At 54.6% G+C, this 115,343-nt stretch carries 100 protein-coding genes and 1 pseudogene (2 of these 101 cut by a window edge); 25 read left to right on the top strand and 76 right to left on the bottom strand.

Features of this window, described 5'->3' with window-relative positions; translation table 11 throughout:
- Positions 1-105: the start of an FAD-dependent oxidoreductase gene (locus tag EV681_RS08065; protein WP_130303691.1), read on the bottom strand. The gene continues 1,422 nt to the left of window position 1, outside the view; only the first 105 of its 1,527 coding nucleotides appear in the window; it begins with the start codon at positions 103-105; the stop codon falls past the left edge of the window.
- A 44-nt stretch (positions 106-149) separates the two neighbouring features.
- Here EV681_RS08065 and EV681_RS08060 point away from each other — a divergent pair, with 44 nt between their 5' ends.
- Positions 150-650: a MarR family winged helix-turn-helix transcriptional regulator gene (locus EV681_RS08060; RefSeq protein ID WP_130303690.1), complete on the top strand. Its 501-nt coding sequence runs from the start codon at positions 150-152 to the stop codon at positions 648-650.
- 227 nt (positions 651-877) lie between these two features.
- Here EV681_RS08060 and EV681_RS08055 read toward each other — a convergent pair whose 3' ends face one another.
- From EV681_RS08055 to EV681_RS07995, 13 genes are all read right to left on the bottom strand, one after another.
- Entirely contained in the window at positions 878-1,663 is a 786-nt protein-coding gene (locus tag EV681_RS08055) for an HpcH/HpaI aldolase family protein (protein ID WP_130303689.1), read from the bottom strand.
- 24 nt (positions 1,664-1,687) lie between these two features.
- A complete protein-coding gene (locus EV681_RS08050; RefSeq protein WP_128396856.1) occupies positions 1,688-2,674 on the bottom strand; it encodes a Bug family tripartite tricarboxylate transporter substrate binding protein in 987 nt (328 codons plus the stop codon).
- Between the two features lie 67 nt (positions 2,675-2,741).
- Complete coding sequence (locus EV681_RS08045; protein WP_130303688.1) at positions 2,742-3,758, bottom strand: LacI family DNA-binding transcriptional regulator; 1,017 nt, start codon at positions 3,756-3,758, stop codon at positions 2,742-2,744.
- Positions 3,755-4,522, bottom strand: coding sequence for an SDR family NAD(P)-dependent oxidoreductase (locus EV681_RS08040; protein ID WP_130303687.1), 768 nt, complete (start codon positions 4,520-4,522; stop codon positions 3,755-3,757). The genes EV681_RS08045 and EV681_RS08040 overlap by 4 nt, the downstream gene beginning before the upstream one ends.
- Complete coding sequence (gene hisD, locus EV681_RS08035; RefSeq protein WP_130303686.1) at positions 4,519-5,838, bottom strand: histidinol dehydrogenase; 1,320 nt, start codon at positions 5,836-5,838, stop codon at positions 4,519-4,521. Before hisD ends, EV681_RS08040 begins: the two co-directional genes overlap by 4 nt.
- Positions 5,839-5,951: 113 nt before the next feature.
- Entirely contained in the window at positions 5,952-6,278 is a 327-nt protein-coding gene (locus EV681_RS08030) for a DUF2149 domain-containing protein (RefSeq protein WP_130303685.1), read from the bottom strand.
- Positions 6,278-6,787, bottom strand: coding sequence for a MotA/TolQ/ExbB proton channel family protein (locus EV681_RS08025; protein ID WP_130303684.1), 510 nt, complete (start codon positions 6,785-6,787; stop codon positions 6,278-6,280). The genes EV681_RS08030 and EV681_RS08025 overlap by 1 nt, the downstream gene beginning before the upstream one ends.
- Positions 6,788-6,834: 47 nt before the next feature.
- Positions 6,835-10,770, bottom strand: a complete 3,936-nt coding sequence (gene cobN, locus EV681_RS08020) for a cobaltochelatase subunit CobN (protein WP_130303683.1) — start codon at positions 10,768-10,770, stop codon at positions 6,835-6,837.
- Entirely contained in the window at positions 10,770-12,767 is a 1,998-nt protein-coding gene (locus tag EV681_RS08015; RefSeq protein ID WP_130303682.1) for a TonB-dependent receptor domain-containing protein, read from the bottom strand. Before EV681_RS08015 ends, cobN begins: the two co-directional genes overlap by 1 nt.
- A 154-nt stretch (positions 12,768-12,921) precedes the next feature.
- The gene (locus EV681_RS08010) at positions 12,922-13,659 is read right to left on the bottom strand and encodes an anti-sigma factor (protein WP_128395539.1); all 738 of its coding nucleotides are present in this window, start codon (positions 13,657-13,659) and stop codon (positions 12,922-12,924) included.
- Positions 13,656-14,222: a sigma-70 family RNA polymerase sigma factor gene (locus EV681_RS08005; protein ID WP_128395538.1), complete on the bottom strand. Its 567-nt coding sequence runs from the start codon at positions 14,220-14,222 to the stop codon at positions 13,656-13,658. Before EV681_RS08005 ends, EV681_RS08010 begins: the two co-directional genes overlap by 4 nt.
- 69 nt (positions 14,223-14,291) lie before the next feature.
- Positions 14,292-14,852: a DUF3455 domain-containing protein gene (locus EV681_RS08000; RefSeq protein ID WP_130303681.1), complete on the bottom strand. Its 561-nt coding sequence runs from the start codon at positions 14,850-14,852 to the stop codon at positions 14,292-14,294.
- Positions 14,853-15,126: 274 nt separating this feature from the next.
- Entirely contained in the window at positions 15,127-16,029 is a 903-nt protein-coding gene (locus EV681_RS07995; RefSeq protein ID WP_242612168.1) for a LysR family transcriptional regulator, read from the bottom strand.
- A 229-nt stretch (positions 16,030-16,258) separates the two neighbouring features.
- On the opposite strand from EV681_RS07995, the gene EV681_RS07990 reads away from it, so the two are divergent.
- Complete coding sequence (locus tag EV681_RS07990; RefSeq protein WP_130303679.1) at positions 16,259-17,203, top strand: aromatic alcohol reductase; 945 nt, start codon at positions 16,259-16,261, stop codon at positions 17,201-17,203.
- 88 nt (positions 17,204-17,291) lie between these two features.
- Here the strand turns inward: EV681_RS07990 and EV681_RS07985 are convergent, their stop codons facing one another.
- Positions 17,292-18,122 (bottom strand): alpha/beta fold hydrolase, encoded by an 831-nt coding sequence (locus tag EV681_RS07985; RefSeq protein ID WP_130303678.1) that lies wholly within the window; start codon positions 18,120-18,122, stop codon positions 17,292-17,294.
- A gap of 229 nt (positions 18,123-18,351) precedes the next feature.
- Here EV681_RS07985 and EV681_RS07980 point away from each other — a divergent pair, with 229 nt between their 5' ends.
- Positions 18,352-19,323, top strand: coding sequence for a tripartite tricarboxylate transporter substrate binding protein (locus tag EV681_RS07980; RefSeq protein ID WP_128395520.1), 972 nt, complete (start codon positions 18,352-18,354; stop codon positions 19,321-19,323).
- Positions 19,323-20,414: a mandelate racemase/muconate lactonizing enzyme family protein gene (locus tag EV681_RS07975; RefSeq protein ID WP_130303677.1), complete on the top strand. Its 1,092-nt coding sequence runs from the start codon at positions 19,323-19,325 to the stop codon at positions 20,412-20,414. The genes EV681_RS07980 and EV681_RS07975 overlap by 1 nt, the downstream gene beginning before the upstream one ends.
- Here EV681_RS07975 and EV681_RS07970 read toward each other — a convergent pair.
- Complete coding sequence (locus EV681_RS07970) at positions 20,411-21,313, bottom strand: hypothetical protein (RefSeq protein WP_130303676.1); 903 nt, start codon at positions 21,311-21,313, stop codon at positions 20,411-20,413. The two genes, EV681_RS07975 and EV681_RS07970, sit on opposite strands and share 4 nt — an antisense overlap.
- A gap of 292 nt (positions 21,314-21,605) precedes the next feature.
- On the opposite strand from EV681_RS07970, the gene EV681_RS07965 reads away from it, so the two are divergent.
- The 6 genes from EV681_RS07965 (at position 21,606) to EV681_RS07940 (ending at position 29,044) form a co-directional block, all read left to right on the top strand.
- Complete coding sequence (locus EV681_RS07965) at positions 21,606-22,655, top strand: molybdopterin-guanine dinucleotide biosynthesis protein MobB (protein WP_130303675.1); 1,050 nt, start codon at positions 21,606-21,608, stop codon at positions 22,653-22,655.
- Positions 22,652-24,310: an ABC transporter transmembrane domain-containing protein gene (locus EV681_RS07960; protein WP_130303674.1), complete on the top strand. Its 1,659-nt coding sequence runs from the start codon at positions 22,652-22,654 to the stop codon at positions 24,308-24,310. The genes EV681_RS07965 and EV681_RS07960 overlap by 4 nt, the downstream gene beginning before the upstream one ends.
- 111 nt (positions 24,311-24,421) lie before the next feature.
- On the top strand, positions 24,422-25,993 hold the full coding sequence (locus EV681_RS07955; RefSeq protein WP_130303673.1) for a sensor histidine kinase: 1,572 nt from the start codon (positions 24,422-24,424) through the stop codon (positions 25,991-25,993).
- A complete protein-coding gene (locus EV681_RS07950) occupies positions 25,990-26,688 on the top strand; it encodes a response regulator transcription factor (RefSeq protein ID WP_128395514.1) in 699 nt (232 codons plus the stop codon). The genes EV681_RS07955 and EV681_RS07950 overlap by 4 nt, the downstream gene beginning before the upstream one ends.
- Positions 26,689-26,961: 273 nt before the next feature.
- Positions 26,962-27,591, top strand: coding sequence for an HD domain-containing protein (locus EV681_RS07945; RefSeq protein WP_130303672.1), 630 nt, complete (start codon positions 26,962-26,964; stop codon positions 27,589-27,591).
- Between the two features lie 286 nt (positions 27,592-27,877).
- Entirely contained in the window at positions 27,878-29,044 is a 1,167-nt protein-coding gene (locus EV681_RS07940; RefSeq protein WP_128395512.1) for an ABC transporter substrate-binding protein, read from the top strand.
- A gap of 57 nt (positions 29,045-29,101) precedes the next feature.
- Here the strand turns inward: EV681_RS07940 and EV681_RS07935 are convergent, their stop codons facing one another.
- From EV681_RS07935 to EV681_RS07905, 7 genes are all read right to left on the bottom strand, one after another.
- On the bottom strand, positions 29,102-29,845 hold the full coding sequence (locus EV681_RS07935) for a citryl-CoA lyase (RefSeq protein WP_128395511.1): 744 nt from the start codon (positions 29,843-29,845) through the stop codon (positions 29,102-29,104).
- Between the two features lie 80 nt (positions 29,846-29,925).
- A complete protein-coding gene (locus EV681_RS07930) occupies positions 29,926-32,079 on the bottom strand; it encodes an acetate--CoA ligase family protein (protein ID WP_130303671.1) in 2,154 nt (717 codons plus the stop codon).
- Positions 32,076-32,573: a MaoC/PaaZ C-terminal domain-containing protein gene (locus tag EV681_RS07925; RefSeq protein ID WP_130303670.1), complete on the bottom strand. Its 498-nt coding sequence runs from the start codon at positions 32,571-32,573 to the stop codon at positions 32,076-32,078. The genes EV681_RS07930 and EV681_RS07925 overlap by 4 nt, the downstream gene beginning before the upstream one ends.
- Positions 32,570-33,319 (bottom strand): 3-oxoacyl-ACP reductase FabG, encoded by a 750-nt coding sequence (gene fabG, locus EV681_RS07920; RefSeq protein WP_128395508.1) that lies wholly within the window; start codon positions 33,317-33,319, stop codon positions 32,570-32,572. The genes EV681_RS07925 and fabG overlap by 4 nt, the downstream gene beginning before the upstream one ends.
- Before the next feature lie 48 nt (positions 33,320-33,367).
- On the bottom strand, positions 33,368-34,333 hold the full coding sequence (locus EV681_RS07915) for a Bug family tripartite tricarboxylate transporter substrate binding protein (RefSeq protein WP_130303669.1): 966 nt from the start codon (positions 34,331-34,333) through the stop codon (positions 33,368-33,370).
- A 26-nt stretch (positions 34,334-34,359) separates the two neighbouring features.
- The gene (locus EV681_RS07910) at positions 34,360-35,823 is read right to left on the bottom strand and encodes an aldehyde dehydrogenase family protein (RefSeq protein ID WP_130303668.1); all 1,464 of its coding nucleotides are present in this window, start codon (positions 35,821-35,823) and stop codon (positions 34,360-34,362) included.
- Between the two features lie 10 nt (positions 35,824-35,833).
- Complete coding sequence (locus EV681_RS07905; RefSeq protein ID WP_130303667.1) at positions 35,834-37,042, bottom strand: iron-containing alcohol dehydrogenase family protein; 1,209 nt, start codon at positions 37,040-37,042, stop codon at positions 35,834-35,836.
- Positions 37,043-37,104: 62 nt separating this feature from the next.
- Here EV681_RS07905 and EV681_RS07900 point away from each other — a divergent pair, with 62 nt between their 5' ends.
- Both EV681_RS07900 and EV681_RS07895 read left to right on the top strand, forming a co-directional pair.
- On the top strand, positions 37,105-37,923 hold the full coding sequence (locus EV681_RS07900) for an IclR family transcriptional regulator (RefSeq protein WP_128395504.1): 819 nt from the start codon (positions 37,105-37,107) through the stop codon (positions 37,921-37,923).
- Positions 37,920-38,975: an NAD(P)H-dependent flavin oxidoreductase gene (locus tag EV681_RS07895; RefSeq protein ID WP_242612167.1), complete on the top strand. Its 1,056-nt coding sequence runs from the start codon at positions 37,920-37,922 to the stop codon at positions 38,973-38,975. Before EV681_RS07900 ends, EV681_RS07895 begins: the two co-directional genes overlap by 4 nt.
- A gap of 148 nt (positions 38,976-39,123) precedes the next feature.
- Here EV681_RS07895 and EV681_RS07890 read toward each other — a convergent pair whose 3' ends face one another.
- The 6 genes from EV681_RS07890 to EV681_RS22510 all read right to left on the bottom strand — a co-directional run bounded on the left by EV681_RS07890 (position 39,124) and on the right by EV681_RS22510 (position 43,834).
- Positions 39,124-39,534, bottom strand: a complete 411-nt coding sequence (locus tag EV681_RS07890) for a low affinity iron permease family protein (protein ID WP_128395503.1) — start codon at positions 39,532-39,534, stop codon at positions 39,124-39,126.
- 625 nt (positions 39,535-40,159) lie between these two features.
- On the bottom strand, positions 40,160-40,474 hold the full coding sequence (locus tag EV681_RS07885; protein ID WP_128395502.1) for a DUF1153 domain-containing protein: 315 nt from the start codon (positions 40,472-40,474) through the stop codon (positions 40,160-40,162).
- A 265-nt stretch (positions 40,475-40,739) separates the two neighbouring features.
- Positions 40,740-41,402, bottom strand: coding sequence for a hypothetical protein (locus EV681_RS07880; protein WP_128395501.1), 663 nt, complete (start codon positions 41,400-41,402; stop codon positions 40,740-40,742).
- A gap of 81 nt (positions 41,403-41,483) precedes the next feature.
- The gene (locus tag EV681_RS07875) at positions 41,484-41,879 is read right to left on the bottom strand and encodes a hypothetical protein (RefSeq protein WP_128395500.1); all 396 of its coding nucleotides are present in this window, start codon (positions 41,877-41,879) and stop codon (positions 41,484-41,486) included.
- Positions 41,880-42,029: 150 nt separating this feature from the next.
- Positions 42,030-42,431, bottom strand: a complete 402-nt coding sequence (locus EV681_RS07870; RefSeq protein ID WP_128395499.1) for a hypothetical protein — start codon at positions 42,429-42,431, stop codon at positions 42,030-42,032.
- Between the two features lie 1,235 nt (positions 42,432-43,666).
- Entirely contained in the window at positions 43,667-43,834 is a 168-nt protein-coding gene (locus EV681_RS22510; protein WP_165392974.1) for a hypothetical protein, read from the bottom strand.
- 188 nt (positions 43,835-44,022) lie between these two features.
- On the opposite strand from EV681_RS22510, the gene EV681_RS07865 reads away from it, so the two are divergent.
- The 3 genes from EV681_RS07865 to ampC all read left to right on the top strand — a co-directional run bounded on the left by EV681_RS07865 (position 44,023) and on the right by ampC (position 47,962).
- The gene (locus EV681_RS07865; RefSeq protein WP_128395498.1) at positions 44,023-44,292 is read left to right on the top strand and encodes a hypothetical protein; all 270 of its coding nucleotides are present in this window, start codon (positions 44,023-44,025) and stop codon (positions 44,290-44,292) included.
- Positions 44,293-44,581: 289 nt separating this feature from the next.
- Complete coding sequence (locus EV681_RS07860) at positions 44,582-46,204, top strand: Hint domain-containing protein (protein WP_130303666.1); 1,623 nt, start codon at positions 44,582-44,584, stop codon at positions 46,202-46,204.
- Between the two features lie 591 nt (positions 46,205-46,795).
- Complete coding sequence (gene ampC, locus EV681_RS07855; protein ID WP_130303665.1) at positions 46,796-47,962, top strand: class C beta-lactamase; 1,167 nt, start codon at positions 46,796-46,798, stop codon at positions 47,960-47,962.
- A 360-nt stretch (positions 47,963-48,322) separates the two neighbouring features.
- Here ampC and EV681_RS07850 read toward each other — a convergent pair whose 3' ends face one another.
- Complete coding sequence (locus EV681_RS07850; protein ID WP_165392973.1) at positions 48,323-48,769, bottom strand: Ivy family c-type lysozyme inhibitor; 447 nt, start codon at positions 48,767-48,769, stop codon at positions 48,323-48,325.
- Positions 48,770-48,881: 112 nt separating this feature from the next.
- Between EV681_RS07850 and EV681_RS07845 the strand changes: the two genes are divergently transcribed.
- From EV681_RS07845 to EV681_RS07835, 3 genes are all read left to right on the top strand, one after another.
- Complete coding sequence (locus tag EV681_RS07845) at positions 48,882-49,682, top strand: phosphatase PAP2 family protein (protein WP_165392972.1); 801 nt, start codon at positions 48,882-48,884, stop codon at positions 49,680-49,682.
- A 359-nt stretch (positions 49,683-50,041) separates the two neighbouring features.
- Positions 50,042-50,980: an MBL fold metallo-hydrolase gene (locus EV681_RS07840; RefSeq protein WP_128395493.1), complete on the top strand. Its 939-nt coding sequence runs from the start codon at positions 50,042-50,044 to the stop codon at positions 50,978-50,980.
- 203 nt (positions 50,981-51,183) lie between these two features.
- Entirely contained in the window at positions 51,184-51,693 is a 510-nt protein-coding gene (locus tag EV681_RS07835; RefSeq protein ID WP_130303664.1) for a GNAT family N-acetyltransferase, read from the top strand.
- Positions 51,694-51,719: 26 nt separating this feature from the next.
- Here the strand turns inward: EV681_RS07835 and EV681_RS07830 are convergent, their stop codons facing one another.
- From EV681_RS07830 to EV681_RS07745, 18 genes are all read right to left on the bottom strand, one after another.
- Positions 51,720-53,903, bottom strand: coding sequence for a TonB-dependent receptor (locus tag EV681_RS07830; protein ID WP_130303663.1), 2,184 nt, complete (start codon positions 53,901-53,903; stop codon positions 51,720-51,722).
- A gap of 377 nt (positions 53,904-54,280) precedes the next feature.
- The gene (gene fhuE, locus EV681_RS07825; protein ID WP_242612166.1) at positions 54,281-56,512 is read right to left on the bottom strand and encodes a ferric-rhodotorulic acid/ferric-coprogen receptor FhuE; all 2,232 of its coding nucleotides are present in this window, start codon (positions 56,510-56,512) and stop codon (positions 54,281-54,283) included.
- Positions 56,513-56,727: 215 nt separating this feature from the next.
- A complete protein-coding gene (locus tag EV681_RS07820) occupies positions 56,728-58,803 on the bottom strand; it encodes an ABC transporter permease (protein ID WP_130303662.1) in 2,076 nt (691 codons plus the stop codon).
- Entirely contained in the window at positions 58,797-59,954 is a 1,158-nt protein-coding gene (locus EV681_RS07815) for an efflux RND transporter periplasmic adaptor subunit (RefSeq protein WP_130303661.1), read from the bottom strand. Before EV681_RS07815 ends, EV681_RS07820 begins: the two co-directional genes overlap by 7 nt.
- Before the next feature lie 121 nt (positions 59,955-60,075).
- A complete protein-coding gene (locus EV681_RS07810; RefSeq protein WP_130303660.1) occupies positions 60,076-62,565 on the bottom strand; it encodes a TonB-dependent siderophore receptor in 2,490 nt (829 codons plus the stop codon).
- Between the two features lie 265 nt (positions 62,566-62,830).
- Positions 62,831-63,823, bottom strand: a complete 993-nt coding sequence (locus EV681_RS07805) for a FecR family protein (RefSeq protein WP_130303659.1) — start codon at positions 63,821-63,823, stop codon at positions 62,831-62,833.
- A gap of 96 nt (positions 63,824-63,919) precedes the next feature.
- Positions 63,920-64,429, bottom strand: a complete 510-nt coding sequence (locus EV681_RS07800; protein ID WP_128395486.1) for a sigma-70 family RNA polymerase sigma factor — start codon at positions 64,427-64,429, stop codon at positions 63,920-63,922.
- Between the two features lie 12 nt (positions 64,430-64,441).
- Positions 64,442-64,981 (bottom strand): thiamine pyrophosphate-binding protein, encoded by a 540-nt coding sequence (locus tag EV681_RS07795; protein WP_130303658.1) that lies wholly within the window; start codon positions 64,979-64,981, stop codon positions 64,442-64,444.
- Complete coding sequence (locus EV681_RS07790; protein WP_130303657.1) at positions 64,978-66,219, bottom strand: PepSY-associated TM helix domain-containing protein; 1,242 nt, start codon at positions 66,217-66,219, stop codon at positions 64,978-64,980. The genes EV681_RS07795 and EV681_RS07790 overlap by 4 nt, the downstream gene beginning before the upstream one ends.
- 64 nt (positions 66,220-66,283) lie before the next feature.
- On the bottom strand, positions 66,284-67,324 hold the full coding sequence (locus tag EV681_RS07785) for a metal ABC transporter substrate-binding protein (RefSeq protein ID WP_130303656.1): 1,041 nt from the start codon (positions 67,322-67,324) through the stop codon (positions 66,284-66,286).
- The gene (locus tag EV681_RS07780) at positions 67,321-68,220 is read right to left on the bottom strand and encodes a metal ABC transporter permease (RefSeq protein ID WP_128395482.1); all 900 of its coding nucleotides are present in this window, start codon (positions 68,218-68,220) and stop codon (positions 67,321-67,323) included. The genes EV681_RS07785 and EV681_RS07780 overlap by 4 nt, the downstream gene beginning before the upstream one ends.
- Positions 68,217-68,975 (bottom strand): metal ABC transporter ATP-binding protein, encoded by a 759-nt coding sequence (locus EV681_RS07775; protein WP_128395481.1) that lies wholly within the window; start codon positions 68,973-68,975, stop codon positions 68,217-68,219. The genes EV681_RS07780 and EV681_RS07775 overlap by 4 nt, the downstream gene beginning before the upstream one ends.
- Entirely contained in the window at positions 68,972-69,922 is a 951-nt protein-coding gene (locus tag EV681_RS07770; RefSeq protein WP_128395480.1) for a metal ABC transporter solute-binding protein, Zn/Mn family, read from the bottom strand. The genes EV681_RS07775 and EV681_RS07770 overlap by 4 nt, the downstream gene beginning before the upstream one ends.
- 35 nt (positions 69,923-69,957) lie before the next feature.
- Complete coding sequence (locus EV681_RS07765) at positions 69,958-70,551, bottom strand: DUF6162 family protein (RefSeq protein WP_130303655.1); 594 nt, start codon at positions 70,549-70,551, stop codon at positions 69,958-69,960.
- Positions 70,548-70,883, bottom strand: a complete 336-nt coding sequence (locus EV681_RS07760) for a hypothetical protein (protein WP_207227019.1) — start codon at positions 70,881-70,883, stop codon at positions 70,548-70,550. The genes EV681_RS07765 and EV681_RS07760 overlap by 4 nt, the downstream gene beginning before the upstream one ends.
- A 193-nt stretch (positions 70,884-71,076) precedes the next feature.
- Complete coding sequence (locus EV681_RS07755; RefSeq protein WP_130303654.1) at positions 71,077-71,295, bottom strand: hypothetical protein; 219 nt, start codon at positions 71,293-71,295, stop codon at positions 71,077-71,079.
- Positions 71,296-71,327: 32 nt separating this feature from the next.
- Positions 71,328-72,557: a S8 family serine peptidase gene (locus tag EV681_RS07750; RefSeq protein ID WP_130303653.1), complete on the bottom strand. Its 1,230-nt coding sequence runs from the start codon at positions 72,555-72,557 to the stop codon at positions 71,328-71,330.
- A gap of 191 nt (positions 72,558-72,748) precedes the next feature.
- On the bottom strand, positions 72,749-73,711 hold the full coding sequence (locus tag EV681_RS07745) for a LysR substrate-binding domain-containing protein (RefSeq protein WP_130303652.1): 963 nt from the start codon (positions 73,709-73,711) through the stop codon (positions 72,749-72,751).
- 169 nt (positions 73,712-73,880) lie between these two features.
- Here EV681_RS07745 and EV681_RS07740 point away from each other — a divergent pair, with 169 nt between their 5' ends.
- Complete coding sequence (locus tag EV681_RS07740) at positions 73,881-74,171, top strand: hypothetical protein (RefSeq protein WP_128395475.1); 291 nt, start codon at positions 73,881-73,883, stop codon at positions 74,169-74,171.
- Positions 74,172-74,541: 370 nt separating this feature from the next.
- Here the strand turns inward: EV681_RS07740 and EV681_RS07735 are convergent, their stop codons facing one another.
- The 7 genes and pseudogenes from EV681_RS07735 to EV681_RS07710 all read right to left on the bottom strand — a co-directional run bounded on the left by EV681_RS07735 (position 74,542) and on the right by EV681_RS07710 (position 85,500).
- Complete coding sequence (locus EV681_RS07735; RefSeq protein WP_128395474.1) at positions 74,542-75,708, bottom strand: aromatic ring-hydroxylating oxygenase subunit alpha; 1,167 nt, start codon at positions 75,706-75,708, stop codon at positions 74,542-74,544.
- Between the two features lie 18 nt (positions 75,709-75,726).
- Positions 75,727-77,619 carry an IucA/IucC family protein gene (locus EV681_RS07730; protein WP_242612223.1) on the bottom strand — a complete coding sequence of 631 codons (1,893 nt, stop codon included), beginning with the start codon at positions 77,617-77,619 and terminating at the stop codon, positions 75,727-75,729.
- A gap of 93 nt (positions 77,620-77,712) precedes the next feature.
- Positions 77,713-78,210 (bottom strand): annotated as a pseudogene (locus tag EV681_RS22695) (GNAT family N-acetyltransferase); the annotation flags it as partial.
- On the bottom strand, positions 78,146-79,441 hold the full coding sequence (locus EV681_RS07725; RefSeq protein WP_128395472.1) for an MFS transporter: 1,296 nt from the start codon (positions 79,439-79,441) through the stop codon (positions 78,146-78,148). The gene EV681_RS07725 and the pseudogene EV681_RS22695, both read right to left, overlap by 65 nt.
- Positions 79,438-80,766 (bottom strand): lysine N(6)-hydroxylase/L-ornithine N(5)-oxygenase family protein, encoded by a 1,329-nt coding sequence (locus EV681_RS07720; protein WP_130303650.1) that lies wholly within the window; start codon positions 80,764-80,766, stop codon positions 79,438-79,440. Before EV681_RS07720 ends, EV681_RS07725 begins: the two co-directional genes overlap by 4 nt.
- Positions 80,767-80,785: 19 nt before the next feature.
- Positions 80,786-82,966, bottom strand: coding sequence for a TonB-dependent siderophore receptor (locus tag EV681_RS07715; RefSeq protein ID WP_130303649.1), 2,181 nt, complete (start codon positions 82,964-82,966; stop codon positions 80,786-80,788).
- A 236-nt stretch (positions 82,967-83,202) separates the two neighbouring features.
- Positions 83,203-85,500: a heavy metal translocating P-type ATPase gene (locus EV681_RS07710; protein WP_130303648.1), complete on the bottom strand. Its 2,298-nt coding sequence runs from the start codon at positions 85,498-85,500 to the stop codon at positions 83,203-83,205.
- Between the two features lie 89 nt (positions 85,501-85,589).
- Between EV681_RS07710 and cadR the strand changes: the two genes are divergently transcribed.
- Complete coding sequence (gene cadR / locus EV681_RS07705; RefSeq protein ID WP_130303647.1) at positions 85,590-86,021, top strand: Cd(II)/Pb(II)-responsive transcriptional regulator; 432 nt, start codon at positions 85,590-85,592, stop codon at positions 86,019-86,021.
- A 234-nt stretch (positions 86,022-86,255) separates the two neighbouring features.
- Here the strand turns inward: cadR and EV681_RS07700 are convergent, their stop codons facing one another.
- The 6 genes from EV681_RS07700 to ppk1 form a co-directional block, all read right to left on the bottom strand.
- Positions 86,256-86,543: a DUF1330 domain-containing protein gene (locus tag EV681_RS07700; protein WP_130303646.1), complete on the bottom strand. Its 288-nt coding sequence runs from the start codon at positions 86,541-86,543 to the stop codon at positions 86,256-86,258.
- 454 nt (positions 86,544-86,997) lie between these two features.
- Positions 86,998-87,774: a phosphate ABC transporter ATP-binding protein PstB gene (gene pstB, locus EV681_RS07695; protein WP_128395466.1), complete on the bottom strand. Its 777-nt coding sequence runs from the start codon at positions 87,772-87,774 to the stop codon at positions 86,998-87,000.
- A 41-nt stretch (positions 87,775-87,815) separates the two neighbouring features.
- Complete coding sequence (gene pstA, locus EV681_RS07690; RefSeq protein WP_128395465.1) at positions 87,816-88,700, bottom strand: phosphate ABC transporter permease PstA; 885 nt, start codon at positions 88,698-88,700, stop codon at positions 87,816-87,818.
- Between the two features lie 23 nt (positions 88,701-88,723).
- Positions 88,724-89,683, bottom strand: coding sequence for a phosphate ABC transporter permease subunit PstC (gene pstC / locus EV681_RS07685; protein WP_128395573.1), 960 nt, complete (start codon positions 89,681-89,683; stop codon positions 88,724-88,726).
- A gap of 148 nt (positions 89,684-89,831) precedes the next feature.
- Positions 89,832-90,875 (bottom strand): phosphate ABC transporter substrate-binding protein PstS, encoded by a 1,044-nt coding sequence (gene pstS / locus EV681_RS07680; RefSeq protein ID WP_128395464.1) that lies wholly within the window; start codon positions 90,873-90,875, stop codon positions 89,832-89,834.
- A gap of 704 nt (positions 90,876-91,579) precedes the next feature.
- Positions 91,580-93,685 carry a polyphosphate kinase 1 gene (gene ppk1 / locus EV681_RS07675; RefSeq protein WP_130303645.1) on the bottom strand — a complete coding sequence of 702 codons (2,106 nt, stop codon included), beginning with the start codon at positions 93,683-93,685 and terminating at the stop codon, positions 91,580-91,582.
- A 168-nt stretch (positions 93,686-93,853) separates the two neighbouring features.
- On the opposite strand from ppk1, the gene EV681_RS07670 reads away from it, so the two are divergent.
- Positions 93,854-95,341 carry a Ppx/GppA phosphatase family protein gene (locus EV681_RS07670; RefSeq protein ID WP_128395462.1) on the top strand — a complete coding sequence of 496 codons (1,488 nt, stop codon included), beginning with the start codon at positions 93,854-93,856 and terminating at the stop codon, positions 95,339-95,341.
- Between the two features lie 115 nt (positions 95,342-95,456).
- Here EV681_RS07670 and EV681_RS07665 read toward each other — a convergent pair whose 3' ends face one another.
- The 5 genes from EV681_RS07665 to EV681_RS07645 form a co-directional block, all read right to left on the bottom strand.
- A complete protein-coding gene (locus tag EV681_RS07665) occupies positions 95,457-96,221 on the bottom strand; it encodes a GNAT family N-acetyltransferase (protein WP_128395461.1) in 765 nt (254 codons plus the stop codon).
- Between the two features lie 153 nt (positions 96,222-96,374).
- The gene (glmM, locus tag EV681_RS07660; RefSeq protein ID WP_128395460.1) at positions 96,375-97,715 is read right to left on the bottom strand and encodes a phosphoglucosamine mutase; all 1,341 of its coding nucleotides are present in this window, start codon (positions 97,713-97,715) and stop codon (positions 96,375-96,377) included.
- Positions 97,705-98,556 (bottom strand): dihydropteroate synthase, encoded by an 852-nt coding sequence (folP, locus tag EV681_RS07655; RefSeq protein WP_128395459.1) that lies wholly within the window; start codon positions 98,554-98,556, stop codon positions 97,705-97,707. Before folP ends, glmM begins: the two co-directional genes overlap by 11 nt.
- A gap of 22 nt (positions 98,557-98,578) precedes the next feature.
- Positions 98,579-100,486: an ATP-dependent zinc metalloprotease FtsH gene (gene ftsH, locus EV681_RS07650; protein WP_128395458.1), complete on the bottom strand. Its 1,908-nt coding sequence runs from the start codon at positions 100,484-100,486 to the stop codon at positions 98,579-98,581.
- A gap of 411 nt (positions 100,487-100,897) precedes the next feature.
- The gene (locus EV681_RS07645) at positions 100,898-101,551 is read right to left on the bottom strand and encodes an RlmE family RNA methyltransferase (protein ID WP_128395457.1); all 654 of its coding nucleotides are present in this window, start codon (positions 101,549-101,551) and stop codon (positions 100,898-100,900) included.
- 15 nt (positions 101,552-101,566) lie between these two features.
- Between EV681_RS07645 and EV681_RS07640 the strand changes: the two genes are divergently transcribed.
- Positions 101,567-102,157 carry a YhbY family RNA-binding protein gene (locus tag EV681_RS07640; protein ID WP_128395456.1) on the top strand — a complete coding sequence of 197 codons (591 nt, stop codon included), beginning with the start codon at positions 101,567-101,569 and terminating at the stop codon, positions 102,155-102,157.
- 143 nt (positions 102,158-102,300) lie between these two features.
- Here the strand turns inward: EV681_RS07640 and greA are convergent, their stop codons facing one another.
- On the bottom strand, positions 102,301-102,777 hold the full coding sequence (gene greA, locus EV681_RS07635) for a transcription elongation factor GreA (RefSeq protein ID WP_128395455.1): 477 nt from the start codon (positions 102,775-102,777) through the stop codon (positions 102,301-102,303).
- A 47-nt stretch (positions 102,778-102,824) separates the two neighbouring features.
- On the opposite strand from greA, the gene EV681_RS07630 reads away from it, so the two are divergent.
- Entirely contained in the window at positions 102,825-103,037 is a 213-nt protein-coding gene (locus tag EV681_RS07630; protein ID WP_128395454.1) for a hypothetical protein, read from the top strand.
- Here EV681_RS07630 and EV681_RS07625 read toward each other — a convergent pair.
- Positions 103,032-104,393 carry a solute carrier family 23 protein gene (locus EV681_RS07625; RefSeq protein ID WP_130303644.1) on the bottom strand — a complete coding sequence of 454 codons (1,362 nt, stop codon included), beginning with the start codon at positions 104,391-104,393 and terminating at the stop codon, positions 103,032-103,034. The genes EV681_RS07630 and EV681_RS07625 overlap by 6 nt on opposite strands.
- A 151-nt stretch (positions 104,394-104,544) precedes the next feature.
- Here EV681_RS07625 and EV681_RS07620 point away from each other — a divergent pair, with 151 nt between their 5' ends.
- Positions 104,545-105,186: a histidine phosphatase family protein gene (locus tag EV681_RS07620; protein ID WP_130303643.1), complete on the top strand. Its 642-nt coding sequence runs from the start codon at positions 104,545-104,547 to the stop codon at positions 105,184-105,186.
- Between the two features lie 84 nt (positions 105,187-105,270).
- On the opposite strand, the gene EV681_RS07615 is transcribed toward EV681_RS07620, so the two are convergent.
- From EV681_RS07615 to EV681_RS07595, 5 genes are all read right to left on the bottom strand, one after another.
- The gene (locus EV681_RS07615; RefSeq protein WP_130303642.1) at positions 105,271-106,023 is read right to left on the bottom strand and encodes an SDR family oxidoreductase; all 753 of its coding nucleotides are present in this window, start codon (positions 106,021-106,023) and stop codon (positions 105,271-105,273) included.
- A gap of 57 nt (positions 106,024-106,080) precedes the next feature.
- Positions 106,081-106,545, bottom strand: a complete 465-nt coding sequence (gene bfr / locus EV681_RS07610; protein WP_130303641.1) for a bacterioferritin — start codon at positions 106,543-106,545, stop codon at positions 106,081-106,083.
- Between the two features lie 155 nt (positions 106,546-106,700).
- On the bottom strand, positions 106,701-109,952 hold the full coding sequence (carB, locus tag EV681_RS07605; RefSeq protein WP_128395449.1) for a carbamoyl-phosphate synthase large subunit: 3,252 nt from the start codon (positions 109,950-109,952) through the stop codon (positions 106,701-106,703).
- Between the two features lie 7 nt (positions 109,953-109,959).
- A complete protein-coding gene (carA, locus tag EV681_RS07600) occupies positions 109,960-111,114 on the bottom strand; it encodes a glutamine-hydrolyzing carbamoyl-phosphate synthase small subunit (protein ID WP_165392971.1) in 1,155 nt (384 codons plus the stop codon).
- A gap of 107 nt (positions 111,115-111,221) precedes the next feature.
- The gene (locus tag EV681_RS07595) at positions 111,222-112,088 is read right to left on the bottom strand and encodes a hypothetical protein (RefSeq protein WP_130303640.1); all 867 of its coding nucleotides are present in this window, start codon (positions 112,086-112,088) and stop codon (positions 111,222-111,224) included.
- Between the two features lie 412 nt (positions 112,089-112,500).
- Here EV681_RS07595 and tal point away from each other — a divergent pair, with 412 nt between their 5' ends.
- Complete coding sequence (tal, locus tag EV681_RS07590) at positions 112,501-113,460, top strand: transaldolase (protein WP_130303639.1); 960 nt, start codon at positions 112,501-112,503, stop codon at positions 113,458-113,460.
- Between the two features lie 59 nt (positions 113,461-113,519).
- Here tal and recR read toward each other — a convergent pair whose 3' ends face one another.
- The 3 genes in view from recR to dnaX are tightly spaced (at most 42 nt apart) and all read right to left on the bottom strand, a layout consistent with a single transcriptional unit that may run on beyond the window.
- Complete coding sequence (gene recR, locus EV681_RS07585; RefSeq protein WP_128395446.1) at positions 113,520-114,131, bottom strand: recombination mediator RecR; 612 nt, start codon at positions 114,129-114,131, stop codon at positions 113,520-113,522.
- A complete protein-coding gene (locus EV681_RS07580) occupies positions 114,131-114,457 on the bottom strand; it encodes a YbaB/EbfC family nucleoid-associated protein (protein WP_014750146.1) in 327 nt (108 codons plus the stop codon). Before EV681_RS07580 ends, recR begins: the two co-directional genes overlap by 1 nt.
- A 42-nt stretch (positions 114,458-114,499) precedes the next feature.
- Positions 114,500-115,343, bottom strand: the 3' portion of a protein-coding gene (dnaX, locus tag EV681_RS07575; protein WP_130303638.1) for a DNA polymerase III subunit gamma/tau. The gene runs 1,538 nt beyond the window's last position; the window shows 844 of its 2,382 coding nt (coding positions 1,539-2,382); the start codon falls outside the window, past its right edge; the stop codon is at positions 114,500-114,502.

Here is a 115,343-nt window from a genome sequence, read left to right as displayed (position 1 = left end):
GATCAACCGGAACGAAACCCCGCGACGTGCAAGGTCGATAGCCAATGTTAGCCCTGCAGTACCTGCTCCGCAAATTAATACATCTGTAGTCGATTGACTTGTCATGATTGCTCCAATATGTGTAATATGCACTCAACAGGAGTTATATTATGACATTTAGGAAAAATGTGCAAGATACACATATATCGGCGCAAATGAAATCTCTTCATGGGTCATTGATCAGCATCCTTAGCGCGCTGAATCGCCCACGGAACGACGAGAAGATGATTGAGGATGCCGGAATCCGGCTTGATCGGGCATTGTTTTCCGCGCTCGTGATGATCGAGCGGCTGGGGCCGATTGGGGTGGTGGAGCTGGCCGATCGTTCGGGGCGAGACTACACCACGATCAGCCGCCAGGTCGCCAAGCTCGAAAGCCTGGAGCTGATCAAGCGCCGGGCCAACCCCACGGATCGCCGGGTGCGCGAGGCAGTCATCGCGCCAAAGGGCAAGGCAATGACAGATCAGATCGATGCTGCGCGAGAACGCATGGCCAATGCGATCTTCAAGGACTGGAGCAAAGATGAACTCGATGCATTCGTCAAATCCATGCGAAAGTTTGCCGATGCACTGGACGCAGGGCCGCCGATCGGCGGTGCACAGCCCGATTAAAGGGGTATTTAATGCACAAATGGATGCGTGGCGCGCCATCACATGCGATGCTTATATCGGGATGACAGTGCCCTTTTGCATTGTCAGCACACACTGCCCTCACCGAGCCCGCACTATGCGCGCCAGTCGACCCACGTTCGGCGTTCCCAACCCCGCAGTGGGCGTCTATTGAGTATCAAGCTACCTTGGGATAATGCCGACTCTCGTTAAGAACAGGAATGTGCAACTCAATAACGCAGTACCGCTTCGCCTGTCCTGCTGGCCGCCTGTTTTAACGCGCGAGTGATCAAGGCAGTGCTCACGTTGGCAAAATACCTGGCGCCCAGTGCGGCATACTTCTCCTCATCTTCAGGGGTCAGCGCAATGATTCCCGGACACTTGCCGGCGTTCGCGATGGCTGCCAGCCCCTGCCCGATTGCTTGCTGCACTGGCGGCGCATTCCAGTCGCTGCCATGCCCCATGGCATGTGCCAGATCATTCGGACCGATAAACACGGCATCGACGCCTTCTACACTTGCAATATCGTACGCTTGCGCGATCGCCTGTGGCGTCTCTAACATCACGATCAGACTGATGCCCTCGTTACTGCGCTGCGTGTGACCGGCACCGCTAAACGCGCCGTATCCTGCCGCTCGTGTACTGAATGCACTGCCCCGTACGCCCTTGGGCGGATAAAACACGCGCGCGGCCAACTCGCGCGCCTGCTCGACCGATTCCACCATGGGGATTTGCACCGCACTGACTCCCATGTCCAATACACGTGGCAAGTCGTGGGCGAAACACCGCACAACCGGGATAATGCCGCTGGCGCGTGCGGCCCGCAGCATATTCTCGGTAACGCCCAGATCGGCGCTGCCGTGTTCATTGTCGATGATAATAAAATCAAAGCCGGCGTAACCGCACATCTCAACGATCGCTGGGCTGGGCAGCCCGTTAAATAAACCGCGCACACGCTGCTGTCCATGCAGCAACGCCGGCAATCGGCCGTCCAGTGGATAATGAGATTCTGTCATTGCTGTTTCCCTTTCTCTGTCTTATCAGTTGGCCTTTATACCTGCTTCTTGCACGACCTTGTGCCACTTCTGAACTTCAGCTGCCTGAAAAGCACCAAATTCCTTGCTGCCACGACCATCGGGCTCGACGCCCAACTGCCGCAGCTTTGCGCCAAATTCCGGCATCTTGACTGCGATCGCAATTTCATGTGCCAACTTGTCAACCACCGCTTGCGGCGTACCCGCCGGCGCAAAAACACCCTGCCACGACTGCATTTCAAAACCGGGCACGCCAAGCTCAGCTAGCGGTTTGACGCCTGGCAGATCGGCCAGTGCCTTGGCCGAAGTCACGCCCAATACCTTGACGCGCTTGGAATCTATCATCGGCCGGGCCGCCGCCACTGTTTCGAAAATCAGGTCGATCTGGCCACCTATCAGATCCACCATGGCTTGCGATCCGCCCTTGTAAGAAATCTGTTGCAATGAAGTCTTGGTGATGGACTGAAATAACTGACCAGAAAGGTGTTGCGACGTTCCCGGTCCTGCCGTCCCATAGTTTAATGCGCCGGGTTTCTTGCGCGCAGCATCGATCACATCTTGCACACTATTGAAGGGGCTATCGGCACGCACAACCAGTGCGTTGCTGACCATTCCAACAAGGGCTACGGGTGTAAAGTCCTTGACCGGGTCGTAACTTAAGGATTTCACGAAAAAGGGATTGACTGCGTGAGTGGTAATTGTGCCGCCCATAATCGTGTAGCCGTCTGGCGCAGATCGCGCTACGGTCTGCGTGCCCAGGATGCCGGATACACCGGGCTTATTCTCAATGATCATGCTCTGTCCGAGCTGTTTGGACAATTGCTCAGCCAGCAATCGCGCCACCCCATCGGATACGCCGCCTGGTGAAAAAGGCACGATATATCTCACGGGTTTTTCTGGCCATTTGGTGGCGCTTTGCGCGTGCACGATTGGGCCAATAGCCAGCAGCGCTGCAGCGCAGAATGCACCTGAGAGCAGGTTGCGTTTTTTCATATTAAAATCTCCATTTTCCTGGCCACGGGCTAAGTCGCCCGCAACTTAAAATCTAAATAGTTGTCCGCTACGCTGCGGGTCTGACTGTTTTTCTTTCCACCAACATGCACGGAACCACGATCTCGCGTGCGCGCACTTCACCACGCATCTGTTCAAGCAAAAGTTCAACCGTAGCGTCTACCATGGGTTCCACCCGTTGATAGACAGTGGTCAATTGGTACGCTCCCCAGGCCGCCTGGGGAACATCGTCAAAACCGATTACGCCCACCTCTTCGGGTACGCGCAAGCAAAATTCCTGGCGCAACACGTCCATGACCGCGATTGCCATGTGATCGTTCGCGACAAACACCGCGTCAGGACGATCGGCATGGCCAAACAGACGTCGTGCTGCATCTTTCGCCCCATCAAAACTGTAATGGCCCGTATCACGATAAGACACGCTTGTCCCCAACTCGGACAGCGCCTCCTTAAAGCCTCGCTCACGCTCCAGGCTGGTTGAGGAATCCTCCAATCCAGCCAGAAACGCGATTCGTTTGTAGCCCCTGGCCACTAACAGTTCAGCAGCCAGACGTCCACCAGCTGCATTGTCGGACGTCACGGAACTGGTCGCATAGCGTGTCAGTCCGCCCAAATCCGAGATGCGATTGAACTGGACAACAGGCACCCCCACGTCAGAGCAACTTTTGGCCAACGTCGGTGACAACATGGTTGAGGCCATGACGATGCCCTCGACCTGGTATTGCAGGATATCGGCCAACACCCCATCTGCGCCTTCGTCTATATCCGCAATGAACATCAGTACGTGATAGCCCTGCTTTTGCAGTTTCTGGGACAGCTTTTCAATCACCAATGGATAAAACTGGTTCTCCAGATAGCTCATCACCAATGCCACGATGCGGCTTTGCCGCGTGATCAGACTTCGGGCCAGGGCATTTGGCCGGTAACCCAGGCGCTGTGCAGCGGCCAGCACCTTGTTGCGCGTGCTTTCGGATACGCTGGCACCTGGTGTGAAAGTGCGGCTGACTGCCGATTGCGATACTTGCGCCAGATCAGCCACATCTTGCGCGCGTGGTGCTGTTTTCATGCTGCGGTCCAGCCTCCATCCAGCATCAGGGCACTGCCTGTCATCAGGCTGGACGCACTGCTGGCCAGAAACACCACTGCCCCCATAACCTCATCGACGCGACCCAGACGTCCCAGCGCAATTCGTTCGCAAACCCACTGCCTAAAGCCAGGCTTGTCAAACATCGCTGCAGTCATAGGCGTTTCAATAAAGGTGGGGCAGATCGTATTTACCCGGATACCATTTGCCCCCAATTCCCAGGCCAGGGCCTTGGTCATGCCTTCCATGGCGTGCTTGCTCGCACAATACAATACCCGTCGCGCACTTCCTACATGACCCATCTGTGATGAAATGTTGATCATGGAGCCGGGGCGCTTGGCCGCCAGCAGTTTTCGTGCCACTGCCCGGCTGGTATAGAACGCTGCCTTTACGTTCAGGTCGAATACCTCGTCGATGTCGCTATCGCTCTGTTCGACCAGAGGCACAGGCCGGTTCATTCCCGCGTTGTTTACCAGAATGTCGTATGGCGATGCATCCGCAACGGCAGCATCAACATCTGCCGAGCATGTCACGTCCAGCACCACAAAATCACACGAGATCTGGCTGTCACGTAAGGCTGCGCACGCGCTTTCGAGTTCGGCTGCCCGGCGCGCCGCCAGTGTTACATGGGCGCCGGCTCGGCCTAACGCGGTGGCCGCGGCCAGCCCGATGCCGCTGCTAGCGCCTGTTACCAGTGCACGTTTGCCGTCCAGCCGAAAATCCGGGCTTTGAGGCAATTGCATCATGCCTGATCCTTTACCGGTTCATACCAGGGCAAATCGGGACGGTTGCCATAACGACGTACCCGAATATTGGCCTGCTCGCCATGACCTGCGAAGTTTTCCATATGGCATAACCGGGAGCAGTATTCACCCATGGTGACGCTGGCCGCGTCAGTGAGCACGCGTTGATACGTGCAGGTCTTCAAAAACTTGCCAACCCACAACCCTCCTGTATAACGTGCGTTGCGATTGGTAGGCAAGGTATGGTTGGTGCCGATGACCTTGTCGCCGAAACTCACATTTGTACGCGGACCCAAAAACAGCGCCCCGTAATTTGTCATGTTATTCAGGAAATAATCAGGATCATGCGTCATGACCTGCACATGTTCAAAAGCCAGCTCATCGGCAACGCGAAGCATTTCTTCATCGGTATCACAGACGATGACTTCACCACAATCGTCCCAGCTTTTCTTGGCAATCGCTGCGGTGGGCAATATCTTAAGTTGGCGCTCGATCTCGGCCATCGTGTCGCGCGCCAGTTTTTCGCTGGTCGTCAACAATATGGCGGGCGAGGTGGGACCATGTTCAGCCTGACCCAGCAGATCGACGGCGCACAACTGGCCGTCCACACTGTCATCGGCGATCACCAGCGTTTCGGTTGGTCCGGCAAAAAGGTCAATGCCTACGCGACCATACAACTGGCGCTTGGCTTCGGCAACGAACATGTTGCCAGGACCGACCAGCATATCCACAGGAGCGACACTGGGCGTACCGACCGCCATGGCCACAACGGCCTGCACGCCGCCGAGCACCAGAATTTCGTCGGCACCGGCCATGTCCATCGCAGTAACAATGGCAGGATGCGGCTTGCCCTGATACGGCGGCGCTGTAGAAACGATGCGCTTGACGCCTGCCACCTTTGCGGTCAGCACGCTCATGTGGGCCGATGCGAGCAACGGGTACTTGCCGCCGGGAATATAACAGCCCACCGCATTCATCGGAATGTGCTTATGGCCTAAAACGACGCCCGGATAAGTCTCTACTTCCACATCTTTCATGGAATCTCGCTGGATCTGCGCGAAATTGCGAACCTGTTTCTGGGCAAACGCAATATCTTCGATTTCGCGTGCAGACAGTTGCTTGCGTGCTGCAGTGATCTGGTCACGAGACAGCCGAAAGTCGGCCGGATCCCAGTTATCGAACTTACGACTGTACTCACGGACGGCTTCATCACCGTCCTTTTCAATACGACGGATAATTTCTTCGACCGTGGCGCGCACTTTGGCGTCATCGTCGGTTTTGACCTCGGCCGAGCGGCCTCGCTTCAGATAGTGGATCATAGTAGTGTCGTCTCAGGCGTTAGCTGTGGATAAAATTGAAGTTGTGCTATCTTCAATTTCTTGCATAGGTATGCAAATAGGGGTATACCCTGAGCCATTTGACACTTTGGATACTACTGAATTAGTTCTTTAGCCCCACTCTCAGGCACGTAAATCATCCGGCCATCATCCAATCGATAGGTCACGCCCGCGCGTGCCCCCTGCCCTTCACCAACCTTGCCACTGGATTCGTAGCGCGTCAGTTCTTTGCCCTCTTTGACAGTAATGCGCATTTCGGCTTGGCCCGGATTCTCTACCACAACCACGTTTTCCCCGGCTAATGGGCCTAGCGGATTCTGTGCGATCACAACCATCAGCAGCCCAATGATGACCAGAAACAGGTCGATGAGATTGACGACCGACAGCATGGGATCGGTGTCATCGTCCTCAAGGAAACGCATTATGCCGACTCCTCTTGCAATAACAGGGTACGTTCAGCCCGATGCAAATCCTGCAGCAGCCAGCGGCGTCGTATAGTGAGGATGAAAAAACAAAGGCTGGCAGCCAGCAGTGCGAGAATAACAGCCGAGAACGCGGCCACCATGTTTTTACCTACTTCTGTCGCATCACCATTGCCCAGCGCCAGCAAAGCCGGCCCCATGGGAATCATGGTGGCGATAAGGCCCAGCATCGGTGCAGTGCGTGACACAATCCGCAGCCATTCCAGCTGTTTCAGGATATACAGTTCCAGATCACCAGAAGATATTGCCTGACGCTGTAAATAATTCCTGGCCTGTTTCAGCAGCCTATCGACGCTTGCCTGCCGACGCCGTTGCCAGCCTTCAACCAAAAACGCCCCCAGCATCCCTACTGCATACAATAGAGACAAAACAATGAGAAGCAGGACCGGCATAAGAAAAACGCGGGAGACTGCGTATAACAAGTGTTCGATATCGGAAAAAAAGTCCATTAGGTTGTCTCGGGTTATAGGGATCAATCGGAAAAATGAAAATGGGTTCAGGTCAAATCTGTGCGCTGTGTCAATTGGCGGTCGACCCACCACTGGCGCACTCCGCCAGTGACCGCGACAAACAGCAACAAGAGTAAAGCCAGTGGCGTTTCCGGCGACGGTTCGGCAGAAACTTCCACGCGCTCCAGAATCTGCCCATGCACGGCTTGTAGCTCCTGCTCTGTTGAACCTTGAGTATCCGCCGTTTGGGCATGGGCGGATCCTGCGTCCGTGTCGGGCGCCGCCCCTGAAGCCAAACCAAAACCCTTGGCAATATCAGCGATGTAACGACGCGTCGCCTCGGCGCCGGTGTGTACATCGAATTGTTCGGCCAGTTGCTGCCAGCGCTGGACCAGGTCGCGCCGCGTTTGCTCGGATGCATTCCAGTAGCCCTTGCGCATGGCTTCGGCCATCCGTTCAAGTATCTGCGCCTGCGCCGTAGGATTGTGCTGCTCGAACCACTCGCGCGTACCCAGTTCTCGCGTGTCGTTCACATAGGTGTCAAACATGGCCTGCCATTGATCGTCACGTACGGATGTCGGGTCCATGACCTGCCAGCCGAACAAATTGTTAGTGACATTGAGCACCTGCAACGTGCCGGCATATCCTTCCTGCTGCATGGAATCAATCCATTGCGGGTTCAGGTAACGTGCGCGCAGCTCATTGGCCAGAAATCGCGCCAGCCCGGTGGTGCTTACCCGGCCGTCACGCAAATCGGAAATCAGCATTTGCGGAGCCTGGCCATCAAGGTGTCGTACCGCCGCCGATAAACCTCCCAGAAACTCAAATGGGTGGTCCGTTGAGAGCACACCATGCAGATTCGAAGACCGAGACATAATCGCCGCCTGTGTACCGCGCAGTTGTTCGGCCAGCAGATTCGTTTTTGATAAGCGGGCACCCCATTGTCCCCTGCCGTATACGTGCCTGCTGCTCGCAAGAAAATGCTGTGCCAGTTCGCCATCATCGTTCCATTCGGTAGAACGCAGGGCCAGATCGGGCACGCCCGTACCATACTGCCCGGGAGCGTTGCCAAAAATTCGATATCGGGCTGCGGCCGCGGCCTGATCCGATGGCATACCCTGTTGGCGCAATAGAGTGGCGATACGTAGGTTGTTGGCCACAATCGGATTATCCGGCTCTTCCAGTGCGGCAAGGCGGACCAGCGCGTCATCAAGCAGGCGCATGAAACTGTCGAACTGGTCGCGGTACACACCGGTAACTTGAATCACGACGTCCGTGCGTGGCCGCCCCAGTTCCGTGGTCGGGATAATTTCCAGCGCAGTGATGCGACCTCCTGCATCCCAGACCGGACGCAGGCCAAGCGCATGCAGAATCTGCGCCTCAGTCATTCCCAAGTGGCGAATCGCCTCGGATGACCATAAGCTAAACGCAAGCTTGCGAGGCCACTGGCCATCATGTTCGGATCGGAATGCCTGAACAAGCTGTTCGTAAGCCATCGCAGCTGAGTCATATGCTGCTCTGGTGGGAATTTTGTCGGCCTCAAAGGCGTATAAATTGCGACCGCTCATTACATCTGGGTTGCGGATGGGGTCGCCACCGGCGCCCGGCGCAACGAAACCACCGGCCAGTCCGGCAAGTAACGCCTCATTTTCCTGGGTGTCACGTAAACGCAGATCATTCGCCCTGGCACGATCGGCAAAACCGGCAATACGCCCAGGCAGCGCACTTTTAATGGTTGGCTTCAGTAGTTCATGTAAGGCGAGATAGGCTGGATTATTTTTCAGCTGTTTGTGATCGTCGACAAACAGCTCTTCCCTATCGATCCCCAGCGCTGCATAGAAGGGCTCTCCGAGCTGCTGCACGATGGTGCCGGCCCGGTGCTCATCGCTCGCGGGTTGCCCAAAGGTGTGTAATCCCAGTGGCGTAGCCGTACGCGCCAGTTCATGCAACTGGTTATGGACGACCTGAAGAAAGCCGGGAAAATCACGTTCGGCCTGCAGATCACTCCAACCCAGGTCACGATGCAGGTTCGCCGCGAATGCTGCCTCCCGGATGCGCAATGACACTTGCTTGCGGACTATTCCCTCGTCAAGCTGCTGATATTCATGAATCAGATGGTGCAGATCGCGCAACTGGTCGTATAACCCGGCAGGCGCAAAGGGAGGCGTCTGGTGACTGATAATCACAGCCCGCCCCCGCCGCTTGGCCTGGATGGCTTCGCCTACGTTATCCTGAATATAGGGATAGAACACCGGCATGCTGCCCACTGCCAGCCAGGAATAATCGCTGGCAGCCAGCCCGCGATCTTTGCCAGGAAGCCATTCCTGGGAACCATGTGTGCCCAGGTGAATCAGTGCATGGGCAGCGTATTGTTGCTGCAAATACAGATAGGCCGCCATATAAAGATGATCCGGTACACTGGCGGTGTCATGATAGTGCTTAGCCGCGTCGGCATGGCGCGGCATCTGCGGCATTACCAGCAAATGTCCGATCTTCCACCGGGGAATCACGAAGTGAAGCTGACCATTAATCTTTCGTATCGCCCGATGCCCGTCAGGCGAGCCATGACGACGTAATTGTCTCTGCCGCTCATCCGGCAGACCAGCAAGCCAGCTTTCATAAGCAGACAGCGGATACAGTGCTGCCAGATCCTCTGCCAGTAGGTCGTCCAGCGATACGCTACCGTAAAGGGCACCCAGCATACGCTGGCCTTTATCGATGACCTCTTTTTCGCTCACGGGCTCGCCCACATCATAACCTTGCCCCGCCAATGCCCCCTGAATGGAAACAATACTGCGCGGCAGATTCAGATTGGATGCGCCCAGGTTTTTCTCGCCCGCCGGGTAATTCCAGAACATCAAGGCGAGCCGCTTGTCCGCTGCACGGGTATGTCGCAAGGCGACCAGGCTTCGTAGTTTACCGATCAATGCCTGCGCTTGTTGCGGCAGGAGCTCGTCTACCCCTGCTGTGACGGCAGACAGCACCAGGGGGTCGCTGACACCCCATCCTTCCGGTCCGGCCAGGAAAACAGCGGCAGTACGCGCATTGACACCGCTAGGCGCAGCGGGCCAGTCGCGTGCTTCGCCTTCGCGAAAACTCAGCGTCTGGATTACCGGAACATTCAACGCTTTGAAATCGCGGGTGCGCTGTGCACCGCCTCGCATATGCGTCAGGTTGACCAGCACATCCACCGCAGCACTTTTCAGCGCCCCCTGCAATCCCTCCGGATCATCTGCATCGGCCCAGAAAACAATAGGCAATAAGCCGGCGGTCTCACTGCGACGAATCAATTCATCCACTTCACCGGTCACAAAATCTGTCACTATATGCCGGGATATCAAAAACGCCACCCGGCCAATGGAATCCGGCCTCGAGGGAGAGGCTGCTGATGCGTGCCAATTCAGATAGGACTGTACATTATCGAAGACGCGAGAGGCTTGCGGATGATAAAAGCCAGCAGCAGGCAGCTTTTCAGGCGGCGCCAGCAAGTCAGGGGACGGCGCAACGCCTTCATGAATTGACCTGGCCAGCGCAAAAAAACGTCCGTAATTCGCTTCACCACCCGCTGCATAGAGCTCGGCCAATAGGCCACCCACGGGTGCCTCCAGGCCGTGCCAGGCGGGTCGGCCGCCACCTACGGTCAAGCGGATAGCACCACGGATCTTCTGTTGCTGTAGTGCTTGTTCCAGCCGCTGCTCGACCATCGATCGGTCACCCGGCCTGGGTACGTCCAGCACGGTAAGTACCCCAGCCGCAACGGCCGCGCTTATCGCCTGCGGCGACGCGGTCTCAACATTCAGATGCCGCAGCCCCATTGCTTGGCGTTCGGCGACAGTCTGCAAATGCCGAAATTTTTCTGCCGAAACAAAACCATTGTGCAGCACTTGCACCACGGGAGCGGCGGATACGTAGACAGGCGCCATGCCAGCCACCCCAATGAGCAGGTAATAGCAAATGCGCCAGATCAATCGTGACAATCGCATCAAAACTGCACCCGCATTCCGACAAAGTAGCGCCGCCCCTCGTCCGCCCGACTGAAAAGGCCGATATCTTCGTTGGCCAGACGCTTATCCGTCAGGTTCTCCACACCAACCTGCACAGTGAGGTTGCTGCTCAAGGCGTAATCCATATACCAGTGCAACAGCGTATAGCCGGGACGCTTGCCTTGTTTGTCTGAACGAAATTGTGCGCCGATATACTCGAGTTGCATGCGTGTAGACAAAGACGCCAGCGGTTTCCAGGCCAATGTGGCATTGGCGCGATGTCGGGAACGATCTGTCATCGGTTCCCCTGTGATTTGATCGCGAGCATCCAGATAGGTATAGTTGCCATCCAGTCGCCAGCGCGCGGAAAGATCCGCACCAGCCGTCAATTCCACCCCTTGCAGGCGAACCCTGGCAACATTTTCGTATGCCAGACAAACGCGGCCGGGAGCAAAACAAGTGGACTGCCTGACGGTATCAATCAGATTGCGCACGTTGTTATGGAAAAAAGTGGCTCCGGCCGACCAGGTATCTGCTTCATAGGCCGCTCCCAGTTCGTAGGAAAGATTGGTTTCCGGTTGCAAATCGGGATTGCCCCGGATAACGCCCCGCCCACCCATCGCTGCCCAAGATTCGAACTCGGCCGACAACTGCTTGAGCGTAGGCGCTTTGAAGCCGCGCCCCACGCCGGCCTTCAGAGTCAGGCCTTGCACAGGATGATAAAGCAAATACGCACGAGGGCTGATCTCCCACCCGAATTGCTCGTGTCGGTCAAAACGAGCGCCCAGCACCAGTTCCCAGCGGTCGCCAAGCGTTATCTCATCCTGCATGAAAAGCGCATAATGATTTTGTACTTTTTTGCCGACGCGATTCACATTGGGATCTTCCAGGCTTTCCCGCCTGAACTGACCGCCTATGGTCAGTCGATGAATGGAATTGAGCGGAAAACTTGCTTGAGTATCAAAGACAGTATCGACGAAACGGTTGGGACCACTGGCCTTATCGCCATCGCTGCGCCATATTTGCCGATCAAGTGTGCTGCGATACAACCTGGTCCGGGTACTTCCCCAGTCCCACTCCCCGGTGTGAGATAAGGCATAACGGCGGCGCTGAATTTCATTTTCGGAACGATAGGCAATACCGCGAGCCCCGCCGTACACACCAGCCTGGTTTTCGTTGACTGCATCGACAGACAGGTCGATACGCTGACGCGCGTCCGGCGTCCAACTCAATCCAAGATGCCCTGTCGTGGCGCGCTGTCGGTCCAGTGCACTTAACGCCGTATTGGCAGCATCGCGCAACATGTGACGCTGCCTGAACTCCCCCCAGGCTGTCAGGCCCAGGCGTCCTGCGATGAGGGGACCGGCAATATAGAATCCGTTTTTATACTGATTACCGCCCAGGCCGTGATCGGTGGCCAATGCATAGCTGCTCAAAGAGCCGATCCAACGGTCGGTAGCCGAACGGGTAATGACGTTCACAACGCCGCCAAGGGCCTCCGACCCATACAGCGAAGACATTGGCCCACGTACAACTTCCAGTCGTTCGATGGCCTCGGCTGGCACCCAGCCCAGTTCCATATCCGAGTGCGCGATCGCCGAGGCAGACGAGCTGACACGCTGTCCATCGACCAGCATCAGGGTATGCTCCGCGCTCATGCCGCGAATCGAAATACCTCTGCGCCCCTGGCCGACGTCCTCCAGGCTGACCCCGACCGTACCTTTCAGTGCATCTGCCAGATCATTCACGGGACGCCGGCGGATGTCTTCGCCCGACACAACCGTAATACTGGCAGGCACATCGCTGGAAGCTCGCTCGCTGGCAGTCGCCGTGACAACAACGCTTGGCAAAGTTGTCACATAACCATCCTGCGGCGATGCGACTGATTGTCCCGTTCTTTGTCGTCCTTCTCCCGTAGACTGGGTTTGAGCCTGTGCTCCAATGCTCCAGACTGCCAGCACAATCAGGCTCGACACCGCTCTACTTCTTTCACTCATACCATATCCGGTTTGCATTTCGTTTTCTGATTCACATGCAGCCTCGTGAATCGTTATTGCAGTTGCAAAAAGATGATATGTTATAACATTACATAAAAAAGAGCCAGAATCATTTCAATTGAATAAGGCCAATGTAGAAAATAAACAGCGGCCGTCAGTACACTTGCACCGCCCGGCCGATAAATTGGATCGGTCCGGTAGGCCGCCCTGTCGGCGAACCTGTGCGTGGCTCCAGCGTCAGCTCGAACAGTTGGTTTTTCTGTAAGCCGGGCAAATTATCAAGCGGTACGGTTACACGCTCACCCGGTTGAACAATACCCAGCGATACTGGCACTTTCCAGTCATCGGCTTTAGTCCAGAACTGCAGGGACTTGTCGGCAGGCACTTGCAGCATGCCCAGTGGAATTAACTCGACCCGCTGGTCGGTACGCGCCTGCACAACCCAGCCGGGCGATTTGTCGCCCGGTGCAACCAGCACCACCATAAATCGCGTTTCGGGCGTGCCGAACTGGGCTGGCAGTATCATCATGGCGATTGCCGCAGCAGTAAAGCCGGCAACAGTCAGTCCTCGCCAAAATGCCAGTGAGCGCCACAACGAATCCCGTACTCCATACCGGCTGGCGCGCGGCGCTGAGGTGGCGACAGGTTCCATTGCATCCAGGCTGCGGATAACGCGCGGCCAGAGCCGTGGCGAAGGAGACACCGCCGGCACAAGCGTTATCAATGGCAGAAGACGGGCTTCCCATTCCTCTACCGCCGCCTGCAACGCAGGCTCCTGCGCCAGGCGTTGCTCCACATCTCGGCGCTGCCGGGCGGACAAGGTGCCCAGCACATATTCTCCTGCCAAATCGGATACATCAGCGGCTGATGGGCTCGAAGATACAGGGCTCACGCCATACACTCCCGTAGCGCGGCCAGGCTGCGCTTGATCCAGGCCTTGATGGTACCCAGCGGCGCATTTAGGCGTTCGGCGATTTCCCGATGGGAGAAGCCATCCACATATGCATGCAGGATACAGTTGCGTCGCGCTGGCTCAAGTTGTTCCAGGCAAAAGGTGATGCGGCCATGGCTGGTTTCCCAGGCGAAACTGTCTGTCATGTCATTCCAGGCCTCGAGCGAAGCCTTGTCATCCAGTGCGCCAACCGCATCATCATCCAGATCGACATTGCGACGGCCGTCACGCACGGCATTGAGCGCCAGATGGCGCGCTATGCTGTAGATCCAGCCACGTGCCGTCCCTTTTGCAGGATCAAAGCCCGACGCGCCGGTCCATATCTTTATGCAAGTGTCATGCACAATATCTTCGGCCATGGCCTTGTCGCGAACAATCCGTAACACCACGCCCAAAAGACGCCCACCCTCGTGATTATAAATCTGTAGCAAGGCGTCGCGCTGATCTGCAGCACATGCAGCCAGCGCGGCCTCGTAATCAAAGCTGTCAGAAGAAGGCGTCACCGTCGCTCGATTCCCGGGTTGGTTTCTGGTTTGCGGACAGGCTCACAAGGTGGCCTCGTCCGCACTGGTTTATTGCGCTTTCCAGAAGATATAGTCGGCCTGGTAGGCTACCTTCATCCTCTCACCCTTGCTGGCAGCGGTGCAACCCGTTTTGGGAGCCACACCACCCTTGAGCGCCACGCGCTGGATATAGGTGACGCCAGTCATACTACCATCCCCCATCGCCGGATTGGCCTTCACCAGTTGATAAGGCAGATTGCCATCGCCGGCAGGCGCCACCGCCAACTGGGTTGCAGTCACTTTGGAGCCGTCCATCGCTTCCCAGGTGGCAGGAGGACCGTAATAATTACCGACTTGCTTGCCTGTGCGATCTTTAAGCTGAGCCTTGGGACCAGCAAACACCCATTCAGTCTGGCCAGCGGCGTTGACCTTTTCGCGGCACTCATAGGTGATTTCCCCGGTACCTACGGTTTCCCAAGCCACCTTGTTACCTTCCGGCACCTTAATGGCGCTGGGCAGGCTGTCCTGCGAAAAGCTGCTGCTGGCGGCGTAGGCCATTGTGCCAGCTCCGGCCAGCAATAGCGCGAGGCACACAGGTTGAGACAGGCGGGCGATCGATTGTAAAGTCATAAACATTCTCCAATGGAAAGACTGTTGGACAGCGGCAGTGTTCTGCCCTGCTTTACTGAATACACGCCGGCACCGTCTTTGGATGCAGCACCTGGAAAATATTTATTTTTGTCTGATGCCTGCCAAATGCACAACGCCGCAGCACTCGGCAAGTGATTCCCGGCGAATAGGTTCCAGGCTATATTTGGTCCTGGTAGCACAAGCGCAAGTAGCTCGTCGTCTGCGTGCAGACGGTCAAATTGCGCGGATAAACATGCTCATTTGCGAGAATGAATCACGGGCGCCAATCCCAGTCGGTGGCCACGTTTTGCACGCGTTCGCCAATCCAATGCACGAAAGCGCGCACCGCCGAAGACAGATGCCGGTTTTGAGGATAAATGATGGACAAAGGAACTGGCGGGGCCTTGTATTGCTCGAGGACCTGGACCAGGCGGCCGGCACGCAAGTGCTGTACAGCAAGAAAGTTGGCAATGCGTATCAACCCAAGCCCCTCAATACCGCAAGTCACATAGGCATCGGTATCGTTCACCGCGAGACTTCCTTTGACACCGACTTCGCGCTCTTCTTCATCCACGACAAAGCGCCAATCCTGCGCCCTGCCTGTGAGCCCGGAATGAAATTCGATCACTTGGTGCTGCGCCAAATCCTCCAGCGAGCGCGGGGCGCCGTATTGTTGTAGATAGTCAGGGGAGGCGCAAATCAACCATTCAAAACTACCTATCTTACGCGCCACCAGCAACGCCGAAGACTTTGGTATGCCAGCCCGCACCACACAATCGACGCCCTCCTGTATCAACTCTACCGGCCGATCGCCAAGTGTCAGCACGACATCAATCTCGGGATAGCCTGCCTGAAACGTCTTTATAGCGGGTAACACAATTGATCGTGCAAAGGACGAGGTCATGCCAATTCGTAACCGCCCCCGAGGCTTGCGGGTGTTACCCGATAACACCGCTTCCATCCGCTGAACCTCGTCCAGTACATACTGGCAGTGATCGTAGTAAAGACTGCCATCGGGTGTAAGGCTGAGCGTTCGTGTAGTGCGTTGCAATAGTTTGACGCCGAGAAAGGCTTCCAGGTCTTGAATTGCCCTGCTGACTGTAGAACGAGGCATTGACAGGCTCATAGCCGCACCCGCAAAACTGTGGGATTCAACAACGCGACAAAATATCTGCATGGCCCGAGTTCTATCCACCGGCGTCCTCCGCTGAGTTTACAAAGTGGTTCATTATCCCATTTTTTGCAACTTTAAAAACAATTAAATGGGGCTTACCAATCGCGCACACCCCACCTATACTCCGGCTTATTACTCTGCCACTCGCCCTTGCGTCATGCTGACTGCACTACAGCAGATTATGTATAGAAATTGGAACAATCATCCTAAATCATCAAAGGAAATCTATCTTATGAACGAACTATCTAATCACGTTAACCTGGACAATGTCTTGGTCCTGGGCGCAGGCGAACTGGGAATGGCTGTTTTGCGCTATCTTGCTCCGCGCCAGAAAACTGCCGGATGCCCGCTTACTGTGCTGGTATCTGCGCAGTCATTGGAACGCCCTACACAGAGACAAGTACAGACGTACGAAGAACTGCGCCTCCTGGGCGTACGTTTGCTGCCGTTCGATCTTATTCACAGCGCCACTGAAGATCTCATCCAGATGTTCGGTCAATTTCATACCGTGGTCAATTGCACCGGATTTGTCGCCGGACCGGGCACCCAAGTCAAGCTGACCAAAGCCGTTCTTGCCGCCGGCGTCCGTCGCTATTTTCCATGGCAGTTTGGCGTGGACTATGACGTCATCGGCAAAGGCAGCGGCCAGCCAGTATTCGATGAACAATACGACGTTAGAACCATACTGCGGTCCCAATCAAAAACTGAATGGGTGATTGTTTCGACCGGTATGTTCACAAGTTTCCTGTTTGAGCCAACAACGGGTCTGATTGATTTTGAAGCTGGCATCGTACGCGGTCTGGGTAGCTGGGAAACAAAAGTGACCGTGACAACGCCTGAGGATATTGGCCGTCTAACCACCGAAATCTTGCTTGAGCAACCCAGGATTAGAAACCAGGTAATCTTTGTAGCCAGCGACACAATTTCGTATAGCCAGCTAGCGACGATCGTGGAAGAAGTTATGGAGCGCACTTTCAAGCGCGAGCTGTTGACAAAAGAAAAACTCAGCATGGATCTTGTACGGTGTCCTGAGAACGTCATGGCGCGATATAGAGCGGCGTTCGCGCTCGGCGACGGGATGTGGTGGGACAAGACCACGACCTATAACGCCCAAAAAGGCATCCCGACAACCGACGTCAAAACATGGCTGCTAGCGCACAAGGCGAAAGCGGGTTAGTGCCGCCGCGCTCGTCTCAAAAAAGCAGAGAACACGAGTGTTTGGGAGCAAAGCGTCGTCAGTGCGAATGACGCTGCAACGACTATATTTAGTCTTGGAAATTATTGAGATACGCTTTAATCGCTTCGGCGACCGCAATCGGCTGTTCGGGCAGCAGGGCGTGACCCGCATTGGCGATCTCAACTGTCGTCACCCGTTGCGCTCCCAGATCCTGGCTTAATTGCCAGCCGGCATCCAGCGGCGCGAAAGCATCTTCCAGCGCCCGGACATCCAGGATTCTGGCGTGGCCTGCTCCCCACCAACGGTCGATCGGTGTAGCCGCCTTGGCGGCACGCTGTACGTTGGCCACGTCAGGATGCCATCCCTCCAGCCACACCGACGCATCGCTTGCTTCGGCAAAAAACACCTTTTTGATCCACTGCAGTCGCACAGCGGCGTCCAGGCTTTTATCCATACAATGCGGCAGGCCAGCGCCTGGCCCTTGCGCTACCACGCGTGGCCCGGCAGCCAGAATAATCACGGCGCGGACAAGATCAGGACGGTCAACGGCAACAGTACGGGCCGTCCAATTGCCGAAAGCATGCCCCGCTACAAAGGCCGGCTTCCCGCCTTCGGCCTCAATGACAGATACGATATCACGACCGAAATCATGCAATGTCAGATTATCCATGCACCCGGCACTAGCTCCAATGCCCCGCGGGCTTGGACAGGCTACACGATAGCCAGCCTCAGCTAGCTGGGTTGAGACAGACTCGAAGTCTTCCACGTCACGCCCCAGGGACGGCAGCATGACAATAAGCGGCCCTTCTCCCTGTACCCAATAGGCAATGGAGATCGCTTGTCGCAGACCATTGTTTTCTTCGACACGCGCCACGGTTTTATGGACAACCGGGTATGTACTGGCATTCGAAATATTCATAAATAGTCACTTGTGATTAAGATCGGGTGTTCCCAACTATTAGTTTCTTTATACATCTATCTATAGTTTCCGTATGAAACCATATAAATAGCAGTTGAAAGTTAACAACAACTGAATTATAGTTGAAAAAAGAAACTATATAAACAATGAGCAAAACATATAGTTTCTTATTGAAACCAAACCAACCGGTTCACAAGAACCACAAAAACCTCTGAAGAGGAGACAAAATATGAAAAAAATTCGTCCATTCGCCTTGTTTGCCCTGACCATCGGCGCGGTTTTTTCAGCCCAGGCGCAAACCGCCGACAATTACCCGAATCGCACCATTCGCATTATCGTGCCGTATACGCCTGGTGCCATCAATGACATTCTGGCCCGGCGCATGGCGCAATACCTTGGTGAAGAACTCAAACAGACCGTTATTGTGGAAAACAAGCCCGGCGCCGGCACGGCAATTGGCACCGAGTTCGTCGCGCGGGCCAATCCGGATGGCTACACATTACTGCAAGCCGCAGCCGCTCACTCGATTCTTCCTTCGTTGGTCAAGAAGCTCCCGTTTGACCCGCTCAAGAGCTTTGAGTACATCACACTGGCTGCCACATCTCCCTATGTAATGATCGCTACGCCAAAACTGCCGGCAAATAACGTGGCCGAATTTATTGCACTTGCCAAAAAAGAGCCAGGCAAGTACGTCTACGCCTCCACCGGCAACGGCAGCTCGGCGCACCTGATGGGTGAAATGCTCAAAGAACTCACTGGCGCCGACATTATGCATATCCCATACAAGGGTCTGGCGCAAGGCTTGAATGATGTTGCCAGCGGACAGGTTCATGTAACCTTCGGCACCTATCCCGGCACGATGACTTATCTGAAACCTGGCCGCGTCAAGGCGCTTGCCACCACCGGCAAGAGCCGCATGTCATCGTTGCCTGAAGTGCCCACGGTCCAGGAAACCGTACCCGGCTATCATGCGCAAGGCTGGTGGGGGTATCTGGCGCCCGCAGGAACGCCCAAGGAAATTGTTCAGAAACTGAACGCCGCGTTCAATAAAATCATTCGCAATAAGACATTTGCCGACACGTTCACTTCCGAAGGCGTCCAAATGCTTGGCACCACGGGAGATGCCTTCAAGACCCATGTAGAGCAGGAAATGCAGGTCTGGGGAAAACTCATCAAGTCCGCCCAGATCCGGACCAACTAATGAAGTTAGCCGATTGGTCGCTGCGCTTTTATCGCATCCCATACGTTCACACCATCCATTGGGCCAACGCAGTGGAAAAAGAAGGCGTTTACGCCTTGCTGACATTGCGCAACGAACACGGCCAGGCCGGTCATGCCGAAGGCACACTCAAGGCAACCTGGTCTGGGGTGTCGCCCGCCATGCTGCAAGCCGCCTTTGACGACATACTGATACCGCAACTGAGCAACACTGACATGAGTGATGCTCAGGCCGTGGCCCGTGCGCTTGCGCCCATTCCAGAAAACCGGCTGGGCAAGGGCATGATCGAAACCGCCGCCCAACTGTTGCGCGCGGCGGCCCATCAACAGCCGTGCTGGCGCTTTACGCAGGGGCAAGCCCAGGTTGACGTTGCCTGGACACTGACCCGGCAACCCCCGGCGCAAATGGTGGCACAGGCCCTGGAGCACTACACGCGCCACGGCATCTGCAGCTTTAAAGTCAAGGGAGGACAGGGTGTCAAGACCGATCTTGCGGTGCTGCGCGCCTTGCGCGACGCCCTGCCAGCTCATTGCCGTTATGTGGTGGATGCCAACAGCCATTACACGCCTGCCCAGGCGCCGCACTATCTGGAACAATTAGCAGCTTGCGGCGTTGAATACGCCGAAGACCCCTGCCCGCTCGAATCACTATCCTTATTTGAATCGTTGCAACGGCAGTCGCCACTGCCGATTTTGGTCGATCGCGCCTGTACCACTGAACAGGATGCGGAACGGTTTTTACAGGCAGGCGCGCTGGCGCTGAGCACCAAACCTGGCCGAATCGGGATGGGTGAAGCACAACGCATCCGCCAGCGCGCTGCTCAACACGACGCAAAAACCACAGTCGGCATTTATGCGGAAAGCGCGCTGGGCACGCTGATCAATCTGCAATGGGCCGCCAGCTGTCCCAACGGACTCAATGCTTTCCCTGCCGAACAAACCTTTTATCTCGGCCTGACGGCCAGCCCGCTAAAGCTTGCACTGTCGCTTGAAGGCGGCGCAATCCATCTGCCGGATCAGCCTCTGACGGACAACGCATTGGACCTGACGGGCATCGCGTTCAAACTCGATTAAACCGACGCGCGCCTGGCTTCACGCGCCGCCTTACTAACGTCGAAAATCCAACGCAGTCCGGCAGGCGAGCGCAAGATGCGTGGGCCTTCGTGCCCTAAACCCGGCACAACTTCGAAGGCATGCGAAACCGGCAACGCGCCGTACAAATCCACAAGATGGTCACGATAGGCCAGACAGCGGTCCACGCGATTATGCCCTTGCAACATGGCCGCCTGGCTGCAGTCCAGGTGCTGGTTATCCGTCTGGTCATCGTGTTCTCCAACCAGATACACCACCTCTTTGCTGGCATAATCGCGCCGGATGCGCTCCGGGCCCATTGCCCTGACGTAGGCATTGGCATGCTGCAATCCATACTTATAATTGTCATAATCAGGACAATGCATAACGGTTTGCCCGCAAGGCTCGCCGAAACCTTCGGCTGGCCCGAAACCGCGACGCGCATTATTCAAATACAGATACGAGGATGGGCCAACCACAATATGGCGCAGACCAATGCCGCGCATCCGTGCCAAACCGGCGCCGCGACCGGCTGCGGCATACCGCTGCACAAACTGCGCCCCTGCAGAATGCCCCACAATGACGATTTGCGCCAAGGCTGGAAAGCGCTCTGCGCACAAAAGCTGCTGGATTAAAGCATCAATGGTCGAAAACGAGCTCACCCCGCCCTTGCGTGATAAATCACCCTGTTTCCAGGCTTGCGAGCGCCAGGTAAGCGTGTTCGCCTCAAGCCCCCACTGAAAGGCCTGCTTGCGCACGAAAAATTGTGGTGCCAGCAGCAGTGTCTGTTCCTCCACAGACGGTCCTGCCCGACGCGCAGCCCGCGCCAGCGCTTTCCAATATCGATAGCCATCCCGTTCAATGCCATGCACAACCAGGACGGCGCGGCGAATATTTGGCAAAGTTTCATTCAGGGAATGATCGCTGATATAGGTGCAGGCTCTATCATTGTTTAACCATAAGTAACGCAAATACGTCAAATCCAAAGCGTGCGACAGGTTCAAATCATATTTCCAAGTAATAAATTGACATAACAACTTGCGTCAGCCGGCAAGCTCCATCAAGTTGTAGCATTTCATTAAGACAATATGGCCATTCTTACCAATTTTTAATCCAGCCCTTGTCTAATTCTCAACTTGGCCATTGCTCATATTGCTATCTTGGAATCTCACAAGCAATCATCCAGGAAATTCCATGAATCATTTGAATTTGCATCAGCGGCTGTTACACAGCAAAGCAGCTTACACAACCCGACACATTAATCTATCGGAAGCTGCTGGCTTGATCACCACTGCTGAGCCCCGGCCTGGCGATCTGGTGCTTGCAGAAGTACGTAAGATAGGCCATCACAAAGCACTGGAGTTGCGCGACGGTCGGCGTTCCAGCTTATTTATCGGTGATGAAATTGTGGTGGCCTATGGCCATCGTTATGCGCCCGATCAGTTTGAGGCGGAAATCCGCAATGACCTTGATCCGTGCGACCTCGTCGCTGCAGGTGGTATCGCCTCGAATGTGCTGTCGCGCAGCGTAAAAACTGGCATCGCAACCCGTATTGCCCCAATCGGACTGCTGGCAAATCGACATGGACAAGTAATCAATGTCGCTGACGTAGCGCTGCCGCCCATCAATGCTGCCAAAACTGCGCGCGTATATGCAGTGATCGGCTCTTCGATGAACGCCGGCAAAACCACGACGGCCGTCAGTCTTATCCGTGGTTTCATCGCTGCGGGTTATCGCGTCGGATCTGTCAAGGTGACCGGAACGGGTGCGGGTGGAGATATGTGGCGCATGATGGATGCCGGTGCGCGTCCAGCCCTTGATTTCACATCAGTCGGCATGGTGTCGACCTACAAGGTGGAGCGCAACCAGCTATTGCGCGCATTCTCTACACTGACGTCCCATGCCATGAATTCCGACATTGATATTCTAATCATCGAAGTGGCCGATGGCATATATCAACAAGAAACCGGTCTGTTGTTGCAGTCGCATGAGTTTCGAAATCTGGTTGACGGCGTTTTCTATGCAGCTCGCGATGCAGTAGGCGCCAAAGCAGGCGTAGACTGGTTAATACAGCAACAATTGAGAGTTATCGCACTCAGCGGTGTGGTCACCATGGCACCACTGGCGATCCAGGAAGCCACCGAAGCGGTCGGATTGATGGTGCTCAGCCCTGATCAACTCATGGATCCTGCAATTTTGGAAGACTTGACAAGCAGTCAATTCGCGCTGGCTGCAAGCCTATGAAGGGACATGGGCCGCTACCGCCCATTTTGGCCGACTCCCGACGCAAGCTGATGGCCTGGCTTCTTGCCAATGGCCTGGCGCAGGCAGCGCTCATGAGCGGCATTGCCCTAGCCACGCGACAAGGTTTCGATGGCCTGCACCACGCCCCTGTCGCGCCACACTGGATAATGGCAAATGCGATGGCCGTTGCCCTATTCGGTCTTATGTTGATGTGGCTGCGCGTGATCGAACGGGCGACAGCAGAAAAAATGGGACAAAGCTATCTGATGGCAACCCGGCTATTGCTGTTCGATCATGTCAATAATCTGCCAAGCCGTGTTTTGCAGAAACGCACGCAAGGGGTGATGATGGTTCGTTTTGTAGCGGACCTGAACGCGCTCAATGACTGGGTCGGTCGCGGGCTTGCCGGTTTGCTTGTCTCGGCGATCACCATCACGGCTGCGATCACGGTCCTGGCCTGGCTAAGCCCACTCATTGCGGCATGCGTCGCCATCGTGATTGCCATCGCCCTGGCATTGCTCGCCGTTGCCGGCACGCCACTATATAAACGCGTGCGCAAACTGCGTAGCGAACGCGGTCGATTGGCCGCCAACCTGGGCGAACGGCTGGGCGCGTCGTCCCCTGTTCGCGTGTTCGGACGTGCGCGCGGCGAACGCGCGCGATTGAAAAAACAGAGCAAGCGACTCGCCGATGCGGCAGTCTCGCAAATTCACCTGGCAAGCCTGCTACGCGCTTTGCCCGATGCAATCTCACCCATATTAACAGCACTGGTATTGGCTACCAGCATGCTACAAGCCGAACGCATTGACTGGGGCACACTGCTGGCTTCCGTCCTTATTGTCAATCTTCTGGACTCACCGATACGCGATTTGAGCCGAGTATTTGTATTTTTGCAAAATTTCCGGGCAGCACGGGATGTTCTGGGCAGATTCCTGCAATTGCCCAGCCTGGATTCCGGCCAGCCATTACCACCGCTGTCTGCCGGCCCTGGCCAACTTGTACTCAAGGATGTCTCGGTAGAGGGCGTATTTGAACAGATCAATGCGCAAGCTCAGGCCGGCACGCTTATCGCGATCACCGGCGCCAGTGGCACCGGAAAGTCTACGCTACTGGCCCTGGCCACACGTATGTTCGATCCCGCCCAGGGCACGGTATGCCTGGATGGTCAGAATCTGAGCGAACATGATCTTAACTCCATCAGACAAGCGGTGGGAACCATTTCACCCAGCCTGCCCTTGCTACGCGGCTCAATCCGTCGCAATCTCACATATCGTGCCCGTTCGGCGACCGAAGCCGAAATAGATCAGACCCTGCAATTATGCGGATTGACCCAAGCGATCGACGCCTTGCCCCGGGGCCTGGCCACCCGGATCGCAGAACATGCTACGGATATTCCCGCGGCCACGCGGCAACGTTTAATCATTGCCAGGGCCATTATGGGCGCACCGCGTTTGCTACTGATTGACGATGCCGATGCCTTGCTCGATACCGTACGAACCGAGACCCTGGCTCCTGTGCTGCAAAACAACAGTGCAACCGTTTTATTGGTTACAAGCGATCCACGATGGCTGGCTGCTGCGGATGCCATTTGGCATATGGATGTTACAGGTCTTCATATATATAAAAACAACACAACAGAGTGTTGCAAGAAATGACTGTACGCTTATAAGTTTGCCGCTATTGCGTCTGCCATGAATTGGTAATCATCCAGCACGATTACCTATCGGGTGCGACGCAATGCGCGCCATCTTATTGACGAGAACCATTTGACCATCAAGACCCGAATCTGGATTTTCCAGTGCATTGTGGCCTTTGCCGTCATTGCCATGGCTGCCACTTCGATCGTCGCCTTGCATATGACAAAGCGCTATGCGGACCAGGTAACCGATGCCCGCAAGGAATTGTCCGCGACGGCACGCCTTGCTGTTGACGCAAACCGCTACTCTGAACAAATAGCCGAACTCATATTGATGGGCCCGTCGGAGCTTTCCGACTTTCAAAGTGCCCGCAACGACGTGCACAATTCTTTTCAGCGCCTGCAAGCCATAGACCTTAAAAATGGCCCTCGTGCTGACGATCGCGCCGCGCCGTCGCGCTATACCCGCATGGGCTTATTGATGGACGACATCAACGACTCGGTTGAACGACTTCTTGCCTTATACTCAGCCGGCAAACGTGACGATGCCATCGTCCTGTTCCGCATCGAGATCGAAAACCGCCTGGACCGGGAGTTTGAACAACTCGTGGCCAAGAGCGCGCAAGCCAAACGTCGCGAGGTCGCCAAACTGGAAGCCGCTGCCGGACAACTGCAACGCAATGTGACCGCAACGATGCTGACGTTACTGGCAATCCTGCTATCATTGACGTTTGTGTCCAGCCATTTTCTAACACGGTCCATCAATCGTCCGATTCGTGCTTTGACCGCCGGAACCCGCGCAATTGAACATGGCTCGCTCCAGTATCGCATCGGTAGCCAGGCCCGCGACGAGTTCGGTGAACTATCGCACAGTTTTGATGCAATGGCTACGCAGCTACAGATGCAACATGCCATGCTGACCAGCGCCAAAAACAAACTTGAAGAAGAAGTTGCACAGCGCACGCAGGATCTGGCGCAAGCCAACCAGCGCCTGACCCAGGTTGACCAGCAACGCGTGCGGTTCCTTGGCGATATCAGCCACGAACTGCGCACTTCCCTGACCGCCGTGCGTGGTGAAGCGGAAATTGCACTTCGAGGAAAAACGCAATCGGAATCCCTGTACCGTGAATCGTTGACGGCGATTGTTGCCCGTGCCGAGGAGATGACTCAGCTCATAGAAGATCTGCTATTTGTTGCTCGTTCCGAAGGCGACGACATACATTTCGAGAAGAAACTGATTGACTTGCATGAGATTGCCCAGGCAGCTATGGATGACATCCATGTGCTGGCGCAAAGCCGCGACATCAAACTTGTCATATGTTGTGATGATCCCAAGCAAATCGTCAGCATTTTTTGTGACATAGTACGCCTGAAACAAGCAATCATGATCGCGCTGGACAATGCTATCAAATACTCCCTGTCCGACACCACAATTTGCATTTATATTCGGTCCGATGGCCAGATGGCAGAACTGTCGATCAAGGATCAGGGTGTGGGTTGCCCATCCGACGACGTACCTTATATTTTCCATCGTTTTTATCGTGGCACGCTGGCGCAGAAACGCTGGAAAGTCGGAACTGGTCTGGGTTTGCCCATCGCTCGCTGGATTGTGGACAAGCATAATGGCAGCATCAATTTCAGCAGCACAGTCGGTAAAGGTTCAACGCTCACCATTCGCTTGCCTCTGGGGAAAAAAACATGAATATCGCCAAGGTCCTGCTGATTGAAGACGATCCACGGATTATCTCGTTTCTGGAAAAAGGCCTGAGGGCCGAAGGTTACGATGTTGGCGTTTCGCGCGACGGTCTGCATGGTTACGAGACAGCACGCGATGGAGATTTCGATTTGATCGTTTTGGACGTCATGCTGCCGAAACTGGAAGGGATCGAAGTTTGCTCGCGATTACGGGCAGATGGATGCCAAAGCATGATCCTGATGTTGACTGCCAAGGCTGAGCTGCACGATCGCATCACCGGCTTAAACCGGGGCGCTGATGACTATCTGACAAAACCGTTTGCCTTTGACGAATTGGTTGCGCGTATGCAGGCGCTGCTGCGTCGCGGTCTGCAATTGCGTCGCTCGACAATGCAGCTGCAAGTAGGCAACCTGCAACTCGATTTCCGCACAAAGACGGCGCATCGCGGCCAGCGGCGGATCGAACTCACAGCCAAGGAGTTCGCCTTGCTCGCATACCTGATGGAACATGCCGGGATTGTCGTGAGCAGAGCCCAGTTGCTGCGTGACGTTTGGCGCATGGATTTTGACCCGGGCACCAAAGTGGTCGATGTATATATTCGCTATCTGCGATCAAAAATAGAGCATGAGGGTGAACCAGCCCTGCTGCACACCGCAAGAGGCTTTGGCTATATGATTAATGCCCAGGAGAAAGACGGTTGAGTGGTAGCCAAGCATTACCTTACTCAAAACTTAGTTAATTGATCCCTACTGGCGACCAAACCTGTCCGCCATCTTTGTGACAGCCCATGCCGGAGGAAGTGACCAGCCCCCAAGGATTACCATCACGGTGAGATAGAAAAATGAACGCGTTGGTGAAACTGACAGGGGTGACTATTGCCTAGTCTATTCGATATATGCTATAGACAATGTTACCCGGATGCGCGTGACGCGAGTACTATTATGATTGGAATATTATTTATGCACGCTCACTCAATGAAATCTGACATCATAAGCGCCATACGCGAACTTACCGGGCTTAGCAGCGAGATACTGGATCGTGTAATAGATCGCTACATGGAACCCGAACGCCATTACCATGGGCTCGAGCACATCCAGCGCATGTTCAAGATGGCAGCAGCAAAAAACATCACGCCCAGCCGCGCGCAGGCACTGGCTATCCTGTACCATGACGTCGTTTATATCCCAGGCTCGACCAATGGGCAAAACGAAATGCTGTCGGCGCTCCTGTTGCGCCAGCATGCCCATGGTGGGCTTGTACCGGCCCAAGTTGTCGACGAGGCGGTGACCATTATTCACGACACGATCAGTCACACCGCCAGCCATCATTCATCCCGCCTGGTGCTTGATCTGGATTTGTCTGGCCTTGGTGCCCACTGGGAGCAGTTTCACGCCGATAGCGAAGCGGTTTTCCGGGAAGTTCAACACCTGGTACGCGATACCCAGGATTATTACGAAAAGCGCGCCGCTTTCTTTGAAGCGCTGTGTAAACGAGCGCAGATCTTCCTTTTACCGGATTTCGCTCCACTGGAGCCCGTTGCCCGGCAGAACATGCAGCAAACAATCTACGCCGTTAGAAGCGACAACACCAAGGAAAACCGATAAGCGATTGGAAAGACACTTCCAGAGACGTTATCAAGCTTGAAATAAAGCCACTCCAATCAAAGCACAATATGGGACAAAACGCCGTGCCAACCAGAAGCGGTGATCTGCGTCGGCCATACCGCTCACCCGATCCATGATTTGAAAATACCCGATAGCCGAGAAAAACCCCGATTGACACTCGCTCAAGCGAGTGGGAATAATGGCCGATTCAAATCTAACAACATTGGTGACGGAGACTGCAGTGAAATTCAACATTCTATTAACAGCGTTATTCGGTTCATGTGTCATGAGTGCCGCAGCAGCAGACAATTCCGTTGTGCGGATTGGTGTCTCCAACGACCGATCAGGCATTTATGCCGATCTGGGCGGCCTGGGCTCCGAAGTGGCCGCCAGGATGGCCGTCGAGGATTTCGGCGGTGAAGTATTGGGCAAGAAAATCGAAGTGATTGGTGGCGATACCCAAAACAAGGTCGACATTGCCGGACAACTCGTGCGCAGCTGGTTTGATACCAAGAATCTGGTTGCGGTGGTCGACGGTGGCGCCAGCTCTACCGGGTTGGCTGCGGCTGCCATTGCCCGGGAAAAGAATAAAGCGGCACTGATCAGCGGCGGCTTTGCCGCAGATTTCGCCGGCGCACAATGCGCTGCAACCACCACGCAATGGGCACCCGACACCTATGCGCTGGCCAAAGCCGTGGTTCGCAGCAATGCCCAGGCGGGCGCAAAAACATGGTATTTCGTCACCACCGACTATATTTTTGGCAAAACGCTGGAAAAAAATGCCAGCGAGTTTATCAGCCAGGAAGGCGGCAAGGTTCTGGGTAGTGTCCGGCATCCACTAGGGGCGCTGGATTTTTCTTCCTTTTTGCTGCAAGCACAATCGTCCGGTGCAGATATGATCGGCCTTGCCAGCGCAGGAGGAGACCTGGTGAATCTGGCCAAGCAGTCGCAGGAGTTTGGCCTGACAGCGGGAAAACAAAAACTGGCCACCTTTCTCACTTTTATCAACGATGTCGATGGCATGGGATTGGAGGTGGCCAAAGGCTTGGTCTTCCCGACGGCCTTTTACTGGGATACCAATGAAGATACGCGCGCCTGGACTCGCCGCTGGCAACAGAAAAGTGGCTTTAAACGTGCTCCCTCGGTTGTGCAGGCATTAACCTATGTGAGCGTGAGTCACTATCTGAATGCCGTCAAGGCGGCAGGCAGCTTTGATGGCGACAAGGCTACCAAAGCAATGAGCGACTTGCCGATTGGCTCAAAGCTAATCAAAAACGCCAGGGTCCGACCCGAAGACGGCCGTGTCATTATGGATCTGTCGCTGGTGCAAGTCAAAACACCGCAGGAGTCAAAGGCCCCCTATGACTACTATAAAGTACTCTCCACGATACCTGGAGAGGAAGCGTTCGTATCCCTTGCTGACAGCGCGTGCCCGCGCGTCAAGAAAAGCTGAGCCAGCGCAGTTCTTAAAATGAAACGGTACAGGGCGATCGCCCTGTACTCTCCGGTCCTATGTGCCAGAAGCCATGTCCCAAACCTTTTGTCCGATAGGATTTTGCTGCTCCTCTATAATGTGAGCCATCAGGCCGACAGAGCGCCCGATCATCGTAAGTGCCTTGCCCAACTCGGGTGTCAACCCCATGTCAAGCACAATCGCACCTTTTGCGCCCGTGGCGTTCAGGGGAATTTTACGTCCAGACTGGCGCGCGGCAGCAGCGGCCAGTTCTACGGCAAAGCGCGAATAGCTGCCATAAAAGCCGCAGTCCCTGGCGATCTCAAACATCCTCTCGCATCTGGGGTCGCCATCTACGTGGATGGGATGTCCCACGCCGGGAATTTTGCGTTTGGCTGCCTTATTAACCTTGACACATTCCTCGGCAAAATGCCGCAGCTCCTCATCTGTGTAACTGTCTTGCTGCGGCAGCGCGTCGCGCAAAAAGCGTGCTGAATATTCAATGACGCCCAGAAAGCGTGAACCGGCGCCCAGAAGCCCGGCTGCCAGCGCCCCTTGCATAGATTCGGGTGCACCGTGCAAGGTCAGGCGTGCCGACAGTGCGCTGGGGGTCAGGCCGTGATCCGTGGCACTAACCAAAAAAAGGTTGAGCATGCGCTTTAGCTCAGGGGTTGGAAACTGCCCCAGCAACTCCAGCGCAAGGACATCGACAAAATCACGATTGAAAAGATCATTGACCAGGTCATGACCACGGACTGAAATAGAATGGGCGTCGCCGCCGCCAATTTGACTGTTAAACATCGAGAAGCTCCCTCGTTAAGCAATTGTGTTCCCGCCTGTAAACGCTTCGCAAACCAAAGCATTTACAGGCAGGCAAAGTATTATTCAATCACCGCATCCAGCGCGACGACCCCATGACCGTTGTCCAATACCACCAATGGATTGACTTCAAGCGACTGTACCCGGTCTCCCAGGCTTAGAAATAACACAGCAAGACGCTGCATGGCGTCAAGCAGCGCTGATCGATCACGCGCAGGCAAACCACGGTGGCTGGCCAGACGTCTGGCTACCCGTGTGGAATCCAGGATATATTCCAGCAGAGCACGATCTACCGGCAGACGACAGCGCGCAACATCGGCCTCTATCTCCACCCATACACCGCCCGCACCAATGCTCAGGATCGGCCCGAAGACCGCATCGCGGTGGATGCCAACCAGCATTTCAACGCCATCGGTGATCATCTCGGAAACAAGAACGCCACGAATATTGTTGTCTGGTACATTATGAGTACGCGCCGCAGTCATAATCTGCTCAAACGCCTGACGCACCTGCGCCTCATCCTGCAGGTTCAATTGCACACCGCCAATTTCGCTTTTGTGCAGCACACCATCGGCCACCAATTTCAGCGCTACCGGAAAACCAATAGCTGTGGCCCGCATGGCTGCCTCGGTTGCTGTATGAACCTGCAATTCTTTCGGTGAACGTACTCCGGATTGCATGATCAACGATTTGGCCTGGGTCTCGTTGCACGGCAATGAGACGACACTCGCGTTTTCATGCGGTTGCACTGGTGTGTCGTCCTGACCGTCGTTGCGCTCTGTCCATTCGGCATACCAACTGATGCGCTTGAGCGCCTGCATGGCATTGCGCAGGCTATAGATGGGCGCAAAGCCTTCTGCGACCAATAAATCGTGGGCCTGCCCGCGACGGCTGCTCATCCAGACGGGTACAAACGCTTTGCTTCCCTGTCTTGCCACCTCAAGCATATTGCGCACCATGCCTTCCGTACTGGCTGCATAGTTGGACGTGATCGGGTACAACACCGCATCCACGCCAGAATCATTGAAAAGCGGCAACAGGCATTTGCTGGCAAGCTGTGGATCAACCAGCGCCTTGGTCGTCAAATCAACCGGATTCGTCAAGGCGGCATATGATGGCGCGTGTTTTGTCATCTCCGCCACTGTCGATTCGTCCAGAGACGCCATGGTTAGTCCGGCTTCGCCCACTTTGTCTGCGGAGAGCACGCCGGCTCCGCCTGACGATGAATACACGCAAAGACGCTTGAGGCGCTGCACACCTACGCGCGACAGCAGGCTTGCCACATCAAGCATTTCATCCAAATCGTCAACCCGGATGACGCCATATTGGGAGAACACCGCATCATTAACGACATCATCGCCCGCAAGCGAGGCCGTATGCGATTGCGCCGCCTTCTTGCCAAAGTCAGAACGGCCAACCTTCAGGGCAATTAGCGGTTTGCCCGCCCGGCTCGCCGCCTGCGCGGCAGCAACAAAGCGCTCTCCGTCCTTGATGCCTTCGATGACCGTGCAAATGATATCCGTCCCTGGATCCTGTGCCAGCCATTGGATAAAGTCGGCATTATCCAGGTCAAGCTCGTTACCGGTCGAAAACCAGCGGGAAAAGCACACCCCACGCTCATTACCCTGCATCAATGATCGTCCAAGACCGCCGCCTTGCGTGACAAGGCCGATACGCGAGAGTCTATTATCGCGACCGTCATTGCGGAACTCGGTCGAAAAGGTCAACCCAAGACGTGGCGACAATATGGTCATGCCGGCGCAATTGGGTCCATACAACCGCATTCCGGTACGCGCGGCAAGCGCCAGCATCTGCTGTTCGGCCTGACGTCCCGTTTCCCCCAGTTCTGCAAATCCTCCTGTAAACACAATGGCATAGCGCACATGTTTTGCAGCGCACGCCTCCAATGCAGCAAGAGCCGAATCTGCCGGGACCAGCAAAAGCGCCACATCAATTTGCGGTGCTGGTACGTCACCGATTGATCTGTACAAGGGCCTATTCTGCCACTGTCCGCCTCGGGGGTTCACCAGCAACACGTCGCCATCGAAGTCTGAGTGTTCAATCAGATTCTGCACTGTGGTGTGGCCCAGCGTGCCTATGCTAGTGGATGCACCGACAACCATCACGGAACGAGGCTGAACCAGCCTGGCCAGGTCGTCAAAAGCGGCATTCTGTTTCAATTGGTCAGCTTTCAACTGTGACACTCCCACGTTCATGCACCCTCCTTTCTGCAGGTCATCAGCGTCGTCCATTCGGTGTCGGCTACGACCTCATCATGCTGATTTTTGATAATACGATGCATCAAGATCCGACCCGTTCCCGGCCGTTTCTGCGATTTGGTTTTTTTACCGATGCGCAGCTCCACATGAATCGTGTCGCCAATAAACACCGGTTTGCGCCATTGACATCGCAATTCGACCAACGCATACCGGGCGCCATCCATCAACCGATAAACCGGCATTCGCGTGGTAAGCCCGGAGGCGATGGCCAGCGTCAGCATCCCGTGGGCAGCGCGCTGACCGAAAGGATGCCCTTGTGCATAAACCGCATCCGTGTGCAGGGCGTTGAAATCGCCCGAGAGACCAGCGAACTGAATCACATCCGCCTCGGTCACGGTGCGACGCGGACTGATCCAGCTCTGCCCCTCATCAATATCATCAAAATACAGGCGACGACTCAAATGCTCGTTCAGATCAAATGGCGAGGTCATGCGTAACGTCCTCCTGTCACATGGACGGTTTCGCCGGTGGTAAATCCGGCCAGACGAGAAGCCAGGAATGCGACTGTGGCGGCCACATCGGCCGGATCGCCCAGACGGGCGACCGGCGTATTGGATTTGGCGCGTTCGGTCAACTCGTGATAGTCGGGGCGTTGTTGCATGCGAGGGGTGCAGATGACCCCCGGCGCCACGGCGTTGGCCGTGATACCGAATTTGCCAGATTCCAGCGCCAGCGAACGGGTGAAGCCGATCAAGCCGGCTTTTGCAGCTGAATAATTAGTCTGCCCGGGATTGCCAAGGTGCGCACGCGATGCGATGTTAATAACCCGGCCATATCGGTTTTCCATCATCATCGGCAATACGGCACGGGTGCAATGAAAGGCGCCTTGCAAGGTCACATCCAGAACCGCATGCCAGTCCTCTTCAGACATTTTAGTTAAATAGCGATCGCGCGCAAAACCGGCGTTATTGACCAGTACATCAATTTTTTTCCACTTATCGGTAGCCTGTTGTACGGCCTGTGCCACCGCATTCTTGTCCGTAACATCAGCAAGGACGCCAAGCACACGTCCCTCAAAGGCAGCAAGTTGTTGGCAAGCGTTGTCAATTGATGGCTGGCTGGCATCACATATTACGACATTGCAATCCTCCTGAAGAAAACGCGTTGCCATTGCCAGGCCCAGTGTGCCGGCGCCGCCTGTTATCAAAGCGGTGCTGTCTTTCAATCCCAGATCCATATTCAATTTCCCATCCAAAGTCTGATTTCAATTTCGGTCATATCACTCTCATTCAATTTGAAGCTTGGCTTTTTCAACAAGCGCTTTAGCCTCGGCCCGTTCGCTGGCCCAGAATCGGCCGAATTCCTGCGGCGTACTGCCGACTAACGGCGTATACACGCGGGCAAACCGCTCGCGCACCACGGGGGTTTGCAGCGCCTCACGCAGTGCCTTGGAAAATTTGTCGATAATGGGCTGTGGCGTGCCTTTGGGCATCACTACGGCTTGCCACGTTGTCACGTTAAAACCGGGTACGCCGGACTCTGCCACGGTCGGTATATCAGGTACATCCGGCGCACGCTTGCTGCTGCTGATGGCCAGTGCGCGCAAGGACCCATTCTCGATAAAGGGTGCGGTGGTTGAACGGCTGTCGACCATGAACGTCAGCCGGCCGGCGATCAAATCCTGAAGTGCAGGTGCACTACCTTTGTACGGAACATGGGTCAGTTTCGCATTCAACGCAAGCGCTAATGATGTTCCTGCGATATGCATGGAACTGCCCTGGCCGGCCGAGCCGAATGTCAGCTTTTCCTGTTCCTTCCTGATACCGGCAATCAAATCGGGCATGGTCTTATAAGGGGAATTTTTGGGAACCACAACAATCAGCGGCGAGTCTGTCAATTGTGTTACTGGCGCAAAAACGTCGCCCGGATCGGTTTTGACGTTCTTGTACAAATAGGTATTGACTGCAAGCGGGCCGACATTGGCCCAGAGGGCGGTGTATCCATCGGGCGCAGCTGCAGCGACTGCGTTGTTGGCGATATTACCGTTGGCACCTGCCTTATAATCGGGCACCACAGGCTGACCCAGCTTTTCTGCCAGCACATCCTGCACCATTTTAAATGCAATATCCGATGCACCTCCCGGAGCAAACCCGATGACCATGCGAACGGGCCTTTCAGGCCACTCTGCCATCGCGCTGGGTGCCAGCGAGCATGCTGCCACGCCTAATACCGCTTTCATAAAAATTTTCATCACTTCCTCCTTGGACTCTTAACTGTTCAGACACTCATGTCATATTTGATGTTCTTTAACTGCGTGTTTTCATAAATGGCTTCTAAACCTCGCTCCTTGCCGATGCCAGAAAGCTTGTAGCCGCCAAAGGGCGCATCGAAAGACGTGCGCACGCCAGTATTAATGGCAACACTTCCCGATTGCAGGCCCCTGGCCATTCTCAAGGCGAGTCCACCATCCCGCGTGAAGACCACAGCAGCCAGCCCATAGCGGGAGTGATTGGCAATGCCCAAGGCGTCATCTTCGTCCTTGAAACTGATGACCGATTGCACCGGCCCGAAGATTTCATCCTGTGCCGATTGCATTTGCGCGCTAGAACGCAGCAGCAATGTGGGCGGCATAAAAAAGCCGGGTGCCGTGTTGTCGTCCAGAACAACGTCACCGAAAGAAACAGGCTTGGCCCCCTCTTCTGTCGCAAGCCGAATGTAATGTTCGACACGCTGCTTTTGCTCCGCACTGACCAGCGGTCCCATGTCAGTATCGGTAGCTTCAGGCGTGCCAACCCGCACCGCCCGCAAGCGCCGTTGCAGGCGTTCAAGAAAATCATCAAGTATCGTTTCCTGCACAAGAATGCGTGTGCAGGCAATACATACCTGCCCGGAATTCTTGATTATGTCTCCCGCTGCAACAGCGACGGCCTTGTCCAGCGCGGCATCGTCAAACACAATGAGCGGCGACTTGCCGCCCAGTTCCAGCGTGACCCGCTTCAAGTCGTTGGCGGTGGAAGCAAGAATGCGGGCACCGGTTACGGATCCGCCCGTGAAAGACACCCTGGACACGAGCGGATGCGTGACCAATTGCTCGCCTACCGTGGCGCCCGGGCCATTGACCACATTGACAACGCCAGGGGGAAAGCCGGCCTCCTCGAACAGCCGTGCCAGCGCCAGCGTCGACAGCGGCGTGACCTCGGACGGTTTGAGCACGATGGTATTGCCAGCCGCCAGCGCAGGCCCCAGTTTGTTGATCGTCAGCGTCATGGGGTAGTTCCACGGCATAATCAGTGCACAAACACCCAACGGCTCCCGAATGGTGTAATTGAGAACATCACTGTTTCCCACGGCAATCGTTTCCCCTCGCACGGCAGGAATCATGCCCGCAAAATATTCCAACGAAGACGGCATGGTCTTGAGCGATTCGAGCGAATGCGTAATGGGCTTGCCAACATTCAGTGTCTCTATCCACGCGAGCTTTTCCCGATCACGCTCAAAAAGCACCGCCAGGCGTCTTAGCAGTCGGCCACGTTCGGCCGGTGTGGTCCTGCCCCAGCCATTTTCGAATGCGCTGTGGGCTGCCTGTACGGCAGCATCCACGTCAGCCGCGTCCGCCTGATGTACCTGGGCAAGGAGTTTTGCCGTGGATGGATTGAGTGTGTCAAAGACCAAGCCCTCCCGGCCGGCTTGCCAGCGCCCGTCGATGAGCATTTCGTATGGTTTGGAATCAATAACATTCATGACTGGATCCTTAATTGACCATTTGCAGGTACAGTGAGCTGATTTCTTCGTGCGTGAGACTGCGCGGGTTAAGCGGCATGGAAGCACTTTGCAGAGCCTGGGTCGCCAGTTGACCGGCTTGCTGTTCGGTCAATTGAAAATGAGTGAAATACAGTGCAATATTTGCCTGCCTTGCCAACGTTTCGACTCGCTCGATCAGCGTCATAGCATCCCGATGATCATCACCCGTAGTGGCGATATTCAAATGTCTGGCAGTATTGGCATAAACGCTGGCGTGCGTCTGTATGGTGTAACGCGACACAATGGCAAAGACAGGGGCTAGCACTTCAGCGTGCGTCATGTCTACGACCGACTCCAGTGGTGTACACATGGCATGCACGGCGTCTACTTTGCTGATACCGATTGCTACACCCGCAAGATATGCCCCCATCTGCATCTGGGTACGGGCAGCCAGATTGTCCGGTTCGCCGAGCACCAACGGCAGCGCTTGCATACAGGCACGCAGGGCCTGCAAGGCGATGGCTTTACCAATCGGGTTGCAATCGGTATTGACCAACGCTCCCAGTGCATGCAGCAATGCGTCAAATCCGCCTTGCGCAGTCGGACGTATTGGCAGGTTTAAAGTAAGGTCAGGTTGCAACGCGACCAACGCGGGACGGGTTCGCAAAGAACGGTACAAATGCTTGCGCCCGTCATCGCCCTGAATCAGCGCCGCTGAGCTGCTCTCGCTACCCGTGCCCGATGTGGTGGGAATGGCAAGCAATAACGGCGCATCAGGCCGGACAGGGCCATCAAGCCATACCTGGCCGTGAGGTTCGGCCAACTCTTCCGGTTCCAGGCCGCTGCAAAGACATCCGAACACGACTTTGGCCACGTCAATAACGCTGCCTCCACCCACGGCGATAATACTGACACAACCGGCATGTCGCGCCATCTGCAACGCTTCCCGCACCTCAGCCAGTGAGGGGTTGGCCACCACCCCGTCGAATACCGCCCAGTCCTGAATCGACCTTGCGGCAAGCGCCGCTTGCACAACACCGCAGCTGGCACGCCATGCACCGGGGTCTGTAATGACAAGCGGACGGCACAGCCTGGATCCGGCAGCCTCCATTATCTGCCCCACCGCAGACGGTCCCCAATAACAGCTGCCCGGCCACGAAACGGCCCCGCTGATTTGCCGAACCGCAGAGCGGGTGTTGATGTCTTCCTTGATTTCCATTATAATTTGCAGTGCGAATTGTTAATTTGCTATTTGAATTATCATAATGAAAGAGGATATTTATGTCAAGACGCCCCAATCCAAAAGACGATGAAAACGCGATGACATCCGACACAACGGACAGGCAGTTCGTCACTGCGCTGGCACGAGGCCTGGAAATATTGCAATGCTTTGATGCTGAACAAAGGATGCTGGGGACAACAGACATCGCCCAAATGACCGGATTAGCGCAGCCCACCGTATGGCGACTCTGCTATACGTTGCAGAAATCCGGCTTTCTGGCAAACGTCCCCGGCAAGGACAAATTGCAATTGGGAACAGCGGCAATTGCGTTAGGGGCAGCAGCGTTGGCAGGCCAGGATGCCCTGGAGGTCGTGCGCCCCATGCTGCAGGCGATTGCCGACCGCTATCAGGTGGCCGTTGCTCTCGGCCGACGGGAGGGCAGTAGTATTGTCTATCTGCTGCGCTGCCAGGGTAATTCACCGTTGTTGATGAATCTGCGTGTAGGCTCGCGGATCCCGCTGTTTCACAGCGCGATTGGCTGGGCATATCTGGCAAACTGCACTCCTGAGCTGCGCGACCAACTGCTGGCAGAAGCCCAAAGTAGTGGCAAGTTGGCAGATACCGCCGAACTCAAGACAATGAAACAGGCGCTGGCGCGCTATCCTGAGCGAGGCTTTGTCTTTCACGAGCGGCCCAAGTACCAGATCAATACCGTAGCTTCGGGGATCAAACTTCCCGATGGCGAACGACTTGTGGTCAGTTGCGGCGGACCCAGTTCCCTGCTGCCCACCCCACTCATGCTTGAAGAAGTCGGCCCTCTGATCAGCCAACTGGCCCGTGAGTTGCACCCTGTCCTGCTATTGGGAAAAGATATATGAACATGGACGCAGAAGCTGATAGCGCAATAGATACGGGCATTTCTCATTGCAGTGCGCCTATTCCGGATCAATACCCGACACGCATGACCTCATTGCTCGGGATCCGGTGGCCCTTGCTTCTGGGTGGCATGATGTGGCTTTCTGATGCAAATCTGGTCGCCGCAATGGTCAGAGCAGGCGGCATGGGTTTCATCACGGCGCGCAGTTCAAATTCCAATGCGCAATTCCGGCAGGAACTGCAGACATGCCGTCGTCTGACTGGCGGCATGTCCTTCGGCGTCAATCTGACGCTATCGCGCCGCATGCAGAACAATGACATTGTGCTTGAACGTTTAAGCATCGCTATTGAAGAAGGCGTGCGCATTTTCGAAACGGCGGGGCTACCGCCAACATCGTTATTGCCGCAATTGCGACAAACCAATTCAATCGTGATTCATAAATGCGCTCATGTACGCCACGCTGTTGCCGCGCAGAATCTCGGTGTAGACGCAGTAACCCTGGTTGGCATGGAGGAAGGCGGCCATCCCGGCAGCAATCAGTTGCCAACATTTTTAAACGGTGCATATGCACTTGAGCAATTGCACGTTCCACTAGCCTTGGGCGGGGGTATTGGCCACGGACGGCAAATTGCAGCTGCACTTGCCTTGGGCGCCGATGCTGTAGTCATGGGCAGTATTTTCACGCTCGCGCACGAAACACCGGCACACCACGCATATAAGCAACGTGTGGCCGCCACCGACCAGCACGGCACTTGTACGGTTCTTGGGTCCTTGGGCGACACCTGGCGAGTCATTAACAATAACAATGCCCGTAAGGTCGCAGCCAAGGAACAGGCCGGAGCACGTGAGTATGCTGAATTCGGGGAATTAATCAGTGGTGCGCGCACAAGAGCGCTGGCGTACGAACGGGGAGACCACGAAGAAGGCATGCTGTCAATGGGGCCGGCAGTGGGTTTTGCGCGCTCGGTCGAGTCCGTGGCCTGTATTGTTAGCCGATTACAGCAGCAATTGATGGATGCCAGGCGCCGATTTCAATATATGCACAATACCTGAACTGCCGGCGCCCGCACGGTCAATCTGTATGTGAGCAGTCGTTGGATTTTTGACCACCAGAAAATAATCAATAGTTTCCGTGTTTTTGCTTGGTTTAAGCCATGTCCACTGCACCGGTGGTGCCAACGACATGACCGGCGGCACGCCGCTAGGTCTTTCGGCTCTTGCGTGTGCGTCGCTCCGCATGAGTTTTTTCAAGCATCATCTGCGAGTGCTTGGCCTGGCGCTCGCATTTTTCGTGCAACTCCTCAAGTTCCTTGTCGGTCATGGTTTCAATACCCATAAACTGGTCTTGCGCATCCGAGGAACGAATGATTTCATCCAGCTTGGTTTGCAGAGCAGCGCTGTCGCGGTTCTGAGTATTCTGAATAAGGAAAACCATCAGAAACGTGATAATCGTTGTGCCGGTATTAATCACTAATTGCCATGTCTCTGAAAAACCAAAGTAGGGACCAGAAATGGCCCAGAGCAGGACTGCAGCCACACAAATAATGAATGTGATCGGATTGCCCGTTGCATGCGAAATGACTGTCGCAAATTTTGCAAATAGATGGTCCATGGCAACTCCTTTATCATTAAATTTTTATGTAGTTCAATTGCGATGAGCCCGCCCTTTACCGTCCACGCCCTGTGCCGTCCAGCCCGGCAAGCTCACACTGTTATTCTACATGCAACTTGTGCGCGTGCCGGATACATGCGTGACAGGAACCGGCAGTCTGTTACGAGACGTATACTTGCCTGACGCTTTAGGGATTTTGCGCCAAATTATGATTAGTTTTCTGGATCTTTCTGAAAAGCCCTAACCGCCGAGACTGCGGCAAATCAGATCAGGAGATACCGTATGGAGTATCAGCAAGGGTGTTTACGTGCACAATATGCAGGATCAGCATGCAGGGCAATTCATGAATCGTAATCTGGCAGAATGCTCTCTACCGGCCAATGCAGACATTGACACGACACGGTGATATTCTTTTAAGACGACGATCGGCTGGTGGAAACGATCGGCATCAAAAGCACAAGAGAAATTGATAGCAAAGTAAATAATAATAACTCAGGGAGTTCAGCTTAACTCCAACAGCTAGAGCAAATACGTATACCCTGGCACCCTAAGCCATTCCTATGGCGCAGCCTGGCAATTGAAACGACATACCCATCCCCATTCAATTCCTGGCAGCTCTACTCAATCATTTGCCGTCCTCATCCAGCAGAGGTTGCAGCTTTTTTTGTGCACGCAGCTCCAGCATCGCCTCTCCGTACGCTTCCTGTAACTGCTTGAGCTGACGCTCATACTGCTCTTTGATGTCCAGCGGGTTTGCCCGCAAGGCATTTTCCATCCCACGTTTGCCATCAACGACCCAGTTCTCCACCTCGGATGCAGGCAGGTTATAAGTGCGACAGGCTTCAGAAACCGTCGATTTACCTTGAATAATGTCCAGCACCAGCGCACTTTTACGCTTGGCTGTCCAGCGTTTGATTTCGTCTTCCATCATCATACTCATTTGTGATTATCCTGTTATCACATGAGCAGTTTTTCACTGGGTCTTTACATGCCGTGGCAACTCCCGATCCCCAAAATAAAAAAGTGCCCGCCCGGTAGTCTACAGGGCGCCGTCATGTGCCATTATCAATGGCGACGGCGCCTTGGTTTTTCCCCTGGCTGCCCAACCCACAGATCAAAGCAACCTGGCCTTGGGATAACGAACATATTTCAGCCTCACTAGCAGTTGGTTCGACAATTCTTTTGGCAGTACCAAAGCGGCACGGTCAATTCGAGCCGTAAAATGCACGAAGATCCTGCGCAGCCTGGGGTTGCACTCTTGGCCTATCCACATACACTTCCGGACTTCTGACTGGAGTCGTAGCAACCACCCGGTTGGTATTACGCTGACGTTGGCTGTTATTGATCCCGCTGTTATCAGCAGCGGCAACCGGACGCTCAGGCAGACCCTTAGCAGTTGCATAGTTCGGGCAACTTCGACCTGTAGACTCATAGGCTTTGCGGTTCACGTCTTCACCGAAACAGAAAAAACGCATGTCCGCCACATCTTTGTATCCCAGCTTGTACGCAATACTGGTATCTTCACGCGCATTACACGCTTCGGACTCACCGGCCAGCGAACCACCGATACCAAAGCCGGTCGCACCAATACCAAATGTGCTCGACTGACCGCAGTTGTTCACGCCGCCAAACATACTGGGCGGTGCATATACATTTGGGGTTGTGTGGACCGTCTGCGTACGTCTTTGCTCGGAACCGCCAAAGGTCAGATCAACGACCGCAGCGGCACCGGAATCGGCGGACTGATTTGAGTTGGAATTTGATCCGCTGTTGGCGTTCGAATTTGAACCCGAGATTGCGCCCGCCGATTGGGCAAACACCGGGGGTGACAGCAGCAGCCCAAGGGTAACGACAAGTATCATTTTCATGGCAATTCCTTTACGGAGAGAGCGCACTCCCTCCGAGAAGATGGTTTCTTTTATGACGTGTTTGTGCAGTCTGCACCCGCCTTATGGTGTCCAGTGAACGAAGGAACCGATCGTTCCAAAGTTCCCGCCTGCTCCAGATGTAAATACCCCACCGGCAGTTGCATTGGATGTCTGCCCTGCAAATCCGAGCGAGAACCCGGAATTGGTTTGGGAAGAAAGAGATTGTCCGGCGGTTTGCGTTGTAACGCCGCCGGGCCCGCCCACTACCTGCGCAGCAGACCCCGTTTGATTGGATGCAGCAGATGTATTGCCTGCGGACGAAGTGCCAAGCGAACCCTGGCTGCCGGCTACCGATGAGCCACCACTGGCTGTACTACCAGCGCCACCGCTGGTGGCAAATGCGCCAATCGTAATGGTTTGCGCCGACACGGCTGTCGACGCAATTACCAGCGCTGATAACAATAATAGTTTTTTCATTTTCAACTCCTTGAGTTGAGGCCTTAACTGGCATATTTCCTGTTGGGTAACCAGGTCAATGTCTACTCCAACCCGCTAAATAAATTCGACGCGTCGGCATTTATTTGAACAAGACCCGGTTACTTTGAGTTATTGCCGAATCAAGAAAGATTACGGTACGAAGCTAAGGAAACCGCCAATGGTGCCAAAATTACCAGTGGCTCCTGATCCGAATGTGCCCCCTGCCCCCGCATTAGATGTCTGGCCAGCCAGGCCCAGCGCACCGCCGGTATTGGTTTGTGTTGACAGCGAATTGCCTTCTGTAATTGTCGTGACACCACCAAAACTGCCTGTGACCTGTGCACCTGACATAGTCTGGTTCTGGGCTGCCGACGAGTTGGTCGCTGCGCCTGCCAGAATTGAACCCTGACTACCGGTCGCAGTGGAACCGCCGCCGGCGGTACTGCCTGCCGTGCCGCCCACACCATAGAAACCACCGGTCAGAGTTGCAGCGTATACGCCGCTTGAAGCCATTACCAAAGCAGATGCAGAGATTAATAGTAGTTTTTTCATTTTGCTGCTCCTTGAAGGATTGATAGCATTAAATTCCCGGACCTTATGCCCGGTTTTTCAGGTCAAATAAAGCAGCAATTTCTCTGTTGATCCACGCAGAAAGCGTATTGAAGATTGATAGAGACCGCCGATTTATCCGGTCCGAAATCTGCGACCAGACAACCAATTATGTTACAAATATTTATTTACGATAATTAATTTTAGTAATATATAAGAATTAATTAGTTACCTGGTTTTAATTGTTTTATAGACGCAAACCTGTTTGATAAGACCAGCGCGTCCTTGTATTATCGGAAATATTGGATCGCGAGATAATCGATCTGCAAAGCGCACAATATAATTTATTGTTTAATATCAACTTACTATAAATATTTATTCTTTAAACAATTCATTCTGAACGCTGTTGCCGTTAAGTCTCAATTTTTATATTTCATAATAATTATTAATTGAACTACGATGCAGAGTGTGCGCGTATTCTTTTACATATGCAATATATTTTAAAAAATAATATTGCTATTTGTAACTTAATATAAAATATTAATAATGTTGCTACAAAAAAAATAGTGGAAATTCCATATGCTTGTGCAGCAATATGGTTGCAACTACATGTAAAACCAAAGGCGCGAGAACGCCAGATAATGTGCGTAGCTAATCCATAAACATAACAATCCACGCGTTACTTTTGGTCCTTAATTTTTTGTTCTCATTTTTTGCATTTGCAATAGAAAAACAGATACATTGAACATCAACATGAAATGGCTATTTTGTTGTTTGCGAAATACCATGCGAAGTTGTTGCTAATTCGTATCATATCGAGTCTCAAAATAACGCTAACAAGTTGATAATCATCTGTTGAATACATTAAGGCATGGATAATTTGAGCCTAGATCAATACCGAAAGCCGTAACAGCGTGGATCGGAAATATCCACCCACCATTTTTCGCTTCCCTCCTTTCATTTATACTTATCCTGCGCTTGCACTGGGCGCCAAATACGACCGCATGCATCTTTAGCGTGTTGCCAGGCATTCGGGAAAACGTTATGTTGAAATTTTTAGATACAGGTGTAATATTCGAATCGCGAACTGACCACAATATTTTAAAAATAAGCGCTGTTCGTTCTGGGCAAAGAAATTCTAACAATGCACCCAGTGATATTTTCAAAAATAACCTCGCCAATTATTGTGTGAGGTTTTTTTTATAAAAATTCAATCTAAATTTAAGCGAACTTTAGCATTATTCTTCATCATAATCACTGCTCTTTGTGGTGACATGAAAACGTGATTTCATGCGCATAGCTGCGCTCAGTGCGGGTTTACGACGAGCTCTATTGGTGCCATCAATAAGGATGGTACAGTGAAAAAAATCAGCTGCATTAGGCGTTTGAACAGCAAATTTTTCCATGAATATATTCTACGTTTTACTCCAAAAAGACTTTTTTTTTGCCCTGTTAATTTACGCGTCAGGGCAATCCTGCTTTTCACTTATTGACAGTCGAATTGCACACAAAGCGTTACATTACGCCTTTCAATGTAAATCCTGGCCTTCTCGCGCAACAATCAAAAACGGCCCAGGACAGTGAGTACCCAGCTATGCTGATAACGCAATCGGTCAAAATCGTAAAGTACTACGACACACTCATCATCGTCCCGCAATGGACTAAATTTCTGACCATGAACAAGGACGGAAAAATCTTTGCATGGGAAACCAAGCCCCAGACCAATAGCCGACTTTGGTACATTTTCAAACAATTTAAATTCCAATTGGTCGCTTATGGTGACCCTTCGGTCATTCACTGGGAAAAGTCGCTACGTCGATATTACACATCCGGCCAGAAGGTAGATTCCTCAGATTCAGAATGAAAAATATATTTTTTAAAAATTTATTCTTTCCTTTAAAAGCAATATCAGCGCCCAATGTGCGGATAACATACATTTAAAAATATCGACCCCTATGGGAACATCGTCAAGGAATGTTACGCCATGACATTTCTTATGATTGTGTCGTTGTAGCTCTCATCCGCGCTGGCTAGACTAGCGATGCCTTAAGCAATATTACAATTGAATACATTAATTCCATGCCAATTGTAAAGATTATTAAAGCCACTGATTTTCAAATTAACGCTTTTTACTTATATGGATGAGTAATACCATGGCAAATATCACACTTGGCGGTTTGTTTAATTCTTCGAACAAAACGATTGATCAGAATTCCTACCCTGACGATCAAAAACTGACCGTCGATAGCGTGGCGGGCAACACCACACTGACAATCAATAACGCGACAAATTCCGATGACGTTCTGGATCTGACACAGACGCGTCTGGTCCCGATTGGCGGCACTTCAACGTTGAACCTGGGCGAAAATGCGCATGTAAAGATCTCCGAATTTTTCGACCTGAGTGCAGGACAAACCAGTAATTACAATCTCGGTGAAGGTTCAACACTCGAATATTCACCTCCTACTATTGGCACCGGCGCTGCAAATTCGACCACATTTGATTTGGGCAGCGATGGCACATCCACCCTGATCTACAATCCGGGTGGCCTGCAGCTTGATTTGTCCAGCTCACCCAAAATCGCCGGACTTTCCGCTGGCGACCAGATCCAGGTAAATGGCGCAACGCAAGGCGCGGTCGAAGGCGGCAATCTGGTTTTCCGCGACGATAACGGTCGGGTCGTTGGCAGTTTTAATGCCGAGGGTCAGGACTTGTCGAAAGTGACTTTTGAAGGCGGCACAATGGTATATGCGTGCTACCTCAAAGGCACACACATTGCGACACCAGAAGGCGAAGTTCAGGTTGAAACACTGAAAGCCGGCGATAAAGTACTGACCGCTTCCGGCGGCGTTGCCACAGTCAAATGGCTGGGTCATCGCACCCTGTACAAGAACCGTATTCCTGCCAAAGACGCCGTGCGCGCCTTCCCTATCCTGTTCAAGAAAGATTCCATTGCCAACAACGTGCCGCATCGCGACCTGACATTGTCTCCAGGCCACCATGTGTCATTTGACGGCACGCTGGTGCCTGCCATGATGCTGGTAAACGGTCAGACCATTGTTCAGCAGTTCAACACCAAAGTGTTCGAATACTTTCACGTTGAGCTCGAGCAGTTTGACATCATGCTGGCCGAAGGCGTACCTGCCGAGTCATATGTTGATACCGGCAACCGCTCCATGTTCCAGAACGCGGCTGACGTAGCCATGAATCCTGATTTCGGTCCTGCCGAAGGTCGCCCTGAAGTAGAAGGCATCAAGGTCGTTCAGCAAGGTCCTGTTGTCGAAGCCATTCGCAAGCAATTGCTGGCGCGCGCTCAAGCGTTGACCGGTGCAGTTCGTACCACAGATGCTGCGTTGTGCATTGAAGTGAACGGCCAGATTATTCACTCAACTCCAGACTTTGGCAAAGAAGGCGTATATCGCTTCGAATTGCCGGCCAATGCGGGTGATGTACGCGTTCTGTCTCGTTCTGCTGTTGTTCGTGACGTTACACCTCTGGCGCGTCGTGACGTGCGTCAGATCGGTGTTGGCCTGTCTGGAATCGCTGTATCAACGGCCAGTGGTCGTCAACAGATCAGCCTGACAGATGCTGCGCTGACTGGCCTGAACGCGGTTCAGGATGTCAAGGGTACGGCCATGCGCTGGACCAACGGCGCCGCTGTCATCCCTGCTGCCCTGATCAACACAACGGGCGCGGCAACCCTTGAGCTGACTGTACTGCGCACCTACTCATACTGGGTTGATGCAGAAGTTCAAAAAGCCGTACGCGCTGCCTAGTACTAATAGTGAATGAACCATGCGATTGATTGAGGCGAGTTAACCGCGCCAACTTAACCGTACTATTTAACGGGTAACCTAATCGTGTGGTCTTTCCCCATTGGTCTGCAGACCAATGGGGTTTTTTACGCCAGCATCAAGCGCTGCCGCTGGCAGCAGTTTTGCCCGCCAGCAGATCACCCTGCCTGCGCCCCCCCCCTGTGGTCGGTCTGCTACTATACTGGAGCGAATTAAGACTGAATGATTTACACACTATTGCCGTCTGATCCATACGAATGGCGAAAAAAAACCCTGGCCATTTCTGACCAGGGCAAGGGGTACGATGGATAGGTGATATACATTCGTACAGCCCTGAGTCTACATGGCTACGACTGAAAATACCTTGATTTGAAATAAGCTGACATCCGTTTCAAAATATCATGGCAGATCACAACGGATTGCTAGGCGGACACGCGCACACACGCCAGCGCAAATCGCGCAGCCTGTGGCCGCCTCTCGCAAATTGTTACGAATACGGGCTTATCGGTCATAAGCTAACGAGCGACAATACGGGACACTCCTATTTTTTTATTTACTTTTATTCTTTTGCCCATGAACACTCCTTTGCCCCCATTACTAGCTGCGCTAACTTTGATAACAAGCGTCATCACCTCTACGGCCGGCTACGCCGCACAAGACCAGGCCACTGTAAAACAACAGGTGGACGCGTCGGTTATGGCTGTGATGAAGAAACACAACATTCCTGGCATGGCAGTTGGCGTGATTGTGCAAGGGAAAACCTATCTGTTTAACTACGGTGTTGCCTCCAGGCAAACTGCAACCCCGGTCACATCGTCCACCCTTTTCGAACTGGGCTCAATCAGTAAAACCTTCACGGCGACACTGGCAAGCTATGCTCAGGCTATGGGACATCTGAAGCTGACCGACACGGTATCGACCCATCTGCCGCAAATGCAGAAAACCGCATTTGGTTCGGTCAGCCTGATGCAATTGGGCACCCATACACCCGGCGGCTTCCCACTACAGGTACCCGAACAAATCAGCAACAATAAGCAATTGATGTCCTATCTGCAGCAATGGAAACCGCCGTTTGAAAAAGGGACGCAGCGGACCTATACCAATCCGGGCATAGGCATGCTCGGGCTGATCACCGCAAAGGCGATGGGTCAGGATTTCATTCCCTTGATGGAAAAACAGATTTATAACGGCCTGGGAATGAATGACACCTATATCGATATTCCCGAGGACAAGATGACCCATTACGCTCAGGGTTACACCAAAGAGGATATGCCGGCGCGTGTGAGCAAAGCCATTCTGTGGGCGGAGGCCTATGGTGCTAAATCCACCAGCAAGGATATGGTGCATTTTCTGAGGGCCAATATGCACATGACAACCCTGGATGAGCGTTTGCAGACAGCGGTGGTCAATACTCATACAGGATATTTCCAGACCGCGGCAATGACACAGGATCTGATTTGGGAACAATATCCATACCCCGTGACACTTGAGTATTTGCTGTACGGCAATTCAGCCGATTTTGCCCTTAAGCCGCAGCCGGTAAAAGCACTGGTACCGCCCATGACGCCGCGTGACGATGTATGGATAAACAAAACGGGATCCACTAATGGATTTGGCGCCTATGTGGCTTTTGTTCCCGCGCGCAAGCTTGGTATTGTGATCCTGGCCAATAAAAACTATCCGAATGCAGACCGGGTGGCGATCGCGTATCAGGTTTTGAGTGGATTAAGAGCCGATTAACAGCAAGTGCACGATGGCATCTGGGCGAATCAGGTGGGAGCGACAGGCACCGAAAACGCCCCTTACCGTCTTACGCCATGCCTTCATAGCAACACCAATATCAGCCGGATTAAGGACAGCCCGATCTAATAGAAAGGCCACTCTAATGCTAGCGTAATCACTGGCAGTCCAATTGCTGGCACCGGACAAGGGTGACTAAAACAAGCTTGCCATTGTTACACTGGCGCAGTGTCGCATGCCCCGTTGCCTGTATCGCTGCCTGTATTGCCACATGGGGAGATGCAGGTTGCGCGACCTGCCTGAGTTGCACCGGTTGGCTGCGCAACTGCAAGAACCACTTTGGTGGCCAGACAAAGTGACTTAATGGTCTGCCGCCGGAAACAGGGCGACAGCCAGCGCGGCCACCTGTTCATCCGTGGGTTGCCCAAGCCATTGGATAGTGCTCTCGGATAAAGCGCCCGCGGCTGCTTGCCGGTTTATTAAAAATGCGCCTACGGCCTGGTGATTCTTTTTGGAAACAAGCACCACATATTTTTCTGATGGACAATCATGCGGTTTGCAACCCGATAGCCGCACATAAGATTCATTGTTCAGCGTTGTGTCTTCAACGGGCGTGGTCACTCCAAAGCCCTTCACCCATGCGTGCTTGCTGACAATTGTTTTTGTCAGGTCCGAAAATGCACTGCCTATCTGCGGTTCCTGTTTTACCAAATCGGCTGGATAGACATCGGCAGCATAAACCTGCCCGGCAAACGCAAAGCCGCCCAATGTTGCAAACAAAAAAGACTTGAATTTGGAATGACGCATACTGCACCTGTTAAGCGGTTGAAACAGGTATGATTTTATCTTCAGTCGCTTCATGTCGACAAGCCTCGGTTTGTTACTCACCCCAAAAGCTAATTGCATATCACCGAATACAATGATCCGAACCCGCTCATACTGGCCCTATTATCTTGCTGCACTGGCATGTGCTCTGTTTCTCCTGATCCTGATCAATGTCCGCGTTGACGGCCGACTGTTCGCCGCCGACCAGGCTATTTACCGGCAACTGCAGCAGCTGCGCACACCGTGGCTGGACGATGTACTCATTACGGTAACGCAGTTGGGCGATACACTCATGGTGACTGTCATCACCGGCGTTGTTACGCTCTGGCTGCTGTTCCGCAAATCCTGGCGCACGGCCGGTTACTGGCTGCTAACCATCATCAGCGCCGCAGCTATTAATACCGGCATTAAGGCAGCAATCGTTCGCGCCCGGCCTGGGGACATGATGTACTCCGGCTGGAGTGCCTATTCTTTTCCCAGTGGTCATACGACAGCCAATATTGTGTTGTATGGTCTGCTGTGCATTCTGATTTATCCCTGCATTCAAAGGCGGGCAGCCCGAATCCTCACCGTTTGCGGTGCAATGGGGCTCGCGTTGCTCATCGCTGCCTCGCGCATTTATCTAGGTGCGCACTGGTTTTCAGACGTGCTTGGCGGCATGCTGGTTAGTACGCTGATTCTATCTATCGCTGGTGCGCGTTACCACGCAGGAAAAATGCACACTTTGACTGCCGGTGCTTTTCTGATGCCAATTGTGGCAACACTCCTGATAGTCGGCAGCATCCATGTCTGGCATGGCAGGCACGTGAGCATGCAACGGTATACCCCACCTGCCCTATCCGATCGAGCATCCGGCAACACCCCGCCGCCAGCTGCGGCCATCGCTACACCCTAGGGGCCGCCTGGGGCCCACCGCCACTACTGCACGTCGGCCTTGAACCCATTACTTAAGTGCGTGGGCGTGGCGCGCCTGCAAACGCCAAATGTCGAGTGCATATCAAATCGCGCTCCTGGCGTATCTGTAGCGTAACTGGTCGAAATCCCGGTTTCCGCTGGCGTTGTCCCGGGCGCATATCCGTTCATCCACCAGGGCATCAGCCACCAGACGGCCTGTTGTTACGCCCACCACTTTACCTGTCGTTCACACAACATCGCATCCGCATGACGTTTGCCCGGGATTTTGTTATGATATTTAAATATATATTTATTACTTTAAGTAATTAAGATATTTTCCCCTGTGATCCGGAGCCCACTATGTCTGACCTCTCTCATGATCCGGCGTGCCAGAAGGCATCGCAGCAAATAACCGACACTCATCAACACCCCATGCGTATCCCTGTCGTTGAGAGCTTTTTTGACGAAGCGACCAACACGATCAGCTACGTTGTCCATGCGCCTAATGACTCGCATTGCGCAGTCATCGACAGCGTGCTCGATTACGATGCCGCCTCGGGCAGAACCTCAGCAGCGTCAGTGCAACCGATCATCGATTACATTCGCTCCCGTCAATTGCAGGTGCAATGGCTGCTGGAAACGCATGCACACGCCGACCATCTGTCGGCAGCACCGATTCTGGCGGCGCAGTTGGGTGGGCAATTGGCCATAGGCAAGCACATTGGCCAGGTCCAGAACGCTTTTGCGAAGATATACAACACACAAGGTGCACAGCGCGGCAACGCGGATGACTTTGATCATCTGTTCGAAGACGGTGATACTTTCCAGATTGGCAGCCTGCCCGCCACAGTGCTGCACGTTCCGGGCCACACGCCGGCCTGCCTGGCATACGTCATCGGCGATTGCGTATTTGCCGGCGATACATTGTTCATGCCGGATTACGGGACGGCTCGATGTGATTTTCCAGGTGGTGACGCGCGTACCCTTTATCGCTCGATTAAGCGTCTGCTTCGCCTGCCGGGCCAAGCGCGGGTATTTATGTGCCATGACTACAAGGCGCCAGGCCGGGATGAATTTGCGTGGGAAACCACCATTGAAGCGGAACGCAAGCAGAATATCCATGTGCATGAAGGCATATCCGAATCCGAATTTGTGGCGATGCGCACCCGGCGCGATGCGACCCTTTCCACACCAAAACTGCTATTGCCATCCATACAGGTGAACGTGCGTGGCGGCAAGCTGCCTGAGCCTGAACACAATGGCGTCCGTTACCTGAAAATCCCCCTCAATACGCTCTGACCTCATTGGCTGCTGGCGGTTAAAGGCTTGCATGCACGGCCACATTGTTCACGGTCCCGGCAATGATTGAGCGCTTACTTTGTATGGGTGCCCCCCCCTTTGCCGCCACAACCGCTCCGATTGTGCCCTGATGCTTTCTGGCCTAAACATGAAATCACAGTTGAAGTATGATCCTTGAAGCGCGAACTTTTCACATTTGAGATATGGATACTTACGCAATCTGCGCTCTATTACCCACCGACGCCCCGGCTTTTCGCGATTTCCGGCTGGGCGCGCTACGGAATGCGCCACAGGCATTTGGTTCAACCTATGAGGCCGAATCCACCAAGGCGCTGTCGTTTTTTCAGGAAAGGCTGCATACCAATACAGTACTGGCTGCGCGCGCGAACGGCACGATTGTTGGCACCGCTGGCCTGGCGGCCAATACCGGTGCTCGGGAAAAACATAAGGGATTTATCTGGGGCGTTTTCGTTGCACCCCGGGCGCGCGGTCAGGGCGTAGCCAACGCCCTGCTGACTGCGCTCCTTGCCCATGCCGACCAGCACTACGAACAAGTCGTCCTTACAGTGACGGCGGATAATCTGCCGGCCCTGACCCTTTATCAACACGCAGGCTTTGAGATTTACGGCAGGGAACCGCGTTCGCTCAAGGACGGGAAAGACTACAGCGACGAAATACTCATGATCCGCTTTGCGCCACAGCCGGCTTCATAACAGGCTCCAGCAGTCCGAGAACGAGCCTAGAAAGACAGCGATACCGATGCTTTTACGGTCCTGCCATTGCCGGCGGTCAACTGACCATACTGCGGCGCAACGGTTGCCCAGTACCGTTTATTAAACACATTATCGACCCCGAAACGGAAGGTCGTTTCTTTTCCTGCCAGTTTTGTCGTGTAACGTGCACCCAGATCCACACGCGTCCATGCAGGAATGGTACCCTCGTTATCCTTGTTGACGTACTGCTTGCTGCGATGGGTGACATAGCCTTGCAAAGTCAGCCCGGGAGCAAAGGCAGGATCCCATTCAGCACCCATGGTCGCCTGCAACCGTGGTACACCCGGTGCATGATTACCATCATTGATACCATCCTGGGTTTTCTGCAGGCGGGCATTCATGAACGTAACACCGCCAACTAGCCTGACCCCTTCTGCAGGCTGACCATAAACGCTAAGCTCGACACCCCGGTTGCGCTGCTCACCAGCCGCACCAAAAATCTGGGTCTCACTGTCCAGATAGAACTCTGGCTTTTCAAGCTGAAAGGCAGCCAGGCTGGCGCCATAATCGCCCATATCAACTTTGATGCCGGCCTCGATCTGCTTGGTACGTGCAGGCTTGAATACCTCGTTACGGTTGTTGGCTGTAAGCGGCGCCGTCTCGCCACGCGTCAGGCCCTCAACGTAATTGGCATAGAGTGATACGTTGTGCAGCGGCTTGAAGACAATGCCGACAAATGGCGTAATAATCGATTTGTCGTAGTCTGACGAAGCCGCCCCCGTGTAATCATAGGCGGTGTAGCGCAGGTTCTGATGGCGCATGCCCAGCGTTACCAGAACACGTTCGTCCAGGAACGATAGCGTATCGGACAAGGCAATACTGCGCAGGATGGAACGATCCACTTTACTGGGGTTATCGATATCGCCACCCGATAACGTTACCCGGTCCGGATACGGAGAGTCTATCGGATTGAAGATATCCCTATCCTGACTGGCGAACATTTGATAGGCGCTGTGATTACTCGAACGCAAGGCCGATACACCCAGATTCACCTGGTGCCCCACAGAACCGGTCACAAACCGTCCCCGCAACCCCACTTCGCCGGTCACGGTATCGCGCTCATAGGGCGTGCGCAACGGACTATGTGCACCGATGCCATCGCCGTTCACCTTGGCCCCTGAGTAAAGGCCGTCTTCTTTGTCGCGACTGGTGCCGATGGCGGCGTAGGCCATCCAGTTCTCACTCAGATCGTATTCAGCCCGGGCAACGGCATAGGTGCTTTGCAATTTCGACCACGCCCAGCGCTGGGCATAATTGACGCTGTTGGACGGTGCATCAGGCACGCCGTCCCCGGTCAGCGTGATGGTCGGGCGCGCCTGATCAAAGCGAACATTCTGATAGCCCACATCCAGAGACGCGCGTAACCGCTCACCACGATAATCCAGCCCAAGCGTGAGCACAGAGGTCCTGGCATCGGCATCTTTGGTGGACATTTGCCCATCGCGATGGGCGGCGTTCAGCCGGATCCCGAACTGGCCGGCATCACCCCAGCGACGGCCGATATCCACACCGCCGCCCACTTGCCCCCGTCCGGTATAGTCGACGTTGAGCCGAGTCAGCGGTTCATCGGTGCCGCGCTTTGGCTGGATGTTGATTAAACCGCCCAGGCCGCTGCCGCCGGGAGCCGCACCATTAAGAAAAGCACTGGCCCCCTTGAAAATTTCCACGCGCTCGACCATTTCTGTGGGCAGTACCTGACGCGGCAAAATACCATATAGCCCATTGAAGGCAAGATCATCATTGTTCAGCGGAAAGCCCCGTATCACAAAGGTTTCGGCAAAATTGCCAAAACCGTTGCCAACCTGCACCGTAGGATCATTCTTGATTGCGTCACCTAGTGTCCGAGCCTGCTGATCTTCAATCAATTTCGAGGTATAGCTGTTGATGATATACGGCGAGCTCATATTGTCTGCATTGCCAAGAATGCCAGCCTGCCCGCCCGTCGCGACCTGGCCGCCGGCATAGGTTTCAGGCGTAGGCACCGATACTGATACGTTCTCGTCGGTTGCGCTGATCGCTGCCAGGCGGGTTGCTTCGGTAGCAGCAGGGGCAGAGACGGTTTGCGCATGCACCGCGGCAGTGGATGCGCAGAGCGCCAGCGGCAAGGCGCGCATGATCAATAAAGTGGAGTTGCGTGAAGATGTATTCATGATCGGTGGTTTGTCTGTCAATATTTCAGTTCATTACGACATGAAATTATAATCAGAATCATTCTCAATATGTATTATTATTTCATTTGTGCTCAATACAGCGATATCTGAGGCCAAAATAATACAGTCGCATGACAAACGTCATTGGTAGGCCAGCACAGGCGGCCGTAATATTCGCGTTGTCGACCTATCGAGCCGGATGACCTTCCCGCCCGTTGACCAGGTGTGTTCGGGCGGCGTTAGAACCGGGGCGCCGCCGCGCAGCGTCCTGGATGGGTCAAGGCATAAAGGCGATGTCATGGTTTGGCGTGATTGCCATAATTGAAATTGCACTACCCACCCTGCGACTGCCCCGAACACAGCAAGGCGCGCCAGCCTTAGTATTTATAGCTGAGCGTAGCCATCGCGTTACGGGGTGCTCCCCATGCGCCCTGGTTGTAAAAACCAATCTGATCGTAATACTTTTTGTTGAACAGATTATTGAGATTGACCTGCAACGATGTGCGATCATTCAACTGGTAACGCGCCATCAGATCCACCAACCCATACGCACCCTGTGATACCCGTTCACGTCCGTTGGGGCCGGTGCCGATGGTGAAAATGCTGCTCTGCCAGGTCAGGCCGCCTCCCAAGGTCAGGCCGTGTAAACGGCCTGCAAGCTGGTAGGTGGTAAATAATTTAAACAGCGTACGTGGCTGGTTGGACTGGACCACATTGCCCTTGCAGTCGCGCGCAGTCCAGTGCGTCAGGCCTGTCATGACATTCCAGCCGGCCAGCGGCTCGCCCGACAGCTCAAGATCGTAGCCCCGGCTACGCGTGCCTTTGGCAGCGATATATGCCTGATTCGTGGTGCCAGGAACGACGTAGCCCGTGTCCTGTTGTTTCAGATTGTCCTGGTCCGTCTGGAATACGGCCACGCTGGCATTGAGCCGACCTTCAAGAAAACTGCCCTTTATACCCAGCTCATAATTGTGACCTTGCAGCGGATCGAGCCAGCGTCCCTGGCGATCCCGTTCATCCTGGGGATTGAAAATACTGGTATAGCTGGCATAGGCTGTCAGGCTATCGTTCAAGTCATACAAAATACCGGCATAGGGGGTAAACGCTGTCTTTTTGTACCGATATGGCGACTCGCCCGCCTGATCGGTACTCCACCAACTATATCGCCCACCCAGAATCACCTTGATATCATCCGACAGATTCAGGCGCGCTGCGATATACGCCCCGCTCTGCTTGGTCACGTTCTGGTGCGCGACCTCTGGCGCATCCCAACGCGGCTCAGGATAGGACCCGTCCCATTGCAGAAAATTGCCGACCGCCGCCTTATTCAGCGGCTCAAGCATATGGAACAACGTGCGCTGCCGACTAAAGCTGGCACCGGCAATCAATTCATGCTGCCTGCCAAACAATTGGACAGGGCCCGACACCTTGATGTCTGCGCTACTCTGCCTGCGATCTCCATAATGATTATTGGGGTATGCAGACATTCCCAGCCCGGTATTTCTGTCCGGAGATCCGGTAAGAAATACCGTTTTGAAGTCAGCTCTGTGTTTGCTGTGGCTGAGCATGGTATTAATTTTCCAGCCATTGCCAAAGGCATGTTCCAGGTCCGCGAAGGCGCCTGTCGTGATAATCGTCCACCGGGTCCAATCGGCACCAACGTTCAGGTTCCTATCCCAGTTCGTACGGCTGCCGTCGGCATACCATAAAGGAAAGCCACCTGCCGTCGTCCCTTTGGGGGCGTTGCGCTGATAATTGAAACCCAGACGCAGCACCGTGCGTTCGGTCAGATCCGCTTCAACGGTGCCATACATAACCGAGCGTTGCGAGTGGTAACGATCCAGAAATGAGCGGTTTTTCTGATAGGCTGCAACCAGACGCCCGCGCACACTGCCACTCTCTGTCAGAGGCGTTGAAATATCTGCAGTCGTACGATAGGTATCAAAGGAGCCCGCACCCAATGACAGGTCTGCTTTCAATTGCCTGCTGTCAGCACGCTTGCGCACCAGATTGACTGCAGCAGAAGGATTGCCTGCGCCTGTGAGCAGCCCGGTCGCACCGCGCACGACTTCCACACGATCGTAAATGATGGGATCGATTTGCGACTCGCCCGCCGACCATTGTGGATTGAATGCTGTAGGAATACCGTCGTAAAGATAATTGCTGATGAAAAAACCGCGTGAATAGAAGCTGTACCTTTCACTGTCCAGATTGCGCACCGAAACGCCCGGTGTTGCTGCCATGACATCTTTGACTGACATCATGTTCTGGTCCTCGATACGCTGCCGGGTAATTACACTCACTGACTGGGGCGTCTCGCGCACGGATAACGCCAGGCCGGTACCCGCCCGCGTTGCCTGCGTGGTGTACGATTGCGTACCCTCGGTGATGGTCTCATCGGCCAACCTGGCATGTATGGCCGACAACGTCGACACCTTCATCGCATCGGCATGATCGGCTGACAAGGCAGCATCGGGATCGGCCTGCGCACGCGCAACCGGTTGCGCCTGTCCCGCAAGCGGCAGGCCAGCGGTCACCCCGATGATCATCCCGACCGCGGTGCCAGATATCTGCTTGCAAGCTGAATTTACCTCTTCCGTTTCCAACATATTCCTGAAAAAACGGTACATCCTTACTGCCCCCCTGTCTTTTCTGCTGACAAATTTCAAACAAATAAAAAACAGGAATTATAATTATTCTCATTTACATAAATTTATTCTTTTTGGGCTATTTCCATTGATTCTGGAAATAAGGATGACATTCACAACACCCGTTGCTGCACATCTGGCCGATATGAATGTACTTGGATGGCGGACAACAGATTTCAACGACCCTCCAGCGCTTTGACCGGATCCAGTCGGGCCGCGTTTTTTGCCGGAACATAACCAAATACAATGCCGGTTATCACTGCACAAAAAAACGCACCAAGGATTGCCGTCAGCGAAAACACCAGTGGCACGCCTGCAAGCAGCAACAGCACGCCTATCATTATTCCGCAAAAAACACCCGCGGCCCCGCCACTGACAGTCAGCAATAGCGCTTCCACCAGGAACTGCCGTAAAATGTCACGCTGTCTGGCGCCGGTGGCCACGCGTATGCCTATCTCCCGGGTGCGTTCGCTCACGGTCATCAGCATCACGTTCATCACGCCGATTCCACCGACCAGCAGCGATACGGCAGCAATCAACCCAAGCATAAGCGTCATGGATTCACGCGCCTGTGCTTCGGCCAGCAACTGTGCCGCGGCGTTACCGATGGAAAAGTCCTCGCGTCCGCCATGCCGCGCCAACAGCTCGGTCCTGATGCTTTGCTCAGCGGCAAGAACAAATTCCGGGGCCTTTGCCTGTACGACAATGTAGTCGGGTTGGGACTGTGCCTGATACACGCGTGCGCGTCCGGCCTGATAAGGAACAAATACCATGTCATCGTAGTCCTGGAGCCCGGAATCGGCACCTCTCTCTGACATGATGCCGATCACTTCAAACGATGCATTGCCAATCAACAGTTGCCGGCCCAGGGGATTGGCAATATCAGGGAAAAAGAATTTCCTGGCCTTGTGGCCAAGCACGACCACCGGCGCCAGCCCCCGATCTTCACTTGTAGTGAAATACCGCCCTTCTTTGACTTTCCAGTGATGCACTTCGGGCATGACCGCACTGGCGGCGTACACATAATTCTGGCGCGCCGCATTTGCATGACGCACAATGATTGGATCGCCAATAACAGGCATCACATGCTGCAACTCGGGCAGCGCCGCCAGCGCTTCCAGGTCCGCTTCGGACAATTGCCCCATGGGCCCGCCCGCTGGCGGGAAGCTACTGCTCATATACATGATCGTGGAACCCATGGTGCCCATTTGCCCCATGACCGTCTGGCGCGACCCCTCCCCCACCGCCAGCATGACAATGACCGATGCCACGCCGATAATAATGCCAAGCAATGTCAGGCCCGTACGCACCGCATTCATCCGCATGCCACGCCAGGCGATACGCACAGCTTCGTGTAATTCCGCCCGAAATGCATTGCCGTTATGTTGGGGTTCGCGCCGAAATTGCGATGGTGATTGCAAGACCGGCGTCACTGGGGCCAGGGTGCCACACTCACATGCAACGGCGCTATTGCAGGCAGCGAGCTTGCCAGATAACGGTGCAGGTTCAGGCTGCCCTTGCGCGCAGGCATTCGAATCGCACCCTGAGTCGCCCAGTATTCGGCCATCACGAATTTCAACGATACGATCAGCTTGCTGCGCCACTTTACCGTCATGGGTAATAAGAATAATGGTGTGGCCGGCCTGTGCCAGCTGTTTGAGTAGCAACATGACCTGTTCACTGCTGCGGGTATCAAGCGCACCGGTGGGTTCATCGGCCAGAATAATACGACCACCGTTCATCAAGGCCCGAGCAATGGATACACGCTGCTGCTGGCCACCCGAGAGCTGTCCCGGCCTGTGCTGCAAACGCTGGCCCAAATCCAGTTGAGCCAGCAATGTGCTGGCCCTGGCATGCCTTTCCCGCTCGCCCATTCCCGCATAGATGGCAGGAAGTTGAACATTTTCCAGTGCCGTGTTTTCGGCCAGTAAATGATACCCCTGGAAAACAAAACCGAAAGCCTCGCGCCGCAGTCGGGCCAGCTCATCTGCATCCAAGTCGGATACATCCTGTCCTTCGAACAGATACTGTCCGGCACTGGGTTTGTCCAGGCAGCCCAAGATGTGCATCAGCGTGGATTTACCCGAACCCGATGGTCCCACCACCGCCACAAATTCGCCCGCGTAAACCGACAGATGAATATCCTGCAGCACTTGCGCCCGGGGCACGCCATTTGTGCCGCCATAATACTTGTCCAGCGCGCGCAACTGAATCAGCGGCACTGCAGGCAGCAGACCAGAATCCGCTACCATTTGAACCACGGCATGGTATTGCTTACGGACTCACCGGTCACAACCTGCATTCCAGGCTCCAGACCTTCGAGCACCTGCACTTGGTGACGGCTGCGAATTCCCAGCAGGACGGCTCTGGACTGCGGCTTGCCCGAGCGATCAAGCACCCGGATCTGATAGCGCCCGGTCGCATCGCGCTCGGTGCCGATGGCGGCAAGCGGCACAACCAGTGCTGCCCTTGCTCGTGCTGAGACGAATGTGACCTGAGCCGTCATCTGCGGCATAAGCGCGCCATCGTCGTTGGCCACGTCGAACAGGACGGTGTACATCACCGCTTTGGTGGCGGCTGCCGGCTTGCCGTTATCGGCGGCCTGCTCTGCCGAGTTGGGCGGTGCCGGCAAGATCTGTCGAACCGTACTGCGCCATTGACGTGGTTCATGATCATGTTGCCCACCCAGCGTCGTAAATGTGACGGCCATGCCAACTGCAATAAGCCGGATATCGGCTTCGGACACTTCGGCCCAGACTGTCATTCCCGACAGATCGGCTACACGCATCACATTCGGGGTTTGATAAGTCGAAGTCAGGGTCTGGCCCTCGCGCGCATCCAGCGTCACCACGGTGCCATCCATCGTCGCATATATACGCGTGTAGCCCAGCCGTGCCTCATCAGCCTTGAGTGTGGCGCGGGTCTGTTCAAGTTGCGCTTGCAAACGTTGAATGCGCGCCCGGGCTGCCTGCACTTCGGCCTGGGCAATGTCTACGTTTTCCCGTGATGTAGAACCGGTTTGCACCAGTACGCTCTGGCGCTTCAGCTTCTTTTCGGCCAGATTCAACTGCGCCTGCTCTTCGGCCAGTTGTGCATGCAAGCCAGCGACAGAAGCCCTGCCTGCATCAACCTCGGCCTGCTGGACGCTGGGATCGATATCCAGCAACCGATCTCCTTTTTTGACGGTATCACCCGGCGCTACATAAATGCGGGTAATTTGCCCTGAAACCTGGGCGCCAACATCGACATAGCGCCGCGGCTGCAACACCCCGGTTGCCGCAACCGTCGCTTCCACATTCCTGGTGTCCGCGATGGCGGTTTCGTACGTCACCGCCACGCGACGACTCCAGGCATAGCCGCATACCACCAGCACCATGGCTGCCACGCTTAGCCAAAGCCCCATACGGAGCCAAGTTCGCCGTGTTCCGTTTATTACCTGATTCATACTGCCCTTTTACATCAATAGCCTTGGTGCATGTCGCGCGTCGCATCTGTTCAAGAGGCGATGCCGCAAGCTGTGCTTGTCAATAACGGATATCTACGCCAGCCTTCAACGAAAGCGGCGCGCCGTAATACGCGGTGCCCACACCAGAATAATATTTTTTGTCCAGCAAGTTATAGACGTTCACGTAAGCAGACACCTTGTCTGTAATCGCATAGCGGCCCATCAGGTCGATCACTGCATAACTCTTTTGCGTAAAGCGCTCACCATTGGGACCCAGTCCATCCTGGTAAATCGCGCTTTGCACGCGAACGCCGCCTCCTATAGTCAGGCCATTTCCGATATTCGGCATGTGATACGTGGTAAATAGCTTGAAGACGTTCTGCGCCACTTCGTTGCGCAGCACGCCGCCGTCTTTATTTTTGCTGACGCTACGCGTAAATCCGGCTGCCAGTTGCCAGTGCGGCAGCACCTGGCCGGTCGCTTCCAGTTCAAAGCCACGGGTTCTTGCGCCAGCAACCGCTTCGTAGGCGCTGTCCCCATTCGGCGCAAACTCGCCCGGCAAGGCAACCGCAAGATTGTCCTGCTTGAGATAAAATGCCGCTGCGCTCACATTCAGGTTGTCGTTCAACAGGCTGCCCTTGACCCCCAGTTCATAACTGTTGCCCAGCAAAGGCTTAAGGTAGTTGCCGCTGGTGTCTTGATAGGTCTGGGGCTGGAAAATGGATGTATAGCCTGCATACACTGACCACGCCTTGCTAACGTCATAGACCACACCCACATAGGGCGTCAGCTTGTCATGTTCGGCCTGTCGCAGGGAGTTCGTCCCTACGCCAGCCAGATCATAATTGCGCTTGTCATTCTCCCAGGAAGTCATGCGTGCACCAAGGATCACCGACAGGTCGTCAGTAGGACGCAAGCGCGTTGTAATATAGGCGCTGGCCGTCTTTTCGCGAATATGCATTCTGCCATTGGCAGGATTGACCGGTGCGCCAGGAGAGGCGCCGTCCCAGTCATAAATATTCCCGATGGCATTGTCCCAGCCGTTGAACCGCCACAATCCGTACGTCGGCGTGTCTTCTTCGGTGTGAGTCAATGTGGCTCCAACCACCAGTTCATGGCGTCTGCCGAACAGTGTATATGGTCCGGTAGCGTATACGTCCAGGCTGTTTTGCTTGGGCGTACCGGCCCAGCGTCCGGCCCAGATCAACACCCCCTTGCCGGAGGCCCGATCGGGAAAACCGCCTGCCGCATAACCGAGCACTTCATCATAGCGGCTGGCCGTATAGCTGTAGGTTCCCTTGACCAGCCAATCATTATCGAAACGATGCTCAAGTGAAGCAAAGAATGCCTGATTACGACGTCGGGAATAAGCCCAATCAGCTGCAGCGCTGTCAGATCGACTCCATTCGGTTCGTGCACCGTCTGCAAAAAAGCCAGGCCGCCCTGATCGGGCATGGCTGGTCGCATTGTGCTCCTGATAGGAAAATCCCAGCCTGGCCAGTGTCGAAGGCGTCAGGTCCGCTTCCACCGTGGCATACAGTATTCGTTTCCTTTCGCGCAATCGCTCAATATACGAACGGTTATTCTGAATCACGCCGACGATGCGACCACGCATTGTGCCCTCTTGGTTCAATGGTGTCGAAACATCAACTTCAGAGCGATAGTGATTCCATGAACCCGCTTCCAGTTTTGCCATCGCCTGAAAGTCCTGCACAGGCCTTTTCCTGATCATGTTCAACGCGCCGCCAGGCGAGCCCAATCCGCTCATCAGGCCGGTCGCGCCACGCACAATCTCAACGCGATCAAAAAGCGCCATGTCGTTGCTCTGAAAAAGACGGTTGTAATTACTATTGACCTGGCCCACACCGTCGATCAGGTAATTATCAATTTCGAATCCGCGAGAATAGATGGTACTGCTGTCCGATCCTGTATTTCCTGCAGAGTCCAATGACAAACCCGGTGTCTGCTGCACCAGATCAGACAATTGCGTAATACCCTGATCATCCATGCGTTGTCGGGTCATGACAGTCACCGACTGGGGCGTTTCTCGCGGCGAGAGCGACAGCCGGGTTGATGATCCCATGGCCTGACTGGTATAGGATCCGGAACCTTCCGTGATGCCAGGGTCGGCCAGCGAAGCAGCTACAATGGCGCCCAGCTGTGTTACCTGGTCCGAAGGCGCAGCAACCGTACTTGCTGGCGGTTGCGGGCGCGGCACCAGCGTAATGGTATTGCCATGTCGACTGTAATGAATCCTGCTGCCCGCCAGCAGCTGTTCCAGCGCCTGTTCAGGCGTAAGCGTTCCCTTGACGCCGCCGGTATTTAAGCCCTGCAGCAACGAAGCCTGGTAAATAAACTGCAAATGGGTTTGCTGGCCAAGTTTCAGTAAGGCATCGTTCAGCGATTGTGGGGCAATCATGATCGGCACCGCTGTCTGCTGCGCAAGTACACCGGGTGCAAATGCCAACGCCACCGCGACGGCAAGCGTCATTGCAACACGACCCGCGTATACAGAGGGGCGGCCTGCAGGCAGCGAGTGGGTGGAAAATGACGGGTTTAATTGAGCCACGACGAATTACCTTGAATATAAAAAAGGACGACACCACAATTGCACATGCAATGGAATGTACTGGGCGTTGCAGGCAACGCTGCTATATTTGGTAAGACGATTGGCAGGGTAAAAAGCCTGACTGATTTTTGAATATTTTTCCGGATGCCGCACTATACTCGCGCAGTCTCTTTATGGCAGGCGCCGACCAGCATTGCACTTGGTCCGCTCTGGCGGCAACGGAATCACCCGATCGGCGCCAGACAACCTGCATTATTGGCAAGCTTCACCGCATAAATAGACGGATGCCGCCCCTGTCGCTACGGACAACGCGCAAGGGCAGGCTTTGAGGAAGTGCTTTCAGAAATGCCGGCAAATCGTCAACATTGAACACACCAGCCACCGGCAAACGTTCTAGCCGCGGGTCAGCAATCACCAGAGGCTCAGAAAGGTATCTGTTCATTTCACTGACCACCGACGCCAAAGGACGGTTACGGAATACGACTTTACCCTGGCGCCACGCCGTCAGTTCTGCCACGTCGGCGTGCTGTGGTGTGCTGACGCCCTGCGCGGTGATATGTGTCGACATGGAAGGCATCAGTTTCACCGACCGGGCCACAGGCGTTGCTTCTGCCCGCACCGAGACAATGCCCGATTCAACAGCCACCAATACGTCCAGCGGTTTTTCCATTCGCACATTAAACTGCGTCCCCAGGACTTTTACCCGGCCGACAGCAGTAATCACATAAAACGGGTGCTCGCTATCATGGGCGACATCAAACATCACATCGCCGTGTAGCAACTCCACCACTCTTTTGCCATTGCTTACCCGAAAGGTGAGCGAGGAATGGGTATTCAGATCAAGGCGTGTTCCATCGGGCAGGATCTCTGTGCGCCTTTCTCCGCGCGCTGTGGCCAACTGAATTTTTTTGCCATCATGCCAGCTACCGGAAAGCAGCAACCCCGCTCCCCCAGCCACGGCAGTACAGGCGGCAAGCCCGGCCACCACGAAGCCGCGCCGGGAGGCGAAAAAACGGCGCTGCGTACTGCTACGGGGTTCTGCTGCCAGCGCGCGCATTTGGCTGGCCGGCACGCGATCGGCCCATTGCCATAGCTGCTCCATCGCCCTGTATTCCTTGTCATGTTCTGGATTAGCCTGACGCCAGGCATGCAGCGCGGCCAGTTGCGCCGGCGAACACTGGCCAGCGTTGACACGGGAGAACCACCAGGCAGCGGCCTCACGCGGATCGTCCGGGGGTATATGTAGCTGATCTGTCATGCGTTAGCTAACCGAATGCCCGGCTCCTTTTAGGGTAAATACACAATGTATACCCTTCTTTCGAGTAAGACGAATGGCCAATGATAAAACCTGAATTTAATGCGGAGAATAATGTTGAAGCCGATCACGCAGATGACGCAACGCCCGTATCATGTATTTTTGCACCATGTTTACGGAAATATCCAGGCGCTGCGCGATTTCCTCTTGAGAATAGCCTTCTATTTTCTGCCAGATAAAGACCTGACGGCATTTTAAAGGCAATTCTGCCAGCGCCGCCGTCAGACTGTCAATCAACTGCGTATTGCGAATATGAGCATCGGGATCATCCATTGCCGGCTGATCCGTTTCGTGCAGGCTATGCAATGGCAATGTATCTAGAATCTGGGTCCGACGATGCTGATCGGTAAGGCGGTTGCGCACACAGCGATGTAAAAACCCTCTGGGGTGAACCAATGTCGTTGTGATTTTTCCTTCCAATGCCATGGTCAGGACATCATGCGTTGCGTCTTCCGCATCTTGTCTTGAGCCGGCACGATGGGTCCACGTCCTTAGCAGCTCCTGATAATACTGCAGCCAGTCGCCGGGCAGCGTGCGCAAATTGGTCATAGTCGTTCAGTTTCAGCGATGACCCAGCCATTTCATGGTGACGGGCGAGGCCTCTGCCAGCGGCAACGAGGTTGAATGCGATGACCCGTCCCAGCCTTCGGCGGTAAGCCATAATTGCGCGTCCGGCGGCGTATCTTTGGGGATCAACACACCAATCTGCATGTTGTATACACTGCCAAAACCAATGGCGCCGGCAGTGCGCAGGCTGCGCGGCTTGCCCACACGCAGGTAAACTGCGCGCACGGCACTGCGGCACGACTCGCACAGAGAGACAGAAAAGGTTTTCACAAAACCGGCAGTACCATCCCGTCGTGGCGGCAGGGCATCGAACTCAGCCATATGCACTTCCCACGGGCCCACTTTCTTGGCGCCCAAATCATGCACACCCAGCCCCAGATCGCCCGAGAACAGGGCCTGGTCTTTTATGTAGCGCGGCACGAAACACAGCGGGATCAAAATGGCCAAAACACTCAGGTGAAAACGCCAACGATACCACCACACCTTGAAACCCGACCGTGACCCGGACTGAATTGCCTGAGCCTGACTATTCATGATGCACCTTTTTCTGTTTTCATAAAGCGTGCGCCCGCTGCCGCTGGCGACGGTTGTCCACCGTGGCTTGTCGCCGTATTTTGCCGGCGTGACTGGCGATGCTCACGAAACATGCCAGCCGTTTCCTTTGCCGTTCGCTTGGTCCAAATCAGCATCCCTGACAGCACCATCATGGTCAGCAACAGACCGAAGAAGAAATACACCAGTTTGAGCCAGAGCCCGGCAAAATCCCCAGTGTGCAGCGGCCGCATGGATTCGGTCACCAGCTCCAGGCCGGAATAATCCGACACGGTGCGTGAAGAATCCACATTGCCCGTATACGGATTGACCGATGCTCGCTCAAGAATAAGCGGATAGCTGCTGCGCCCTGTTACCGTATAGTGGCTATAGGCATTGGCTGGCAGAAAAATGGATTCGGCCTGCATGTCCGGAAAATGCCCCTTGGCCTTTGCCACGGCCTGATCGGGCGACAGCAGCAGGCTCCCGGACGACCCGTCCGTGCGTGTGGGGACATCCTGGCGTTGCACCATGGCAGGCGGCGGCGCCGTTGAAATGGAAATACTGTTGTCGAACAAAACGGCTTCAATCAGGAACCAGGTAGCTGTCACACTGATGATGGCAATAAAGGGCACAGACCAGATACCTGCCAGTCTGTGAAAGTCTCCCCAGAAAATGCGCGCGCCCTGGCCGATGCGCAACCGGGGCTTAAAGTAGCCACGCCAGAAACGCTTGTACACCACCAGGCCGGTAACCAGGGAAATCAGCATGGGAATGCCCAGCAACGAGACGGCATACCAGCCCCAGGCAAAACCGTTGGTGAACGGCACCAGAAGCCAGCCATGCAAGGCTCGCACAAATTGTCTGAAATCAAAGCCTGAAATCTGGCCCTGGATCTCGCCTGTGTAGGGATTGACATACAACCGGCCAGATTTGCCATCTTGATAACTGGTGTTAACCGTCAAGGCAAACTGCGATTTGACTGGCCGGCGTATGGAGTTGACCACCGATCCCGGATGGGCCTTCTCAACGCGCGCCAGAACCTCATCATAGGTCAGCATCCTGGGATTGCCGGCCGGCGGATTGGCCCGCACCATCGGGCTGGCCAGCCATTCGATTTCCTGGCTGACCGTCGCGATACTGCCGGTCAGACAAATGAAAAAGATAAAGCCCCAAATCGGCAGTGCCAGCCAGCTGTGAATAAGAAACCAGAGCTTGGCTTTGGATTTTTTCTTGGCCATGCTTATCTAACCTCGCCTACGATCAACAATTGAGATGTTTTCAACATACTTTGCCTGTCCTGTATCAACCGGGGCTGCCGGCAACCAGAGCCTGCACAAGTGTCTTTCCTGCTGCCTCCAGTACGCCCACCGGATCTTCCCCATCCGTTTCAACAACCACCGGTTTGGCGCCCGCGCCGGTAATCGCTGCGGCCACTTCTGGGCTCGCTGCTTCGTGCAGCAGAACTGCATGTACGCCATTGTCCCTGATGACGGTGCCCAACGTGGCCAGCGTCTGCGCGTTCCAGTCGGCCGGTGTGGTCACCGGTACGACATCAAGATTGAATGCGCCAGCCAGTGTATGCAGTCGCGGAGACAACACAACGACAGACAGATTCGGCGCATCCAGCAGCGCAGACTCCACCTGGGCGTTCAGGGCAATCAGGCGCTGGCGCAATGTCGCCAGATTCGCCTCTACTTTGTCCTTGGCATCCGGTTCCAGGCGCTGAACGTCAGATGCGATAATGTCAGCCATCCGTCCCATATTTACCGGATTGAGCCACGGATAGTCTGCAGCGGTATTGGTGTCTGCAGTGGAGGCAATGCCTGGCAGACCATGGTCCACGGGATTGGCGGCATCAATTTCAATGACCCGAATATTGTGTTTTCGTGCCAGCGGATAAAGCGGGTCGTCCGGCCAGATAGAACGCAGATGGACCACCGCATCAGCCTTTCGCACGATGCGATCAAAAGATTTCGCACCCCGACCCGACAAATAAGAATAATGACGAGATGCCGGCAAATTGGCGGGCGTAGCCCGGCCCGGCACGATACCGCTACCTTGCGTCAGGGCCTCGAGCAATCCGTAGACGACCGGATGCGCGGCCACAACGGTTGTTGTCTGCCGGCTCTGCGCAGACGAGCTGACATGCGCAGCCGAGGTGGCAGTTGAGGCGGCGCCAGGCGCTACATCTGTTTGAGCCGCAGTATTTGCACCGCTACGACTGCGCGTAGGAACATTATCCTGAGCCAACGACGGATTGGCCAGCGCCGCTGCCATGCATAGCGTCAGCAGCGCCAGTCGTATCTGGGAAAAAGAAGGGGGAGAGACAGCAATCGGCTTCATGCCGTTGTTCCTTTCAATGCAGGGATAAATCCCCTGGCCAGCGCCGAGAGAATAAACACGCTACCGGCGACCAGGATAATGGCAGCACCCGAAGGTACCGGTAAAGCGAACTGGATTGGCAGAAGAATACCTGCCAGGGTACTGACAATCGCAATCGCAATTGATAGCCAGAAAAAGCCGCGCATCGATTGCGCCAGAATTCTTGCTGTGGCCGCCGGGATCACCAGCAATGCACCAACCAGGATTGCACCAATGACCTTAACCGCCGCAACGGTCACGAGCGTGACCAGCACAACAAACAGATAGTCCATCAGTGTCGTGCGCACTTTGCGTACCGCTGCCAGCTGTACATTAAAGCTGGACAGAATCAGATGGTTGTAATTGAACAGCGCCAGGCATGCGGTCAGCAACCCGATAACACTAAGCACCAACAGGTCCTGCGAGGTGACCGTCAGTACCGAACCGAACAGGACGTTTTCCAGAATATGAATATTGATCTTGCCTGCCAACAACAGCAGCAAGCTGCCACCCAATGCCAGTGAAATGGATAGAAAGACCCCGATTAATGTATCGGAGGCCAGACCGGTACGGTTGCGCAGATAATTGAGCAAAATGCCGAATAACAGACAGAACCCGAATAGACTGCCATATGGACCGGTGTAGGGTTCACCGACAAGAATCCCGATGGCCACGCCAGTCATGGCCGCATGCCCCACCGCTTCGGAGAAAAAGGCAAATCGCTTGACCACAACCAGTGTGCCCAGTCCACCCAGCAATGGCCCGATGATCAGGCCGGCCATAAAGGCATTAACCACGAAACCATACGTAAACATTTGCGGCAACACCCCGTCCTGGGCCCATTGTTGCAGCAGCGCGCGAATCGTATCAAAGATCATGCCGCCACCCTCGCTTGCGCAGACAACTCGGGCGCTGCAGCGTGAGCATCCATGCGCGGATGAGCAGAGAACAAGACCAGCAACTGCTCGGTCGACAATACCTGCGCAGGCTCGCCTTCAAAAACAATCCTGTGGTTCAGACCGGTGACCCGATCAGCCAGACGCCTGACCGCATCAAGATCATGCTCTACCCACAGCACGGTAACGCCGTTGTTACGCCAATAGCCAAGCAAATCTTCAAAGACGGCAACGCCGGCTTCATCCAATGCCGCCATGGGTTCATCCAGCACCAGCAGCGACGGGGCGGGAATAAGCGCCTGCGCCAGCATGATACGCTGACGCTCGCCGCCCGAGAGTGCACCCATGCGCCGCTTGCGCTTGTTGTGCATGCCAACGCGCGTCAGGGCGTCGTCAATGGCGTGGGTGTTGCGCGAAGACAATCCGAAAAACGCAGGTCGACGCTGTGTCATAACACCCATGAAATCGTTGACCGTCATGGGCAGGGTCCGATCAAATTCCAGTGCCTGTGGCACATATCCGATCACGCCCGGCTGTGCAGGCCAGGTCAGTGTCAATGCGCCCTGATGAGGCATCTGCCCCATCAGGGTTTTGATAAGCGAGCTTTTACCCGCGCCGTTCGGGCCGATCAGCGCATGAATACTGCCAGCCGGCACATGCAGATCAATGTCATGCAGAATCCGGGTCTGTCCAAGCGTGAGCCTGACTTGGCGCATGTCGACGGACGGCCCTGTCATTTGCGGGACTCCTGCATTGCGCGCACCACGGTATCCAGGTTTTTTGCCGTCTCGGTCTCCAGCTTGTCGGCCGAATATTCGCCATAGGAGATATGCGTCAAGGGATAAAGGCGAACACCGGTCTCGTTGCGAATCGTGTCCACATAGGTTGACGGAAAATCCATTTCTGAAAAAATCACATTCACATCCAGATTCTTCAACTGGTCTATCGTGCCCTTAAGCTGGGCTGGACTGGGTTCAATCCCATGTGCGGGTTCAACCACCGCAGTCACTTCCAGTCCGAATTCACGCAACAGGTAATCATAGGCCCCGTGGATCGTGGCCACACGCATGGCGCCGGCAGGCACACTGGCCAGGCGCTGCAACGCCTGCGCTCGCAGGGTCCGCAGCTTTTTCGTATACTCGCGGGCATTTGTACGGTACGCCTGGGCATTGTCCGGATCCATCTTCGCCAATTCCCGTGCAATGGTGTTGACCTGGGCGATGGAACCGGTTACTGACAGGAAGGTGTGTGGGTTCACAATCTTTCCGGATGATGCTCCGCTACCTGCTCGGGCAGCGGACCCCGTCGCTGCCAGCAAGGGCACATTGGCATTGGCCTCGATCAGCGGCACCTTGGGGTTGTCGCTGGACTGAATCATGCGATCGGCAAAATCGTCATGGCCGATTCCGTTGACCACGATCACATCCATGTCATTGATGCGCTTAATATCTTCGGCCCGAGGCTCATACGCATGCGGATTAAAACCGGCAGGAATAAGGGGAACCACTTGCGCCCTGTCACCGACAATATTGGCGACGTAGCTGTAATAGGGATGCAAGGTCACGCCGATGCGCAACACCTTGGCGCTGGCCACGCTGCAAACGCCCAGCAATATCACTGAGCCGCAAAAAAAAGACACGGCGCGAACCCGACCGGCAAAAACAGACAGCAAAAAAGACATCATGAGTGTTGAGAAAAAATAGGTTGAGTGCTGCTGCACTAGTGTTGGTGGCGTGTGGCACCGGCGTCAAATTGCGAGACAATCTGCTGCCAGCCTTCTTGCGTCAGATTGTCCGGATTCAGACCGGCAGGCACCTGCGCTGCGGCGCCCGTCGTTTTGTGCAGCCAAACCTGAGCCAGGTTGCCTTGTTGCTCAGCATGGGTAGTGGCCTGCGCTGACTGCGTCACTCGCAACAACATTGAGCCCGCCGTATTCTGGTCTTGCGTAACGCCGATATAGGCAACCACCTGGCCTTCCTGCTTCATTTGCCAGTCGTGGCCACCACGTCGGCCCGTGGCAGCATCCACCACAAAGGGCGGAATCATCTGCTCGGCCAGGTCACTGACCTGGGGCGGCGTTTGCGCGAAACCGATCTCGTCGGCGGCAACCAGCAGGTCGGCGTATACGCCCTGCTCTGCCGCAGTCAAGCCATGGCGTGCATCTATTTGGCCTGTTTGTATCTGCGAGACCGGTGCACTTGTTGTTCGCAACACGATTGTGAGCGTGGCAAGCAGCACAATCACTACGCACACAGCCAGAACCGCACCCGTTTCATGTCCCGCACCGGCAGGCCGAATGGCCTGTACCGTCATTGCGTGATCTCGCTCTGGTCGATTTCTACCACGTGGCCCGGGCCCGCGTCGAACAGAATGTAAAACTCCTGCTCCGGCTTCTTGAATTCCAGGGTGGAGTCCGGGGATAATTTTCCCGGAAGCAGCACCTTTTCATCATAGGAGATGACATCCAGCGTGACACCGGGCGCCGCCGAGCCATCTGAAAATCCGCCTTTGCACAGTACTTTATCGGCGCCCACTGCCTTGCAGGAAGCAACCGGGTTATGAGCCCAGGCCGATGTGGCTGACAGAGCAGAAAGAAAGAAGAAGCAGGTCAGAAACGCAGACCGTGTGCTATGTGATGATTTCATAGGAGAAAATGCCAGTGAGACGGCGCAGATCTGACGACCATGCGACGGACGATCTAAAACAGTGTCATATCGCGGTACTGTAACTGAATTAATAGTTAATGTAAACTATTCTCATTGGCATTTCTATTATATGGCGCATTGTTACAACGGATGGCGCTCAACCGGTATCGCCGGGCTGATGTCACCGGGGCGCCTAGCAGTTCCGCATGGGCCGGTCTGCCTCCACGGCAGCCACGCCCTCTACAGCACGCAGCTGCGTCACATTTTCAGCCTCGATATTGCCCGAAAACAGGCCCAGGGCGGTCATTTCCCGTTCGACGGCCATGCCTTGCCGGCGGCAATTTTCCACAACCACAGAAAACCGCTCCCGATAGGTCTCCTTGACCAACACCGTCAAAGTAATGCGTGTCATGGCCCTCTCCTGATTGTTTTTCATTGGCGCATTTACGAACCCATGTCCTGGCCATTGACTGCGGCCGGGCGACCGGGCGCCTGAACCAGCCCGCGTCCCACATCTTGCTGCGGCAATGGCAATGGGCGGGCATTTTGCACGATGCGATCGCGCAGCACGCTGCCCCGGGCAGCAGGATCGGATTGGGCAAACAGCGCCGCTACGCCGGCAACGAAAGGCGTGGCCATGCTGGTTCCACTGATGGTATTGTAATTTTTCGGACTTGGCCATGAGGAAAGCACATCGACGCCTGGCGCCGCAACGTCCACTTGTCCGCCGTCATTTTGCAGGCCCCCGCTGGAAAAGGGGGCTATCGCCATATGCTCGTCAATTGCAGCTACCGCGACAATGGATGGACAATTGGCTGGATGCGAGACCGGCGCGATGTAGTCGGGTCGTTGGCTTTCATTGCCTGCAGCCGCTATGATTAGCGTGCCGGCGGCCAAAGCGCGCTTTGCCACTTCCTCGAAAATGTGTGAATAGCTGTCGCCCTCCTTGGCGGGACTGCCAAGCGACAGGGAAACGATTTCGCAGCCCTCACCCACCGCCCAGTCAATGCCATCGAGCACGCTCCCGTCACCCCCACTGCCGTCGTTACCCAGCACTTTGCCGATATACAGTTGTGCTTGTCCGGCCACACCATAACGAGGGCCGGTAACCGGCTCCAGTGTTCCGGCGGCAATACCGGCGCAATGTGTGCCGTGGCCATTTTCGTCTTGAACTTCAGCGCCAGTCACAAAGGAGCGCGATTCGATCTGCCGTTGCGCAAAGTCCTGATGCTGCAAGTCCAGGCCGGTATCCAGAACAGCCAGACGGATACCTTGACCGTTATAGCCTGAATGATCGGCACCGCAGGCACGTACGCCCCAGGTCGCCTGCGCATCGGCATCGCCCTGTGCAGTGCCCTCAGGCCGGTTCGATGACACCGCGATGGCATGCACGCGACGCTCGGGCTCAATCATCAGAATATTGCTCTGCGCCTGTTGCGAGGCCGTTTGAATCGCATTGCCAGCCGCTACTTCGCAACGGATCAGGGCGGCGCCAATGTGATCAAAAACAATGGCACAGTTCAGCTCCAGCGCTGTGTACTGCCCGTCGGTCGTGCTCTCGGATTTGACAATGGAAGCGCCGGTAATGCGCTGCAGATCCCGTATTCCATCATCAGTTCGCCCCTGCCGCAGCAGCACAATATAGCGGCCGGTCGTGTTGGCAGATTCAGCCATACTGTTCTCCTTCTTTAACAAAGCAGTCGGATAAGCAACAGGACCCTGACCAAGCCACCCTTTCGATCAACCGTTAACTGGCGCATGCGCCAGCAACCGTGGAGGCACCCGCAGCACTGAGCAGATCGGTGCAATATCCGGTGTTCAATACAGCTTACTACAACAGCGCGAAAATTTCACTTGTCATTGTCTCACGTGTCAGCCTGATACGTTGTCTGGCTATCGCCGGCGCCCTGTTCGTTGCTTGCGTCATGCAACAAGGCCGCACGCGAGGCGGCCAGTTCTTCGGTAATCCAGGTGCGCAATGCAGCCAGCGCAGGCCAGTCGCGCAATGCCGGGCGGTACACCAGATGGATGGCATGCGCAGTGTCGTAAGCGACCGAAATGGGTGACAAGCGGATCAGCTTGCCATTGCGAATAGCGTCTGCAGCAAGCAGCTCTCGCGCCAGCGTCAGGCCCAGCCCTTGTTCTGCAGCCTGCAGCATCAGCCCCATATCGTTGAACTCGGCCACGGTATTGAACGGCACCTGCAAGCCGGCAGCAGCAAACCAGGCCTGCCAGGCGCCTCGATCGCCCAACAGCGGTTCCTTGAGAAAGGCAGCGGGCGGCGCGCCGACAAGACGCCGTGCATCCACGGCGCAACCGACCACAATCAGTGGCATGGGATCGTCAAAAAGGCGATCTGCCACGACGCCTTGCCACGGACCCATGCCTTCACGTACCGCAGCATGGAACCCGTCGCGCTGCAAATCAACAATTTGCTGAGATGTGGTTATTTCAAGTGCTATATCCGGATGGCGTTCCCGCCAGCGCTCCAGCCGCGGCAACAACCAGCGCTGCGCAAATGAGGGCACCACCGAAATACGCAGTTTTTTCTCTACGCTGTCCGAAGCCATCCTGGCCAGTTGCACTCCGTCTTCAAGCTGGATCATTGCCGACTGCACGGAACATAAAAATGTAGCGCCGGCCGCATTGAGCACGATTCTGCGACCCTGGCGCTCGAACAGCGCAAACCCCAATGTGGTTTCCAGCTGACGGATCTGCTGGCTGACCGCGCTATGCGTCAGGTGCAGCACTTCCGCAGCGGCACGCAGGTTTTGCAGCTCGGCTACGGTACGGAAGGCGGGAAGCGTATTTAAGGGAATTCTGGCCATCACGTTTCACAATGGGTATAGCCTCTGATTGCCACAGAGACAATTGGTAAGAAAAAATGACCAATCTAGTTAAAAATCATTGATTTTCATTGGTCGAATGGATAGCTAAACTTACCATAAGTGTGCTGTTTTTAGCAACGCTTATACACAACGAGCCTAAGGAACGATCATGAATACAGCTATCCAGACCCCTTCCTGCCCCAGCCTTACCTGCACTTCCGAGGGCCATAGCCGATTTCGCAGACTGCTCGCGACATTGTGGTCCAAAGCAGGACGCCGAACATGGACCGCCCTGCCCGACGCAGTCAATCAAGATGACCCCTGGTCAACGGCAGTCAGCCAAATCCAGCATCTGGATTCGCATGTGCTGGCCGATATCGGCGCTCCGCGATGGGTCATAGACGAAGTCAGCCGCCGCCAGCGCAACGATGGCATTTTGGATATAGCAAAAAAATGGTAAACCCTGGACCTGGTGCTTTATACAGGCGCCCAGGCAACACATTGGTGCAGTTGCGGCGACACTGCCATCAAGCCGCCGATGACCGCATTGAACGCCTGCATCACGCCTGTGGCACTGATACCTGAGGGGGTCAACCGCCCCTTCGCCATGCGACACGAGCCTGTCGTCCGTCGCGGGCCATAACAGCGTTCGACACACAGGCATCTGCAGGCGGACCATGCCGCCGACACAACGCCGTCTGCCGGGTAGGCACACAGATCACGCATCCTGTTATGCATGGGCAAAAGAAACGTGTGTCAATGGCCAGAATGTTTACCGATGATCACGCAGCGGGTGAAATGATTACAGATGTCGTTATTGCACACCCGTATCAGAAAATATTGACACCCGACACAGGGGGCTGTGTGCTATCCATATTCATCATGGTGCGATACCAGGCGTGAAATTGCGCCATCCCCTCTTCCAGCGGAATCTGATAGGGGCCGTGGTCATTGCGATCCCGTAAATACAGCGCGCGACGTCCTTCGTCAATCCTGACCGCGATTTCGTCATCCTCTTCGGCCGTCTCCATATAGGCCTTGCGATGGTACTCGGCCAGTTCCGGGCTGAACGCCAATACATCGTCGGGATAATAAAATTCAATCAGATTAAGCGTTTCCCCTGGACCTTTGGGAAACAGCGACGACACCACCAGCGCATGCGGGAACAGTTCGATCATCAGCGTGGGATAAATTGCGATCCAGATTGCGCCGAACTGAGGCGTTTCATCACCCATGTACTCTTTGAGCAGGCGTTCCCACTCCCGATAGACCGGTGTACCGCCCTTTTGCAGCGTCTGCTCTGCACCAACCGTCTGCTTGCAATACCAGTTGCCGTAAGCCCAGCGCAGGGCGTCGCACTCTACGTATTTGCCCAGTCCCGGGTGAAACGGCCCGATATGATAATCGTCATTGTAGATTTCGATAAAGGTTTTCCAGTTGCACGGGCAGCTATGCGTTTCCACATGATCGAGCCGGTAATGGGAAAGATCATGTCCCAGTTCATCAAACAGCGTGTGAATATCGTGCGGCAGCCCGGACGGATGCTCAAACAAAAAACCGCTCATGTTCAGCAAAGGCGAAGACTCCAGTTTTTTACACTGGCGAATTTCAAACTGCGGCGCTGACAACAACTGGCCATCCGCGCGATAAGTCCAGGCATGGACCGGGCAGACAATGTTGCCGCCGGTTTGCCCCAGCGAACCGCGATGTTCGGTCAGCTCGCAGTTGGTGCTGTAGCTGCCCAGCATCAATGCCTGGCGGTGGCGGCAGACATTGGACATCAGTTTGATGCCATCGGCATTGTGTAGCAATACCCGTCCACCGTTTTCCTGCGGCAGCGCATACCAGTCCTGCACCTCTGGCACACTGTTCTGGTGCCCCACATAAAGCGGGCTGCACCGGAAAATACGCTGTTGCTCCTGCTCATAGACCGCCTGATCAAAATAGGCACTGACAGGCAGTGGAGAAGCCAGCTTCAGAATGTCTGCAAGATCCATGCGAATTCTCCGGAAAGATTAGGCTGGTTCGGGCTGCGGCATCAGGTTTGAGGCCTCCAGCTCGGCCACCGACAGTGTGCGAAAGCGTGCAACGGGATTGGGCAGGTTCTCGGCCATGGTCAGGCTGCCAGCTGTATCCGACAGGTCCACCATCTGCAGATTGTTTTTCAATTGCAAGCGGTTCAGGCACGAGTGTCTGAAATCATCTGCAAAGAAGTCATAACGAGCGAATTTATCGGCCAAAGCTGGATGTGCCTGCTGATACCGCTTAACGGACAGCGCTGCCAACGTCCAGAATTGTTCTTCGCTGCAGCAGCCGCTGCTATGCAGGATATCGCTCATATGCCGGAATACGCCGTCAAAAATATCGATGAATATTCCCAGTATTTTGTAGTCTTCCGGCACGCTTACCTTGAGACGGGCAATATGCTCCGGAATATCAAAGTCCTGATCCAGAATTGCACTTTCTTCGGCAATATCCTTCATGATGCAGCGCTGCGGCACATTACTGTGATCCATGACCATGATCAGATTCTCGCCATGCGGCATGAACACCAGTTCATAGGCATAGAAGCAATGCACCACGGGAACCAGGAAAGCGTCAAAATAGCGACTTAGCCATTGACTGCTGGACAAGCCGGACTGCTCAATCATCAGAGGCAACAGCGCCTGTCCGTCGCGATCACGATGCAGTAACGATGCCATGGTCATCAGCCGTTCTGTTTTCTGTACTTTTTCGGCCGGGCTTTCACGCCATAATACAGACAGCATTTTTTTGTAGGGGCTGTCCTTCTTCAGTGCCGCCTCGTAATAGCGATTGGTGTAGCCGATAGAGGCAACTTCCTGAAGGATGTCAAAACCGTTCTGGCGTAAGAAAGGATCGCTGTCAATCAGTTGCTTGAGCCATTCGTTGATTGCCGGTGTACCCGCCATGTAATAAGGAGACAGGCCACGCATAAAGCCCATATTAAGGATGGACAAGGACGTTTTTACATAGCATTTTTCATGATCCGTGTGATTGAAATAAGTGCGGATCGATTGCTGCGCCTGGTATGTATCCTGGCCAATGCCCAGGTACACAATATTGCGTTGTGCAATGTCGGCTGCAAATGCAATACTCAAACGGTTGAACCACTGCCATGGATGCGTGGGCATGAACAGATAATGATCCGGCTCCAGTCCCTGTGCCTGCAATTGCGCGCGATAGTCAGTCACCTGCTGCGAGCCCAGTTCCTGGCGCACAAAGCTGTCATATTCCAGCGTCGAAAGCGACGCGAAATGAGCATGAGTACGATGGACCGCCAGCCATACCAGCGTAAAGCGACTGCCTGTTTCCGGTGTGTAGCTTTCATAATCGAACACATTAAAGCCAATGCGACCGTTGTTGGCAACGAAACCCGGGTGCCCCTCGGTCATGGCCGCTTCTATCTGCTGGTAATCTGCATGCAACAGATCCTTGCTATCCAATGATTGATGGCATCGCTTGTACGCTGCGCCATACAAGGTACTGCTTATTTCATCGAGATACACCGGCAGTTTGTCGGCAGGTATGGCCAGCGTTTCCTTAAAATCGATAATAAAAGACAAGGCATCCAGTTCAAGCGTCTGGCCGTTGCAAATACGGGTGACCGATGGTTCTGAAACATGCCAGTGGCGTAACATCATGGGACGCGCCAGATACTGGTATTGCGTTTGTCCATCGTCGGACACCAGTACATAGGCATGCAGGCTATCGTCAGGGGCAGTATGGCCGCCATCATGAGGCGCGTCACTGCGCGCCGGCATCAAAATCTGTTCGTGCGAAAATTCGGCAATGGCTTTGGCAACCAGATGACGATTGACATGTTTCCAGATCTCGGGCTCGAGATGGCGCAGATGCTGTTGCGCTGACGGTACGGGATAATGGCTCATCTTAGTAGTTCCTGAAAGTGATAGGGTTGCGTCGAAGGCTGGCCTGGTGGCAATAGACAGCATGGCATGCTTGGTTTTGAGGGCAATGACACCAACCTCTGCGAATCCGGCCTTGCGGTTGAGCGCCCTTACCTTGTCATTGCGACTGTCGGGTTCAACCACGACACGTCGCGCACCAACCTGGTTAAACAGGTAATGCATGACATGGCGCATAACATCCAGCGTGTAGCCATGCCGTTGTTCGGTTGCAGGCGCTACAAAAAAATGCATGCCGATGTCGCCAGGCTCCACCTGGTAATGGCGGGCAATGTCATGATGCTGCGGGTCATAACATTCGAGCAGAAAACAAATCTGTCCGTGCTGCGTACCAACCCAGGCCCACTCATGCGAACTGGCCTGCTGCGTCTTGTAGAACGCCAATACTTCCTGCCGGGTCATATCTGCCATATCCCAGTAGCTGGCGTATTCCAGGTCAAACCACGGATGAAATACGGGTACATCGTGCTCGGGAACGAGTTCCCGAATCTCAAACGCGCCGGGATTCCAGTTCAATCTCTTTACTCCTGTCTGTATCGGTGTCCTGCGGGACACCAGTTGGCTTGATATGGTCCAGATCCAGCGTCAGTTTATTGGCCAGCCACGTTAACGCTATGCCCGCTGCTGCGATCAGGAACACGGCCTGATGACTGATCAGACTGACGATATATCCTGCACACCAGGAGGAAATAAGCACGCCCAGGTTCTGGAAAAAATTGGTGATGCTAAAGTGATGCGCATAGTCTTCCTTGCGGCTGATGCTAAACAGGCTGACCTCCAGTTTGACCGCAATCTGAAACAGCCCCCAGCCGTACATGCATCGGCCAATCACAATGGCGATGTCGGACGGGATCGACTGCAGGTACAGTCCGACCAGCGACAACAGCAAATTCCAGGACAGGTTTTCATTGCGTTGGGTCGCCGTCGCGCTCAGCCGATGCTTGACAATCAGGGCAACCACCGCCGCCAGTCCCGGAATGGCAAAAATCAATCCTGCCAGGGTCTGGTCCTTGTGCGCCGTTGCATAAATCCAGTATTCAGAAAAGAATGGTCGTATCAGATAGGCACTGAAATCGAACACAAACATAATCAGGCTCAGCGTCAGGATACCCTTGGTCAGATGCGAGAATCCGCGGCGTGTGGCTACCGGCGCAGGCGCCGTTGCATCATCCGCGACGATAGCGGCCGTATCCTTGATATCCTGTGCATTGATTGGCTGCTGGTTGTTAACCTTGATGATTTTTCCCTTGCGGTTGAGCCACAGCGTAATGGCCATTTGTCCGAAATCACCGGCAGCCATCAGAACCAGCGCAGCACTCGCGCCCAAGTGCTGCAATATGTAGCCACCCGAGGCGGCGGCCAGAATACCCGATATGTGCACAACGACCGAGAGCAGCGCGATGGTTCGGCTATGCTCGTCGCTATTGACGATGCGCATCAGGTACGGAAACATCAGCAGATAACTGCTTTTGAACATGAACATGAGCATGGTCAAAACCCAGTACTGCGTCAGGGTTTCTGCCCAGATGGCCGACAGGCACAGCAGGCCCGCTATGCACTGGGTAAAACCGATAAGCGACATGGGCTCAAACCGTTTGGCTACCCGCACCCAGATCGGCAGCGTACACATGACAGCAATCGAAATGGCAGCCACATACATCCCGGTGTGCACCTGATCGGTGTTGCCATAGCGCATGTCGAAAAACTGCGGGTAAAAGCCGATAAGCACGGTGTCGCTCATCATGCCCAATGCAGACATAATGATGATGGCAAGGCGTATGGTCATTTGTCGCTCAACTGTGCAAACTGGTTGTTCTCTTGCGGCGTGAACGCCTGGAATGTCGTACCGGAATCAATCGCATACACTTCCCGCTTCATGATCGCATTGATAATGCAGGCATTGCGAAAGCAATTTAATCCCAGGTCCGGATTGGTCAGGCCGTGACTGTCAAAGCCCGCGTTCTGAATATAGACTTCATCACCATTTACGTCTGCGGCATAGTCTTGAGCCAGGTGGTAGCGCCCCTGGCTGGTCAGATTGAGCCGGTCGGCAATCCCCTGCATAAAATCGGGAATACGATAACAATAGCCGGTGGCAAACACGATTTCATCTGTAATGAACCGGTACCGCTTGCCCGTCTGGCAATGGTCGAATACCAGTTCCGTGTCGCTGCCGTGGCGGCTGCACTGGGTAAGTGCCATATTGGTGTACAGGTGTGTGCGGCGAGCACTGTCTGGTGACTTTTCATCCAGCTCATCATAAATCTGTTCGATCAGGCTGGTATTGATGCCATTGAAAATGCTGACCTGATCCTGCAGCGTCCTGTGCTTTTGCTGCTCATCCAGCTTGTAAAAATGCTCGGCATAGTCAGGCGTAATCAGTTCAAGCGTCAGTTTGCCGGTTTCCATCTGAAAGAAACGGGAAGAACGCGTGATCCAGTACAGCTCGTAATCGTGCTGCTCCATATCCTGGAGCAGATCATAATAAATTTCCGCGCCGCTCTGCCCGCTGCCGATCACGGTAATTCTGCGCGCTTGTTGTAATCTGGCTTTTTGCCGCAGGTACTGACCAGTGTGCGCCGACAAATAATCTTCACCTACGCAGGCCGGCAGACTGGGCACACTGCCGATACCGACCACCAGCCTGCGGGCACGATATTGCAACTGACATTGATTGCGTAAATCGGTTACTGTGGCCACGTAACATTGATCAGCTTCGTCATACGCCAGCGCGGTCACTTGCCGTTCATAATGGACACTGTCCAGTTGCGAGGCCGCCCACTGGCAATAACGGTTGTACTCCTGCCGGGTCAGATAAAAATTTTCCCGAAAATAATAGCGGTAGATTTTTCCCTGTTGCCTGCAGTAGTTCAGATAAGTGAAGGGGCTGGTCGGGTCCGCCAGCGTAACCAGGTCCGCCATGAAGTTGTTTTGCAACGTCGTGCCTGGAATCATCATGCCATCGTGCCAGCTGAACGCGCTTTTGCGCTCCAGAAACACGGCAGTCAAATTTTCCACTGGCGCCATCAGGCATGCCAGGCCCAGGTTGAACGGCCCCAGACCTATCCCAAGTACATCGTAAATTGTGTCTGCCGCTTGACTGCCCTTCATGATCTGCTACCTTGATTCTTCAGTACTTTAGTTGAACATTCATGCCGACCGAGCGCGATGGAGCGTAAAAGCCCTGCTCCCATTGCGTCGAGGTCAGGTATTTCTTGTCAAACACGTTCTTGACGTTAACGCCTACCGTGAAATTCTTATTGACTTCATAACTGGCCATCAGATCGGCCACGGCATACGATTTCTGCTTCAGATGGATGTCTTCTCCAGCCGGTGTCTGGCCCTGTAAACGGCGCGTCTCCGATTGCCAGCGCACAGCGCCCCCTACTTTCAGTCCCTGCACTGCAGGCACGGCATATGAAGCGGCTACGGTAAATGAGTTTTTGGGAACGAATTCGCGCACGGCCTTACCATCTTCATCCTTGATCGAGAAAAAGTGGGTATAGCCGGCGCTGACCTGCAGGCCAGGCATCACCTCGCCCTGCAATGACAATTCAAAGCCAGTGGAGCGTGAGTTTACGGCCTTGTATCGGCTCAGGCCATCCAGAAAGCTGTCGTATTCTGCTGTATTGTCTTGCTCTGCACGGAACAGGGCGATACCACCATTGATCTTGCCGTCAACAGACTCACCCTTGAGGCCGATCTCATAGTTTTTGCCCTCAATGGCAGGCAGGATCTGGCCGTTGATATCCACCTGAGACTGCGGATTGAATATACCGGTATAACTGGCATACACCGAGTAATTGTCATTCAGGTCGTAGATCAGGCCCAGGTAGGGAGACAGTTTATTACGCTTGTATTCACGAGGCTCACCATAGTGTTCGCCGGTGCTGGTTGCTCGGGTGTAGTTAAGCCCGGCAATTACCTTGAAATCATCATGCAAATTCAAGCGTGTTGCGGCAAACGCAGTGGTTTTACGAACTGTAAAATCGGAAAAGGTTTCCGTGCCATTCGCAAAATCGGGACGTGGAAATTGCCGATCCCAGGTAAACAGTGAGGGCAAAGCGACACCCACGCCCGCGTCCAGAGAAGTCATATAATTTTTACTGCGATTGGCGTTGATCCCGAACATCACATCGTGTTCGCGTCCGCCAAGCGTATATTTTCCGGTCGTGCTGATATCGCCAATCCACTGCTTCTCGTACCGGTCATACTTGGTCGGATAAGTGGTCAGGCCAAGCCCCGTTTCCCGATCAGGAACGCCAGTGGCCAGAAATTGTTCCGCATCCTGGGTGATCTTGCGGTAGGTCAATGTGCCTTTGGTTTTCCAGCCGCCGCCCCAATCGTGATTCAATTCAGCAAAGCTGGTTTGATCAGTGGTATTCCAGTATGCCCAGTCCGGTGCGTAACTATCCGATACATCGTAATCAACCGAACTGCCGTCAGTATAGTAAAGCGATAAGGCGCCCCACATGGGTGATTTCGATTTGTTCCTCTGATAGGTGTGCCCCAGCGTCAACGTTGTACGATCACCCAGGTCTGCATCCACAATCACACCCAGCATACGTTTTTCCAGGCCGTAGCGATCAAGATGAGAATTGCCTTTCTGGTAGGCGCCAATAAGCCGGCCGCGTACCGAGCCGCTGTCGTTCAGTGGCGAGGATATGTCCACATCGAGCCGACGCGTGGCAAAGGAGCTATACGATAAGCCCGCGTTGGCAGAAAATTCACGCTTGGGACGCTTGCGTACGAAATTAACGGTCCCTGAAGGATTACCGGTATTGGACAACAGGCCATTGGCCCCCTTGAGCACTTCGACCCGATCATAAAAGGCCATGTCCAGGTCGCCGATCTGCTCTTCAGTAGAAAACGGCATACCCACGCCGTCTACCTGAAAATTGGTAACGTCATAACCGCGGATAATGTAGTAATTGCGATCCGTTTCCACCTGCTGCACAAACACGCCAGGAACAGCAGAGAGCAAAGACGTCGCGTTATTCAGCCGGAAATCATCCATTTGCGTACGTGTTACCACATTGATGGTTTGTGGCGTCTCACGCGGCGACAACGGCAGGCGTGTAGCACTGGATACCACCGGCACATTGTATTGACCCGTACCCTCGCTGGTGGCATCGTTCGCACTGACCGCATTGATCGGTTGTAGAGTCGCCACCGACGAGGCGGTTCCTGCTGTGGTCGTTGCGGTCTGTGCAATCGCTGGCGTCGCCAGAGCGCCCAGAATAGAAACCAACAGAATATTGGGGGCAAACTTGCTGCCCCCCAGATCAAAATACATCGATGAAACTGCCATAAAAAGCCCTCGTTATCTTTTGATGATAAAGCCAAATGATAACGATTTCTATTTATATTTGCAATTAAATGTTAATGGCAGTCTTCCGGGCTCTATAATTTATGACAATTGAAATATTATGAATGACCATGCGCCGGGGCTGGCGACCGCAATGAAAGCGATCTCGTGTCCCGGGCATGTTTTGTTGCTATTGACACAATCTTTTTCGATCTTTCAGTGTCACGATCCGGTGCCGATTATTGCTGTGCAAGCCTTGGTCCGGCCCGCAATAATCGCAATCCATTTGCCACCACCAGCAGGCTGGCCCCAACATCGGCAAAGACAGCGAGCCACATGGAGCCCAGTCCCATCAGGACAAGCACCAGGAATACCGCCTTGATACCAAGTGCCAGGCTAATGTTCTGCACCAGCACCCGCCGCGTAACGCGCGACAGCCTGAGGAAGGCGGGAATTTTTAGCAGATTGTCGTCCATCAGCGCCACGTCTGCCGTTTCGATTGCCGTATCGGAACCCATTGCGCCCATCGCGAAGCCAATATCAGCTTGCGCCAACGCCGGGGCATCATTCATGCCGTCTCCGACCATGCCAACCACAGCATGACCGTCTTGTTGCAGTTTCTGTACCACTTGCTGTTTTTCCTGCGGCAACAACTGCGCCTGCGCTTGCGTCACACCACTGGTTTTAGCGATGGCGTCGACAACCGATTGATGATCGCCCGACAGCATCACCGTCTTGACCCCCAACTGGTGCAATTGCTCAATCGCCTTGACGCTGCTATCCTTGATTTTGTCGGCAGCGGTAAACAACATGCTAGCGGCGCGCGTGTTCATCAGCAGCACAACGCTTTGACCACTGTTTTGCGCAGCCGTCACGCTATCGCGTACCGCAGCGGTCATAAGGCCCAATTCCTGCGCCCATACGGCACTGCCCAGATACCAGCGCTCGTCCTCAATAGCGCCGTGCACGCCCCGCCCCGCCACGGCAACGAACTCGCCCACTGCCATGGCCGCCACGGCCGCCGCCTCGGGTGCCTGCGCGATGGCCCGGGAAACAGGATGATCGGAGCGCGCGGCAAGACTTACCGCGATGCGCTGCAGCTCGTCGACTGATCGTTCCGGATCTAACAGCGTCATGCCTGTCTGCACCGGCTGACCCTGCGTGATCGTACCGGTCTTATCCAGCGCCAGCCAACGCATGCGATGCCCCTGCTCCAGATACACGCCGCCCTTGATCAGGATCCCCATGCGGGCTGCTGCGGTCAATCCACTGACTACGGTTACCGGTGTCGAGATAACCAGGGCACACGGGCAGGCAATAATCAGCACAACCAGCGCCTGGTAAATCCAGGTAAGCCAGGCTCCGCCAAAAAAGAGCGGCGGTATGACTGCGAGCAGAATAGCCAATACAACTACGGCAGGCGTGTAATAACGGGAAAACGAATCTACAAAACGCTGCGTCGGCGCTTTCACTGCCTGTGCCTCTTCGATCTGATGGATAATGCGGGCCAGCGTGGTGTTGTCTGCTGCTGCCGTCACTTCTATTTCAATTTCACCGGCTTCGTTGATCGTGCCGGCAAAGACCGTATCTCCACCCTGTTTGTCCACCGGTACGCTTTCGCCCGTGATGGGCGCTTGATTGACCGTTGTCGTGCCACGCACAATGCGGCCATCCAGCCCGATGCGCTCGCCCGGCGCCACCCGCACAAGACTGCCTTCGGTCACCTGCGATACTTCACGTACCTGCCATTGTCCATTGATCTGTACCGTCACCGTTTCAGGCGCCAGGTTCATTAGGCCGGATACCGCAGCGCGCGTTCTATCCAGGGATTTTGCCTCGATCCATTCAGACAGTGTAAACAGCACCATTACCATCGCTGCCTCCGGCCACTGCCCGATCAGCAAGGCGCAGGTAACAGCAATACTCATGAGCGCATTGATATTCAAATCGCCATAACGCAGCGCAACCAGGCCCTTGCGATAGGTTGCAGTGCCAGCCAGGGCAACGGCAGCAATAGCGCAGACAATGGTCAGCCAGGCTGGCCCAGCGAACCAGTGAACCAGCTCAGAGGCCAGCGCCAGCGCCCCACCTAGCGCAAGATGCCACCAGGCGGGCAGCATGCCGCCGGCAATATTAGGAGAAACTTCACCTTCCGGTTGCGCAAGCGGTGTGTTGGGCGCCTGTCCATGAGCGTGCTGCGCGTGAGCGTGCCCGTCTGCACCGTGATCATGTTTATGCTCATGATGGTCATGCGCGTCATGCGAATGCCCGCAGCAGCCTGTTTTGCCCACTGTCCTGGCTGGTGCCGACTTGCCGTCGTGCAGCTCCGGCGTAAAACCGATCTTGCGGATCGCCTGCATGACCTCGTCCAGTATGGCCGGATCGTGCGTTACAGACAGAACGCGGGACATGAGATTGAAACGAAGGTCGGTTACTCCTGGTTTTTTCTCCAGCGCCTTGCGCAATAACCGCTCTTCAGTCGGGCAGTCCATTTGCTCGATTCGGATGGCGGTAACCCGGGTTTGCTGCTCTGACATGCTTGTACTCCAATTGCATCGTATAATGGCATTTAAAACCCTGAAGTAACTTCAGAGTCAAGGCATTATTGAACAGCATAGGAAAAAAGATGAAAATCGGAGAATTGGCTCGTTTGCAGGGATGCACGCCTGAAACCATCCGCTTTTATGAAAAAGCCGGCCTGCTGCCCGCTCCCGTCAGAACAGAGGGCAATTACCGGCATTATGATAATGAACATGTACAGCGCCTGCGTTTTATTCGGAATTGTCGGATTCTGGATATGTCCCACGATGAAATCCGTACCCTGTTACAGGCGCACGACGAGACACCGGACGATTGCCAGCCGGTCAACCAGTCAATTGATGCCCATATTGAACACGTAGAAGCGCGCATCCGGGAATTGAGCCAGTTGAAAGCGCAACTGGCCTCGCTGCGACAACGCTGCACTGTCCCTCATGATGTCAAAAACTGCGGCATATTTCTGGAACTGCAGACCGCAGACATGGTGGATCCGCACGTGCATGGCCATACGCACCTGTGAGCCCCCGGGCGCAGCCCACTCACACATCGGCACACATTGTCGGCTTGTCGCGCCAATCGGCCTGCACGTCATGGGTAGGGGCATCGATACTTGCCCAGGTACTTTTACTTATAAATGATATGTCAGGGCATTTTTGGCGCCGCACATGCAAGGGTATGTCTTGTCATGCCGCTGTTTTTGCAAGGTGTTCTGGGTCTCGGACGAAAGCGTAGTGATTTAAGCCAAGGCACGTTCTCAGACGCCGGGAACCATCAGGAACTGTGCCTCGGAAACGGGCTCGCGGATCGCTTTGGCAGTCTGGTACTGGGCAGAGTCATAAAACTTGCGGGCATGCTGCTCATCGGGAAACTCCACCACAACGATACGCTGCTGCTCTTGCGGCCCCTCAAGGGTAACCGGCGCAGGACAACGCACCAGGAATCGCCCGCCATGGGCAGCGACAATATCCGGAGTCAAAGCGGTATAGGCAGCATAGCCTTCGGGATCATTCACTTTTACCCGGACGATGAGATAGTACGACATTGTATGAATGCTCCTATGAATAAGTGGGGGCAAGGCTGCCTGCCTGTTCAGATAATACTATATCTGGTCATAGGTGCGCGCTGGCGACAAGAAACGTGGCAGCGCTTGTGTCGCCAATAATAGCGGACGCTCAGCGCGTTACCGGCTCTTGGGCATCGGCCACAGGAACAGCCGTCCCGAAAACGAAGCGCCCCGCACGAGGCGGGGCGGCGCAATGGATTCACCTATCCATATTATCAAACATTGTTTTAAACATCGCGCCAGCAAATATTACCAATACATGGGAAATCGCGTTGTTAGGGATAACCCTTGATTGTGGCAAAAACAGCTAAAAACTCGCGCTCAAAACAAACTGCGCGCTGCGGTATCCGACGAATCGAATACCGCAGCGCGCAGCTTTTCACGCATAGATAGATAAACCAGGTCGGCCGCAGCCTACCGGGCAATGTTGGTGTTAGCCGAAACGTCCGGTGATATAGTCTTCGGTTTCCTTGCGCTTCGGTTTAACGAACATTTGTTCCGTTTCACCAAACTCCATCATTTCACCCAAATACATGTACGCAGTGTAATCGGAGCAACGTGCCGCCTGCTGCATATTGTGCGTCACGATGGCGACCGTGTAGTCTTTTTTCAATTCGGTAATCAGCTCTTCGATCTTGACCGTAGAAATCGGGTCCAGCGCGGAACATGGTTCATCCAGCAACAGCACTTCAGGTTTGATGGCAACACCACGGGCAATGCACAGGCGCTGCTGTTGGCCACCGGACAGGCCGTTGCCGCTTTGGCCAAGTTTATCCTTTACCTCGTTCCACAAGGCAGCTTTGGTCAGGGCCCATTCCACCCGCTCATCCATCGCTGCCTTGGACAGACGCTCGAACAGCTTGACGCCAAAGGCCACATTATCATAAATGCTCATTGGAAAAGGCGTGGGCTTCTGAAACACCATGCCGACCTTGGCACGCAACAGGGAAATGTCCTGCGCAGACGTTAGCAGGTTCTCGCCATCCATGTTGATTTCACCTTCGGCACGCTGGCCTGGGTAAAGTTCGTACATGCGGTTGAAGGTGCGCAGCAGCGTGGATTTGCCGCATCCAGACGGGCCAATGAATGCCGTTACCTTGTTCTTCGCGATCCGTATGTTCACGTCTTTGATGGCGTGAAATTTTCCATAATAGAAGTTCAGATTCTTGACTTCAATCTTTGTCTGGTCAATCGTAACCAAGTTTTCCATGTGTGTCTTCCTGACGAATACTTTAATTTAGGGGTCGCTGACTATTGTTTGCGAAACAAGTTACGGGCAAGAATATTAAGCGCCAGCACCAGCAATGTGATGAGGGTGGCGCCAGCCCACGCCAACTCATTCCAGTCCTTAAACGGACTGGCAGCATATTGATAGATCACGACCGGCAGATTGGCCATTGGCGCATTCATGTTCCAGCTGGTGAACTGATTGGATAGCGCAGTAAACAGCAGCGGCGCGGTTTCGCCGGCAATACGGGCCACGGCCAGCAAAACGCCCGTCAGGATCCCCGACATGGCTGCTTTATAACATACCAGCGTAATCACGCGCCATTTCGGGCAGCCCAGTGCAGACGCCGCCTCGCGCAGGCTGTTGGGCACCAGCGCCAGCATATTGTCTGTGGTACGCACCACCACAGGAATAACCAGAATGGCCAGAGCAAAGGAACCGGCCCAACCCGAATAGTGCCCCGAGTTGGCAACCACGATGGCATAAATGAACAGGCCGATAACGATGGATGGCGCAGACAGCAGCACGTCATTCAAAAAGCGGGTTGCCGGCGCCAGCCAGCCCCGCTGTCCATATTCGGCCAGATAGGTCCCGGCCAGAATGCCAATGGGTGTACCGATAGCCGTGCCAACGCCGGACATCAGCACGGAACCAATCAGCGCATTGGCCAGTCCGCCCGATTCGCCGGGACCCGGTGTTTTTTCAGTAAAGAGCGAAAAGGAGAGTGAACCGCCGCCCTTCACAGCCAGCGTGAACAGGATCCAGACCAGCCAGAACAGGCCGAACAGCAGCGCTGCCGACGATAAGACAAGCATGACCTTGTTGCGCATATGGCGCCGACGGTAAATCCAGTTGCCCGGGTTGATGGCCGAATTGGCCTGTGATGTTGTTGCAGTCGTTGTATTCATGATTTATCTCTTGAGCCCCACAATCAGGATTTTTTACCTTCGGCCACTGACAATCTTGCCAGCATGAGGCGCGAGGCCATCAATACCAAGGTGGTGATCAGGAACAGGATCAGGCCCAATTCAATCAGGGAAGATTTCTGCAAACCGCCGGCTTCATTGAATTCGTTGGCAATGGCCGAAGCGATCGAGTTGGACGGATCGAAAACACCGCCCGGCAGGCGAAACGAGTTACCGATGACAAACGTGACGGCCATGGTTTCACCTAAAGCCCGGCCAAGACCGAGCATGATGCCCCCGATCACGCCGGTTTTTGTGTAGGGCAGCACGACGCGCCACATGACTTCCCAGGTCGTAGATCCCAGGCCATAGGCTGACTCCTTGAGCATGGGGGGAACCACTTCAAACACGTCACGCATGACCGAAGCAATATATGGAATAACCATAATGGACAGCACCAGGCCGGCCGTAAACAGGCCGATACCGAAAGGAGCGCCCTGGAAAAACTGCCCGATAAAGGGCACGCTGCCCAGCACATTAATCAACGTAGGCTGGACGTATTGTTGAAAGATGGGGACAAAGACGAACAAACCCCACATGCCGTAGATAATGGAAGGAATGGCCGCCAGCAGCTCGACTGCGGTACCCAGGGGGCGGCGCAGCCAGGTTGGGGCCAGTTCGGTGAGGAACATGGCAATGCCGAAAGATACCGGCACAGCGATAATAAGGGCCACGAAAGCAGTGATCAGCGTACCAATGATGGGGACAACTGCGCCGTAAACATCATTAACAGGGTCCCAGTCATTTGTCCAGAAGAAGGCCGCACCGTATTTGAGCAGCGTTTCCTGACTTCCATACAACAGTGAAACCATGATGGCCGCAAGCAGCATGAATACGAAAAAGGCAAAAAAACGTGCCACATTCTTGAACAACATGTCGGCAAACGCGTTGCTCTTGGCCGGTGTTGGAGGAAGTTGTTTTTGCATAGTCTGGATGGCGGACCGGGTAGGCTCGGCCCCTGTTGTCGTTATCGAAACGCTCATTGTAAACCCGTCTTGGTGTTCGTAAAAAACATGGCGGCTTAAATGATTAAGTCGCCATGTTTTGTTCAGAGGGTCAAGTCGTGTGACCTGATTATTTCCAAACCGCCTGACCGTCTGCCGTTTTGATCTCGGAAGCCCATGCTGCGCGAACTTCTTTGGTTACAGCATCTGGCAGGGGCACATAGTCGATTTCAGAAGCCGATTTGGCTCCGTTTTTGAATGCCCAGTCAAAGAAAGACAGGACAGCTTTTGTCTGTTCTGGCTTGTCGGCTTTTTTGTGCACCAAAATAAAGGTTGCTGCGGTGACGGGCCAGGAATCAGCACCCGGCTCTTCGGTCAGTACGACACCCATGCCTGGTGCGCTTTTCCAGTCGGCGTTGGCTGCAGCAGCCGCAAACGCTTTCTGTTCAGGCTGAACGAATTTGCCATCTTTGTTTTTCAGCTGAGTCCAGGACAGATTGTTCTGCTTGGCATATGCGTACTCAACGTAACCGATCGCGTTTTTCAGCTGACCTACGTACGCGGCTACGCCTTCGTTACCCTTGCCGCCTTGTCCCGTCGGCCATTTGACCGCTTTGCCTTCACCCACTTTTTCTTTCCACTCGGGAGAAACTTTGGACAAATAGTTGGTCCAGCCAAAAGTTGTACCTGAACCGTCTGAACGATGGACAACGATAATGGCCGCGTCAGGCAAAGTAACGCCAGGATTCAGGGAAGTAATGGCCTGATCGTTCCACTTGGTGATTTTACCCAGGAAAATATCAGCCAGAACAGGACCTGTCAGTTTCAGTTGGCCCGGTTTGACGCCATCGATATTAACGACAGCAACTGTGCCGCCGATGACTGCTGGAAACTGCAACAGACCGTTTTCAGCCAGTTTCTTTTCGTTCAATGGGTCGTCAGATGCGCCAAAATCTACTGTTTTGGCGATAATTTGTTGTTGGCCGCCACCAGAACCGATAGATTGGTAATTGATTTTATTACCGGTCTCAGCTGCGTACAGGGATGCCCATTTGGCATAAACAGGGTATGGAAAAGAAGCGCCTGCGCCGGTCACATTAGCGGCATGTGCAGCGAAAGTCGCGGTCGACAACGCGATGGCGACAGATACGCTTTTAAGTGCATGTTTGAACATGTATATTCCTTAATACGTTAAAGAGGTAACAAAATACGAACCTTGATGTCCATGCCGAGTATAGTAAAACGGTTATATGACAGGATAGTGACAAATATTAAGCAGTTTTTTTCCGTGACCAGGGAAAACACTAGGTACATCGTTTTTGTATTTTGTTATCAGTAACTTAAAGAACAATTCATGTGACAAAATTGTGTCAAAATAGCCAAAAATCATCTGAAAACCGCAGGTTGCAAAACAACAGCTCGCGCGGGCCTGTCATATTGTGTCATGTTACAAACTGCCGTTGACCCAGCCTGACCTGTCTGCTTTTCGGATGTAATTTCTCAAGCCACCGTCGCACAAAAAATACGGGCCCCGGCTCGCGTAACGACACCTGATCCAGCTATGGACTACTTGTGGTCGCATTGATGCAATTGACTTGGTCGCCACATGGCCCATTGATCGCTTCTGGCCAGTCTGTGCCCACCTCAAAATAGCACCGCCCCTCCTTTTTCACCACCCTAATTTTTTTGGGGACGCGACGCGACCATAAAGGGACTGTGCACCTTTTGCCCTTGCGCTGCCCTATAGGTACGCAACTGTGGCAATCTCAAATCTCGCAATGGCCCTGATCTACCTGGGTTGCGGCACTGTCAATCAGTAGGGATCTGGCCCCGGTGCGAAGCAACGCGCGGGGGCCCCATATATATGCACGCGTACAATCAGCTGGCCTTGCCAAGCAGATTCATCAAGTATTGGTGAATATTGAACGGCTCCCGACGATTTTTTATTCGCTCGTACTCGCCACTGGGCTTCTGCTCCCACGACAGCACATTGTCCTTCAACGGAAAAATAAAGGACTCATTGATCACCCGCTTTTTCAGAACCGGATTCAGAATAGGAAAGGCGATTTCCACGCGACGGAAAAAATTGCGCGCCATCCAGTCGGCAGAAGACAGGTAAACCTGCTCCTGACCATCGGCATGAAAATAAAACACCCGCGAGTGTTCCAGGAAACGGCCGATGATGGAGCGCACCCGAATATTTTCCGACAGGCCGGGAACCCCCGAACGCAGCGCACATACCCCACGCACGATCAGCTCAATGCGCACACCGGCCTGGCTGGCCTTGTACAGGGCGTTGATCACATCCACTTCCAGCAAAGAATTCATCTTTGCCATGATCACTGCTTTTTTCCCAGCCTGTGCCTGTTCGGTTTCAGCCTGGATCATCTTGAGCACCCGATCGTGCAGGGTAAACGGCGATTGCAGCAGCAGCTTGAGCGGACGACGGGCGCCCAGGCCTGTAAGCAAGGAGAAAACCCGATCCATATCGTTGGTCAGATCGGGATTGGCAGTCAGAAGGCCAAAGTCGGTATAGAGCCTTGCCGTACGCGGATGATAATTTCCGGTACCCAGGTGTCCGTAACGAACGATTTTTTTGCCTTCCCTGCGCAGGACCAGCAGCATTTTGGCATGTGTTTTATGGCCGACAACACCATACACGACATGTGCGCCCACCTCTTCCAGTTTGGCGGCCCAGTTGATATTGGTCTGTTCGTCAAAGCGCGCCATCAGCTCCACCACAACCGTGACTTCTTTGCCCGCCTTGGCTGCCGCCAGTAGCAGCCCCATCAATTCAGAATCCTCACCGGTACGATAAATGGTTTGCTTGATAGCCACCACCTGAGGATCGAGCGCGGCCGACGTCAGAAAGTCGATGACCGGCTTGAATGACTGGTAGGGATGGTGCAATAACAAATCTTCCCGCGCAATCGCATCGAACATTTCTGCGGGATTGTCGTTCATGGAATCGAACGGGGCCGGCAGGCGCGCACGATAGCTGGGAAATACCAACTGCGGGTCGGCGTCAATATCGCATAGCGGCATCAGGCGCGTCATATTGACACTGCCGTGCGTGCGGTAGGTGTCCTTGGGCCCCAGCGCAAATTCTCGCTGCAGAAAGTGTTCGAGTTCTACCGGTGTGTCTTCGGAAATTTCCAAACGAACCGCCGCCCCGAAGTTGCGTTGAGACAACTCTCCCTGCAGCGCCTGCCGCAGGTTGGTCACCTCATCTTCGTCAACGAACAGATCGCTGTTGCGCGTGACACGCCATTGATACAGGCCCTTGACTTGCATGCCCGGAAACAGCTCTCCGGAAAACTGCTGCATCAGCGAAGACAACAATGTATAGCAATGGCGCTGCCCGCATACCGACTCGGGAATTTCAAGCAAACGGGGTAAGGCACGTGGCGCCTGCACAATGGCAATGGACGCACGGCGACCAAAGGCATCTTCCCCACTGAGCGAGACGATAAAATTCAGACTCTTGTTGTAGACACGCGGAAACGGGTGCGCCGGATCAAGTCCGATAGGCGTAAGCAGCGGCAGCACCTCGTTCAGAAATACATCGCTTGCCCATGCCGACACGGCTTCGGTATATTCCCTGGGCGCCAGTACAGATACACCCCGCTTGCGCAATGCGGGAAAGATATCCTTGTTGAGCAGCGCATATTGACGGTCGACCAGTTCATGCACGCGCTGCTGCACCAGTTCGAAGGCCGCAGAAGGTGTCATTCCATCGTCGCCCGGTACATTGGGGAACTGCCGCTCCTGCTCTTTCAGACTGGAGATGCGAATTTCGAAAAACTCGTCCAGATTGGAGCTGACAATGCACAAGTAGCGCAGGCGTTCCAGGAGCGGGTTGGCCTGATTCATCGCCATACCCAGCACCCGTTCATTGAATTTTAGCAAAGACAGTTCGCGATTGAGCAGCGTGACGGAGTCAGGAGAAGGAGCAGAAATGGAGATGGAATTGGTATCGGACATGAAGGCAGTCGTTAAGTGTTTTAGGCTTTAGGAAAAGAACAGTTCTTATACTCTCACAATATAACAAATTGATGACAAATAAAAATCATGTCGCCGGTCGCCCTTATTTGGCTCACTGTTGGGCCTTTTTTCACTAAAATGGCGTTTCACTTACCTATCAGATGCACCATGGACCAATTACTTGCCGCCGTAGATCTGGGCTCCAACAGTTTTCGCCTGTCCATTGCAAGGATTGTCCAGAATGATAATTCTGTGCAGATTTATGCAACAGATCGCCTCAAGGAAACCGTCAGGCTTGCAGCAGGCCTGAATGCAGATCGCGTACTGGACGAAGACGCAATCCAGCGCGCCATTGCCGTACTTTCCCGCTTTGGCGAGCGATTGGAAAATTTTCCTGCTGGCCGCGTACGTGCCGTGGCAACCAATACCTTTCGTGTTGCGCGCAATGTGGCTGACTTTCTGCCCCGCGCGGAAGCCGCGTTGGGCTACCCGATAGAGGTCATTTCCGGTCAGGAAGAAGCCCGCCTGGTGTACTCCGGCGTAGTGCATGAACTGCCACCTTCCAGCAAGCAACGCTTTGTGGTCGATATCGGTGGCGGGTCCACCGAATTTATCATTGGCCGGGAGCTTGAACCGCTGATCATGAAGTCACTGGCCATGGGCTGCGTCACCTATACCAAGTCATTTTTCCCCGATGGCAAAGTCACCGAAGAAGGGTTTGTCCTGGCTGAAATCGCCGCAAGAAAGGAAATCGAAATCATTTCCAGACAGTATCGGCATCTGGGATGGGATGAAGCCTTCGGCTCTTCAGGCACAGCCAAGGCGCTGGTTGCAACCCTGGAAGAATCCGGCTTTTCCGAAAAAGGCATTACGCTGGACGGCATGCAAAAGCTCAAAAAAGTGCTGATCCGCCACGGTAGCGCCCACGCACCGGAATTGCGCGGACTGAAGCTGGACCGCATGGAAGTGCTGCCGGCGGGCCTGTCCATCATGATGGCCATTTTCAGTGAGCTGCAGGTCAAGCAGATGTTCCAGGGCGACGGCGCGCTGCGCGTCGGCGTTTTGTACGATATGCTGGGTCGCGACAGTTCTCATGACAAGCGTGATGAAACGGCGGGCGTGTTCATGAAACGCTACCATATTGACAGCCGGCAGGCCGCGCGCGTGAAAAAGCAGGCACTGGCATTTTTTGATTCAATACTGGCCGATGAAACAGCAGCCGATGATCTGCGGCGCTACCTGAGCTGGGCCTGCGATTTGCATGAAACCGGCCTGAGCATCTCACAGAATAATTACCACAAGCACACTGCCTACGTGATGGCCAACGCCGACATGCCCGGTTTTTCAGAAGCCGAACAGGAGCTGCTCTCCTTCCTTACGCTGGGCCACCAGGGCAAACTGGACAAGTTGCTGCCCGAAAAGCCAAGCCGCGTCAAATGGCTGCTGACCCTGTGTCTGCGACTGGCCGTCGTGTTCATGCGCCGGCGCCAGCCGATGACATCGCTACCGGTTTCACTGGAAACCGACGATCAGAAACTGATGTTGCGCGTGGGCAGCAAATGGTTGGAAGATCACCCGTTGACCCGATACACGCTGACGCTGGAAGCCGCTGAATGGAAAAAAGCCGGCTTTACGCTGGACATTATTCCTTCCTGATACCTTGCAGCCTTCTCAATATCACGACACCCAAACACTAAAGCAGGATTGACCCGGCTTCTGGCACAAAGGGTTACGCGCCCTGCCAGACCACTGGCAATGGGCGCCATGAGGGTCAGGCCAGACCGAAGTGTTTTTTGTACCGGGTATCGATATTGGCCACATCGATAATAACCGGGAAATCGGCGGAATTGAAGTCCCGGTCAAAAGCCGGCTCACCGCAAATATGCGCGCCAATCTTCAGATATCCTTTGATCAGCGCAGGTGTTTTCGCATCATCTGTGAGCGTGAGCTTGTCCAGCGGATACGGATTGATGGGCACCATGATCGGACGCTCGGGATGCGCATCGATGTCGCGTTTGGCCGCACGCCAGACCTTGGAGGCCTGCACGCCGCCATCGGCCAGGCTAACGCTGGCGCAACCGAGCATATAGCGATAATTGTTACTCAGAAGATAGCGTGCCAGACCGTTCCACAACAGCATGATTGCCTGGCCATTGCGGTAGTCTGGATGCGTGCATGAGCGACCGCATTCACATAACACATGGCGGATATGCGCCAGTTGATCAATGTTGAATTCCAGCTCGGAATAATAGCCGCCGGCCTCTGCTGCCTTTTCCGGACTCAGAATCCGGTAGGTGCCTACGACCGCATCTGTTTTCAGGTCCCGAACCATCAAATGGACACACCATTTGTCAAACGGTTCAATGTCTACGCCGTTGACTGCGCCGGGGAATACCACGTTCATCTCGTTGGTATAGACCTCGTAACGCAATCGCTGCAACTGTTCGACTTCCTCGGCGGTTGTAGCAATCCCCAAGACCAGGCTGTGGCTTGACGTATCGTTCTCGTCTGCCTGGATCCGCATGATTTCTTGCATTCGGGTCTATTCCTAAGATTTACTGTAAAGCTGCATGATACCCGGTTCATTTGACAAAAACTTTTCACATACAGGTAATATTTCGATTTTTTGAAATCTTACAACAGAATGCATTGCCAGTTGCACAAACTGCATACAACTGGCGACGAGAAATCACGCAGCCAGGTCGACTGCCTGCAGACGCTCCACGCCCTGACGGGCCAGCGCTTCGGTTTCGGCTTCGACCATCAGCCGCAACTTGGGCTCGGTGCCCGAGGCACGGATCAACACCCGGCCGCGTCCGTCCAGCTCACGTTCAACTTCTTCCTTGGCGGCCTGCAGGCCCGCATGGGCTTTCCAGTCAGCGCCTTTTTTCCAGGGCACATTGACCATGATCTGCGGATACATTTTCAGATCTGAAATGAATTGCGCGAGGGTTTTACCACTGCGCACCAGCGCTGTCAGCACCTGTAAACCAGCAATAATACCGTCACCGGTGCTATGATGGTCCAGGCACAGTAAATGGCCCGAGCTCTCCCCGCCATAGAGCCAGCCATTTCTCTGCATGGCTTCCAGCACGTATCGATCACCCACGTTGGCCCGCTCAAAGGGCACACCCATGATCTGCATGATTTTTTCAAAACCGTAGTTAGTCATGAGCGTACCCACGACACCGGCCACGCGACCCTGCATCATGCGCTCACGGACCATGGCATAAAGCAGTTCGTCACCATTGTAGATACGCCCGTCGGCATCCACCATCTGGATCCGATCCGCATCGCCGTCCAGCGCGATGCCATAATGCGCACCCACTTCCTTGACCTTCTCGGCCAGCGCCTCGGGATGCAGGGCACCCACGCCGGAATTGATATTGAAACCATCTGGGTTGCAGCCGATGGCCACCACTTCGGCGCCCAGTTCGCGAAAGACATGGGGTGCAATGTGGTAGGCTGCGCCATGCGCGCCATCGACCACGATTTTCATACCCTTGAGATCCAGATCGTTCGGGAATGTACTTTTGCAAAACTCAATATAACGTCCCGCAGAATCGGGCATGCGCCGGGCACGGCCAATGTGCTCGGAGTCTACGCAGCCTACCGGCTCATCCAGCGCCGCTTCGATTTCCAGCTCAACGTTATCGGGCAACTTCATACCGTTACCGGAGAAAAACTTGATTCCGTTATCCTGGTAGGCGTTATGCGAAGCACTGATGACCACACCGGCAGTCAGCCTCAGTGCGCGGGTCAAATAAGCCACCGCTGGCGTCGGAATGGGTCCCGCCAGGTAAACGTCAATACCGGCAGCAGCCAGACCTGCTTCGAGCGCCGACTCCAGCATATAGCCGGAAATGCGCGTATCCTTGCCTATCAGCACCATAGGGCGCGCGCTATCTTTGTAATTCTTTGACAGTACCCGGCCGGCGGCATATCCCAGCCGCAATGCAAACTCCGCATTGATAACCGGACCGCCTACTTCCCCACGTACCCCATCTGTTCCGAAATATTTACGCCCCATGAATTTCTCCTTGTTCTATGGCTGCCCAGACTTTGAGGGCATCTGCAGTTTGTGCGACATCGTGTACCCGTATAATGGCCGCGCCCCGGCTTGCAGCAGCCAGCGCGCCGGCAATGCTGCCAGCAACGCGGTCTTGCGGAGCCCGGCCCGTAACCGCTGCAATCATGGTTTTACGGGACAAACCGATCAATAACGGTGAGTGTAAACCGGACAGGCTGTCCTGTTCACGTAAAAGCTGATAATTCTGCTGCACTGTCTTACCGAAACCATATCCTGGATCCAGACAGATCCGTGCGGGCGCGATACCGGCCGCCACCGCCGCGGCCTTGCGTTCATCCAAAAACCGGTACACCTCGTCCGTCACGTTCTCATACTGCGGCGCAGCCTGCATGGTTTTGGGCTCACCCTGCATGTGCATCAGGCACACCCCACAATTGGGATGGGCTGCCACGACCTCCAGGGCGCCGGGCATGCGCAAGGCATAAATATCATTGATCAGATCAGCGCCGGCCGCCAGGGCAGCGCGCATGACTGTCGGCTTGAAGGTATCAACGGATATGGGTTTGCCGCAATCACGCAGATTGTGTATCACCGGAATAATACGCCTGAGCTCCTCTTCTTCGGAGACGGCATCAGCGCCGGGGCGTGTGGATTCACCGCCAATATCCAGGATATCGGCACCCTGCCCGATCAGTTCCAGCGCATGCGCAGTAGCCGCATCGGCCGAGAAATGGGCAGAGCCATCGGAAAAGGAGTCGGGCGTCACATTAACGATGCCCATGACAAGCGGGCGCTTGAGTGTAAGCTCAAAGCGCCCGCAAATGAATGTGGAATGATTCATGAAAAATACAGCAGTAATAAGATCAGGCAGTCACAGTTGCTTTATCGCTACCTGGATCTTTCCGGGCAGGGCCGGATGAAGGCGGTGGCGTATCAGAGGAATCACCGGTAGGTTCAGGATCTTCCGGCGGACGCGGTGGGCGCCCTGCCATGATATCGCCAATTTGATCGGCATTGATGGTTTCCCACTCCAGCAGCGCCTTGGCCATGATGTGCATTTTATCGCTGTTGGCCTCGATGATTTTGCGTGCTACAGAATACTGCTCATCGATGATACTGCGGATTTCCGCATCAACCTTTTGCATGGTTGCCTCAGACACATGGGTGGTTTTGGTGACACTGCGCCCCAAAAACACTTCATTTTCGTTTTCGGCATAGACCATAGGACCCAGTGATTCGGTCATGCCATAGCGCGTCACGATATCGCGGGCAATGGCCGTCGCGCGTTCAAAGTCATTGGACGCACCGGTTGTCATCTGGTTCATGAAAATTTCTTCTGCAATACGTCCGCCGAACAATACGGCAATGGTATTGAGCAAACGCCCTTTATCCATGCTGTAACGGTCGCCTTCAGGCAATTGCATGGTGACACCCAGCGCACGACCACGCGGAATGATGGTCACTTTGTGTACAGGATCAGTTTTAGGCAGCATCCGGGCCACAATCGCATGACCCGATTCGTGGTAAGCCGTATTTTTGCGCTCTTCCTCGGGCATGACGATGGAACGGCGCTCTGCCCCCATGATGATCTTGTCCTTGGCGTTTTCGAAATCCATCATATTGACGGTACGACCGCTGCGACGCGCGGCAAACAAGGCCGCTTCGTTCACAATATTGGCCAGATCGGCACCGGAAAACCCGGGCGTACCACGTGCAATGACCGACGCTTCGACGTTGGGAGCCAGGGGAACCTTGCGCATATGCACGTTCAGGATCTGCTCGCGGCCACGTACGTCAGGCAGGCTGACCACAACCTGGCGGTCAAAACGACCAGGACGCAGCAATGCCGGATCCAGCACGTCGGGACGGTTGGTCGCAGCGATCACGATCACGCTCTGGCCGGATTCAAATCCGTCCATTTCAACCAGCATCTGGTTCAGCGTCTGCTCGCGTTCGTCGTTGCCACCGCCGACACCGGCGCCACGCTGGCGACCAACGGCGTCAATCTCGTCGATGAAGATGATGCAAGGCGCCTGTTTCTTGGCATTTTCGAACATATCGCGCACACGCGATGCGCCCACGCCTACGAACATTTCCACAAAATCGGAACCGGAAATACTGAAGAAAGGCACTTTGGCTTCGCCAGCAATGGCCTTGGCCAGCAGCGTTTTACCAGTACCCGGAGGGCCAACCATCAGCACACCACGGGGAATACGGCCCCCCAGGCGCTGAAAGCGGGCGGGCTCGCGCAGGAAATCAACCAGCTCCCGGACATCTTCCTTGGCCTCATCGCAACCGGCCACATCTGCAAAGGTAATCTGGTTGGTGCTTTCGTCGAGCATGCGGGCGCGGGATTTGCCAAAGCTGAAGGCACCGCCTTTGCCGCCACCCTGCATCTGGCGCATGAAGAAGAACCATACGCCGATAAGCAGCAGCATGGGGAACCATGAAATGAGCGCGCTAAGCAGGAATGAAGGCTGCTCTGGCTGTTTGGCGGTGACTTTCACACCTTCGCGCACGAGATCACCGACCATCCACAGGTCGTTGGGAGCGGTCAGCGTATACGGCCGCGTGCCTGAGCTGGGTGTGACCGTCAGGTTGTTGCCCTGAATTTCAACACTGGACACCTTGCCCTGCTTGGCATCAGACATGAACTGACTGTAGCTCACGCCCTCTGTAACCTGACCTGCGCCGTCGTATTGCTTGAATACTGTAAAAAGTACCAGCGCTACAACCACCCAGATAGCGAATTTTGAAAAAGAATTATTCAACAATCTGACTCCTGCGATGAATGGCAAATGACCCTGAAAGCAGCGTCTTTACCTCGTTCATATGATTCTAACCTATTGATAAAAAAAAGAGGCTTTACAACCGGCTTAAAAACAAATTAAACCATTACCCGCGATTTCCAGGTAAAGGTGCCGGTTTTGACTGCACCCGGGTGTGTTATGGCGACTGCAGCAAGTCATTGTCCCGGCATAAAAAACCGGGGGCTCACAACAGCTAAATTGGGGCAAAAATCCGGTTTCCAAGCACTTTCCGTAATTTAATTACTGATATTGAAGGACGCAAGACGACCAGCACCACCGCCAACGGCGCTGAACCGCTGCTTGGCGCCCGCAACCGGCGGGAATACCTGAACTGGCCTGCCTGCCAGCGACACTGGCAGGATCGGCAAATAGCTAGAACTGGCGATTATCCGGATGTTTTAGACCGCGCCCCAGCAAGAAAGTTTCCGAAGACTTGTCGCGCGAAGCCTTGGGCTTGCGCTCTACGACCCGTTTGAAATGCTGTTTGAACATCTGCACGATCTGGGAAAATCCGCTGCCGTGAAATGCCTTGACGATAAGAACGCCATCGGGCGTCAGATGCTGCAGGGAAAACGCCATGGCCAGCTCGCATACATGCTGGATCCGGGCAGAATCGGCGGAACTGACCCCAGACAGGTTTGGCGCCATATCCGACATGACCAGATTGACCTGCTGCTCTCCAACCTTGTCGCTCAAGGCCGCAAGCACCGCATCGTCACGAAAATCGCCCTGGATGAACTCCACACCCGCAATAGGCTCCATGGGCAGCAGATCCAGCGCAATGACGCGGCCCTGCAACACTCCGCCCTCGCCAACGAGTCTTTCGCGCGCAACCTGTGACCAACTGCCGGGGGTAGCGCCCAAGTCGACTATAATATCCCCTTTCCGCATCAGTTTTTCCGAATCCAGGATCTCAATCAGCTTAAACGCTGCCCGTGCCCGATAGCCCTGCTGCTTGGCCATTTTCACGTATGGGTCATTGATATGCTGATGTATCCATTCTTTCGAGAATTTCTTTTTGGCCATTGCCCTGATTACCTTATGCCTACCCTAGAATTGACATCAAAAGAGCGCAGCGAACTACGCGCTGCTGCCCATCCGCTGAAACCGGTAGTCCTGATCGGTGATCAGGGCCTCACGCCCGCGGTGTTGAAAGAAATTGACATGAACCTCACCGCGCACGGACTGATTAAGGTGCGCGTTGCCGGAGATGATCGCGCCGCGCGTATAGCCATGCTTGACACTATCTGTGATTCATTATCGTGTGCCGCTGCCGGACACGTCGGCAAAACGCTTATTTTATATCGACACGGGTCACAAAACCGCCGTTGGGAACAAAAAGTCGAAGAACCCGTCGAACGCAGCCGCCGACTCCCCAATGAACCCCATACGCCGAAAAAGCTGCTGGCTGCAGGCAAAACCCTGAAAGACCGCAAGACACCACGCAAGGCGGCTCGAGGAAACGACGAGCTGGTCGGTACACCGGCACGCAAGCCGGCGCGGGCTCCTGCGGCACGCCCCGGCGGCACCGAGGCGCATGGCATCCCTCGCCGTGCGGGCAGCGCCCTGTCGCTGCGTGCTGGCCGACGCACTACGGCGGCGCCTCGCACCGGCCGTCGCGGCGGCAGATAACCGCTTGCCGTCAGACAAAAAAAGAAGCCGCAGGACTGTTTTCTGCGGCTTTTTTTGCTGCTATCGGTATATCAGCCTAGCTGAGCGACCGATTCCGGCTCGTGCCCTATGACACCCGGGAAGGTTGCATAACAATATGCAGTTTACTTGTACTCAACAGAGACAATTTCAAACTCTTTCTCGCCGGACGGCACAGTAACGACAACTACATCGCCTTCAGCCTTGCCAATCAGCGCTTTGCCGACAGGACTGGAAATGGAGATTCTGTTCAGCCGGATATCGGATTCAGCATCGCCGACGATCTGATAAGTCACGTGACTGCCGGAGTTCAGGTCTTCAATGCCGACCGTTGCGCCAAATACAATGCGCCCATCGACATCCAGACTGGACGGCTCGATGATTTGCGCGTTGGACAGGAGACCTTCCAGTTCATTGATGCGGCCTTCGACAAAACCCTGACGTTCCCGGGCTGCATCGTATTCCGCATTTTCTGACAGATCACCCTGCGCGCGTGCCTCAGCAATTGCCTGGATGACGCCAGGCCGCTCTACACTGATCAAGCGGTGCAATTCTTCTTCTAAGCGCTTCGCACCTTGCGCTGTTAATGGAATACCTGCCATATCTGTCTCAAAAAAGTAAAAACGCCCCCATTGCACGATGATGTGCCATGATGATGAGCGTGCTGTTGTGTTATAGACTTGACCAACGATGCCTGGCGCAAGCACAAAAGAATGGAAAAAACAAAAATAAACCCCGGCACTGGTTAATTAGTGCCAGGGACATCGTTATGACATTGTCTCCAATTCCTGAACAAAATGCAAGCATTCGGGAAAATGTTGCTAAAGTATTGAAAACAATTGAAAAAATTGCAGTTTTATAGGTTCTGTTCCTGGTCGAACGGGCTCTGGTCCGGTCCGGGCTCGGAGCGTTGCCGCAAATTGAGCAAGGCATACAAAATGATGGCGCCAAAGGTGGCGGTTCCAATGCCTTCGAGCTTGAAAGCCCCCAATTGCAGCGTAAAATTGCCGGCGCCCATCAGCAAGGTGACCGCTGCCACAATCAGGTTCCGGTTGTCGCCAAAATCAACCTGATTGACTACCCAGATACGGGCGCCGGCAATGGCAATCAGACCGAAAACCACCATGGAAACGCCGCCGAGCACCGGCCCTGGAATCGCATGGATCAGCGCGCCGAATTTGGGTGAAAAACCGAGGATGATGGCGATACATGCCGCCGCCACAAACACCAGGGTCGAATAAATCCGGGTTACAGCCATGACGCCGATATTTTCTGCATAGGTTGTCACGCCAGTGCCGCCGACGGCGCCTGAAATCATGGTGGCAACCCCGTCGCCAACGAAAGCGCGTCCCAGATACTGATCCAGATTTTGCCCGGTCATGGCGCTAACGGCACGGATATGGCCCAGGTTTTCAGCAATCAAAATGACGGCAACCGGCACCATTACTGAAATGGCCGACACGGTAAACTCGGGGGCAACCAACGTCGGCAAACCGAACCAGGCCGCAGCCTGCACACCGGAAAAGTCAATCGGCGCGCCCATACCGGCCACATTGGTTAGCAGCCAATAAATGACGCACGCGGCGATCAACCCCAGCAGAATCAGTAAGCGCTGGATCATGCCGCGTGTAAAAACGGCGACACCGGCCACGCACAATATGGTCATCAGGGCCATGAGCGCCTCGAAGGTAGTACCGGAGCCCATCGCGCCCTTGGCGGCAATAGGCGCCAGATTCAGGCCGATCACGGCAACGATGGCGCCGGTAACCACTGGTGGCATCAGCCGTTCGATCCAGGCCGAACCATTGCCCCGGCTGTTGGCGTACCAAACCAGCACCCCAACCAGCGCATACACCAAACCGCACACGATAATGGCGCCCAGCGCAACGCCGATGTTGGCATTAGGGCCACTGCCGGCGTAACCCGTGACGGAAATGACGCCGCCGATAAAGGCGAAACTGGAACCCAGATAACTAGGTACCCGGCCGGCGACGAAAAAGAAGAAGATCAACGTGCCGATGCCCGACATCAGCACGGCCAGATTGGCATCGAAGCCCATCAGCAAAGGGGCCAGCACGGTCGCACCAAACATGGCGACAACGTGTTGCGCACCCATTACCGCGGTCTGTGGCCAGGACAAACGCTCATCGGGTGCTACAATCTGATGATCCCGGGCCCGGTCAACCCGCCGCCAGATTGGAAAAAAAGGTCCACTCATTACTTTCCCCATTCAGATGTAAAGTCATATTTTGCTGGATATGCAGTGTACGACCTGACCGGTGCACAGAGCAAGCAAAACCGCGGCTGGCAGCAAGACCTTTATCCGTGATTTTCTATCCTTTACCCGACTCTCCTTCGAGCGCCCAACTATGTCACATACCGATTTCTGGATTATCCGCCATGGCGAAACCGACTGGAATGCCGAACGCCGCCTGCAGGGTTGGCGCGACATTCCGCTGAACCCCAATGGCATCGCCCAGGCCCAGGCCCTGAACGCGCATCTGCAAGGCTGTTTCAGCGACGCGACGCCCGCACACATTTATACGAGCGATCTGCAGCGGGCATACCACACCGCCCTGCCCTATGCCCAGTCGTGCAACAAGCCCATTCATCGCCTGCCAGGCCTGCGCGAACGCAATTACGGTATTCTTGAAGGCCAGCTCTGGTCAGAGCTGACCGGCTTTGATTCGGCACGCAATCACAACTTGACCATCGAACTGGACCAGGACGAACACAAGGCGGAGGACTTGGCGACCTTTTATGCGCGGATCAGGCAGACGCTGAACGCACTGGCACAAAAACATAAAAACGAAACCATCATGATCGTAAGCCATGGTGGTTCGATTGACATGATGTGGCGGGCTGCAGGCAAGCTGATGCCCGATGCGCCGCGCCAATTCACCCAACGCAATACCAGCATCAACCGCCTGCGAATTATCAATGATGACAGCTGGCAGATTGTGTCCTGGGCTGACACGAGTCATTTGCCACAAGTGGTAACCGAGGCATAAAGCTCAAGGCATAAAATTGTTCCGGTTACCAGTGCACCCACACAGCGATGGGTGCAGGTCTGGCCGAGCCATATGGGAAGGCGCCTATTGCCGGCGAGGCTTGCGACCGGCACGGCTCATCATGCGATCATAGAGTGCATTGGGAATGAAGCGCATCAGCCTGGCAACCAGCCCCATCTGCCATGGAATGACGGTATAGCGGCGGCCAAGAGCGATCGCCTGACCTGCGCGCTGCGCAAAAGCATCGGGCTTCATCAAAAACGGCATGGGATAAGGATTGTGCTGCGTCATGGGGGTATCAATGAACCCAGGCGCGATCGTCACGACTTTGACGCCGGTACCGTACAGATCAATGCGCAAACTTTCCAGGAATACCGTGGTGGCGGCCTTGGATGCACTGTAGGCGCTGGAGCCGGGCAGGCCCCGAATACCCGCAACGCTGCTGATTCCCACCAGGGTGCCGCTCCCCCGGCTTTGCATTCCGGGAATGAAGGGTTCAAAGGTGGCCCCCATGCCCAGCACATTGGTTTCAATAATTTCCCGAAACACTTCGGCATCTTCGACCATGCCATTGAGAATGCCAACACTGATGCCAGCATTGGCAATGACAATGTCCACCGGGCCATTAAGCAAAAAATCTGCAGCCGCAGCGTGCAGATCGGCCGCGTGCCGCACATCGCCCACATAGCATGCCGCCGGTTTTGACAACGACGACGATAGCACTTGCAGTTTGTCGCCCGAGCGGGCGAAAAGACCCAGCTGCGCACCGCGGGAGTCGTAATACCGGGCAAACGCCTCGCCCAGTCCACTACTGGCGCCACTAATAAAAACACGCATGTCGGTATGCAATCGCTATCGTGATATTAGAATTTCGAAATATTACAATCGAAATTATTACAGCTGTGATTGAAGATAGTTCTGCAGGCCGAGTCGTTCAATCAGGCGCAGTTGCTGCTCCAGCCAATGCGCATGATCTTCCTCGGTATCTTCCAGTTGCACACGCAACATTTCACGGGTTACGTAATCACCGGACTCTTCGCAAAGCGCAATGCCTTTTTTCAGATTGTCCCGAACTTCAAACTCGGTATCCAGGTCAAGTTGCAGCATTTCGGGAACGTCCTTGCCCACCCGGATATCTGCAGATACCATCTTGGGTGTGCCTTCCAGCAAAAGAATGCGACGAATCAGCGCATCGGCATGATCTGTCTCATCCTGCATTTCGTGACCGATGCGCTCGAACAGCTTGGTATAACCCCATTCATGGTACATACGTGAGTGAATGAAGTATTGATCCCGTGCTGCGAGTTCACCTGAAAGCAGAAAGTTCAGATAGTCTATGACTTTAGGATGGCCTTTCATTATGCTGCTCCTTGAAAGAATCAAACGTAAAACCCTATTTTAAGAGAGGTTTGCGCGGCGCATGCCTCATAAAGAAAAATTGCCAAATTTCACGAAGAAAAATGGCAATCGTTCTCATTATCTACACGCAATGGCCATGCGGCCCGACAACCGGCTTATACCTTCTTTGCCGAAGCCAGTCCGGCGTGCAAATCCTGTAGTGAATACACCTGAATGCCGTCCGAGTCGCGCAGATATTGCATGCCTTCGATTGCCGCACGGGCGCCTGCCAGCGTGGTAAAGAAGGTAACACGATCGGCCAGCGACTGCGTGCGGATGACGCGCGAATCAGAGATTGCATTGCGGCGCTCTTCCACGGTATTGATCACAAGTTGAATCTCACCGTTCTTGAGCATGTCGACCACGTGCGGACGCCCCTCAGTCACTTTATTGACCACCTGTACCTGTACGCCAGCCTCAATGAGTTTGGCTGCCGTACCGCGTGTGGCCACGACTTTGAAGCCCAGATTGACCAGACCGCGCGCCAGCTCCACCGCCTTGGGTTTATCCTGATCCTTGACGCTGAGAAAAGCAGTGCCGGTTTCCGGCAGCAGCACGCCGGCAGCCAGTTGGGATTTGACGAAGGCTTCACCGAAAGTGCGGCCAACGCCCATGACTTCACCGGTAGACTTCATTTCCGGACCCAGTATGGTGTCTACGCCAGGGAATTTGACAAAGGGGAAGACGGCCTCCTTGACGCTGAAGTAAGACGGCACCACTTCCTCGGTCACGCCCTGCTCGGCCAGCGACTTGCCGGCCATGGCACGCGCCGCGATCTTGGCCAGCTGATAGCCGGTTACTTTCGAGACAAACGGCACGGTGCGAGATGCGCGTGGGTTGACCTCCAGCACATAGACCTGCCCGTCCTGGATGGCGAACTGCACATTCATCAAGCCGCGCACGTTCAGTGCACGGGCCATCAGGCTGGTCTGCCGCTTGATTTCCTCGATCACGTCTGTTGAGAGCGAATATGGAGGCAGGCTGCAGGCCGAATCGCCTGAGTGTACGCCCGCCTGTTCGATGTGTTCCATAACGCCGCCAATGAACACCACCTCATCATCGGCCAGGCAATCGACGTCCACTTCCGTTGCATCGTTCAGGAACCGATCAAGCAGCACCGGAGAATCATTGCTGACCTTGACAGCTTCACGCATATAGCGTTCCAGATCGGTCTGTTCATGGACAATTTCCATGGCGCGGCCGCCCAGCACGTAGCTTGGACGCACCACCAACGGGTAACCAATTTCGGCCGCATGGGCAATGGCTTCCGCTTCGGTGCGCGCTGTCCGGTTCGGCGGCTGGCGCAGGCCGAGTTTTTGCAGCAGTTTCTGGAAGCGTTCGCGATCCTCGGCCACATCAATGGACTCGGGACTGGTGCCGATGATCGGGACACCATTGGCTTCAAGTGCACGCGCCAGTTTCAGCGGCGTTTGCCCGCCATACTGCACGATCATGCCCACCGGGCGCTCCAGATGCACGATTTCCAGTACATCTTCAAGCGTGAGCGGTTCGAAATACAGGCGATCCGACGTGTCATAATCGGTCGAGACCGTTTCCGGATTACAGTTGACCATGATCGTTTCATAGCCGTCTTCGCGCAACGCCAGAGCGGCATGCACGCAGCAATAATCAAACTCGATGCCCTGGCCGATGCGGTTCGGACCGCCGCCCAGCACAATGATTTTCTTTTTATCTGTAGGGTGTGATTCGCACTCTTCTTCATAAGTGGAATACATATACGCTGTTTTCGTGGCGAACTCGGCCGCGCACGTGTCCACCCGTTTGTAGACCGGGCGCACGCCCAGCTGATGGCGCACCTTGCGCACCTCGGACTCGGATACATCCAGCAAGAACGCCAGGCGACGATCAGAAAAACCGCGACGTTTCAGGCGACGCATGACGGTTTCGTTCAGGTCGGACAGCGTTTTCTGTTCAAGCTCCAGCTCGATGTCGACGATTTCCTTGATCTGCTCAAGGAACCAAGGGTCGATTTTCGTCAGGGAATGGACCTCGTCCAGGGTGAAGCCCTGAGCAAACGCATCGCCCACATACCAGATCCGTTCCGGACCAGGCTCGGCCAGTTCGACCTGCAGTTTTTCACGATCCAGCGTTTTCTGGTTCAGGCCGTCGACACCGACTTCAAGCCCGCGCAGCGCTTTCTGGAACGACTCCTGAAAGGTGCGTCCCATGGCCATGACCTCGCCCACCGACTTCATTTGCGTCGTCAGACGGGAATCGGCCTGCGGGAATTTTTCGAAGGCAAAGCGAGGTATTTTGGTGACCACGTAATCGATGGTCGGCTCGAACGACGCGGGCGTTTGCCCGCCGGTAATTTCATTTTGCAATTCATCCAGCGTATAGCCTACTGCCAGACGTGCCGCCACTTTGGCAATGGGAAAGCCCGTTGCCTTGGAAGCCAGCGCCGAAGAACGCGATACGCGCGGGTTCATTTCAATCACGATCATGCGACCGTTTTCCGGATTAACGGCAAACTGAACATTGGAGCCGCCGGTCTCTACCCCGATCTCGCGCAGTACCGCGATGGACGCGTTACGCATGATCTGGTATTCCTTGTCGGTCAGGGTCTGCGCAGGCGCCACGGTGATCGAGTCGCCGGTGTGCACACCCATGGGATCAAGGTTTTCAATTGAGCAGATAATGATGCAGTTGTCCGCCTTGTCGCGCACCACTTCCATCTCGAATTCTTTCCAGCCCAGCAGCGACTCCTCAATCAGCAGCTCATTGGTGGGCGAAGCTTCCAGGCCGCGACGGCAGATCGTTTCAAATTCCTCTGCGTTATAGGCAATACCACCGCCGGTGCCGCCCAGCGTAAAGCTGGGACGAATGACTGCCGGGAAGCCGCTGGTGCCCGCTTCTGCAGCAATACGCTTTTGCACTTCCCAGGCTTCGTCCAGCGTATGGGCCACGCCCGACTTGGCCGATTCCAGACCAATACTGGTCATGGCATCCTTGAACTTCAGGCGGTCTTCTGCTTTCTCGATGGCCTGTTCATTGGCGCCGATCATCTGGACGTTATATTTTTCCAGCACGCCGTTATGGGCAAGGTCCAGCGCGCAATTTAACGCGGTCTGTCCGCCCATGGTGGGCAGCAGTGCATCGGGACGCTCCACTTCAATGATTTTCTCTACCGCTTTCCAGGTAATAGGCTCGATATAGGTCACATCGGCAGTTTCAGGATCGGTCATGATGGTGGCCGGATTGCTGTTGACCAGAATGGTGCGGTAGCCTTCGGCTTTCAGGGCTTTGCACGCCTGTGCACCCGAATAATCAAATTCGCAGGCCTGACCAATAATGATCGGGCCAGCGCCGATAATCAATATGCTTTTTATGTCGGTACGCTTGGGCATGATATCTCTAGTTTTTTTCGCTCATGGAGCGGATGAATTTTTCAAACAGCACGATGATATCGTGCGGGCCAGGGCTGGCTTCGGGATGCCCCTGGAAGCAGAAGGCGGGACGGTCGGTCAGCTCAAATCCCTGCAGTGAACCGTCAAACAGGGACACGTGGGTAACGCGGGCATTGTCCGGCAATGTCTCTGCGTCTACGGCAAAGCCGTGATTCTGGCTGGTAATGTATACCCTTCCGCTCTGCACATCCTTGACCGGGTGGTTGGCGCCATGATGGCCGTTTTTCATTTTGATGGTGCGCGCATTGAGCGCCAGGCCCATGATCTGGTGACCCAGGCAGATCCCAAAGAGCGGGATTCTTTTTTCCATGACCACGCGTGCCGTTTCGATGGCGTAATCACACGGCTCCGGATCGCCGGGACCGTTGGCCAGGAAAACGCCGTCCGGGTTCAGAGCCAGCACATCGGCTGCAGCCGTCTGGGCAGGCACAACCGTGAGCCGACAGCCCAGATCAGCCAGGATGCGCAGAATATTGGATTTGACACCGAAGTCGTAGGCGACAACGTGGAAGCGATCCTGTGAGGGCTGGGTATAACCCTTGGTGCGCTGCCAAGTGCCTTCACGCCATTCTTCGCGCGCGGTGCGACTGACCACTTTGGCCAGGTCCTGGCCAGCCATACCGGCATAGGCTGCTGCCAGGGCGATGGCCTTCTGCTCATCGTCGCCGACAAGAATGCAGGCGCCCTGGGCACCACCCTCGCGCAAGCGACGGGTAAGTTTGCGAGTATCAATGCCGGAGATGGCAACAACACCCTGCTCCTTAAGATAATCGGGCAGCGACTGGGTGGCACGGAAATTGGAAAGACGACGCGGACAGTCCCGGACAACCAGACCGGCGGCATGAACCTGCGAAGATTCGACATCTTCAGGGTTGATACCCGTATTGCCGATATGCGGATAGGTCAGCAGAACAAGCTGGTTGGTGTAGCTGGGATCGGTAAGGATTTCCTGGTATCCGGTCATGGCCGTATTGAACACCAGTTCGGCCACACTATGGCCGTTTGCCCCGATGGATATTCCCTTGAAAATCGTGCCATCTGCCAGAGCCAGAATTGCGGTGGGAAATTGAGGATTATCCTCGAATATGGAAGACGTGAGCACGCAGAACCCCAAAAATTTGGTATCGATAAGTAAACCTTTCTATTATACAGAGTAAGGCTTGACGATAGAAAAAACTTAGGGGTAATTTCGCAAGAAAACCAGACGAACTACTGGCTCTCAACCTCAAACGCATGCGCGAGCTTGCTGCGATCCTCTATAACCAGAAAGCGCAGCATTTCCCGGTAGCTGTTGTCCTGATAGCTCAGGATCCGTACCCGCGTACCGCGACTTTCTTCCAGATAACTGAAGATAATGGGATGGTTATTACGACGCAGGTTGCCGATCTGCATGGAGCTGGCGCGCAGATCCACCACAGCACGCCAGTCCTTGCCACCGTCGTTCTCCAGGATCCAGCTTTTGCGCTCTCCGCTGTCGGCCTTGCATTTGACCAGCACGTAGGCCTTGCCCGATACTTTCAGATTGGTGCTGAAAAAATCAAGGTCATCAATACCGCCACCCCCACAGAATTTTTGCTGGCCAGGCAACGGCAGATCCAGACCGCGCAAAGACAGTCTGGGCAGCGACAGCAAGGCGCCTTCAACGCTAATGGGCTGATCATCTATTCCATAGACCGGCGTGCGATCAAGGTTGGTTTTGGCCCAATCGACCATGGCGGGCAGTTTATCGCGCAGGCACCTGAGGTCGCGGCAAGCAAGCAGCGTCCGGTTACGGTTTTGGATAATGTCCGCCATGACCAGCGGCCTGTCGGTTTTGGCAAGCAGCGCCGAACTGTTGTAAAGCCAGTCAGCCAGATTGCGGGCAATGGTTGGGTCCTTGCACAAATTGGCCGGCCACTGCTTTACCGCCTGCTGCAATTGCAGGGCAGCACCGGCGCCAAATTGATTGCGGACTTCAGTTTCAGGCAGACAGGGATTCAGGGAAATTTCCTGTTGTGCGGAACCGACCCCTACGAAGGGATTTGCGAACGAGATTATCTGGCTGGATGCGACTGGTAGATACGTACCTGACATCACAGCGAGCCCCGTCAGCAATATTGCCCTGCACCACTTGACAAGCATTCTGCCCTTAACCCTTTCCTGTACAGTTTTGAATGGAATAAAAAAACTGGACGACCCAAGCCGTCGCAATAATCACATTTACAATATTTTCAAGCGCGTTTGTATCCGCGTCGCTTGCGGTGTGGAGCTATGGACACCGTCAGCGCAGGGCACCCACCGCCGGTTTTGGCCGGCAAAACCAGATGACAATATGTGTCAGGCGACCGCTATTCGAATCTTGCCTGTATATTGCGGGTAATATACACGTATCCGTAAGATTTTGAAATAATCAACTGTTAATTTACAATTTTTCATCGAGCCGGAAAGGAGCAATGGTTTGCAGGAAACGGCAAATATGCTACCACTGGCCGTGCAGGAAACATCTCACATGAATCAACTTGATCAACTCAGAAAATTCACAACTGTGGTTGCCGATACGGGTGACTTCGAAAGCATGCGTGAGCACAAGCCCACCGATGCAACCACCAATCCCTCACTGATTCTCAAAGCCCTGTCCAAGGACGCCTACCGTCCGATTCTACAGGACACACTTGACCGGTACCCCAAGGCAACACCAGCAGATACACTGGACCATATTCTGGTTGAATTCGGCCGGCGGATTCTTGAGATCGTGCCAGGACGAGTATCTACAGAAGTGGATGCGCGCCTGTCGTTCGACACGGAAGGCACGGTAGCCCGAGCGCACCGCATTATTGAGCTGTACGACCAAGCAGGCGTGGATCGCAAGCGTGTATTGATCAAGATCGCATCCACCTGGGAAGGCATTGCCGCCGCGCGCATCCTGCAAAAAGAAGGGATTGCCTGCAATATGACACTGCTGTTCTCCCTGATCCAGGCGGTGGTCTGCGCCGACGCCGGAGTGACGCTGATTTCACCCTTTGTCGGCCGCATTTACGATTGGCATAAAAAAGCGGCTGGCAGCAGTTGGGTAGAAGCGGACAACAGTGGAGCAAACGATCCCGGCGTGCAATCGGTCACCCGGATCTATCAGTACTATCGTCGACATGGCATCAACACCGAGATCATGGGCGCGAGCTTTCGCAATGTCGGGCAGGTACTGGCGCTGGCTGGCTGCGACCTGCTAACCATCAGCCCGGAACTGCTGGGCGCACTGGCCGCAACCGACGGCAGCGTCACGGCGCACCTGCATGAATCAATGGCGGCCAAAGCCAATATCGACTCCATTGCGCCGGAAGAGAAGAACTTTCGTTTCCTGCTCAATGAAGATGCGATGGCCACGGAAAAGCTCAGTGAAGGCATACGCACCTTTGTGGCAGATGCAATCGGTCTGGATACATTGATCGAAGCGTCTCGCAAAAAAGGATAAGCAGCAGCCCGGCCTCTTTGAATGGCAAGGGCGGTAACATATCGCCTTTGCCGCGCCGACTATTGCGCGCCGCGCCGCTCCATAAATGCCCAGGCAATGGTGCCGGCATCAACATATTCCAGTTCGCTGCCCGTGGGTATGCCGCGCGCAATGCGTGAGACCTGCAGCCCTTTTTCACGCAGAATTTCGGTCAGATAATGCGCAGTGGTCTCCCCTTCTGCTGTGAAATTGGTCGCCAGAATCACCTCGGTGACCGTGCCATCCATTGCGCGTTTGAGCAGTCTTTCGAAATTCAGCTGGGCCGGCCCCACGCCCTCGAGAGGTGCAATTCTACCCATGAGCACGTAATACAGACCCTGATATCCATGACTGGCCTCTATCATATTTTGATCGGCCGGCGTCTCTACTATGCACAACTGGGCGGCATTGCGCTTCGGATTCAGACAAGTTTCACAGATGTCATTCTGGGAAAATGAGTTGCAGCGAGCGCAATGCCTGATATCGTTTACGGCAGTACTGAGTGCGCGGGACAGCTGATCGGCACCTGCTATATCGTATTGCAACAAATGATAGGCCATACGTCGCGCCGAGCGCTGACCGACGCCGGGAAGGCGACGCAGCGCCTCGATCAGCGCACTCAGCGGCTCAGGTTCAGGCAGTATGTCGCGCATCAGAAGGGAAATTTCATTCCTGGAGGCATGGGCATGCCAGCGGTCACGCCGGACATTTTTTCCTGTGTTGTTGCCTCAGCCTTGCGCAGGGCGTCATTGAACGCGGCAGCAACCAGATCTTCAAGCATGTCCTTGTCGTCGCCAAGCAGTGCAGGATCAATGGTGACACGTTTGACATCATGACGACAAGACATGGTGATTTTAACCATGCCGCCGCCCGACTCCCCGTCGACCAGAATATCGGCCAGGGCATCCTGCGCCTTTTTCATATTTTCCTGCATTTGCTGGGCCTGCTTCATCAGACCGGCCAATTGATTCTTCATCATAATGAATAAGTTCCTATAAATCGCAATAGTTTGCGGTTGACATCAAGCGCTTTTTTGCCTGAACGGCTCTATGCTACCTGGTACGACACGCGCACCCAGATCAGCAATCAGTGTATTAATAAATTGATTTTCCTGCACTGCTTTTTCCACCCGCTTTTGCAATGCCTCGCGCTCGGCCTGCTCCACGGCATGAAGGGTATCGTCGCCGGTACGGCCAAAAACCATATCGACCCGGACCACTTCATGGAAATATTCGGTCAGCGCAGTTTCCAGCTTGGTCTTGGCGTTCAAATCATTCTGCCCCTTGACCGAAATTCTGAGTGTGATTTTATTCTGTTTGTGAGCCACCCATTCACAGCGGCGAGCCATTTCGGCAGCATAGCCGGCAAGCGGCAACTCGGCGACCAGTTGCACCCATTCGCGGGCATTCATGGCCGCAAGTGGCCGGCGAGCTTGCGCATCCTGGTGACTGGGAACCCAAGTCTGGTCTTTCTCAACCACCACATTATCGGCAGGCACAATATCGCCATCATCATCTGTCTGACCAGCCAGACCGGCAGCTTCCCAGTCCGGGGGAATATCTTCCCACACAGGCGGGCCGGATTCGTCAGTGGCCTGCTGCACATCGGGCGAACTCAAGACCTGGGCCTGCCCTGCTGCGCTGGTGCCAGCCTGCACGCCTGGTTCGCCGGCGCCATCTGCAGACCTTGCTGCAGCGTCCTGCCCGGCGTCATTGCCGTTGGACAAGGGCTTTACCGGCATATCGCTGAGCGCGGGCGCAGCCGTTACATCAGGCACACCTGCCATGGGCGCAGCGGTTGTCGCGCCCGTGGCGCCAGTCGCGCTATCGTCTTCCCAGGCGGGGCGCTCCGGGGGCCGATGCTCT

Source organism: Advenella incenata (assembly GCF_004217095.1).
GTDB classification, from domain to species: Bacteria; Pseudomonadota; Gammaproteobacteria; order Burkholderiales; family Burkholderiaceae_B; genus Advenella; species Advenella incenata.
Note: the sequence above shows the minus strand (reverse complement) of the source record. Positions and strands in the feature narration are given on the sequence as shown.

Bases quoted from the DNA above. Each gene is read 5' to 3' on its own strand.
- EV681_RS07640 (WP_128395456.1), top strand. From the start codon at position 101,567: ATGCCTACCCTAGAATTGACATCAAAAGAGCGCAGCGAACTACGCGCT.
- EV681_RS07775 (WP_128395481.1), bottom strand. From the start codon at position 68,975: ATGACAGGGCCGTCCGTCGACATGCGCCAAGTCAGGCTCACGCTTGGA.
- carB (WP_128395449.1), bottom strand. From the start codon at position 109,952: ATGCCCAAGCGTACCGACATAAAAAGCATATTGATTATCGGCGCTGGC.
- cadR (WP_130303647.1), top strand. From the start codon at position 85,590: ATGAAAATCGGAGAATTGGCTCGTTTGCAGGGATGCACGCCTGAAACC.
- pstA (WP_128395465.1), bottom strand. From the start codon at position 88,700: ATGAATACAACGACTGCAACAACATCACAGGCCAATTCGGCCATCAAC.
- pstC (WP_128395573.1), bottom strand. From the start codon at position 89,683: ATGCAAAAACAACTTCCTCCAACACCGGCCAAGAGCAACGCGTTTGCC.
- EV681_RS08015 (WP_130303682.1), bottom strand. From the start codon at position 12,767: ATGAGTGAAAGAAGTAGAGCGGTGTCGAGCCTGATTGTGCTGGCAGTC.
- EV681_RS07800 (WP_128395486.1), bottom strand. From the start codon at position 64,429: ATGACCAATTTGCGCACGCTGCCCGGCGACTGGCTGCAGTATTATCAG.
- fabG (WP_128395508.1), bottom strand. From the start codon at position 33,319: ATGGATCTGGGATTGAAAGACAGCACCGCTTTGATAACAGGCGGCGCC.
- EV681_RS07900 (WP_128395504.1), top strand. From the start codon at position 37,105: ATGTCAAGACGCCCCAATCCAAAAGACGATGAAAACGCGATGACATCC.
- EV681_RS08055 (WP_130303689.1), bottom strand. From the start codon at position 1,663: ATGACAGAATCTCATTATCCACTGGACGGCCGATTGCCGGCGTTGCTG.
- EV681_RS07905 (WP_130303667.1), bottom strand. From the start codon at position 37,042: ATGGAAATCAAGGAAGACATCAACACCCGCTCTGCGGTTCGGCAAATC.
- EV681_RS07815 (WP_130303661.1), bottom strand. From the start codon at position 59,954: ATGGGGCTTTGGCTAAGCGTGGCAGCCATGGTGCTGGTGGTATGCGGC.
- EV681_RS07715 (WP_130303649.1), bottom strand. From the start codon at position 82,966: ATGGCAGTTTCATCGATGTATTTTGATCTGGGGGGCAGCAAGTTTGCC.
- EV681_RS07830 (WP_130303663.1), bottom strand. From the start codon at position 53,903: ATGAATACATCTTCACGCAACTCCACTTTATTGATCATGCGCGCCTTG.
- EV681_RS07985 (WP_130303678.1), bottom strand. From the start codon at position 18,122: ATGAATATTTCGAATGCCAGTACATACCCGGTTGTCCATAAAACCGTG.
- EV681_RS07770 (WP_128395480.1), bottom strand. From the start codon at position 69,922: ATGATGTCTTTTTTGCTGTCTGTTTTTGCCGGTCGGGTTCGCGCCGTG.
- hisD (WP_130303686.1), bottom strand. From the start codon at position 5,838: ATGATCCACTATCTGAAGCGAGGCCGCTCGGCCGAGGTCAAAACCGAC.
- EV681_RS07945 (WP_130303672.1), top strand. From the start codon at position 26,962: ATGAAATCTGACATCATAAGCGCCATACGCGAACTTACCGGGCTTAGC.
- EV681_RS08045 (WP_130303688.1), bottom strand. From the start codon at position 3,758: ATGAAAACAGCACCACGCGCGCAAGATGTGGCTGATCTGGCGCAAGTA.
- greA (WP_128395455.1), bottom strand. From the start codon at position 102,777: ATGGCAGGTATTCCATTAACAGCGCAAGGTGCGAAGCGCTTAGAAGAA.
- ppk1 (WP_130303645.1), bottom strand. From the start codon at position 93,685: ATGTCCGATACCAATTCCATCTCCATTTCTGCTCCTTCTCCTGACTCC.
- EV681_RS07865 (WP_128395498.1), top strand. From the start codon at position 44,023: ATGCTGATAACGCAATCGGTCAAAATCGTAAAGTACTACGACACACTC.
- EV681_RS07795 (WP_130303658.1), bottom strand. From the start codon at position 64,981: ATGAATAGTCAGGCTCAGGCAATTCAGTCCGGGTCACGGTCGGGTTTC.
- EV681_RS07835 (WP_130303664.1), top strand. From the start codon at position 51,184: ATGGATACTTACGCAATCTGCGCTCTATTACCCACCGACGCCCCGGCT.
- EV681_RS07995 (WP_242612168.1), bottom strand. From the start codon at position 16,029: ATGCAGATATTTTGTCGCGTTGTTGAATCCCACAGTTTTGCGGGTGCG.
- EV681_RS07620 (WP_130303643.1), top strand. From the start codon at position 104,545: ATGTCACATACCGATTTCTGGATTATCCGCCATGGCGAAACCGACTGG.
- EV681_RS08025 (WP_130303684.1), bottom strand. From the start codon at position 6,787: ATGGACTTTTTTTCCGATATCGAACACTTGTTATACGCAGTCTCCCGC.
- EV681_RS07885 (WP_128395502.1), bottom strand. From the start codon at position 40,474: ATGAGTATGATGATGGAAGACGAAATCAAACGCTGGACAGCCAAGCGT.
- EV681_RS07950 (WP_128395514.1), top strand. From the start codon at position 25,990: ATGAATATCGCCAAGGTCCTGCTGATTGAAGACGATCCACGGATTATC.
- fhuE (WP_242612166.1), bottom strand. From the start codon at position 56,512: ATGTTGGAAACGGAAGAGGTAAATTCAGCTTGCAAGCAGATATCTGGC.
- EV681_RS07935 (WP_128395511.1), bottom strand. From the start codon at position 29,845: ATGTTTAACAGTCAAATTGGCGGCGGCGACGCCCATTCTATTTCAGTC.
- EV681_RS07615 (WP_130303642.1), bottom strand. From the start codon at position 106,023: ATGCGTGTTTTTATTAGTGGCGCCAGTAGTGGACTGGGCGAGGCGTTT.
- EV681_RS07960 (WP_130303674.1), top strand. From the start codon at position 22,652: ATGAAGGGACATGGGCCGCTACCGCCCATTTTGGCCGACTCCCGACGC.
- EV681_RS08050 (WP_128396856.1), bottom strand. From the start codon at position 2,674: ATGAAAAAACGCAACCTGCTCTCAGGTGCATTCTGCGCTGCAGCGCTG.
- EV681_RS07725 (WP_128395472.1), bottom strand. From the start codon at position 79,441: ATGACCATACGCCTTGCCATCATCATTATGTCTGCATTGGGCATGATG.
- EV681_RS07780 (WP_128395482.1), bottom strand. From the start codon at position 68,220: ATGATCTTTGATACGATTCGCGCGCTGCTGCAACAATGGGCCCAGGAC.
- EV681_RS07625 (WP_130303644.1), bottom strand. From the start codon at position 104,393: ATGAGTGGACCTTTTTTTCCAATCTGGCGGCGGGTTGACCGGGCCCGG.
- EV681_RS07820 (WP_130303662.1), bottom strand. From the start codon at position 58,803: ATGGTAGCGGATTCTGGTCTGCTGCCTGCAGTGCCGCTGATTCAGTTG.
- EV681_RS07915 (WP_130303669.1), bottom strand. From the start codon at position 34,333: ATGAAAATTTTTATGAAAGCGGTATTAGGCGTGGCAGCATGCTCGCTG.
- cobN (WP_130303683.1), bottom strand. From the start codon at position 10,770: ATGCGATTGTCACGATTGATCTGGCGCATTTGCTATTACCTGCTCATT.
- EV681_RS07720 (WP_130303650.1), bottom strand. From the start codon at position 80,766: ATGAAGGGCAGTCAAGCGGCAGACACAATTTACGATGTACTTGGGATA.
- EV681_RS07910 (WP_130303668.1), bottom strand. From the start codon at position 35,823: ATGAATGTTATTGATTCCAAACCATACGAAATGCTCATCGACGGGCGC.
- EV681_RS07940 (WP_128395512.1), top strand. From the start codon at position 27,878: ATGAGTGCCGCAGCAGCAGACAATTCCGTTGTGCGGATTGGTGTCTCC.
- EV681_RS07700 (WP_130303646.1), bottom strand. From the start codon at position 86,543: ATGTCGTACTATCTCATCGTCCGGGTAAAAGTGAATGATCCCGAAGGC.
- EV681_RS07895 (WP_242612167.1), top strand. From the start codon at position 37,920: ATGAACATGGACGCAGAAGCTGATAGCGCAATAGATACGGGCATTTCT.
- EV681_RS07925 (WP_130303670.1), bottom strand. From the start codon at position 32,573: ATGACCTCGCCATTTGATCTGAACGAGCATTTGAGTCGTCGCCTGTAT.
- EV681_RS08000 (WP_130303681.1), bottom strand. From the start codon at position 14,852: ATGACTTTACAATCGATCGCCCGCCTGTCTCAACCTGTGTGCCTCGCG.
- EV681_RS22510 (WP_165392974.1), bottom strand. From the start codon at position 43,834: ATGGAAAAATTTGCTGTTCAAACGCCTAATGCAGCTGATTTTTTTCAC.
- EV681_RS07875 (WP_128395500.1), bottom strand. From the start codon at position 41,879: ATGAAAAAACTATTATTGTTATCAGCGCTGGTAATTGCGTCGACAGCC.
- EV681_RS07930 (WP_130303671.1), bottom strand. From the start codon at position 32,079: ATGAACGTGGGAGTGTCACAGTTGAAAGCTGACCAATTGAAACAGAAT.
- tal (WP_130303639.1), top strand. From the start codon at position 112,501: ATGAATCAACTTGATCAACTCAGAAAATTCACAACTGTGGTTGCCGAT.
- EV681_RS07760 (WP_207227019.1), bottom strand. From the start codon at position 70,883: ATGAAATCATCACATAGCACACGGTCTGCGTTTCTGACCTGCTTCTTC.
- EV681_RS07580 (WP_014750146.1), bottom strand. From the start codon at position 114,457: ATGATGAAGAATCAATTGGCCGGTCTGATGAAGCAGGCCCAGCAAATG.
- EV681_RS07730 (WP_242612223.1), bottom strand. From the start codon at position 77,619: ATGAGCCATTATCCCGTACCGTCAGCGCAACAGCATCTGCGCCATCTC.
- EV681_RS07745 (WP_130303652.1), bottom strand. From the start codon at position 73,711: ATGGCCAGAATTCCCTTAAATACGCTTCCCGCCTTCCGTACCGTAGCC.
- EV681_RS07740 (WP_128395475.1), top strand. From the start codon at position 73,881: ATGAATACAGCTATCCAGACCCCTTCCTGCCCCAGCCTTACCTGCACT.
- EV681_RS07890 (WP_128395503.1), bottom strand. From the start codon at position 39,534: ATGGACCATCTATTTGCAAAATTTGCGACAGTCATTTCGCATGCAACG.
- EV681_RS07735 (WP_128395474.1), bottom strand. From the start codon at position 75,708: ATGGATCTTGCAGACATTCTGAAGCTGGCTTCTCCACTGCCTGTCAGT.
- EV681_RS07880 (WP_128395501.1), bottom strand. From the start codon at position 41,402: ATGAAAATGATACTTGTCGTTACCCTTGGGCTGCTGCTGTCACCCCCG.
- EV681_RS07965 (WP_130303675.1), top strand. From the start codon at position 21,606: ATGAATCATTTGAATTTGCATCAGCGGCTGTTACACAGCAAAGCAGCT.
- EV681_RS07755 (WP_130303654.1), bottom strand. From the start codon at position 71,295: ATGACACGCATTACTTTGACGGTGTTGGTCAAGGAGACCTATCGGGAG.
- EV681_RS07765 (WP_130303655.1), bottom strand. From the start codon at position 70,551: ATGACGGTACAGGCCATTCGGCCTGCCGGTGCGGGACATGAAACGGGT.
- folP (WP_128395459.1), bottom strand. From the start codon at position 98,556: ATGAATCATTCCACATTCATTTGCGGGCGCTTTGAGCTTACACTCAAG.
- pstB (WP_128395466.1), bottom strand. From the start codon at position 87,774: ATGGAAAACTTGGTTACGATTGACCAGACAAAGATTGAAGTCAAGAAT.
- EV681_RS07840 (WP_128395493.1), top strand. From the start codon at position 50,042: ATGTCTGACCTCTCTCATGATCCGGCGTGCCAGAAGGCATCGCAGCAA.
- pstS (WP_128395464.1), bottom strand. From the start codon at position 90,875: ATGTTCAAACATGCACTTAAAAGCGTATCTGTCGCCATCGCGTTGTCG.
- ampC (WP_130303665.1), top strand. From the start codon at position 46,796: ATGAACACTCCTTTGCCCCCATTACTAGCTGCGCTAACTTTGATAACA.
- EV681_RS07665 (WP_128395461.1), bottom strand. From the start codon at position 96,221: ATGCAAGAAATCATGCGGATCCAGGCAGACGAGAACGATACGTCAAGC.
- EV681_RS07670 (WP_128395462.1), top strand. From the start codon at position 93,854: ATGGACCAATTACTTGCCGCCGTAGATCTGGGCTCCAACAGTTTTCGC.
- EV681_RS08060 (WP_130303690.1), top strand. From the start codon at position 150: ATGACATTTAGGAAAAATGTGCAAGATACACATATATCGGCGCAAATG.
- EV681_RS07975 (WP_130303677.1), top strand. From the start codon at position 19,323: ATGAAGTTAGCCGATTGGTCGCTGCGCTTTTATCGCATCCCATACGTT.
- EV681_RS07850 (WP_165392973.1), bottom strand. From the start codon at position 48,769: ATGCGTCATTCCAAATTCAAGTCTTTTTTGTTTGCAACATTGGGCGGC.
- EV681_RS07630 (WP_128395454.1), top strand. From the start codon at position 102,825: ATGATGATGAGCGTGCTGTTGTGTTATAGACTTGACCAACGATGCCTG.
- recR (WP_128395446.1), bottom strand. From the start codon at position 114,131: ATGCGCGACATACTGCCTGAACCTGAGCCGCTGAGTGCGCTGATCGAG.
- EV681_RS07710 (WP_130303648.1), bottom strand. From the start codon at position 85,500: ATGTCAGAGCAGCAAACCCGGGTTACCGCCATCCGAATCGAGCAAATG.
- EV681_RS07990 (WP_130303679.1), top strand. From the start codon at position 16,259: ATGAACGAACTATCTAATCACGTTAACCTGGACAATGTCTTGGTCCTG.
- EV681_RS07805 (WP_130303659.1), bottom strand. From the start codon at position 63,823: ATGACAGATCAGCTACATATACCCCCGGACGATCCGCGTGAGGCCGCT.
- EV681_RS07980 (WP_128395520.1), top strand. From the start codon at position 18,352: ATGAAAAAAATTCGTCCATTCGCCTTGTTTGCCCTGACCATCGGCGCG.
- EV681_RS07790 (WP_130303657.1), bottom strand. From the start codon at position 66,219: ATGGCCAAGAAAAAATCCAAAGCCAAGCTCTGGTTTCTTATTCACAGC.
- EV681_RS08030 (WP_130303685.1), bottom strand. From the start codon at position 6,278: ATGCGTTTCCTTGAGGACGATGACACCGATCCCATGCTGTCGGTCGTC.
- EV681_RS07860 (WP_130303666.1), top strand. From the start codon at position 44,582: ATGGCAAATATCACACTTGGCGGTTTGTTTAATTCTTCGAACAAAACG.
- EV681_RS07750 (WP_130303653.1), bottom strand. From the start codon at position 72,557: ATGGCTGAATCTGCCAACACGACCGGCCGCTATATTGTGCTGCTGCGG.
- EV681_RS07645 (WP_128395457.1), bottom strand. From the start codon at position 101,551: ATGGCCAAAAAGAAATTCTCGAAAGAATGGATACATCAGCATATCAAT.
- EV681_RS07845 (WP_165392972.1), top strand. From the start codon at position 48,882: ATGATCCGAACCCGCTCATACTGGCCCTATTATCTTGCTGCACTGGCA.
- EV681_RS07870 (WP_128395499.1), bottom strand. From the start codon at position 42,431: ATGAAAAAACTACTATTAATCTCTGCATCTGCTTTGGTAATGGCTTCA.
- bfr (WP_130303641.1), bottom strand. From the start codon at position 106,545: ATGAAAGGCCATCCTAAAGTCATAGACTATCTGAACTTTCTGCTTTCA.
- glmM (WP_128395460.1), bottom strand. From the start codon at position 97,715: ATGGGGCGTAAATATTTCGGAACAGATGGGGTACGTGGGGAAGTAGGC.
- EV681_RS08040 (WP_130303687.1), bottom strand. From the start codon at position 4,522: ATGATGCAATTGCCTCAAAGCCCGGATTTTCGGCTGGACGGCAAACGT.
- EV681_RS07785 (WP_130303656.1), bottom strand. From the start codon at position 67,324: ATGAAGCCGATTGCTGTCTCTCCCCCTTCTTTTTCCCAGATACGACTG.